Genomic DNA, 114,674 nt, shown 5'->3' with positions numbered 1-114,674 from the left:
ATTCGCAATAGCCGAAATCCCCTTCATTGATGCGCTTCAACGCCCCTTTCAGCTTGCGCAGGTGCAACTTGTCGTGCTCGATGCGGTTCAGCTCCAGGCGACGGGCCTCCTCGACACTGGCACGGTCAATTTCATCCGCCATCTCGTTGGTATCGGTGGCGATAGCCTGGCTGGCCTGGGAGTTGAGACGTTCTTCGAGCTCAAGGATTTGTCGCTCGATCTGGCCTTTGTAGAAGGTCAGTTGGTCTTCTGTCATGAAATCACACATACGGTTTGCTACCAGTCAGTTTCCCAATGTTACCCATTGATGGGGGCTGTCTGTCGTCAGACCAAGCCCTTGTATCCCGTTTTGCACCAAATCCATGCAGGAGAGTGCAAATCAGGGCGGGCCTTGTACCAAAAAAATGCAGACATGCAAAGGAAATTGGATAAGGAGTGTGCGCCCTTGCAAAGAAATGGGCCTTCTCCGACAGGGTCTGACTGAGTATCGAACGAGATCCCGCCGCCGTTGGCATCGAGCTTGCAGTGGGCTGATCGTGACACAAAGTGTTTAGTATTTGGTGCCGCGCTGGTCATTATACAGGCCGTTGTTTATAGTTTTTTAAACACCGCTGCTTGACAAAGGCCTTTATCACGGGCTTTTATGGTGTGGTCGATTACATTTTCTTAACAAGGGTGTTCCTTATATTAGACACCCTTGACAATGGCAACCGTAAAGTCGGGGTTTAACATGGACAGTATCAAGGGCTGGATGGAGAGCAATCGCATCACGGAAGTGGAGTGCCTGTTTCCGGATTTCACCGGCAATGCCCGAGGCAAGATCATTCCAGCCAACAAGTTTCTGCGCGAGGGGGGCATGCGGCTGCCCGAGGTCATCTTCACCCAGACGGTGACTGGCGAGTACCCGGATGACGACAGCATGATAGACCCGCTGGAGCGGGACATGCAGCTCTATCCCGATCCCAACACCATTCGTTTCGTACCCTGGGCGCTGGAGCCCACCGCCCAGGTGATCCACGACTGCTTTGACGTCAACGGCAAGCTCATCGACATCGCTCCCCGCTCCGTGCTGCGCCGGGTTCTGTCATTCTACGAGAAGCAGGGCTGGAAGCCGGTGGTGGCGCCGGAGCTGGAGTTCTACCTGGTGACCCGCAACGAAGATCCCGACTATCCGCTGGTACCGCCGGTGGGCCGCAACGGCCGCCCGGAAACGGCCCGCCAGTCGTTCAGCATCGATGCGGTGAACGAATTCGACCCCATCTTCGAGGACATGTACGACTACTGCGAGGCCCAGGAGCTTGAGGTGGACACCCTGATCCACGAATCCGGCGCCGCCCAGATGGAGATCAACTTCCTGCACGGGGATGCCATCGATCTCGCCGACCAGGTGTTTCTGTTCAAGCGCACCATGCGCGAGGCCGCCCATCGCCACGGCATCTATGCCACCTTCATGGCCAAGCCCATGAGCAACGAACCGGGTTCCGCCATGCACATCCACCAGAGCCTGGAAGACATGGATGGCAACAACCTGTTTGGTACCAGCGAAGGGGGCAACTCCGATCTGTTCATGCATTTCATCGCCGGCCTGCAGAAATACACCCCGGCAGTGACCGCCCTGCTGGCGCCGAACGTCAACTCCTACCGCCGCCTCACCTTTGGCGAGAGTGCGCCGCGCAACGTGCAGTGGGGGGTGGAAAACCGCACCTGCGGCCTGCGGGTCCCCTTCTCCGAACCGAGTGCACGCCGGGTCGAGAACCGCTTCGCCGGGGCCGATGCCAATCCGTATCTGGCCCTGGCCGCCACTCTGGCCTGCGGCTACCTCGGCATGCTGGAGAAGCTCGAACCCATGCAGGAGATGAAGGCGAGTGCCTATGACCTGCCCTACAGCCTGCCCCGCTCGCTGGAGGAATCGCTGAGCCACCTGGAGCAGTGTGAACCCATCAAGGACATGCTGGGGGAGCGCTTCATCCGCGCCTTTGTGGCCGTCAAACGCAAGGAGTACGAGACCTATTTCGGCGTGATCAGCCGCTGGGAACGGGAATTCCTGCTGCTGAACGTCTGATCTGTCCCCGGGGGAGGCGAGGCCTCTCCCCGTCATATCGCAAGCAAGGGGCCGAAGGCCCGTCTGGCGGGGGCGCCCGCGACCCGGAAGGCACCGAGTAAAGGTGAGGCCCGCTCTCGCAATGGAGAGGGGGGTCACCTGCAATCAACTGGCGACGATGTTCGCCCCATGGAAAGGCATCGAGCAGGCAAGAGAGTGCCAGCCCCGTGAATGGCAGTGACCGGGCAGGCCACCCGTGCCCTCATGAATGGCGACAAGATTCGCCGAATCGAAGGAACCGAGGAGCAAGCAATGCAGCACACCACCCGTGAGTGGCAGCAACTGGAAGCCAGCCATCATCTGCATCCGTTTACCGATTTTCAGGCCCTGAACAAGAAGGGCAGTCGCATCATCACCAAGGCCGAAGGCGTCTATCTGGAAGACTCCGAAGGCAAGCGCATTCTGGACGGGATGGCGGGTCTGTGGTGCGTCAACATGGGCTACGGCCGTCAGGAGCTGGTGGATGCCGCCACTCGCCAGATGCAGCAGCTGCCCTACTACAACCTCTTCTTCCAGACCAGCCACCCCCCTGCTGCCGAGCTGGCCACCCTGCTGGCCGAGATCACGCCTTCCCACCTCAACCACGTCTTCTTCACCGGCTCGGGCTCGGAGTGCAACGACACAGTGCTGCGCATGGTGCGCCACTACTGGGCCAGCAAGGGACAACCTGACAAGCAGGTGATCATCAGCCGCCACAATGCCTATCACGGCTCCACCGTGGCGGGGGCCAGTCTGGGCGGCATGAAGGGGATGCACGCCCAGGGCGGCTTGCCCATTCCCGGCATAGTACACATCGACCAGCCCTATCACTTCGGTGAGGGAGAGGGCATGAGCGCCCACGAGTTCGGTCTGGCCCGTGCCCGCCAGCTGGAAGAGAAGATCCTGGCACTGGGGGTGGACAAGGTGGCCGCCTTCATCGGCGAGCCTATCCAGGGTGCGGGGGGGGTCATCATTCCACCCGAGAGCTACTGGCCCGAGATCCAGCGTATCTGCGACCAGTACGGCATCCTGCTTATCGCCGACGAGGTGATATGCGGCTTTGGCCGCACCGGCCACTGGTTTGCCAGTGAAGGTTTTGGCATCAAACCCGATCTCATGTGCCTGGCCAAGGGCATTACCTCCGGCTATCTGCCGATGGGCGCCGTGATGGTGGGGGACAGGGTTGCCAGGGTGCTGGTGGAAGAGGGGGGGGAGTTCAACCATGGCTTCACCTATTCCGGCCATCCGGTCGCCTGCGCCGTGGCCATTGCCAACATCCAGCTTATGCAAAGGGAGAGCATAGTTAAGCGAGTTCATGATAGTATCGGCCCCTATTTGCAGCGCCGCTGGGCTGAGCTGGCGGACCATCCGCTGGTGGGGGAAACCCGTGGAAAAGGCCTGGTCGCCGCGCTGGAAATAGTGCAGGACAAGCAGACGAAACGTCGCTTCCCGGCCGAGCTCCATGCCGGGATGACCTGTCGGGAGTTCTGTTTTAACAATGGCTTGGTGATGAGGGCTGTCGGCGATACCATGATCATATCGCCCCCCTTGGTGATCACCGAGGAACAGGTGGATGAATTGGTCAAACTGGCCAGGCTCAGTCTGGACCTGACGGCTGCAAAGCTGCGGGAATAGGCGGGAACCGGGCAGGTTGGCTTACGCATACAATTTGCTTAGGAGACAAGGACTATGTCTTTTAAAAAGGGAATGATGGCTGCTTCCGTGGCGCTGGTCATGATGAGTACCGGGGCGATGGCCGACGAGAAGGTGCTGCACGTCTACAACTGGAGCGACTATATCGCGCCGGATACGCTGGAAAACTTCCAGAAGGAGACGGGCATCAAGGTGGTCTACGACGTGTTCGACAGCAATGAAGTGCTGGAAGCCAAGTTGCTGGCAGGCAAGTCGGGCTATGACATCGTCGTACCGTCCAACCCCTTCTTGGCCAAGCAGATCAAGGCAGGTGTCTTCCAGAAGCTGGACAAGTCCAAACTCTCCAACTGGCAGAACCTGGACGTCGACCTGCTCAAGGCGCTCGAACCGAGCGATCCGGGCAACCAATACTCCATCCCTTACCTGTGGGGCACCATCGGCTATGCCTACAACGCCGAGAAGGTGAAGGCCGTGCTGGGGGCGGATGCCCCGGTGGACTCCTGGGATCTGGTGTTCAAGCCGGAGAACATGGCCAAGCTGAAGGAGTGCGGTGTCTCCTTCCTCGACTCGCCGACCGAAATGCTGCCGGCCGCCCTGCAATACCTGGGCTTCAAGCCGGACAGCCAGAAGCCGGACGAGCTGAAGAAGGCAGAGGAGCTGTTCCTCTCCATCCGTCCCTATACCGCTTACTTCCACTCCTCCAAGTACATTTCGGATCTGGCCAACGGCAACCTGTGCGTGGCAGTGGGTTACTCCGGTGACCTGCAGCAGTCCAAGGCGCGTGCCGCCGAGGCCAAGAACGGTGTCAGCCTGACTTACACCATTCCGAAAGAGGGGGCAGGCAGCTTCTTCGACATGATCGCCATCCCGGCGGATGCCAAGAACGTCGAGGCGGCCCACACCTTCATCAATTACCTGATGAAGCCGGACGTGATCGCGAACATCACCAACGTGGTGCAGTTCCCGAACGGCAACAAGGCGGCCACGCCGCTGGTGGACGAGGCGATCCGTACCGACCCGGGTATCTACCCGACGCCGGATACCCTCAAGAAGATCTACACCTTCCCGGATCTGCCGGCCAAGGTGCAGCGTCTGATGACCCGCAGCTGGACCAAGATCAAGTCAGGCAAGTAAGAGTGACGAGTACCCCTCCCGGTCCGCAGTTCGGCCGGGAGGGTGGTGACCACCCGACAGGTTGGACGGCGCGTATGGATGCGCGACTGGCAAAATCACACAAATGAGGACTGATAAGTGCACATGACCAAGATGGCAACGCTGGCCCTGACCCTGGGGTTTGCAAATCTGACCCAGGCAGCCCCTGTGGTTCATTTTTACAACTGGTCCGATTATATCGGCGAGACCACCCTCAGTGACTTTCAGCAGAAGACCGGGATCAAGACCGTCTACGACGTGTTTGACTCCAACGAGACGCTGGAAGGCAAGCTGCTGACCGGACGCACCGGCTACGATCTGGTCGTGCCCTCCAACAATTTCCTGGCCAAGCAGATCAAGGCGGGGGCCTTCCAGAAGCTGGACCTCACCCTGCTGCCAAACCTGAGCAACCTGGACCCCATGCTGCTCAAGCAGCTCGAGAAGGTGGATCCGGGCCATCAGTACGCCGTGCCCTACCTCTGGGGCACCAACGGCATCGGCTACAACGTCGACAAGATCAAGGAAGTACTGGGTGTCGACAAGATTGACTCCTGGGCGACCATCTTCGAGCCGGAAAACATGAAGAAGCTCTCCCAGTGCGGCGTTGCCTTCCTCGATTCGGCGGACGAGATGATCCCGGCTGCCCTCAACTACCTGGGGCTCAACCCCAACAGCCATGAGCCGGCGGACATCAAGCGGGCCGAAGAGCAGCTGCTCAAGGTGCGCCCCTATGTGGCCTACTTCCACTCCTCCAAGTACATCGGTGACCTCGCCAACGGCAACATCTGCGTGGCGGCGGGTTTCTCCGGCGACATCCTGCAGGCGGCGTCCCGGGCCGAGGAGGCGGGCAAGGGGATCAATATTGCCTACAGCATCCCCAAGGAGGGTGGCAATCTCTGGTTCGACATGATGGCGATCCCGGCCGATGCCACCAACGTGAAAGAGGCTCACGCCCTGATCAACTACATTCTCGAACCGCAGGTCATCGCCAAGGTGAGCGACTATGTGGGTTACGCGAACCCGAACATCAAGGCGGGAGAGTTCATGGACAAGGCCGTGCGCGAGGACGAGTCTGTCTATCCCCCCCAGGCGGTGCTTGAGCGTCTGTATGTGCAGGAAGCACATCCCCGCTCGGTGCAGCGCCTGATCACCCGGAGTTGGACCAAGATCAAATCCGGAACCTAACCTTGGCGCCCATCCCGGGGCGCCAGATTGTATTGATGGATCGGCCCAGGCCGGAATCACCTTTGGGAGTTTGGTAATGGCGATAGCCTCCAGTGCCTACAAGAAAGCCCTCGAGGGCAGCCAGCAGCGTAAAGAAGTGCTGGTCAAAATAGACAGGGTAAGCAAGCAGTTCGACGAAACGCTGGCGGTCGACAACGTGTCTCTCAACATCCACAAGGGCGAGATCTTCGCCCTGCTGGGTGGGTCCGGCTCCGGCAAGTCCACCTTGTTGCGGATGCTGGCCGGGTTCGAGCGACCCACGGAAGGACGGCTGTTCCTCGACGGCGTCGACATTACCGACATGCCGCCCTATGAACGCCCCATCAACATGATGTTCCAGTCCTACGCCCTGTTCCCCCACATGACGGTGGCCCAGAACATCGCCTTCGGCCTCAAGCAGGATGGCCTGCCCAAGGCGGAGATCGATGCCCGGGTGGAAGAGATGCTCAAGCTGGTGCAGATGACCCAGTACGCCCGCCGCAAGCCGCACCAGCTCTCCGGTGGTCAGCGTCAGCGGGTGGCCCTGGCCCGTTCCCTGGCCAAGCGTCCCAAGCTGCTGCTGCTGGACGAGCCCATGGGGGCGCTGGACAAGAAGCTGCGCTCCACCATGCAGCTCGAGCTGGTCGAGATCATCGAGCGGGTGGGTGTGACCTGCGTCATGGTGACCCACGATCAGGAAGAAGCCATGACCATGGCCGAGCGGATCGCCATCATGCACCTCGGTTGCATCGAGCAGATCGGCAGCCCGATGGACATCTACGAGACCCCGGCCAGTCGGCTGGTGTGCGAGTTCATCGGCAACGTCAACCTGTTTGACGGCCTGCTGGTGGAGGATGAGCAGGACCACGCCATCATCGCCTGTGCGGATCTGGAGCAGCCCATCTATGTGGGTCACGGCATCAGCTCCCGGGCGGAGAACAAGAAGGTCACCTATGCCCTGCGTCCGGAAAAACTGCTGATGAGCCTGCAAAAGCCGGAAGAGATCGAGCATCCGGACTTCAACTGGACCAAGGGCGAGGTTTATGACATCGCCTATCTGGGCGGCCATTCCGTGTATCACATCCAGTTGCCCTCGGGCAAAATCGTTCAGGCTTTCATCGCCAATGCCGAACGCCACGGCAAACGGCCGACCTGGGATGACCAGGTGTTCCTCTACTGGGAAGATGACAGCGGCGTGGTGCTGCAATCATGAAGGCATTGAGACGACTCAAACAGGTGGGAGGGCGGCAGCTGGTCATCGGCATCCCCTTCTTCTGGCTGTTCCTCTTCTTCCTGCTGCCCTTCATCATCGTCGTGAAGATCAGCTTCGCCGAAGCGGACGTGGCCATCCCGCCCTACACGGACGTGGTGAGCTGGGCAGACAATCAGCTCACCATACTGCTCAACCTGGGCAACTACCTGCTGCTGCAGGAGGATGAGCTCTACATCGCGGCTTATCTGGGGTCCCTCAAGATAGCTCTGGTCAGCACCCTGCTCTGCCTGCTGATCGGCTATCCCATGGCTTACGCCATTTCGCGGGCCAACAAGGAGACCCAGACCGTTCTGCTGCTGCTCATCATGATGCCGACCTGGACGGCGATCCTGATCCGGGTCTACGCCTGGATGGGGATCCTCAGCAACAACGGCCTGCTCAACAGCGTCCTGCTGGGCATCGGGGTGATCGACGAACCGCTGCAGATCCTCAATACCAACCTGGCGGTCTATATCGGCATCGTTTATTCCTACCTGCCGTTCATGGTGCTGCCGCTCTATGCCAACCTGGTCAAGCACGACCAGAGCCTGCTGGAGGCGGCCTCCGATCTGGGTGCCCGCAACCTGACCCGGTTCTGGCAGATCACGGTGCCACTCTCCAAGAACGGCATCATCGCCGGTTGCATGCTGGTCTTCATCCCTGTGGTGGGCGAGTTCGTCATCCCCGAGATGCTGGGTGGCCCAGAGACCCTGATGATCGGCAAGGTGTTGTGGCAGGAGTTCTTCAACAACCGTGACTGGCCGGTGGCCTCCGCCCTGGCGGTGGTGATGCTGGCGGTGCTGATCATTCCCATCATCCTGTTCAACCGCAACCAGGCCAAAGAGCTGGAGGGCAAGGCATGAGACGTTTCGGTTTTGCCAAGCTGATGCTGTGGCTGGGGTTGCTGTTCATCTACCTGCCCATGATCATCATGGTCATCTACTCCTTCAACGCCTCCAAGCTGGTGACGGTGTGGGGAGGCTGGTCGCTCAAGTGGTACTTCGGCCTGCTCGACAACAAACAGTTGATCGGGTCCGTGTTCCGCTCCTTGGAGATCGCCTTCTACACCGCCATCGCGGCGGTGGCGCTGGGGACAGTGGCGGCCTTCGTGCTGACCCGGATCCCTCACTTCCGTGGCCGTACCCTGTTCGGCGGCATGGTGACGGCGCCGCTGGTGATGCCCGAGGTGATCACCGGTCTCTCCCTGCTGCTGCTGTTCGTGGCCATGGCCCAGCTGGTGGGTTGGCCCGCGGAGCGGGGCATGCTGACCATCTGGATAGCACATACCACCTTCTGTACCGCCTATGTGGCGATCGTGGTGTCGGCGCGGCTGCGGGAGCTGGATCTCTCCATCGAGGAGGCGGCCATGGACCTGGGAGCCAAGCCCTGGAAGGTGTTCTTCCTGATCACCATCCCGATGATCGCCCCGTCGCTGGCGGCGGGTGGCATGATGTCGTTCGCCCTGTCGCTGGATGATCTGGTGCTGGCGAGCTTCGTCTCCGGCCCGGGTTCGACCACCTTGCCAATGGAAGTGTTCTCGGCGGTGCGTCTCGGCGTGAAGCCCGAGATCAACGCCATCGCGAGTCTGATCCTGCTGTCGGTATCCCTGTTCACCTTCGGTAGCTGGTATCTGATGGCCCGGGCGGAGAAACGCCGCCGTGCCGAAATCGCCATGACCACCCAGATGCAGGCAGTTGCCTGACTTGCCCCGTGATAAGATCCGCATTCCCCCATCCGTCAGGAGAATGGAATGCGGATCTCCCTCTTCATCGGCCAGAGCGCCGAACTGAACCCAGAGCAGGCCCCCGGCCTCATCAGTGCCATCCACAAGCAGCCTGCCGACGCCCCTCTGTGGTGCGATTTCCTCGGCCTTCGCGGAGATGAGCAGAGTGACAGACGCCATCATGGCGGCCCGGATCGAGCCCTGCACCATTACCCTGCGGAGCACTACGCCTGGTGGAAAACCTGGCAAACCGCGCTGGGACTGCCTGTACCACGCACACCCTGGCAGCCTGCCGCCTTTGGCGAGAATCTCTCTGGTTCGGGGCTGACGGAGGCGCAGGCCTGCATCGGCGATGTCTATCGACTTGGGGAGGCGCTGATCCAGATAAGCCAGCCCAGATCCCCCTGTTTCAAGCTCAACCAGCGCTTTGGCTATGGCCAGCTCTCCCAGGCGATGCAGCTGAGTGGTCGCTGTGGCTGGCTGCTGCGGGTGCTGGAAGAGGGAAAGGTGGATCCGCAGGGGGAGCTGACACTGGTGGACAGACCCTACCCTGAGCTGACGGTGAAGCGCACCGCCGACATCCTGTTCAACCAGGCCCGCAACGAGGAAGATCTGCAACTGCTGCTGGAGAACCCGGCGCTCTCTCCCAACTGGCGCCAGCATGCGGCCCATTGGCTTGAACATGGTGTGGTGGCGGATTGGAGCCGGCGTTTGCTGGGGCCGACCGAGTTCAGGTTGCCTCGACAGGGCTGAAGGCAGGCGGAAAGATACCTTGTGGCGATTTTTGCTGCGACTCGCTGAATTATTGAGCGTAAAGCCATTTTTTTAGAGTGAATGCAAAAAAAGGCTTGTGTCGGGTCGGGGCTTTCGGTAAATTCTCGCCCCGCAGACATCGGTGTGTAGCGCAGCTTGGTAGCGCACTTCGTTCGGGACGAAGGGGTCGGAGGTTCGAATCCTCTCACACCGACCACATTTGAAAAGGCCGCTCAATGAGCGGCCTTTTCGCATTTGGTTTGTTGAAGCAAAGCTGACATTTCCATTGTCGATTGCTTCTACTGCTCCGATCTCCCTCATTTGCCCAACTAAAAGGGCCACCGCTCGGTGGCCCCACTGGTGGAGTCTGATCCTGACTCCGGCACTCTAGATTGTGACAATCTCGTTATGGGTCTTGTCGATGGTGCCCTCCTTGCGCCCCAGGCGCTCATTCAGATATGCCAGTGTTGATGCCGCAATGCCTTGAAACCGTGTTGGGTTTGCAGGGCCGCATGCTTGGGGTACTCACTAATGAAATGTGCTATTCCCTCCATCAGTTGTGAACGCAGCGAAGACACGGGCTCATGCCAGGCTTGCAGGCAGAGATGACCAGGGATCAGCTGCTCTCGATACGCTTCCAGCAGCGATTCCGGCCAGGGCTCGATATGGGAATCGTGACGCAGTAAATAGTGGGCGGCGGGTTCACGGGCATAGATGAACTGAACTTGGGCCAGGTCGCGTTGGCTTAGCGTTTGGCTGCCGATATGGCAAGTCAGATATTTTCCCGTCTTCAGATTCAGGAAGTGACCGCGTTGCCGACAGGCAATGATGCGATACCAGGGCAGGGGTGAACAGAGAGAATACCCCTCCAGCTCCTGTTCCAACCAGTGACGGCACTCTGGGGTCTGCACTTCTTCGCGCATGGCCTCAAGTCGTGTCAGCAAGGCTCTGGATGGTTGGGTAGCCAGTATCGCGCTCATCGTCTGCAATCCTCCCTCTGCACAGAATCCCGACTTTCAGTATGGACCCTGAGCGGAGGAGGGGGTAAGAATTCTAATGATTAAAATCAGCTTAGAAGCGCACTTTTTATGCAATAAAAACCATTAGCCGACGAGGTAGGTGCCCGTGCCGAAGGCGATGTGGGTGCCCTCTTCGTTGTGCAGCTCCATGCGGGCGACCGCTACCTTGCTGCCTGCCCGGATGATGTGGGCGGTGGCGATGAACTCGTTGCCGCGACCGGGACGAAGATAGTCCACCCGCAGATCGATGGTGCCAAGCCGCGAGAAGCGCTCCTTGAGATAGCTGGGGGAGAAGTCCTCCAGCTCGTCGATGCAGGAGGCGGCGACTATCATGCCGCCCGCCACATCGAGCAGGCTGGCGGTGACGCCGCCGTGCAGTATGTTGTGGAAAGGGTTGCCGATGAGCTTCTGTTCCATCTTGATGCGCAGCTCCACTTTGTCGAAGTCGTAGTGGGTGACTTGCATGCCGATCAGCTTGTTGAAGGGCATCCTCTCGGCGAACAGGTTGGCTATGCCACTGAGCGCCATCTTCTTGAGCATCTGTTTCATTCCTTCAGTCCGCCCTGTCATCAAAGCCGAGTAAAAACTCCAGCCAGTCTGCAACACTTCCTTAACACTCGCAATGGCAGGTTTATTGTAGGCGGCGGCTGCTTTAGAATGGCGACCCCAAAGGAGAGCCCATGACCGTCATTGCCGAAACCCTGCCTGACCCTCAGCCAGAGAATCCCCTTGCCCTGTTGCAGGCGGTGTTTGGCTATCAGCAGTTTCGGCCGGGCCAGCTCGAAATCATCGAGCAGATCGTGGCGGGGCGCGATGCCTTGGTGCTCAAGCCCACCGGCGGCGGCAAGTCGCTCTGCTACCAGATCCCGGCGCTGCTGCGACCCGGGCTCGGGGTAGTGGTCTCCCCCCTCATCTCGCTGATGAAGGATCAGGTCGACACCCTGCGCGCCAACGGCGTGGCGGCGGTCTACATCAACTCGGCCCTGAGCCGGGAGGAGATGATCCAGAACTTTGCCGCCATGCGCCGGGGCGAGATCAAGCTGGTTTATGTTTCCCCCGAGCGTTTGCTGCAGCACGAGTTCATGGACCGGTTGGCGGAGCTGCCCCTCGGCCTGTTCGCCATCGACGAGGCCCACTGCGTCTCCCAGTGGGGTCACGATTTTCGCCCCGAATACGCGGCGCTCGGGCGACTCAAGCAGTGGTTCCCCCAGGTGCCCGTGGTGGCGCTCACCGCCACCGCCGACGAGGCGACCCGCAGCGACATGCTGCACCGGCTGGAACTGAACGATCCCTTCATCCACACCGCCAGCTTCGATCGGCCCAATATCCGCTACAGCCTGGTGGAGAAGTTCAAGGCGGCGGAGCAGCTGCTGCGCTACGTGCAGAGCCAGAAGGGCAACTGCGGCATCGTCTACTGCTCCAGCCGTAATCGGGTGGAGGAGGTGGCCGAGCGGCTATCCCGTCACGGCTGCAAGGCGGCACCCTATCATGCCGGTCTGCCGCTGGAGCTGCGTCAGCAGACCCAGGAGGCCTTCCTCAAGGATGACATCGAGATCGTGGTGGCGACGGTGGCGTTCGGCATGGGCATCGACAAGCCCAACGTGCGCTTCGTGGTGCACTACGACATCCCGAAGAACATCGAATCCTACTATCAGGAAACCGGCCGTGCCGGGCGCGACGGCACCCCGGCCGAGGCGCTGCTGCTCTACGATCCTGCCGACATCGGTCGGGTGCGCCGGCTGCTCGACAACATCGAAAACCCCCAGCAGTTGCAGGTGGAGCAGTACAAGCTCAACGTGATGGCGGCCTTCGCCGAGGCGCAGACTTGCCGCCGTCAGGTGCTGCTCAACTACTTCGGCGAGTACAACGACAAGCCGTGCGGCAACTGCGACATCTGCCTCGATCCGCCCCAGAGTTATGACGGCACCGAAGATGCCCAGAAGGCGCTCTCCTGCGTCTGGCGGGTGGGACAGAATTTCGGGGTGGGTTATGTGGTGGAGGTGCTGCGCGGATCGCTGAACCAGCGCATCAAGGATCACGGTCACGACAAGCTCTCGACCTACGGCATCGGCAAGGATCAGAGCCACGAATACTGGATGAGCGTCATCCGCCAGCTGATCCACAAGGGGTTGCTGACCCAGAACATCACCCGCAATCTGGTGTTGCAGCTGACCGAAGCGGCTCGACCCGTGCTGCGTGGCGAGATGAAGCTTGAACTGGCAGTCCCCCGCCTGCAGCCCATCTCCAGTCGCAAGGAGAAGCGCAACGGCCTGCTCGACAACGCCAACTATGACAAGCGGCTGTTCAAGGAGCTGCGCGCCCTGCGCAAGCAGATCGCCGAGGATGAAGAGGTGCCGCCCTATGTGGTGTTCAACGACGCCACCCTGGTTGAGATGGCACAGCTCATGCCGATGACCGAGGAGGAAATGCTGGCGGTCAACGGTGTCGGTCACCGCAAGCTGGAGCGCTTCGGTGAGGCCTTTATGGACCTGATCATCGACTACTGCCGCCGGTAGGGTCGGCCCAGGTAGACCTTGTCATCGACCGCTGCAGGCCCAGGCCGGTAGGCTGGCACAACAAACAGTGAAAAGGCGCCCGTTGGTCGGCGCCATGCGTTATTTCAGGCTGGCGTAATAGGCTGCCAGATTCTCCATGTCCGCCTCGGTCAGCATCGCCATGAAGGGAACCATCAGCGGCTCGGTACGGGAACCCTCCTTGAACGCTTTCATCTGCTTGAGCAAATAGGCCTGGTTCTGGCCCGCGAGGTGGGGGTAGGTCGGGACGCTCGCCTTGCCATCCGCGCCATGACAGGCGGCACAGACCACGGATTTGGCCTTGCCTGCGTCTATGTCGGCCGCCTTGGCCTGATGGCCCCAGGCAAGCGCCAGCAGGGGCAGGGTATAGACCCACTTTGGCATCGTCTTCTCCTTGAAATGAATAATCGTGATCGCCTGTTAGCCTCGACGAGCCGACGGCGGTATAAAGAGTGACACGAGCATACGCAGGGACAACCTCCATCACCATGAAGTTGATCAACACTTTTGCCACCGAACTCCCTTGGGCTTGCGAGTCCGTTGCCCCGCAGCCGCTGCATGGCCCCAGATTGCTGCATCTGAACCGTGCGCTGCTTGGTGAGCTGGGGCTCGGGGAGGTGAGCGAGGCGCAGTGGCTCGCTTGTTGCGGCCAGGGGCAGCCCCTGCCGGGCATGCAGCCGGTGGCCCAGGTCTATGCGGGCCACCAGTTCGGTGGTTACAGCCCGCGCCTCGGGGATGGCCGCGCCCTGCTGCTGGGGGAGCAGCTGGCGCCTGATGCCAGCCGCTGGGACCTGCACCTCAAAGGGGCGGGCAAGACGCCATTCTCCCGCTTCGGCGACGGCCGTGCCGTGCTGCGATCCAGCATTCGCGAGTACCTGGCTTCCGAGGCGCTGCATGCCCTCGGCATTCCCACCACCCGGGCTCTGGTGCTGCTGGGCAGTGATGAACCTGTCTACCGGGAGCAGGTGGAGAGCGGGGCGACCGTGCTGCGTACCGCGCCGAGCCATCTGCGCTTCGGTCATTTCGAGTATTTCGCCTGGAGCGGGCAGGGGGAGAAGATCCCCGCCCTCATCGACTATGCGCGGCGTTACCACTTCCCCGAGCTGGCCGATGGCGCCGAGCTGTTTGCCGAAGTAGTGCGCCGCACCGCGCGGCTCATCGCCAAGTGGCAGGCGGCGGGGTTCTGTCACGGGGTGATGAACACCGACAACATGTCCCTGCTCGGGCTGACCCTGGATTACGGCCCCTACGGTTTTATCGACGCTTATGTGCCGGACTTCGTCTGCAACCACTCGGATCCGGATGGTCGCTATGCGCTGGATCAGCAGCCTGCGGTCGGATACTGGAACCTGCAGAAGCTGGCACAGGCGCTGGCCGGCCATGTGGATGGCGACGCGCTCGCGTCGGCCCTGGCCCAGTACGAGCACCAGCTGATGTTGCACTACTCCGAGCTGATGCGCGCCAAGCTGGGGCTGGCGGTGTGGGAAGAGGAGGATCCGGCGCTGTTCCGCGAGTTGTTCCGGCTGCTGGCGGCGCACAAGGTGGATTACCACCTCTTCCTGCGACGGCTGGGGGAATTGACCGCTCAGGGTGACTGGCCCGCCAGCCTGCTGGCCCTGTTGCCCGATCCTGCCGTCTGGCAGGGGTGGCTTGAGGCCTATCGGGCACGCCTCGCCCGGGAAGGGAGCGTGGATGGTGTGCGCAAGGGGCAGATGGATGCAGTCAATCCCAAGTATGTGCTGCGCAACGCCCTGGCCCAGCAGGTGATAGAGGCGGCTGAGCGGGGCGACATGGCGCTGTTCGAGCGGCTGTTTGCGGCCCTGCAGCACCCCTATGATGACCAACCCGAATACGAGGATCTCGCCACCCCGCATCCGGGCTGGTATTGCGGGGGCGAGCTCTCGTGCAGCAGTTGAGGAGCCGCAGATGAACTGGCGTATCACGCAGACAGACAGGGAAGCCGGGGTGGTGATGCTGACCTGCCCGGGCCTTGACTGGGACAGCTTCCCGACTCTGGCAGAGGCCCTGTTGCAGGAGTGGGAGCTGGCGGCACTCGAGCGGGAGTGGGGGGCGGATCGCCACAGCTGGCTGCTGGAGTTTGAAGGCAGCCGCTTTCGGCTCGAGTACGAACATTACAGCGGCTGCTGGCTGGCGGCGGTGCAGCCGGACGACGCGGAGGCGCTGCTCTGGCTGGCTCGGCAGTCCCGGGAGTGAGCTTTGCGTGCGATGCGAGTCAATCCCTTGAGATAACCGCATAAAGATTGAACTATCAATTTTGGGGCGTATAATCTCGCCCCTTGATTATCGCCATGGTGGCGATATGGGTTCCCTAACCCCATTAACCAAAAAGGTCACAATATGAACCTGACTCCGGCTCAGTACCAGACGGCACTGATGCGTCTCTCGTTGTTCCATATCCTGATCATTGCCAGCAGCAACTACCTGGTGCAGCTGCCGATCACCATCTTTGGCTTCCACACCACCTGGGGTGCCTTCAGCTTCCCGTTCATTTTCCTGGCCACCGATCTGACGGTGCGGATCTTCGGCGCCGGCCTGGCACGCAAGATCATCCAGACCGTGATGCTGCCGGCATTGACCGTGTCCTACGTGCTCTCGGTGCTCTTCTTCGAAGGGAGCTTCCAGGGGGTGGGCAATCTGGCAGAGTTCAATCTCTTTGTTGCCCGGATCGCGTTAGCCAGCTTTATGGCCTATCTGGTGGGCCAGTTCATGGATGTGGTGGTGTTCAACCGCCTGCGCCTGCTGAAAGCCTGGTGGGTGGCACCGGCGGCCTCCACCCTGTTCGGCAATCTGGTGGATACCATCGCCTTCTTCAGCATCGCCTTCTGGCGCAGCACGGATCCCTTCATGGCCGAGCACTGGGTCGAGATCGCGACCGTGGATTACGTATTCAAGTTGCTGATAAGTCTTGGGTTGTTTGTGCCGCTTTACGGTGTGCTACTGCGCTATCTCAGCCGCAAGCTGGTGGGGGAGGCCGGATTGGCTGGCCTGCAAGCTGCTACGCGACAAGCCTGACGAGATTGACCACCCCTATGGGTGGTCAATTTTTTTGCGATCTTCGCAAATAAGGCTTGCACAGTTAAATGAGAATGATTATTGTTACCTTGTTTTCCGGGAAAGACTTCATTTGTTCCAACGTGATGGACTTCTTGTGAAGGCACGACATTGCTCACATTGCTTCCAGTTAAGGGGCCAGTAGTTTACTGGCCCTCTTTTTTTGCGTCTTTTCCGCCATCAGCGGGCATAAAAAATGGGAGCCAGGGCTCCCATTTTCACTCAGCGCTGTTTACTCGATGTCGAGGGCATCGGGGGAGAGGATCACCCCTGTGGTATCGGCATAGAGGTGGTCATCCGGCAGGAAAGTGACGCCGCCGAAGTTGACCGGCAGATCGGTTTCCCCGATATCCTTGCTGTCGGCGCCCACCGGAATGGCCGCCAGGGCCTGAATGCCGATGTCGAGATCTTCCAGGATATCGACCTCACGGACGCAACCGTAGCAGACGATCCCTTCCCACTCATTTTCCGCCGCCGTGGTGGCGATCTCGCTGTCGATCAGGGCACGACGCATGGAGCCGCCACCGTCGATCAACAGCACGCGACCAACGCCGTTCTCCTTGACCAGTTCACGGATAAGACCGTTCGATTCGAAGCATTTGACCGTGGTGATGACGCCGCCGAAAGAGGCGCGGCCGCCGAAGGAGCAGAGCATGGGTTCGAGTACATCCACCATGTCCTGATAGATGTCGCACAGTTCTGAAGTGTTGTATTCCATTGTGTCAGATCCACCGCTGGAAACAGGTGGATCCAGTATAAGGAGTGGGGTTGGCATTTCAACGACTATTCCTTGCCCAGTGGCGGGAAATGCCGTTTTTGCGTGAAAGCGGCCCCGCGTCATGGCAGGCGCCGCAGACGGTCAGCCTCGGGCCCTAGAGCAAGAACAGGGTCGCCAGCCCCAGGAAGATGAAGAAGCCGCCGGTGTCGGTGATGGCGGTGATCATCACGCTGGCCCCCACCGCCGGGTCGCGCCCCAGCCGGCTCATGGTCATGGGGATGATGACACCCATCAGGGCCGCCACCAGCAGGTTGAGGATCATGGCGAGCGTCATCACCGCGCCCAGCGCCGCATCCTGATAGAGCAGGAAGGTGGCGATGCCCATGATGCCGCCCCACACTAGGCCGTTGATCAGGGCCACCCCCAGCTCGCGCCACAGCAGGAAGGAGACGTTGCCGGTCTGGATATGCTGCAGCGCCAACGCCCGCACTATCATGGTGATCGTCTGGTTGCCGGTGTTGCCGCCGATCCCCGCGACGATGGGCATCAGGGCTGCCAGCGCCACCAGCTGGGAGATTGTGTGCTCGAACAGGCCGATTACCCGCGACGCCACGAAGGCGGTGCAGAGGTTGATGGCGAGCCAGGCCCAGCGGGTCTTGACCGCCTTGGAGACGGGGGCGAACACGTCTTCTTCCTCGCTGATCCCCCCCATGCGGCGCAGGTCGGTGTCGCTCTCCTCATAGACCAGGTCCACCACCTCGGCGACGGTGAGCCGTCCCATCAGCTTGCCCCTGGCATCCACCACGGCGGCGGAGACCAGGTCGTCCCGCTCGAAGGTGCGGGCGGCGGCCTCGTCGTTGTCTTCCGGATCGAAGGTGACCGGATCCTTCTCCATCGCGTCGCTCACCAGGGTTTCGGGCTTGTGCAGCAGCACGGCGGTGAGGGGCAGCTCCCCCTGCAGCCGGTTGCGCCGATCGGTGACGAACAGCTTGTCGGTGTTCTCGGGGATCTGGCCGCGCAGGCGCAGATAGCGCTGGACGGTGGCCAGGGTCACGTCGGGCCGCACCGTGATGAGCTCGAAGTCCATCATGGCGCCGACCGTGTGCTTGCCGTAGCGGATCACCTCCCGCACCTTGTCCCTGTCCACCGGCGCCATGGAGGTGAGCAGCCGCCCCATCAGGTTGCGGGGCAGGTGCTGGCCCAGGTAAATCTGGTCGTCGATGTCGAGGGTGCTCAGGGCGTGCAGCAGCTCCTTGTCGCTCATGCCGCTGATGAGGCTGTCCCACACCGTCTCCGACGCTTCCACCAGGATCTGGCCGTGCTTGTCTGCATCCACCTGCTGCCACAGCACGTGGCGCTCGTCCGGCGGCAGGGACTCCAGCGCATCGGCGATATCGGCGGCGGGCAGGCTGTTGACCAGCCGGGTCAGCTCGCTGGTCTGGTCCCGAAGCTCTGCGTCCTGCTCCCCTTGCGGGTCGAGCAGGCTCTCGGTGAGGGCGTCATCGGCCAGCAGCAGCGTGAGGATGCGGGCTCTGTCGTGTTCACGCTGTTTGGCGCTGTTCTTGGGGGGGAGGGACATGAAGCAGAATTCCTGAATTCGGTGATCCGGCGGACAGTCCCCATAGGATACCAGACTTAAAACAACAGGTTATGACAGTAAATGCAGAAAAAGAAACGCCACCCGAGGGTGGCGTTGGAATGGATGCAGCGATCAGGCCGAGGCCAGGGCCGCGTCTGCGGCGCCTCCTTGCCCGAACCAGGCAAGCTGGTCCGCCAGGGTCACCACCGAACCCACCATGATGAGGGCCGGACTCTCGACCCCCACCGCCAGCGCGGGCAGCTCATCGAGGGTGCCGCTAATGACCCGCTGGCAGGGCTGGGTGCCGCGCTCGATCAGCGCCACCGGAGTGTCGCCCGCCTTGCCGTGGGCCAGCAGCAGCTCGCGGATGGTGGCGCAGGAGGAGAGCCCCATGTAGAAGACCAGCGTTTGCCGATCTTTGGCCAGCAGCGGCCAGTCGAGATCCCGGGCGCCCCCCTTGCCGTGCGCGGTAACGAAGCGAACGCTCTGGGCGTGGTCGCGGTGGGTCAGTGGAATACCGGCGTAGGCGGCGCAGCCGCTGGCCGCGGTGATCCCCGGCACCACCTGAAAGCCGATGCCTGTGCCGACCAGTGTCTCCAGCTCCTCGCCGCCACGGCCGAAGATAAAGGGGTCGCCCCCCTTCAGCCGCACGACCCGCTGCCCCTTCTTGGCCTCTTCCAGCAAGAGCTGGTTGATCCCCTCCTGCGGCACGCAGTGGTTGCCCGCCTGCTTGCCGACGAAGATGCGCTTGGCGTCGCGGCGCACCAGCGCCATCACCTCGTCCGAGACCAGTCGGTCATAGACCACCACGTCGGCCTGCTGCATCTGGCGCAGGGCGTGCAGGGTGAGCAGACCCGGATCGCCGGGGCCGGCACCGACCAGCACCACCTCGCCACCGGTCTGGCTTTCGTCGGCAAACAGGCTGTCGGCCAGCTGATTGGCAGAGGCGCTATCGCCCCGTGCCAGTGCCTGCCCGAGCCGATCCGCCCCGAGCAACCGTTCCCAGAAGCGGCGCCGTTCTCCCATGCTGGCGAAGCGCGCCTTGACCCGCTCCCGCAGGCTGCCGGCGAAGGCCGCCACGGCGCCCAGATGTTGCGGCAGCAGGGCTTCCAGTTTTTCCCGCAGCAAGCGGGCCAGCACCGGCGCCTTGCCACCGGAGGAGATGGCCACCATCAGGGGCGAGCGGTCGATGATCGACGGCATGATGAAGCTGGAGCGTTTCGGGTCATCCACCAAGTTGGCAAAGATCCGCGCCTGATTGGCGCTCTGGTAGACCAGGGCATTCACCTCGCGCCGATCGGTGGCGGCCACCACCAGCCACTTGCCTGCCAGTTGCTGTGGCGCAAATTCACCGGCGAGCCACTCGATATTCCCGTTGGCAACCAGCTCCGCCAGCTCGGGGTCGAGCTCGGGCGCGACCACGGTGAGCTGGGCACCGGCATCCAGCAGCAGGCGCGCCTTGCGCTCCGCCACCTCGCCGCCGCCGACCAGCAGCACGGGTTTGTTGTCGAGTCGGCAAAAGATGGGCAAGTAGTCCATGGGGCCTCCTGATCAGGCGGTTCGGGTCTGGTTGGCGGTGCTGGTGGTTTCGCTCACCGCGACCGGGCGCTCAGCCTTGGGGGTGGCATACCAGTAGCCGAGGCCCATAAAGAGGGCGCCGGAGACGGTGTTGCCCAGGGTCACCCACAGCAGGTTGTGGCCGATGCCGCTCAGGGTGTAGGTCTCGGAGTGGGCGCCAAACCAGGAGAGGGCGAACAGGGTCATGTTGGCGATGGAGTGCTCGTAGCCGGAAGCGATAAAGGCGAGCAGGCACCACCAGATGGCGATGAAGCGGGCCGCCCCTTCGGTGCGCAGCGCCATCCAGATGGCGAGGCAGACCAGCCAGTTGCAGAGGATTCCTTTCATAAACAGGGTCAGGGCCGGAGCCTGGGTCTTGGCCAGCGCCACCTTGTGGGCCAGACTGCCCGCATCCGGCAGCAGGCTGCCGCCGTAGGAATAGATCAGCGCCACCACGACGGAGCCAATCAGGTTGCCGGCCCAGGTCTGCGGCAGGATGCGCAGCAGGTCGGCCATGGTGATCTTGCCCGCCTTCACCCCGAAGGTGAGGAACATGGTGTGGCCGGTGAACAGCTCGGAGCCGGCGATGATCACCAGGGTCAGGGCGATGCCGAAGGTGGCCCCCATCACCAGCGGCCGGATGGCGGGATCCACCAGATTGCCGAGGGTGAAGATGAGGATGATGCCGAGGCCCACATAGGCCCCCGCCATGGCCGAGCTGAGCCAGAAGCCGAGCTTGTCGCTGCGCTCGAAGCGATTGATGCGGGCCGCGTTGGCGGCGCACTTGTTGATGGTTTCGGTATACATCTTTGTTTCCTTCAAGAGGGCCGCCCGCGGGCAGCCCTGACTGTTTTTTAACCCCCTCCCTGCCTCCCCCTTGTCAAGGGGGAGGGGCTTTTTGCTCCCTCCCCTGTGAAGGGGAGGGCCGGGGTGGGGTCTGGTGTTAGACGGCGACCCAGACCTGCTGGTCGCGCACTTCAACGGGGTAGCTCTGCACCGACATCTCAGGGTTGTCGAAACAGTGGCCGTCGCTCAGGCGAAAGCGCTGCTTCTTGAGCGGGCTGGCGACCCAGAGCTCGCCGTCGTGCTCGCAGATCAGGCCCCGCGACAGCACATTGGCGGCGAAGAAGGGATCCCGGTTGTCGATGGCGAACACCTCGGCGGCCTCGCTCGGGCGGAACAGGGCGATCTGGCGACCTTCAATGAGTGCGCAGACACCGGTTCCCGGCAGGATGTCGTTGAGTTGGCAGGCAAGTTTCATCGCTTAATCTCCACCTCGAGTTGGATGGACTGGCTATCGAGCAGGGCGCAAACGTCCATGCAGCCCATCAGGATGCCGTTGAGTTGGCAGGCAAGTTTCATCATTTGGTCTCCACCTCGATCTGGTAGACGGGGATGCGCTCGGCCGGGGTCGCCGGTCGATGCTGGTCGCGTTCGCTGACGAACTGAACGTCCGGATCGCGCTTGTCGCTGTTGATGAAGTGGCTGAATCGCTTGAGTGCCTCCTCTTCGTTGAGGGTGCGCGACCATTCGCACTCGTAGCTGTCGATGAGGGTCTGGATATCGCGCTCCAGCGTCTCGGCCAGCCCCAGCTTGTCGTCGACGATCACCTCGCGCAGGTAGTCGACGCCCCCTTCCAGATTGCCGAGCCAGACCGAGGTGCGCTGCAGTTTGTCGGCGCTGGTGACGTAGAACATCATAAAGCGGTCGATCAGCTTGATGAGGGTCTCGCGGTCGAGGTCAGAAGCCAGCAGGTCGGCGTGGCGCGGCTTCATGCCGCCGTTGCCACCCACATAGAGGTTCCAGCCCGCGTCGGTGGCGATGATGCCGACATCCTTGCCCTGCGCTTCCGCACACTCGCGGGTACAGCCGGAGACGCCGAACTTCATCTTGTGGGGGGTGCGAATGCCCTTGTAGCGGTTCTCGAGGAAGACCCCAAGGCCGACGCTGTCCTGTACGCCGAAGCGGCACCAGGTGCTGCCGACGCAGGTCTTGGCCATGCGCAGTGCCTTGGCGTAGGCCTGACCGGTCTCGAATCCGGCCGCCAGCAGCTTGCGCCAGATGGCGGGCAGATCATCCTTCTGGGCCCCGAACAGACCGATGCGCTGGGCGCCGGTGATCTTGGTGTAGAGCTGGTAGTCGCGGGCCACTTCGGCCACCGCCAGCAGCCCTTCCGGGGTCACTTCGCCGCCGGCCATGCGCGGGATGACGGAGTAGCTGCCGTCTTTTTGCATGTTGCCGAGGAAGATGTCGTTGGTGTCCTGCAACGGGATGTTGCGCGGGCTCAGCACATGCTCGTTCCAGCAGGAGGCGAGGATGGAGCCGACGGTCGGTTTGCACACCTCGCAGCCATAGCCCTGACCGTGCTTGGCCAGCAGCTCGTCGAAGCTCTTGATCCCCTCCACCTTGACCAGATGGAACAGCTCTTGACGGGAGTGGGGGAAGTGGGCGCAGAGGTGGTTGTTGACCTCGATGCCCTGCTTCACCAGTTCGGCGTTGAGCACCTGACTGATGAGCGGCACGCAGCCGCCGCAGCCGGTACCGGCCTTGGTGTGCTGCTTGATGGCGGCCAGCGTGGTGTGACCTTCGGCCACCGCCTTGGCGATGTCGCCCTTGGAGACGTCGAAGCAGGAGCAGATCTGGGCGCTCTCCGGCAGGGCATCCACCCCCAGCGTCGGCTTGGCACCTGCGTAGGCAGGCAGGATCAGGGTGTCCGGGTGGCTCGGCAGCGGCAGGGCATTGAGCATCATCTGCAGCAGGTTGCCGTAATCTTCCACGTCACCCACCAGCACGGCGCCGAGCAATCGGCTGTTGTCCTCGCTCACCACGATCTTCTTGTAGACGCCGGCCTGATCGTCCTGGAACACATAGCTGTGGCTGCCCGGGGTGCGGCCGTGAGCATCGCCGATGGAGCCGACGGAGACGCCGAGCAGCTTGAGCTTGGCGCTCATGTCTGCCCCCTCAAAACGGCTGTCGCCGCCGAGCAGGTGGTCGACGGTGATCTGGGCCATCTTGTAGCCCGGTGCCACCAGCCCGAAGAAGCGGCCCTGCCAGGCGGCGCACTCGCCGATGGCATAGATGTCGGGGTCTGAGGTGAGGCAGTGATCGTCGATGACGATGCCGCCGCGCTCGGCGATGGCGAGATCACCGTAACGGCCGAGGGTATCTTGCGGGCGAATGCCGGTGGAGAAGACCACCACGTCCACTTCCAGCTGGCTGCCATCGGCAAAGGCGAGGCGGTGTTTCGCCTGCTCACCGCCATGCATCAGGATCTCGCTGGTGCTCTTGCTGGTGTGTACCTGCACGCCCATGGATTCAATCTTGCGGCGCAGCAGCTGGCCGCCCTGACCGTCGAGCTGCTCGGCCATCAGCACAGGAGCAAACTCCACCACGTGGGTCTCGAGACCCAGCGCCTTGAGGGCACCGGCGGCTTCGAGGCCAAGCAGACCGCCCCCGATCACCACCCCGCTCTTGCCGCTCTTGGCGGCGCTGCGGATGGCTTTCAGATCCTCGATGGTGCGATAGACGAAGCACTCGTGGTGCTGGCTGCCCTGGATGGGCGGCACCCAGGGGTAGGAGCCGGTGGCCAGCACCAGCTTGTCGTACCCGACCACAGTGCCCTTGTTGGAGTGCACTTCGCGGTTGGCCCTGTCGATTTTTTTCACCGCTTCGCCGAGCAGCAGGCGGATGCCGTGCTTGTCGTAGAAGCCGGGTTTGACGAGGGAGAGATCTTCGCTGGTGTGATGGGAGAAATAGGAGGAGAGATGGACGCGATCGTAGGCGGGACGGGGTTCTGCACCGAAGACGGTGATCTCGTAGCGGCCCGGATCGGCCCGCTCGATCAGCTCTTCAATGAAGCGGTGCCCCACCATGCCGTTGCCCACAACGACCAGTCTGACTTTGCTCATAGTTGCCTCAAGTTTGGAGTAATAAAACATCATTCTGGGGCTAGGCTACCCAGTCGGCAGGGGTGGGCGATTGATGCAAATCAAGTGTCTATTTATATATCTCCTCAGGGGTAATTCGAGAAAATTCAACACCATACAAAAATAGGTATACCAGTTAATGATTTCTGGGCTGGCTCGGGGTGAGGGATGGTGGAGGGAAAGCTCGGTTTACCAACTGCCGGGGAGTGAAAACTTATGTCGGAAAAAGGCCGGTCTCGCACTGGGCGAGACCGGCATCAGCTGAACAAGGTGGCGCGTCAGGCGATATGGCGGCGGAACATGGCGAGCGCCAGCGACAGGGTGACGCCGGCGATGGCGAGCAGCGGCCAGAGCAGGGGCCAGGCGGCCGACCAGTCGAACCCCTTGAGGAAGACCCCCTTGAGCAGCACGATGAAGTGGGTGAGGGGGTCGATGGCCGCCAGCCACTGGAACACCTGGGGCATGTTCTCCACCGGCGAGATGTAGCCCGAGAGGATCACCGCCGGGACGGTGAAGGAGAAGACCCCGAGAAAGGCCTGCTGCTGGGTCGAGCAGAACGACGAGATGAAGAGCCCGATCCCGGCCAGTGCCAGCCCGTAGCAGACCATGCCCGCCATCAGCAGGCTGAGGCTGCCGGCAAAGGGGAGGTTGAAGACAAAACGGGCGGCCAGCGCGACTATGCACCCTTGTCCCACCGCCACCATGATGCCGGGCACCGCCTTGCCCGCCATGATCCAGCCTGCGGTGAGGGGCGAGACCAGCAGCTGATCGAAGGTGCCCTCCTCCCGCTCCCGCGCCACCGAGAGGGCGGTGACGATCAGACAGCCGGTGGTGGTGATGATGGCCACCAGTGCCGGCAGGATATGCCAGTGGAACTCGACGTTGGGATTGTAGAGGTTGCGTACCGCCAGCTCGGGTTGCCCCTTGCCCTCACCTTGCCAGCGGGCGATCACCTGACTGATGTAGCCCGCCGCCACCTGACCGCCATTGGAGCGGCGTCCGTCGATGATCAGCTGCACCCTGGCCGGTTCGCCCCGCGCCAGCCGGCGCGAAAAATCCCCCGGAATAATCAGCCCGAGCAGCGCCTGTTGCCCGGTGATGGCCTCGGTCATGCCTGCCTCACCTTGCACCGGGATGATGGTGGTAAAGGCGGGCATATGGGTGAGGCGCTCCAGCAGCTCGCGGCTCTGGGCACCGCCATCCTGGTTGTAGATGGCCAGCGTGTTGCCGGTCACCTCCAGAGTGGCGGCGAACGGGAAGAGGGCGGTTTGCAGCAGCACCGGCATGATGAGCAGAAAGCGCCCCTGAGTATTGCCCATCAGGGCCTGCAGCTCTTTTCGGATCAGCCACCAGAGTCGGATCAGCATGGGTTACTCCAGAGTGCGCCGCGTCTTGCGGGCGGTCAGGGCTAGCCAGAAACCCGCCAGCAGCAGCAGACAGAAACCATTGACCAGCAGGATCGAGAAGACGCTGCCCGCCTGATAGAGGGTCTGCAAGGAGCTCGCGAAGTAGCGGGCCGGAATGAGGTGGGTGATGGCCCGAAGCCAAGGCGGCATGCTGGCGATCTCGAACACGAAGCCCGACAGCATCACGGCGGGCAGAAAGGCTGCGATCAGCGCTGCCTGTGCGGCGTTGAACTGGCTGCGCATCACGGTGGAGAGGAACAGCCCGAGCCCGAGGGCGCTGCCGAGAAAGACGCTGGTGACCAGAAAGAGCAGCAGCAGGGAGCCGCGCCATGGCACGCCCATCACCGCCACCGAGAAGAGCAGGCAGAGCAGCATGGCAATGATGCCAAGGCCATAGTAGGGCAGCAGTTTGGAGAGCAGCAGCTCCCCCTTGGTGACCGGGGTGGCGAGCAGCGCCTCCATGGTGCCGCGCTCCCACTCCCGCGCCACCACCAGCGAGGTGAGCAGGGCCCCGATGATGGTCATCACCACCGCAATGGAGCCCGGCACCAGAAAGTTGCGGCTCACCAGCGCCGGGTTGAACCAGGCGCGGCTCTCTATCGACACCGGCATGGCAACCCCTTCGCCCGCGAGCCACCCCTGCCAGATCCCCTGCACATAGTTGGTGACGAAGTTGGCGGTGTTGGGCTCGGAGCCATCGGTCAGCAGCAGCGCCTGCGGCGTGCCATTGCCCTGACCGGCCAGCGCGCGGGAGAAACCGTCGTCGATCACCAGCAGGCCGCGGATCTCGCCGCGGGCCAGACTGGCGAGCAGGGACTCCTTGCTCGGCCCGCTGTGGATCTCCAGCGCGGTAGAGCCGCGCAGGGCCTGCTCCAGCCGCACCGCCGGGGTGCCGCTGTCGGTACGCCAGATGCCGAGGCGCAGATGGTCCACATCCAGATTGATGGCGTAACCCATCACCACCAGCAGCACCACCGGCATGATGAAGGCGATGAGGATGCTGCTCGGGTCACGGACGATTTGCAGCGTCTCCTTGCGGCAGAGGGCCATCAGTCGCCGACGGTTGATGCTCATGCGTCCTCCTCGCTGGCCCGCTCGACCAGGGTGATAAAGGCCTCTTCCATTGTTGGCAAAGAACAGGTCGGCAAGGAACCGGTTGGCAGAGAAGTCGCCGCCTCTTTGGTGGCCAGCCCCTTGAGATCGTCCGGGGTGCCGAGGGCCAGCAGCTTGCCGCGATAGATGAGGGCGATGCGGTCGCAATACTCCGCCTCATCCATAAAGTGGGTGGTGACCAGCACGGTGACGCCGTGGTCGGCCAGCGCGTTGATGTGCGACCAGAACTCGCGCCGGGTTACCGGATCGACCCCGGAGGTGGGCTCGTCGAGAAACAGCAGCGGCGGCTCGTGCAGCAGGGCGCAGGCGAGCGACAAGCGCTGGCGCAGGCCGAGCGGCAGGGATTCCGCCTTCTGATTGAGCCAGGGGGCGAGGGCAAAGGCAGTCACCATGGCATCGATCCGCGTCTGCTGGTGGCGGCCGAACAGGCCGTAGATACCGGCGAAGAAGGAGAGGTTCTGCGCCACGGTGAGCTGCTTGTAGAGGGAGAACTTCTGCGCCATGTAGCCGAGACGCTGGCGCGCTGCCGAGGGGCTGTGAGCCAGATCGATGCCGGTCACCAACGCCTGCCCCTCGCTCGGGCGCAGCAGGCCGCACTCCATCTTGAAGGTGGTGGACTTGCCCGCCCCGTTGGGGCCGAGCAGGCCGAAGATCTCGCCGCGGCGCACCGCAAAGCTGACATCATCGGTGGCGGCAAAATCGCCGAAGCGCTTGGTGAGGTGGCGCGCCTCGATCACTGCCTCGGGGGAGAGCCCCTGCGGCAGTTCCGCTTCCCGCATCCCCGCCGCCAGACTCGACTCCCCGCCGGGGCCGCCGCCGAGCAGGTCGATAAAGGCATCCTCCAGCCGGGGCTGGGCCGGATGAAAGGCGCCGTTGGCGAGATGCAGCTCCGCCAGCGGTGGGGGCGTCATGCCCGGGTGCAGCAGCAGGCGAACTCGCTCCCCCGCCACCGCGCCATCCATCACCGCCGGGTGAGCCAGTGCCCGGCGCAGCAGGGCGCGCCGCTCGCGGCCATCCAGTTGCCCCGCCTCCAGCAGCCAGCAGCGGCTGGCCATGGCCCCCATCAGATCGGCCGGCGTGCCGCTGGTGCGCACTTCGCCATCTGCCATCAGCAGCACGTGGTCGCACAGCTCCGCCTCATCGAGATAGGCGGTGCTCCAGAGCACCGTCATCCCCCCCTTGGCCAGCTCCCGCACCATCTGCCAGAGGGCGCGGCGAGAGATGGGATCGACCCCGACCCCCGGTTCGTCGAGCAGCAGCACATCCGGGGTGCCGAGCAGGGCGCAGGCCAGCCCGAGTTTCTGCTTCATCCCGCCAGAGAGCTTGCCTGCCGGTCGTGCGATGAAGCGGGCGAGATCGGTGAAGGCGAGCAGCCGCGCGAAGGTGGGCGTGCGTTCGGGCTCCAGTACGCCGCGCAAGTCAGCGTAGAGGGTGAGGTTCTCCAGCACGCTGAGATCCTCGTAGAGGCCGAACTGCTGGGGCATGTAGCCGAGGCGCTGGCGCAGCAGATCCCCCTCGCTCACTGGATCCAGCCCCAGCATCCGGATGGTGCCCGCTTCGGGGATCAGCAGACCGGCCAGCAGGCGCAGCAAAGTGCTCTTGCCCGCGCCGTCGGGGCCGACCAGCCCGGTGATGCCGCCAGCCGGAATGGTGGCGGAGATGGCGTTGAGGGCGACCCGCTCGCCAAAGCGTTTGGTGAGCCCCTCAAGGGAGATGGCGCAGCTCATGGGGCCAGCCTGACGGTGACCGGCATCCCCTGGCGCAGGGCCGGGTCGGGATCCTGCACCACGATGCGCAGCCGGTAGACGAGGTGGGTGCGCAGGTCCGGCGTCTCCACCGATTTCGGGGTGAACTCGGCGGTCGGCGAGACAAAGCCCACCACCCCGTGATAGGGCTGATCAGGCCGCGAGTCGGTGGTGAGGGTCACTTTGGCGCCGCTCGGGAAGTGGCCGAGCCAGGGCTCCTCCACATAGGCGCGCACCCAGACCGGCGCGGTCAGGGAGAGGTTGAAGGCGGTCGCTCCGCTCTGCACCATGCTGCCGTTCTCGATGGCGCGACTGATGATGATGCCATCGCTGGGGGCGGTCAGGTTGGCATCCGCCAGCGCCAGTTCGGCACTGGCGAGCGCCGCTTTGGCCCCTTCCAGCTGGGCATCGGACTGGGCGATTTCCTCCGGGCGGTAGCCGGTTTCGAGCTGGGCGAGCTGTTCGCGTGCCGAGCGTACCTGCGCCTGGGTCTGATCCCGCTGGGAGCGGGCAGTATCGAGCTGACCGCGGGAGATGGCGCCGGTGGCCGCCAATGCGCTCTGGCGGCGCCACTGCTGGTCTGCCTCCAGCGCAGCGGCTTCGGCGGCGGCCAGTGCGGCCCGGGCGCGGTCGGTCTCTTCGCTGCGATAGCCTTTGTGGATCAAGGCGTTGGCGGCAGTGAGCGCCGCCAGATTGGCGCGGGCGCTGTCGCGGCTGTGGGTGAGGGGAGCCGGATCGAGGCGGGCCAGCAGTTGACCGGCTTTTACCCTATCCCCCTCATCGACCAGTACCTGATCGACGCGGCCGCCGACCCGAAAGGCCAGATTGACGTCGCGAATGTCGACGTTGCCGTAGAGGATGGAGCCGTCGGCGGGGCGCCCCTGCCACCAGAGGTAGCCACCGATAACGGTCAGCAGCAGGGCTACGATTGCAATGCGTTGTTTCATGCTGCTTCTCCTTGAGGATGGCTCTGCCACCAGAGGTCACCACCGAAAACGGCCAGCAGCAGAGCTAGCATCGCGATGGGTTGTTTCATGCCGTTTCTCCTTCCTTGATGCCGGTGGGGCGCAGGCCGCGCAGGGCCCATACCAGTCGCTGCCTGGCGGCCTCGGGGTTGTCTATCTGGCTGAGAAAGGGGGCGGCCTGTTCGGGCAGCCAGCCAAGCTGGCGACCGCTGCCGGCGATCACCAGCGGCAGGCCGACCGACCCCATGATGAAGATCATCAGCTGGAGCGGGTGACCCGCGACCAGCGACCCTTCCGCCTGTGCCATCCGTACCTGCTCGATCAGCAGCAGGGGATGACGGCGCGGCAGGCTGAGCAGAAAGCGCTGGGCCGCCCCTTCACCTGCCAGCGCATCGCCAAACAGGTGGTTGATAAAGCCGCGCTGGCGCGCCACCAGCCCGATCAGCGCCTCCATGGTCGCCTCGAACATGGCGATGGCAGAGGAGTAGGAGCCTTTGGCTGCCACCGCCTTGAGCTCGTCATAGAGGGGGGCGTACCAGAGCTCCACCAACTCGTCGATAAAGGCGTCGCGGTTGCCGAAGTGGTAGACGAAGGAGCCGAGGTTCACCTCGGCCGCCGCCGCCAGCTCGCGCACCGTCAGGCCGCGCAGCCCTTTCTCGGTGGCGATGGCGAGGCCGGTATCGAGCAGTTTCTGACGGGTGGGGTGCATCTGGCTGGCGCTCCTGGTGTATGCATTTTGTACGCAATTATACGACCGTATAAAAAATGCGGAAGCGGGCAGCAGGATCTTTTTGCCCGCAATGTGATCCGCCCCGCTCTGAGGGGCCGTGATCCCCGTCCGGCAGGGGGAAGGATCCACCACTTGTGCCCAAGCCACAGGCATGTCGGTGTGACGGGGTGGTGACAGGCGCTTCTGGTCCCGGGTGCGGGCGCCCGGGCCACAAGGGGCCTGTGATGGAGCCGGGCGCTGCCTGACCCGGATCAGGGGGTGTCGGTGGCCCCGGTGTGATAGGGGGGCCGGGCGCAGGTGTCCCGTATCAGGGCGCGCAGCCAGCGGTGGCCCGGATCGGCATCCTGACTGGGGTGCCAGAGCAGGGCGACCCGGATCCCTGGCAGAGCGAAGGGCAGGGGCAGGGTGACCAGATCGCCGAGCAGGCTGGCGCAGTGCAGGTGCGGCACCGTCGCCACCAGATTGCTCTCCCTGACCAGGGCCAGCGCCGTCGCAAACCCGGGTACCAGGGTAGTGATGGTGCGCCGCCTCCCCTGGCCTGCGAGGATCTCGTCGATGGGGCTGTGAGGCTGGCCCCGGCGGGAGACCAGCACGTGGCGGGCGGCGGCATAGCGCGCCACGGTCAGGGTGCCGTCGCAGAGGGGGTGGTCCGGGTGCACCACGGCGACGAAGTGGTCCTGGAACAGGGCCTGGGTGCGCAGCTCGGGGGCCGTGGTGGCGCCGATGACCCCGGTCTCGAAGTCCAGCTCGCCACGGCGCAGGGGGCCGCTCTCCTTGTCGGGTTTGGCCAGAAAGTGCAGCCGCACCCCGGGGGCCTCGACGGCGAGGCGCGCCAGCAGGGCGGGGCCTACCGCCTCCACGAAGCCGTCGCTGGATCGCAGGCGGAAGGTGCGCTCCAGGCTCGCCGGGTCTACTTCCTGATGGGGGCGCAGCACGGCCCGGGTCTCCTGAACCAGGCGGGCGACCTCATCCCGCAGGATCTGCGCCCGGGGGGTGGGGATCAGGCCGCGTCCCGCCCGCACGAGCAGCGGATCCCCCGTGGTCTCCCGCAGCCTTGCCAGGGCCCGGCTCATGGCGGAAGCACTCAGGCCTAGCCGTCTGGCGGCGCCCGCCACACTGCCCTCTTCCAGCAGGGCATCCAGGGTGATCAGCAGGTTGAAATCCGGGGTCATGGTCGTCTCCTCGCAGGCGGCGCCTGACGGGCCGACCCCTTCATGATACGCGAGTTGCCATCTCTTCATATGGCGTCTGGTGCAACTATAAGCTGCAAATCGTGCGTCTTCCGCCTTGTCACTACCCCCGCTAGCCTGGGTGCATCATCACTTGCCGGAGAGACTGCCATGTCCACACCACTTCTTGTTTCCCCTCCCGTGACGCGCCGTCTTGGTCTCGCGGGGCTCGGGCTCGCCACCCTGCTGCCCATGCTGGCGGGCAGCATGGCCAACCTGGTGCTGCCTGCCCTGGGGCAGGACTTCGGCGTGCCCTTCGCCAGCCTGCAATGGGTGCTGGTGGCCTACCTGCTTGGGATCACCAGTCTGACGGTGGTGGCGGGTCGGCTCGGGGATCGTCTGGGGCGGCGTCGCCTGCTGCTCTGGGGGACCGGGGTCTTTGCGCTGGCTTCCCTGCTGTGCGCCCTGGCCCCTTCCATCGGCTGGCTCATTGCCGCTCGCACCCTGCAAGGGGCGGGTGCGGCCTGCATGCTGGTGCTCTCGCTGGCCATGGCAGGAGAGCTGGTGCCGCCAGCCCGACGGGGCTGGAGCATGGGATTGCTCGGCACCCTGTCGGCCTGCGGCACGGCGCTCGGCCCCTCCTTCGGCGGCCTGTTGATCGGCGGATTTGGCTGGCAGGCACCCTTCCTGCTGCTGCTCCCCCTGACGTTGCTGGCGCTGGGGCGTGCCTGGCGCGATCTGCCCCGGGATGAGGCGGGCTCTGCCGAGGGAGGTCTCCCGCTCACCAGTCTGTTGCTGCTGGTGACGGCGCTGCTCTGCTACGGGCTGGCACTGACCCGGGGCAGCCCGCTCGGGGCCTGGCCGGGGATAGGGGCGCTCGTCGCCATGGCGCTCTTCGTGCGTGCCGACTCGGGCGCCCGTCGCCCCCTGCTGCCCCTGGTGTTGCTGGGGGCGCCTAGGCGAAGAGGCGGGATCATCGCCAGTGCGCTGGTGGCCAGCGTCATGGTGGCGACGCTGCTGATCGGTCCTTTCTACCTGCACGGCGCCTTTGCCCTCGACATGGGGACGGTGGGGCTGATGATCTCCATGGGCCCGCTGCTGGCGGCGCTGTCCGGCATGCCCGCTGGCTGGCTGGTTGACAGGGTGGGGGCGACCCCTGTGGTGCGCCTCGGCCTGGGACTCATGGTGGTGGCCGCCGTCTTGCTGGCCCTGCTGGACAGGGCGCTCGGGCCCCTCGGCTACCTGCTGCCCATCCTGCTGCTCACCGCCGGTTATGCCCTGTTCCAGACCGCCAACAACAGCGCCGTGGTGGGGGAGACGGAGGGGGCGAGCCGGGGCGCCGTGGCCGGGCTGCTGACCCTGTCGCGCAACCTGGGCCAGCTGACGGGGGCGGCGGGGCTGGGGGGCCTGTTCGCCGCCCTGGCGGGGCGGCCCGATCTCGCCCTCGCGACGGCGGACGAGCTGGCGTTTGCCACCCGGGTCACCTTCGCCCTGACGGCCTTGCTGCTGATGAGCGCGCTCTGGCTGGCGGGAAGGGGGGAGCGTGCCGTGCAGGGTGATGTGGCCCGGGACGGCTGCGAGTCGGGAGAACGCTGAAAACGAAGACGCCTCCACAGGGGAGGCGTCTTGCTATGGGGTTGAGCAGGATAGTAAACCGCTCAGCTCCTCGTTATCGATCAACCTGTTACAGAATGAAGCGGCTCAGATCCTCGTCTTCAATCAGCTTGCCGAGGTGGGCGTTGACGTAGTCGGTGTTGATGACGAAGGTCTCGCCTGACTTCTCGGAGGCGTCATAGGAGATGTCTTCCATCAGCCGCTCCATCACGGTGTGCAGACGACGGGCGCCGATGTTCTCGGTGCGCTCGTTGACCTGCCAGGCCGCTTCGGCCAGACGGCGGATACCATCCTGGGTGAACTCGATGTTGACCCCTTCGGTGGCCATCAGCGCCTTGTACTGATCGGTCAGGGAGGCGTTCGGCTCGGTCAGGATGCGCTCGAAGTCTTCGGTGGTCAGGGCGGTCAGCTCGACCCGGATCGGCAGGCGGCCCTGCAGCTCGGGGATGAGGTCGGACGGCTTGGCGATCTGGAAGGCACCGGAGGCGACAAACAGGATGTGATCGGTCTTGACCATGCCGTGCTTGGTGTTGACGGTGCAGCCCTCGACCAGCGGCAGCAGGTCGCGCTGAACCCCTTCACGGGAGACGTCCGGGCCCGAGCTCTCGCCGCGCTTGCAGATCTTGTCGATCTCGTCGAGGAAGACGATGCCGTTGTTCTCGACGGAGGCGATGGCCTTCTGCTTCAGCTCTTCCGGGTTGACCAGGCGGGCCGCTTCCTCTTCGATCAGCGCCTTCATGGCCTCTTTGACCTTGATCTTGCGCTTCTTCTTCTGGTTCTGGCCCAGGTTCTGGAACAGCCCCTGCAGCTGGTTGGCCATCTCTTCCATGCCCGGCGGGGTCATGATCTCGACGCCCATGGGGGAGGCGGCCAGATCCAGCTCGATCTCCTTGTCATCCAGCTGACCTTCCCGCAGTTTTTTGCGGAAGATCTGGCGGGTGTTGGAGTTGTCGGCTTTCTCTTCCTCACCCCAGCTGTTGCGCGGGTTGGGCAGCAGGGCGTCGAGGATGCGCTCTTCGGCGGCTTCCTCGGCGCGGTATTTCATCTTCTCCATCTCGGTCTCGCGCACCAGCTTGATGGCGACATCGGTCAGATCGCGGATGATGCTGTCCACTTCCTTGCCCACATAGCCCACTTCGGTGAACTTGGTCGCTTCCACCTTGATGAAGGGGGCGTTGGCCAGCTTGGCCAGGCGACGGGCGATCTCGGTCTTGCCGACGCCGGTCGGGCCGATCATCAGGATGTTCTTCGGGGTCACCTCGTGGCGCATCTCCTCGGAGAGCTGCATCCGGCGCCAGCGGTTGCGCAGGGCGACGGCGACCGCGCGCTTGGCGTCGGCCTGACCAATGATGTGTCTGTCCAGCTCGTGGACGATTTCTCTCGGGGTCATCTCGGACATGGTGGCGTTCCTGTATCCGGGGCGGGCAGGACCCACCCCTTGGAAAATGGGGTGTCTGGCAAGGCGGCCTTATTTGGCGGCCCTATTTCGCCGACTTATTTAGCTGAATAATCCAGCACTTCGATGGTGTGGTTGCCGTTGGTGAACACACAGATGTCGCCCGCAATCTTGAGGGACTTCTCGACGATGGTCCTGGCATCCAGCTCGGTGTTCTCCAGCAGGGCGATGGCGGCGGACTGGGCGAAGTTGCCGCCGCTGCCGATGGCGATGAGATCGTGCTCCGGCTGCACCACGTCACCGTTGCCGGTGATGATGAAGGACTTGTGCTCGTCGGCGACGGCCAGCAGGGCTTCGAGGCGGCGCAGGGCGCGATCGGTGCGCCAGTCCTTGGCCAGCGCCACGGCGGCGCGCTCCAGGTTGCCCTGATGGGCCTGCAGTTTGGCTTCGAAGCGCTCGAGCAGGGTGAAGGCGTCGGCGGTGCCGCCGGCGAAACCAGCCAGTACCTTGCCGTTGTAGAGGCGATGAACCTTGCGGGCGTTGCCCTTCATGACGGTGTTGCCAAGAGAAACCTGGCCATCGCCACCGATGACGACCTGACCGTTGCGGCGAACTGAAACTATGGTAGTCACTTTACTTACCTCGCTTGAGCCGAATGACGGCCTGACTGTGCATGGAGGAAAAGATGGGGATGGCAAAACGGCTTTTCAAGCCTGTGCCGAGCACGGATCGCGGAGGAGGGATCGGGTGGGCGCGGGATGGCGCCAAAAGAAACAGGGCCGGGTGTCGCCACCCGGCCCTGTGCATGGACGCGGCGATCACCCCTTCTTGGGGATGCAGCCGCTGATGCCCGAGCCCTGCAGCTTGCGGTTGGCCGCGTCGGCCGCCGCCTTGCCGTTGAAGGGGCCCACCATCACCTTGTAGACGGCGCCACCGGCCCCGTTCACCACCTGTAGACTGGAGGAGAGCCCGGCGGTGAAGGCGATGCGCGCCTTGAGGGATTCTGCGGAATCCTGGGAGCGCAGGGCGGCACACTGCATCATGTAGCGACCGCCGTCGGCGGCTGCGGTCTGTGCAGTCTGGGTCGCCGCCTTGGCCTTGGCGGCCTCGGCACGCTCCCGCTCCAGTTCGGCGCGGATCTCCCGTTCCATCCGCTCACGCTCGGCCTTCTGGTCGATCACCTGCTCCCGGGCGCTGGCGACCGGGGCGCCGGTGGCCGGCTTGGTCGGCTGCACCGGTTGCGGCTGATAGGGCTTCACCTGACCGATGGGGGTTCCCGGCTGGGGAATGTCGGTCGCGACCGGCTTGGGCAGCTTCTCCGGTTGCAGGGTCATGGTCTCGGCGGGCGGGGGCGGCAGCACGCCCGGCTGGGGCGGCGGCTCTATGATGTCCACCTGCTTGTTCTCCAGCCGCTCGATGTAGCTCCACTTCTCCTGGGGCAGGGTATTGCCCTGTGCCTTGGGTTTGTTGGCCTTCACTTGCTCTTCGATGGTGGGGGCATCGGCGCCCTTGCCGTTGATGAGGTAGAGGAAGGCGCCGAAACCGACGACCAGGGCCCCGGCCAGCAGTGCCGGGATAACAGGAAAGCGGCGAGGGGCCGCTTTCTTGATGTTACGGCCACCCGCCCGTCGTCTCGGGCTGTTGCCGACGTAATCCCGGGTCGCCATCTATTACATGCGCTCCAGGGTGTGGATGCCCAGCACGCCCAGTCCCAGCTTGAGCACCTTGGCGGTGGCGGCGCACAGCAGCAGACGGCTCTGGCGGGTCGCTTCGTCCACGCCGTCCTTGTTGATCGGGCAGGCTTCGTAGAAGGTCATGAAGTTGCCGGAGAGCTCGTACAGATAGGTACAGAGCAGGTGCGGCATCCCCTTGTCCGCCACGCCGTTGACCGCGTCGGAGAACTGGATCAGCTTCTGGGCCAGGGTCTCTTCGGCATCTTCGCTCAGGACCACCTTGCCGCTCAGGGTATCGGCATCGACGCCGGCCTTGCGGAAGATGGACTGGATACGGGTGTAGGCGTATTGCAGGTAGGGGGCGGTGTTGCCTTCAAACGACAGCATCAGATCCCAGTCGAAGATGTAGTCGGTGGTGCGGTTCTTGGAGAGATCCGCATACTTGACCGCGCCCATGGCGATGGCGTGCACCACCTGGGCCTTCTCTTCGGCAGAGAGGTCGCTGTTGCGGCTCTCCAGCAGGGCGCTGGCGCGCTCTTCCGCTTCATTCAGCAGGTCAACCAGCTTGACGGTGCCGCCGGAGCGGGTCTTGTAGGGACGGCCGTCCTTGCCCAGCATCATGCCGAAGGCGTGGTGCTCGAGGGGAACGGACTCCGGCACATAGCCCGCCTTGCGGGTGATGGTCCAGGCCTGCATCAGGTGCTGGTGCTGACGGGAGTCGATGAAGTACATGACCCGGTCGGCGCCCAGGTTCTCGTAACGGTATTTGGCGCAGGCGATGTCGGTGGTGGTGTAGAGGAAACCGCCGTCGCTCTTCTGGATGATGACGCCCATGGGCTCGCCATCCTTGTTCTTGAACTCGTCCAGGAAGACCACGGTGGCCCCTTCGCTCTCGACTGCCAGCCCCTTGGCTTTCAGGTCGGCAACGATCTGCGGCAGCATGTCGTTGTACATGGACTCGCCCATGATGTCCTTGTTGGACAGGGAGATGTTCAGGCGGTCGTAGTTGCGCTGGTTCTGCTCCATGGTCATGTCGACCAGCTTCTTCCACATGGTGCGGCAGTACTCATCGCCACCCTGCAGTTTCACCACGTAGTTGCGGGCGCGCTCGGCGAAGGCTTCGTCTTCGTCATAGTGACGCTTGGCCTGGGTGTAGAAGGCTTCCAGGTCCTTGAGCTCCATGTCGGAGGCGTGCTCGTTGGCCATCTTCTCCAGATAGGCGATCAGCATGCCGAACTGGGTGCCCCAGTCGCCGATGTGGTTGGCACGCACCACCTTGTGGCCCAGGAATTCGAGGGCGCGGGCGGCCACGTCACCGAGCACGGTGGAGCGGATGTGGTGCACCGCCATCTCCTTGGCCACGTTGGGGGCGGAGTAGTCCACCACCACGGTCTGCGGCGCCGGCAGCTTCACGTTGGCGTTGTCGGAGGTCACCATGGCTTCCACCTTACCGGCCAGCCAGCTCGGGTCGAAGAAGAAGTTGATGAAGCCGGGGCCGGCGATCTCGACCTTGGCGATCAGATCGGAGGCGGGCAGGTGCTCGATGATGGCAGCGGCCAGCTCGCGGGGATTCTTGCGGGCCGGTTTGGCCAGCAGCATGGCCAGGTTGGTGGCCAGGTCGCCGTGAGCCTTCTCCTTGCATCGGTCTACTTGCACCCGGGCTTCCAGGTCGGCGGGCAGGACGCCTGCGGACTTGAGATTGGCTACCGTTTGTTCAAGTAGATGATGAATATGCTCTTTCATAACTGACCACCGAGGTTGCGCGTCGAAAAGTGACTGACTGGATAAGGGCGTGAATTTTACCCGCATCGGGCCGAGAAAACTATAGGAACGGCCCGCACCCGTGGGCGTGGCGGATATTTCACTGCGTTTTCCACCACATTGCAGGATATTGATTTGGGTAAGTGGTGGTTATCCATTTCTACTGCATAACGAAACGGCTTGTCCAGGCTATTTTCCCCTGATTATGACAGGGTTATTTATACCGATTCGATCTGAATGATCCCGCTTCCCGTGGCGGTCGTATCCTTTGAGGACGCCGTTGGAGGATGATTCCCATGACACTGGTACTGTTTCCACTCTCCGCTCACCTGCTGCCGGGCGGCATCATGCCGCTGCGCATCTTCGAGCCCAGATACCAGCGCATGATCGCCGAGTCCCGGGAGCGGGAGTTCGCGCTCTGCATGCTGGACCCCCGCCAGCCCGACGCGCTGCGAAACATGTACCCCATCGCCACTCGGGTGCGCATCATCGATTTCGATCTGCTGCCCGATGGTTTGCTCGGCATCACGGTGCTCGGGGTGGAGCGGGTGCGTATCACGGATCTCTGGCAGGAAGAGGACGGTCTACGGGTCGGCGAGGTGGAGCCCCTGCCCCCCTGGCAGAGCGGTAGGCTCCAGGCGGATCAGCACTCCCTGGCCAAGGCGTTGCAGGATGTGTTCAACGACTATCCGGAGTATGCGGCCCTCTATCCGGAGCCGGACTGGGAGGATGCGAGCTGGGTCGCCCAGCGCTGGCTGGAGGTGCTGCCCATCCCGGTGGAGCAAAAACAGTGGCTGGTGGCGGCCAAGGACAACCAGCCCACCCTCTCCCTGCTGAGCGGTCTGCTGGTCGCGAGCCATTGAATTCCCCTTCCCGGTGATCCTTTTTCCTCGCTCACCGTATTGGGGGTGAACACCACACGCGAGGGATGGCGCAATGGCATATACTGGCCAACCACAATCGGCTCCACGCAGGACATCGCCCCCCATGGACAACCCAGACGGCGACCTCACATCTTTGCTGGTCCGGGTGGCCGAGCGTGCCGACAAGGCTGCCTTCGCCACCCTGTTCCACCACTTCGCGCCGCGCATCCGCAGCTACGGGCTGCGCCACCTCGGCAGCGAGGCCAACGCCATGGAACTGGTGCAGGAGACCATGCTGCTGGTCTGGCAGAAGGCACGGCTCTATCACCCCGACAAGGGCGCCGCCACCACCTGGATCTACACAGTGATGCGCAACCAGAGCTTTGACATGCTGCGCCGCCGCCGCGCCAGCAAGGAGGAGCTCTGCGCCGAGGAGATCTGGCCGCTGCTGGAATTCCGGGCCGAAGAGGAGCACCTGAGCGGCGGTGAAGACGCGGTGCTGACCCGCCAGATGGCCCACTATGTCGCCACGCTGCCGGAGCCGCAGCAGCAGGTGGTGCGCGGCATCTACCTGCAGGAGCTCTCCCAGCAGGAGCTGGCCGACCGGCTCGGCGTGCCCCTTGGCACCATCAAGTCCCGGCTGCGGCTGGCACTACAGAAACTGAAGGAACAAGTGGAGCAAGGCCATGATTAAGACCCATCCGACTGAACCCATGCTGCGCGCCTTCGCTGCCGACGAGCTGCCTCTGCCGCTGGCCGTCGGTGTCTCCGCCCATTGCGAGTTCTGCCCCGAGTGCGCCGCCCGGGTGAAGCAATTTGAAGAGGCGCTGGCGTGCCAGCATCTCGCCCCTGACGCGCCGGACGAGGCGCTGCCCGCCGGATTCGATGCCATGCTGGCGGGCATACTGCAACAGCCGGTGGCGACGGAGGCGGCGCTCGCCCTTCCCGAGAGCCCGAGGCCAGAGCTCAGGGTGGCGGGTCACAGTTACCGGCTGCCGCGGGCATTGGCACGGCATCATGCCCCCAGGTGGCGTCATCTCGGGGCCATCCGTCAGGTCAGCCTGCCCCTGGACGAGATGGGTGCGCGGGCCAACCTGCTCCACATCGAGGCGGGGGGGCGGATCCCCGAGCACACCCACAAGGGATATGAGCTGACCCTGCTGCTGGCGGGCACCATCGAGGATGGCGACACCCGCTATCAGGCGGGGGATTTCATCTGGCGCGACGCCAGCCACGCCCACAGCCCCCACACCCCGGACGGCTGCCTCTGCTACACGGTGCAAGATGCGCCGGTCCAGTTCACCAAGGGGCTGTCACGGCTGCTCAACGGCATCAGCCAGCACCTCTATTGAGTTAGGCTCACGGCTGCCCGGCGATAGCGGGCTGCCGCGCGACTGAGGCGGTATCACGGCATGAAAAAAGGGACCCTCGGGTCCCTTTTGTGTTGCTTGGCGGCGAAGCCCATCAGGCCACGAAGACCAGGTAGACGACGAAGGCCAGCAGGAAGCGGTAGATGGCGAACGGGATGAAGTCGAGACGACGGATCAGCGCCAGGAAGGTCTTGATGGCGACCATGGCCACCACGAAGGCGGTGACGAAGCCCACCGCAAACATGGGGAAGTCCGCCATGGAGAGGAAATCGCGGCTCTTGTAGAGATCCAGGCCGCTGGCCGCGATCATCATGGGCACCGCCATGATGAAGGAGAATTCCGCTGCCGCGTGGCGGCTGATGCCCATCAGCATGCCGCCGCTGATGGTGGCACCGGAGCGGGAGAAACCGGGCCAGAGTGCCAGGCACTGGAACAGGCCGATGCCGAAGGCCTGCTTGTAGCTGATGTCGTCCAGGGTCTCCGCGGTCACGGCGGGGCGGAACTTTTCGGCGATGATGAGCAGGATGCCACCGGCCACCAGGGCATACATCACGGTTTCCGGCCCGAACAGATTGGCCTTGATCCAGCTGTGGATAGCCAGCCCGACGACCACGGCGGGCAGCATGCCGAGGATGACGTGCACCAGGGAGAGGGTCGCGTGGCCCGGGGTCGGTTTCTGACCGAAGTGAATGCCGATGAGTCCGAACAGGCGGCGCCAGAACATGACGACCACTGCCAGGATGGAGCCGAGCTGGATCACCACCTCGAAGGTGGCGGCCTTGGGTCCTTCAAACCCGAGGAGGTGGCCGACGATGATCATGTGGCCGGTGGAGGAGACGGGGAGGAACTCGGTCAGGCCTTCCACTATGCCCAGCACAAAGGCGACGAACAGGGCGTAGGATTCGGTCATGGTGCAGATCTCTTGGTTATGGGGTCTGGATAAAATCAACCCCGAACGGGTCGGGGCGGCCAATGATGGCGGAAAATCGCGCGGGCAACCAGTGAATATTGGGGATTTCAGCGCCCTGTTCCGGCCGGGAAAGGGCGCTGGCGGACCATGCAGGGCGCGGCTTGCCGCATGCTGTCAGAAGCCATGACGGCCCCGTCACGTTCTGACAGGTCAGTCACGCCTGTTGACCTCTGTTTTATGATCTCTTTGTGCTGTCAGGCCAGTATGGACAGGATTTTCTGTTGAAGATCATCGTCCAGGGGGGGCTGCCCCAGGGCGTCGACGGCGCTCCTTATCTGTTGGGGATGGCTGGCGCCGATCAGGGCGCCGCTCACCACGGGGTCGCGCAGCACCCATTGCAGTGCGAGTTGCGACAGGGACTGACCCCGTTGCAGGGCCAGTGCATGCAGGGCGCGGACGGTGGCGAGCTTCTCCTCGGTGATCTGGTCCGCCGTGAGGAAGGGGCTGGCACTGGCGGCGCGGGAATCCGCGGGAATGCCCGCCAGGTAGCGATCGCTCAGCAGCCCCCCCGCCAGGGGCGAGAAGGCGACCACCCCCATGCCGTGCTCCCGGCAGGCCGGCAGGGTGTCGGGCTCAACATCGCGCTGGAACAGGGAGTATTTGAGCTGGTTGACCAGGCAGGGGGTGCCGAGCTCTGCCAGCCGGGCGGCAGCCTTGGCCGCGAGCGGGGCCGGGTAGTTGGAGAGGCCGATGTAGAGCGCCTTGCCCTGGCGCACCATCAGGGCCAGGGCCTGGCAGGTCTCCTCGAGCGGGGTGCGGGGATCCGGCCTGTGGTGATAGAAGATGTCCACGTAGTCGAGGCCCAGACGGCGCAGGCTCTGGTGCAGGCTGGCGAAGAGGTACTTGGCGCTGCCGCCATCGCCGTAGGGGCCGTCCCACATCACGTAGCCCGCCTTGCTGGCGATGATGAGCTCGTCCCGATAGGGAGCCAGGCTCCTCTTGAGCAGCGTGCCGAAGGTCAGTTCGGCAGATCCCGGCGGCGGCCCGTAGTTGTTGGCGAGATCGAAGTGGGTGATCCCCAGATCGAACGCCTGGTGCACCATGGCCTTCGCGGTGGCGGGATTGCTCCCGGCGCCGAAGTTGTGCCAAAGGCCCAGACCGATGCCGGGCAGGCGCAGGCCGTGGCGGCCCGCCGGTCGGTAGGGCTGGCGCTGGTAGCGGTCGGGGGCGGCGAGGTAGTTGTCATCCATCACGGTGCGGTTCCTTGGCTGATGTGCAATGAGGAGCGACGGACCTTGCGGCGGGCCTCACTCCGGCTGATTCGGCGTTGCCATCGGGGCCGGGGCAGCCATGACGTGGCGGCGCGCCCGGGCCCCTTCGTCTGCCCGAGCGGGGCTGTCAGGGGGCAGGAATAAAGCGATAGCGGGTCTGGTGGCGATAACGCTGCCCCGGCAGCAACCAGGGATCGCCGAGGGCGGGCCGGTTCGGGCTGTCGGGCAATTGCTGGGCCTCCAGGCAGAAGCCGTCGTAATCCCGGTAGGGTCGGCCCTGACGATCCGGCGTGCCGGTCAGCCAGTTGCCGCTGTAGAACTGCAGGGAGGGCTGGTTGGTGTAGACCGCCATCGCCAGCTTGCCATCCCCCGAGATCACCCGGGCGGCCCATGGCTGATTGGACCCACCAAACGGCTCATCAGCAGGCTCAAAATCGCTATTGTTGAGCAGAAATGCGTGATCGTATCCCTTGGCCAACTGCTGCTGGGGGTGGTCCAGCCACGCCTGGCCGATGGGGCGGGGGGCGCGCAGATCGAAGGGGCCTTCCACCGGGGCGATGGCCAGCGGCAGGCTCTGGTCATCCGTGGGCAGGTAGCGGTCGGCGTCGAGGCTGATGGTGTGGTGGCGGATGTCGCCACCGCCATCCAGGTTGAAGTAGGCGTGGCTGGTGAGGCTGACCGGACTGGGGGCGTCCGTGCTGGCGCAGAAGTCGACCACCAGATCGCACTGCTCCAGCCGATACTCCAGGCTCACCCTCAGATTGCCGGGAAAGCCCTGATCCCCCGCCCGGGAGAGGAGCGCCAGCTTGACCCTGTCCGCCTCCTGCTCCTTGATCTGCCAGGTGCGGCGATGGAACCCGTCGTGCCCGCCGTGCAGGCAGTTGGCCCCCTGGTTGGCGTCCAGCGTCCAGCACTGGCCTTCCCGCTCAAGGCGGGCGCCGCCGATGCGGTTGGCAAAGCGCCCCGCCACGGCCCCCAGCCATACCTGCTGGGTGAGGTAGGCCTCGTCGGCGCAGCCCAGCAGCACCTCCCGCCGCTCTCCCGCCACCGGCAGGGTGAGGGAGGTGAGGGTGGCCCCGTATGCGAGACCGCGCAGCCGCAGTCCCTCCTCGTTTTCCAGCTCGAATCTCATCATGGTTTGCGGTTCCCCGTCGTGATCCCGTCGCCCCCTGCCGGCGTCGCGAGTGCCGGGCAGGGGGCGTCACCCGTTGTCAGGCGTGCGTTACAGTCTGCCGGCCCCTGCGCTGGCACGGCAGACGTAGCAGTCCGCCTTGAGGCCGAAACGGGCCGGGTATTCCGCCTCCACCACGGCGATCACCTCGGCCACCTTCTCGGGGCGCAGCAGGGCGACCACGCAGCCGCCAAAACCGCCGCCGGTCATGCGCACACCGCCTTCGCTGCCGATCCGGGCCTTGATGATCTCCACCAGGCCGTCGATGGGGGGCACGGTGATCTCGAAGTCATCGCGCATGGCGGCGTGGGACTGGCCCATCAGCTCACCGAGGCGCACCAGATCGCCCTGTGCCAGCGCATCGGCCGCCGCCAGAGTGCGGGCGTTCTCGCCGACCACGTGGCGGGCACGGCGATAGCAGGCCTCGTCCAGACCGGCCTTGCCCGCTTCCAGCGTCGCCAGATCCAGGTCGCGCAGGGCTTTGACCCCGTAGTGACGGGCGGCGGTTTCGCACTGCTGGCGACGGGTGTTGTATTCGCTGTCCACCAGGCCGCGGCGCACGTTGGAGTTGACGATGAGCACCGCCAGATCGGTGGGCATGGGGATGAGCCGGGTCTCCAGGGAACGGCAATCGAGCAGCAGGGCGTGATCCTGCTTGCCGCTCGCGGAGATCATCTGATCCATGATGCCGCAGTTGCAGCCGACGAACTGGTTCTCCGCCTGCTGGCCGTTGAGGGCGATTTCCGCCTGGCTGATGGCCAGTCCCTGGGCCTCCTTGAAGGCCTGGCCGATGGCCACCTCCAGGGAAGCGGAGGAGGAGAGACCCGTCCCCTGGGGCACGTTGCCGGAGACCACCAGATTGAGGCCGCGCAGGGCGTGGCCCCGTGCCTGCAGGTGTTTCACCACGCCGCGGATATAGTCGCTCCAGCGCTGGCTGGGGTGGTGCTCGATGGGTTGATCGAGACTGAACCGGTCGCGCTGGTTGTCGTAGTCGGCGGCGATCACTTCGACCAGGTTGTCTCCGCGCAGGCCGATGGCGACGCAGGTCTCGTAGTCGATGGCGCAGGGCAGCACGAAGCCGTCGTTGTAGTCTGTGTGCTCGCCGATGAGGTTGACGCGGCCTGGAGCCCGAACCAGCAGGTCGGGTTGTTGCTCAAACTGCTCGGCAAACACGGCGCTGACGCGCTGGCTCGGGGTCATAGGGCCTCCTCGTTGGACTGGTTCTGGTCGTTGTAGTGGATGGGACTGAGGGCGCGCAGCCGTTCCGCCGCCTGTTCCGGGGTGAGATCGCGCTGGGTTTCGGCCAGCATCTCGAAGCCCACCATGAATTTGCGCACCGTGGCGGAGCGCAGCAGGGGCGGATAGAAGTGGGCGTGCAGTTGCCACGCCTCGGGGCAGTCGGAACGGGGCGGGGCGAAGTGCCAGCCCATGGAGTAGGGGAAGCTGCACTGGAACAGGTTGTCGTAGCGGCTGGTGAGCTCCTTGAGCGCGATGGCCAGGTCCTGTTGCTGTTCCCGGGTGAGATCCAGCATGGAGGGGACATGGGCCTTGGGCAGCAGCAGGGTCTCGAACGGCCAGGCCGCCCAGAAGGGCACCACCGCCAGCCAGTGGGCCGTCTCCACCACGATGCGGGAGCGATCCGCCAGCTCCCGCTCCACATAGTCCAGCAGCAGGGGGCGGCCGTGTTCGGTCAGCCAGGCGCGCTGGTGCGCCTCTTCCCGGGCAATCTCGTTGGGCAGGAAGTCACTGCCCCAGAGCTGGCCGTGAGGGTGCGGGTTGGAGCAGCCCATGACGGCGCCCTTGTTTTCAAAGACTTGGACCCATTCCCACTGTTCAGAGAGCTCGGCCACCTGGTCCATCCAGGTGGTGATCACCCCTTCAATGGCGGGCAGGGGCAGCTCGGGCAGGGTCTTGCCGTGATCCGGCGAGAAGCAGATGACCCGGCTGGTGCCCCGGGCGGCTTCCAGCTTCAGCAGGGGATCCGGCGCCGCGTCAGCGGCCGGGGTGTCCTGCATCAGGGCGGCGAAGTCGTTGGTAAAGACGAAGGTGCCCTGATAGTCGGGGTTGATATCGCCGGTCACCCGGGTGTTGCCCGCACAGAGGAAGCAGTCGGGATCATGGGCCTGGCTCGGCGCCAGGCTCACCTTCTCGACCTGGCCTTGCCAGGGGCGCTTGGCCCTGTGAGGGGAGACCAGCACGTACTGGCCGGTGAGCGGGTTGAAGCGGCGGTGGGGGTGATCAACGGGGTTGAACATCATCACTCCAGTCTGTGAGTTGAATACATCCGAAGGCGCAGGCCAGGGCCTACGCCTCGTAACCATTGGGGTTGGCGGACTGCCAGCGCCAGCTGTCGGCGCACATGGCGGCGAGATCCCGGCTGGCGTGCCAGTCCAGTTCCCGAGCGGCCTTGGCGGGATCGGCCCAGCACTCGGCGATGTCGCCGGGGCGCCGTGGCTCGATCCGGTAAGGAAGGGGCCGACCGCAGGCGGCCTCGAACGCCGCGACCATCTGCAACACGCTCTGGCCCTGGCCCGTGCCCAGGTTGTAGGCGTGGACACCGCCCCGTCCGGCGCAGTGTTCCAGAGCCTTGACGTGCCCTTCGGCGAGATCCATCACGTGGATGTAGTCGCGCACCCCGGTGCCGTCGATGGTTGGGTAATCGTTACCAAAGACCGAGAGGCAGTCGCGCCGGCCGATGGCGACCTGGGTCAAAAACGGCATCAGATTGTTGGGGATGCCCTGGGGATCCTCCCCCAGAGTGCCGGACTCGTGGGCGCCGACGGGGTTGAAATAGCGCAGCAGGGTCATGCTCCAGTGGGGCTCGGCCCGCTGCAGATCCTCGAGGATCTCCTCGATGATCAGCTTGGATCGGCCGTAGGGGTTGGTGGCGCTGCGCGGGAAATCCTCCCGGATCGGGGTGCTGGCGGGATCGCCGTAGACGGTGGCCGACGAGCTGAACACCAGATTGCGTACCCCGGCCCGTTTCATCGCCTGCAGCAATACCAGGGTGCCGCTCAGGTTGTTCTCGTAGTAGTCCAGCGGGATGCGGGTCGACTCGCCGACCGCCTTGAGGGCGGCGAAGTGGATCACGGCGTCGATGTGCTGCTCGCTGAAGATGCGATCCAGCAGGGCCGGGTCACGGATGTCCCCTTCGTAGAAGCGGGGCTCGCGCCCGCTGATGGCGGCGACACGGGTCAGGACGCCCGCCTTGCTGTTGCAGAGGTTGTCCACCACCACGGGCTCCATGCCTGCGGCCTGCAAGGCCAGACAGGTGTGGCTGCCGATGTAGCCGCAACCGCCGGTGACCAGTACTTTCATCCGTTGTTCCACCCTCAACTCCTCGCATCAGGAAAGCCTGAGCAGGAGTCTAGCCGAGGGGCTGACGGGCAAACTGTGAGCTGCTTAACAAATATGTGTAAACGATTACACTTGTTTTCATCGACCAATGTGGCAAGTTCTGATTTTTCCCCCTGTTATCAGTGACATTGAACGGTATAATGCGGCCAGTTGCAGCGTGAAATAAGTGAAAACAGCATGAGCACCATCAAGGATGTCGCCCGTTTGGCCAATGTGTCAGTGGCAACGGTTTCACGGGTGATGAACAACTCACCCAAGGCCAGTGCCGCCTCCCGCGAGGTGGTGCTGAAGGCCATGGCCGAGCTGGGCTATACCCCCAACGCCAACGCGCGGGCCCTGGTCAGCCAGACCTGTGACACCATGGGAGTGGTGGTGGGTGACGTGGCGGATCCTTTCTTCGGCGCCCTGGTCAAAGGGGTCGCGGCGGTGGCGGTGGAGCAGGGCTTGCACCTGTTGATGGGTAATGGTTTTCACCGCGCCCAGCAGGAGCGGGAGGCCATCGAGCTGCTCATCGGCAAACGCTGCGAGGCACTGGTGGTGCACAGCAAGGCGCTTGGCGACGAGGAGCTGGTCGACTACGCCCTGCGCGCCCCCGGCATGGTGCTGATCAACCGCGACATTCCGAGTCTGAGGGGGCGCTGCATCGCTCTCAACAACCGCCAGGGTGCGGCGACCGCCACCCGTCATCTGCTGGATCTCGGCCACCGCCATATCGCCTTCCTGAGCTCGGATCACGCCATCGAGGATGCGCTGTTGCGCCATCAGGGCTATCAGGATGCCCTGGCGGAGGCGGAGGTCTTCGCCGATCCCGAGCTGGTGGAGAGCGGCATGCCCAATGAAGAGGGGGGCGAGCGCGCCATGCTCAACCTGCTGGCCAAGGGGTTGCCCATCACGGCGGTGGTGGCCTACAACGACGCCATGGCGGCAGGGGCCATCTCTGTGCTGGCGGACAACGGCCTCAAGGTGCCGGAAGAGGTCTCTGTGGTGGGCTTCGATGACATCATCTACGCCAGATACCTGAGACCCAAGCTCTCCACCATGCGCTATCCCATCGAGCTGATGGCGGCCCAGGCGGCCAAGCTGGCGCTGCAACTCGCCGCAGGGGAGAGCGAATCGGTGCAGAGTCGCATCTATACCCCCACCCTGATCAACCGCCATTCGGTCGCTCCCGTCAGGTCCTGATCGCAGCGCTTGCGCCCCCGTCGGCGCAAGCGCTGCACCTGGCGAACCCGTACTGCAGCCCATAACGCGCCCCCCATAGCTCAGACGATAGATAGCTCAGAGCATGGCTAGCGCAGACCACAGAGGGTTGCCTGAGGAGTGACAACCGTCCCCTCACGCTCCCTGCCTGCCGAACTCGGCAGCTCTTCCCGCTCGTCTGTCACGAGCCCCTCTCCCCCGGCCTGCCGAGCCTCACTTCCGGCCAGATCCTGCCAGACGCCTGCCATGGCTTTCTCTGCGCCGGGCAGGGGCTCTCGTGGTCTCTGCACACTCCTTCGAGAGGCCGGGCTGTGTGCCCGGAACTGGGTTGAGGCGCTCCAACGCCTGATGGAGCGGGGGGGGCGTGATGTCGGGTCTTTGCCATGGCTTGCTCAGCTGGTTCGGCCATTGCCTCCCGGTTTCACACTCCCGGGCATCTTTTGCCCTTCCGAAGGTCCGCTTTTCCCCCGTGGGGTTATTTACTCGGATTTATCCGATTTTTACTCCGTTTTACTTAACAAAACGAGTGTAATCGTTTACATCTGTGTGAGCGGGATCGCCGATCACCGGGCAAAACTCTCCTACACTGCAGTGGTTTTCAGCGTGAATGCAGGGAGAAGTGAAGCATGCTCAGGGAGATAGTGGCCCGTCAGGATTGGCAGACCCAGGGGATCACCGCCGTGAACCGGTTGCCAGCCCATACCCCCTTGTCCAGTTGGCGCAGTGAAGGGGAAGCCAGGATAGGGGGGTTGTCACCTTCCCGCCTGCTGCTGGACGGCGAGTGGCAGTTCTCCTGGTTCGAGGCCCCGGAGCGGGTGCCGGAGCAGTGGCTGGTGGAGGATCTGCCGGATGCCTGCCCCATCAAGGTGCCGGGCAACTGGCAACTGGCTGCGGCCTACCCGGGGGCGCGACCCGTCACGGATGTGCCCATCTACACCAACATCAAGTACCCCTTTCCCTGCGACCCGCCGCGGGTGCCTGCCGAGAACCCCACCGGTTGCTACTCCCGCGAGTTCACCGTTGCTGCGGACTGGCTGGCCGAGGGGCAGACCCGGATCATTTTCGACGGGGTGGACAGCGCGTTTCATCTCTTCTGCAACGGCCACTGGGTCGGTTACTCCCAGGACAGCCGGCTGCCGGCGGAATTCGATCTGACCCCCTTCCTTCAGGCCGGGGCCAACCGCCTCGCCGTCCTGGTGCTGCGCTGGTCTGACGGCTCCTATCTGGAAGATCAGGACATGTGGCGCATGAGCGGCATCTTCCGCTCCGTCAGCCTGCTGCACAAACCGACCCGTCATTTGATGGATATCCGGGTGACGCCAGAGCTCGACGCCTGCTACCGGGATGCCCGCCTCAAGGTTGAATTGCAGGCGGCCAACGGAGCCGGTCTGTCGGTGGAGGCCAACCTCTATGATGGCGACGAGCGGGTCGCGACCCTGCGCCAGCAGATCGGCACCCAGGCCATCGACGAGAAAGGGGTGTATGACGATCGCGCCGAGCTGTGCCTGACGGTAACGGCCCCACACAAGTGGAGCGCCGAGACCCCGCACCTCTATCGCCTGACCCTGACCCTGCTGGACGAGCAGGGAAGCGTCCTCGAGAGCGAGGCCCATGACGTGGGTTTTCGGGCGGTGGAGATCCGTGGCGGCCTGCTGCGGGTCAACGGCCAACCCCTGCTGATTCGTGGTGCCAATCGCCATGAACACCATCCCGCCACGGGTCACGTGGTGACCCCGGCCGACATGGAGCAGGATCTGCTGCTGATGAAGCGGCACAACTTCAACGCGGTGCGCTGCTCCCACTATCCCAATCACCCCGAGCTCTATCGCCTGTGCGACCGGCTCGGCCTCTATGTGGTGGACGAGGCGAACCTGGAGACCCACGGCATGACCCCCATGGGGCGGCTGGCGCGGGATCCCGCCTGGATCAACGCCTTCCTGGAGCGGGTCACCCGCATGGTGGCCAGGGACTTCAACCACCCCTGCATCATCATCTGGTCCCTGGGGAACGAATCCGGTTATGGTCCGGCCCACGACGCCATGTATCGCTGGGTGAAGGGGGCGGATCCCAGCCGCCCGGTGCAGTACGAAGGGGGCGGGGCCGACACCCCGGCCACCGACATCATCTGCCCCATGTATGCCCGTACCCACCAAGATCAACCCTTCCCGGCGGTGCCCAAGTGGGCGCTGGCCAAGTGGATCGGCCTGCCGGAAGAGACCCGGCCGCTGATCCTGTGCGAATACGCCCACGCCATGGGCAACAGCCTGGGGGGCTATGCCCATTACTGGCAGGCATTTCGCGATCATCCGCGGCTGCAGGGTGGGTTTGTCTGGGATTGGGTCGATCAGGGGCTGGACAAGCAGACCGACGATGGCCGCCATTTCTGGGCCTATGGTGGCGACTTCGGCGACACTCCCAACGATCGCCAGTTCTGCTGCAACGGCCTGCTGTTCCCCGATCGCACCCCCCATCCCTCCCTGTTTGAAGCCCGGCGTGCCCAGCAGCCCTTTGTTCTTACCCTGCAGGGTCGCCAGCCGCTGACGGTGGAGATCCGCAGCGAATACCTGTTCCGCGAGACGGATAACGAGACTCTGCAGTGGCGTCTGTGTGAAGACGGCGTGGTGGTGAGCCAGGGTGAATGCCCGCTCGAGCTGGCTCCCCGGGGGAGCGTGACGCTGACCCTGCTGGAGCAACTGCCGGCCTTTGCGCCGGGGGCGCTCGCCTGGCTGGATCTCGCCATCGTGCAGCCCACCGCCACGGCCTGGGCCGGAGCGGGTCACGAGGTGGCTCGCCAGCAATGCCTGTTGCCCGCGCCCCTGGCGCTGCCGTCGGCCTGCCCGGCGGTCAGCCTGACCGAGCAGCGCGATCACTGGGTGCTTGGCGCCGCAGATTCCCTGTGGCAGCTCGACAAGGCCAGTGGTCGCATCGTCAGCTGGCAGAAGCAGGGCCGCGAGCGGCTGCGCGACGCCATCGCCGATCACTTCTATCGGGCGCCGCTCGACAACGATATCGGCACCAGCGAGGCGGATCACGCCGATCCCAACGCCTGGATTGCCCGCTGGCAGGAGGCCGGACTCAATGATCTGCAGCACCGCTGTCTCGGCCTGGAGGCGAGTCCGGAGCTGGGTCTTATCACTGCGCACCACGGCTACTTCGTGGGTGACGAGCCGAAGATCCTGACCCGCTGGCATCACAGGATGGACGGGGAGGGCGCCATGCACCTCGCCATCGAGGTGGAGGTGGCCGCCGACATGCCCTCCCTGCCGCGCATCGGTGCCCGGCTCTGGCTGGCTGATGAACCGGCCGAAGGTGCCCCGGTGAGCTGGCTGGGGCTTGGCCCCCACGAGAATTACCCGGATCGCCGGCTCGCCGCTGATCTCGGTCGCTGGCAATTGCCCATCGAGGCGTTGCACACCCCTTATGTCTTCCCCACCGACAACGGACTGCGCTGCGATACCCGCGCACTGCAACTGGGGGATCTGGTGGTGGAGGGGCGCTTCCACTTCAGTGTCAGCCGCTACAGTCAGCAGCAGCTGACCGAAGCCCGTCACCAGACCGATCTGGTGGCTCTGGGGGGCACGCACCTGTGCCTCGATGGCTTCCACATGGGGGTGGGAGGCGACGACTCCTGGAGCCAGAGCGTGCGGCCCGAGTTCTGGCTGTTGCCGGGTCGTTATCAGTGGCACTGCCGTCTGAGCTAGCCGGACCCGCCGTCGCGAGATGGCGAGACCCAAAGGCAGTTTCTCACGTAACTATTTAATTTTTAACAATATTACGGCTATGTAACAGAGTGTAAACGTTTTCATTTTGTTGCCAGGATCACAGACCGCCTCACAACAAACTGATTACATTAGGCTGGCGCCAGCTCAAACGGTGTACAGCATTCCCTACAAAAAACAGATAGAGATCGGAGCATAACAATGAAAAAACTCACGACAGTTGCCACCTTGCTGATGGGACTGATGGCGGGAGCCCAAGCCCAGGCCGATACCCGTATCGGGGTCACCGTCTACAAGTACGACGACAACTTCATGGCCGTGGTGCGCAAGGCCATCGAGAAAGAAGCGGCGGCCACCCCGGGTGTGGAACTGCTGATGAACGACTCCCAGAACGACCAGTCCAAGCAGAACGACCAGATCGATGTACTGCTGGCCAAGGGCGTGAAGGCCCTGGCCATCAACCTGGTTGACCCGGCGGCGGCCCCTGTCGTGATTGAGAAGGCCCGTGCGGACGAGATCCCCGTGGTCTTCTACAACAAGGAACCGAGCGCGGCCGACCTGGCCAGCTATGACAAGGCCTACTACGTGGGCACCGACTCCAAGGAGTCCGGTATCATCCAGGGCCAGCTGATCGCCAAGCACTGGAAAGCGCACCCCGAGTGGGATCTGAACAAGGATGGCGTCATCCAGTTCGTGCTGCTCAAGGGTGAGCCTGGCCACCCGGATGCGGAAGCACGCACCACCTACGTCGTCAAGACCCTGAACGATGGCGGCATCAAGACCGAGCAACTGCACATGGATACCGGTATGTGGGATACCGCCATGGCCAAGGACAAGATGGACGCCTGGATCTCCGGTCCGAACGCCAACAAGATCGAAGTAGTCATCGCCAACAACGACGGCATGGCGATGGGCGCCGTGGAGTCCCTGAAGGCCCAGGGCAAGACCGCCATCCCGGTGTTCGGTGTTGACGCCCTGCCGGAAGCCCTGGCCATGGTCAAGAGCGGTGCCATGGCCGGTACCGTGCTGAACGATGCGGCCAACCAGGCCAAGGCCACCTTCGAGCTGACCAAGAACCTGGCCGAAGGCAAGCCGGCCGGTGAAGGCACCAACTGGAAGATCGACAACAAGGTCGTCCGCGTTGCCTACGTGGGCGTAGACAAAGACAACCTGTCCCAATTCGAGTAATTCCTCCCCTCAGGGCAAGGGAGATCCCCTTGCCCTCTTTTCAACCAGATGTGATGGCTGATATGACAACACGGCAACAATCAGAATGGCTGTTGGAGATGATTGACGTCAGTAAGAGCTTTCCTGGCGTCAAGGCACTCGATAATGTCAATTTACGGGTCCGTCCTCATTCTGTGCATGCGTTGATGGGCGAGAATGGCGCAGGGAAGTCCACGCTGCTCAAGTGCCTGTTCGGCATCTACGAGAAGGATCAGGGCAAGATCTTCTTCAAGGGACAGGAGATCAACTTCACCTCGTCCAAAGAGGCGCTGGAGAATGGCGTTTCCATGGTGCACCAGGAGCTGAACCTGGTACTGCAACGCACCGTGATGGACAACATGTGGCTCGGCCGCTATCCCACCAAGGGACTGTTTGTCGACCACGGCAAGATGTATCAGGACACCAAGCATATCTTCGAGGAGCTGGACATCGACATCGACCCCAGGGTCAAGGTCGGCACCCTGTCAGTTTCCCAGATGCAGATGATCGAGATTGCCAAGGCATTCTCCTATGACGCCAAGATCGTCATCATGGACGAACCCACCTCCTCCCTGACCGAGAAAGAGGTCAACCACCTCTTCAAGATCATCAACAAGCTCAAGGAGAAGGGGTGCGGCATCGTCTACATCTCCCACAAGATGGAAGAGATCTTCCAGCTCTGTGACGAGATCACCATATTGCGGGATGGCCAGTGGGTGGCGACCCAGCCCCTCAAGGGCATGACCATGGATCAGATCATCGGCATGATGGTCGGCCGCGAGCTCACCCAGCGCTTCCCGGAAAAAACCAACCAGCCCAAAGAGGTGATCCTCGAGGTCGAGCACCTGACGGCCAAGAACCAGCCTTCCATCAAGGACGTGACCTTCAACCTGCACAAGGGGGAGATCCTCGGCATCGCCGGTCTGGTGGGGGCCAAGCGCACCGACATCGTGGAGACCCTGTTCGGCATCCGCGATCGCAGCGAAGGGACCATCAAGCTGCACGGCAAAGAGGTGGCGAACCACAACGCCCACGAGGCGATCCAGAATGGCTTCGCCCTGGTGACCGAGGAGCGCCGCTCCACCGGGATCTATTCACGCCTCGACATCGCCTTCAACTCCCTGATCGCCAACATGGACAACTACAAGGGATCCATGGGGCTGCTCAGCGACAACAAGATGAAGAGCGATACCCAGTGGGTCATCGACTCCATGCGGGTCAAGACACCGACCCAGCAGACCCAGATCGGCTCCCTCTCCGGTGGCAACCAGCAGAAGGTGATCATCGGTCGCTGGCTGCTGACCCAGCCCGAGATCCTGATGCTGGATGAACCGACCCGGGGTATCGACGTCGGCGCCAAGTTCGAGATCTACCAGCTCATCCTGGAGCTGGCGAAGAAGGACAAGGGCATCGTCATCATCTCCTCCGAAATGCCGGAACTGCTCGGCATCACGGACCGCATCATGGTCATGAGCAATGGCCGGGTCGCGGGGATCGTCAACACCAAAGAAACTGACCAGAGCGAGATCCTGCGCCTGGCATCTCTGTACCTATAAAGACAGGAAGACATTATGGAGTCGGCTAAAAATTTCAATCTGATGCAGGCGCTCAAAGAGAACGGCATCTATGTGGTGTTGCTGGTGTTGCTCATGATCATCGTGATCAAGGAGCCTTCCTTCCTCAGCCTCACCAACCTCAGCAACATCCTGACCCAGTCCTCGGTACGGGTCATCATCGCCCTCGGGGTGGCGGGCATCATCATCACCCAGGGTACTGACCTGTCGGCCGGTCGCCAGGTCGGCCTGGCGGCGCTGATCGCGGCCACCATGCTGCAGGCCCTGACCAACGTCAACAAGGTCTTCCCCACCCTGGGGGAGGTGCCCATTCCGGCGGTGATCCTGCTGGTGTGCGTGGTGGGGGCCCTGATTGGTCTGGTCAACGGCCTGATCGTCGCCTACCTGAACGTGACGCCCTTCATCACTACGTTGGGCACCATGATCATCGTCTACGGCATCAACTCCCTCTATTTCGACTCCGTGGGGGCTTCCCCGGTGGCCGGGTTTGATCCTCGCTTCTCCAACTTTGCGCAGGGCTTCATCCGGATTGGCGGGTTCAAGCTCTCGTACCTGACCTTCTATGCGGCCATCGCCAGCGTCTTCGTCTGGGTGCTGTGGAACAAGACCCGCTTTGGCAAGAACATCTTCGCCATCGGCGGCAACCCGGAAGCGGCCAAGGTGTCCGGCGTCAACGTCGCCGTCAACCTGGTGGTCATTTATGCCCTGGCCGGTGTCTTCTACGCCTTCGGCGGCATGCTGGAAGCGGGGCGGATCGGCAGTGCCACCAACAACCTCGGCTTCATGTATGAGCTGGATGCCATCGCGGCCTGCGTGGTGGGGGGCGTTTCGTTTGCCGGCGGTGTGGGAACTGTCGCGGGTGTGATCACCGGCGTACTTATCTTCACGCTGATCAACTATGGTTTGACCTACATCGGTGTCAGCCCTTACTGGCAGTTCATCATCAAGGGCGGCATCATCATCCTGGCGGTAGCCCTGGACTCCATGAAGTACGCCAAGAAGAAGTAAGCATTGGCAGGGAGGGCCGGGTCATCCCGGCCCTTTCTCTTTGGAGGGACCCATACCATGGCATTCAAAGTCAAAATCAACGTGCTGTTGCTGCTCGCCATTCTGGTCACCATCGGTACCGCCTGGTTCAGCGTCAACCACTTCATCAGCGGCTACATCCGCACCCAGGCCACCCAGAACATCAACGAGCAGATCACCCTGGTCAGGGAGAAGCTGGCGGGTGACATCAACCAGAAGGTGCTGCTGGCCGCCAACCTGAACCTCGGGGTGACCAGCGTCAAGAAGGCGCTGCAGGAGACCGGCTTTCACAACATCGTCAAGCTCATTGGCGACATGGCATTCGACGCGAACGGGGTCATCGACGACAAGGCCAGGGTTGACGCCCTGCGCAAGCTGATCCCCGCCGCCAACAACCAGATCACCGTCAGCCCGCTGGAGCAGCTGGACGGCAAACCCGTCATCTCCATCCTGGTGCCGCGCGGTGCCGACTCCGCCTACCTCTACTACCTCGACATGAGCGAGTTCAAGACGCTGCTGACCAAGGTAAGCGGGGAAGGGCGTTACTTCTCCCTCACCGACAGTCAGGGACAGGTGCTCTACAGCAGCAAGCCTCAGGGAGAGAGCGAGAGCCGCCCCAACAAGCTGGATATTCGCGGCAGCGAGTGGACCCTGACCGGTTATGTGGATCTCGACTATATCCGGGCCATGACCCAGGCGCTCAACGGCAAGATCACCCTGGCCCTGCTCGGAGTGGCGGCGCTGGTACTGGCCCTCTCCATGGTGGCCCTCAACCTGGCCTATAGACCCATCCTCTCCCTGCGCGACCTGGTACAGGAGCTCTCCCAGGGCAATGGGGATCTGACCCGCCGGCTCACGGTGACCAGCAAGGATGATCTCGGCCAGATCTCGGCGGGCATCAACCGCTTCATCGAGCAGTTGCAGGGCATGATGGGGGAGGTGAGACAAGCGAGCGGCCAGCTCAATGAAGGGATATCGGCATTGGCGAGGCAGACGGGGTCAGCCCAGGGCCTGCTGGCGGAGCATGTGCGGGAGACCGAACAGGTGGTCACCGCCATCAACGAGATGAGCCGTACTGCCGTCTCGGTATCGGAGAGCGCGGCCAATACTGCCCAGCTGACCGGCCAGAGCCAGCAACTGGCCAACCAGTCTCGTCAGGTGGTGGATCAGGCCATGGCCAGCGTCACTGCGCTGGTGACGGAGGTAGAGACCACGGCACACTCCATCGAAGCCATGCAGCAGGATGTGCAGCAGATAGGCTCGATTCTCGGGGTCATCGGTGGCATCGCAGAGCAGACCAACTTGCTGGCCCTCAACGCTGCCATCGAGGCGGCCCGGGCTGGTGAGCAGGGGCGGGGGTTTGCGGTGGTGGCGGACGAAGTGCGCTCTCTGGCGGGACGCACCCAGAAGAGCACTGCCGAGATCCAGACCATGCTGACCCGGCTGCAACGGGGCACCCAGACCGTGGTGGCCGCCATGGGCAACACCCGGCAGAGTTGCCAGGATGCGGCGGAAAACACCAGCAAGGTGAATGCGTCACTGGATCTGATGGCAGGAGAAGTGGTGGAGATCAACGATCTCATCAGCCATATCGCCACGGCCGCGGAGGAGCAGAGTGCCGTTGCCGAGGAGATCAATCGCAACATGAGTGCCATCGCCGAGGTGATCACCCAGCTCAAGGGGAATGGCGAGCGCACCGTGGACAGTTCGAACGCCATGCAGCGCACCTATGACAGGCTGCGGGAGATAGTGGGGCACTTCCGGCTGGAATAGCGCCGGCTGGGCGAGTCCCGGGTACCCTGGCCAGCAATATCGTGGCCGGGGTGACCCATCAGCGGGCAGACGTGAAAAATACCCAAAAAAGATGGGGGCGACTTGCGTCGCCCCCGATAGTCTTATCGCTCATATCCTTGAACGAAGTTGCTCCCTGCAATCCCTGACTATACCTCTTCCTTTAGGTTTCCCCTTCCCAATCCTTTGGGGTGTCCTTTAGCCATCATGGCCTGACGAGTCATCCGTTCCCGTCGCACTTTCTCCGTCCTGGGAGGTGTCCTTTACCACATCCTGTGGTGAGTCCATTTGCCCAACCCTGGCAGCCAGTCTTCCTGACCGACTTCATTGCGTCCGTGCAGGAGTAACTATAAGGATTTCGCGCAGGGCGACAATGACATGCTGAAAAACGTTTTATTCAAACTGGTTTCCCGCGAAAGGATAATGAGGTTATCTTTTTTAAAATCATGGTTTTAATGATCTCTCATGCTGTTTTTTCACGCGCATCTTCCGACTATGGCGAGAATTTTGTTGGCACTTTACTTACGCAGTCGATGGCGAATATCTCACAAGGCGTTTAACTGCGGTTCAGAATCCGGGGAGACCGGTCAGTGTCGATCGCAGATGAGGGTGGAGGAGGGCAACGGGCATGATGCAGGTGGCGTGGTCCGGATCCCATTCAGGAGATAAAGGAGGGAAAGCGGGGGTGACCCAAGAGGAGATCGCCTCCCCTTGGGCGAGAGGGTCAGGGGTGCTGGCTGCCACCGTACCATTGGCATAGGTAGGCGGGGACCAGCATCTGGGGTGCCTGGTCAACGTGACAGACCACCAGCGGCATGGCGGGGGCTCCCTGAGCATGCACCAGGGCCGGTGTCATGGGCAGGACCAGGGCGACGAGCAGAAACAGCGACGGGATCTTCATGGTTATCTCCTTGGTGACGGGAACGAATGTGACGAGCATCACTTTTTGAGTTAAGGCGAACCCGAAATCGGCGCAAGGTGACTGAAAAAATTCAACTAATGAAAAAACTTTGAATCCCGGTTGCACTCCGGTCGGTGAAAAAGCCGCCATCAGGATGCGTGCAAAATGCATATCCATATAAAAGAGATAGTGCACACGGCTTGGCGATGAGGCTCGCCATCTGGCCCGGGCAGGCCGCCATGATCTGGGACAAGAGATGGATTATTCAGCGATAAAGGAGCAGGTGATTATTTATGTGAGAGCAAACGGGATGATAAGCGAGGATAAATTCAAAGTTGGGTGAAGTTTATTCAAAAAATGAGCATTTTGATTTTAATGTAATGATTTATTTGATGTTTTTTATTGGTGGCTATCCATTTCTGGATATCATGGATGAATGAAATTGCGCTCTTTGTGGAATATATTGGGGCCTTATTGCGTATTTATGCCGGATGGAGGGTGAGGGAAATGTCAGATATGTAAACTCCATCATAAATTAACTTCTGAATTTATGCAGTCTCGGGTGAATGTGATCAATGTCCAAGTTTGGTGGAGTTGCCAGACCTAATCTCTGCGTCGAAAGGCAAGGGCAGGATAGAACATAAGCCGAGTACCCTACATAAAGAATATCCCGCCTTAGCCACGAGCCTGAATAGAAGGAATCTATTCAATCACTCGCAGGGACCACAGCTAGACGGAATATCATCATGAGCAAATTTTATGTAGGTTCTGAAGTTGGCCAGTTGCGCCGTGTCATGTTGCACCGCCCCAACCTCAGTCTGAAGCGTCTGACCCCTTCCAACTGCCAGGATCTGCTGTTTGACGACGTCCTGTCCGTGGAACGTGCCGGTCAGGAGCACGACAAATTCGCTCAGGTACTGCGCGATCAGAATGTCGAAGTCTTCCTCCTGACCAATCTGCTGGCGGAAACCCTGGACGTGCCGGAAGCCAAAGCCTGGCTGCTGCAACACCAGGTCTCCGACTATCGCCTCGGCACTGCCCTGGCCAACGACGTGCGCTGCTTCCTGGCGGACATGCCTCACCGCGAGCTGGCCCGCATCCTCTCCGGCGGCCTCACCTACTCCGAGATGCCCTACAGCGGCGTCAACATGGTGGTCGGCATGCATGCCCCGACCGATTTCATCATCGAACCGCTGCCCAACCACCTCTTTACCCGCGACACCTCCTGCTGGGTCTATGGCGGCGTCTCCATCAACCCCATGGCCAAGGCCGCCCGTCGTCGCGAGACCAACCACGTGAAGGCCATCTACCGCTGGCACCCGCAGTTTGCCGGTCAGGAGTTCATCAAGTACTTCGGTGACGAGGAGCGCGACTACGACAACTCCACCATCGAAGGGGGCGACGTCCTGGTCATCGGCCGAGGCGCCGTGCTCATCGGCATGTCCGAGCGCACCACGCCGCAAGGGGTGGAGCATCTGGCCCGCAGCCTGTTCAAGCACGGTCAGGCCAAGCAGGTCATCGCCATGGAGCTGCCGAAACACCGCAGCTGCATGCACCTCGACACCGTCATGACCCACATGGATGTCGACACCTTCTCCGTCTATCCGGAAGTCATCCGCAAGGATGTGAACTGCTGGAGCCTGACCCCGGGCGGTGCCACCGGGATGAACATCAAGGAAGAGGGTTACTTCGTGACCGCCATCGAGAAGGCGCTGGGGGTGGATCAGCTCAGGCTCATCACCACTGGCGGCGACAGCTTCGAGGCCGAGCGGGAGCAGTGGAACGACGCCAACAACGTGCTGACCGTGCGCCCCGGCGTGGTGGTGGGTTACGAGCGCAACACCTACACCAACGAGAAGTACGACAAGGCCGGCATCACTGTGCTGCCCATCCCGGGTGAAGAGCTGGGACGTGGCCGCGGCGGTGCCCGCTGCATGAGCTGCCCGATGGAACGCGACGGCATCTGACAAGACGGCGTGGCGCCGGCAGAGGCTGGCGCCACACACACCAGAATTCGAGAGTAACACCCATGAAAAAACCAACTGTCGTCGTCGCCCTGGGGGGCAATGCCCTGCTCCGCCGCGGTGAACCTCTGGAAGCCGACATCCAGCGCAAGAACATCGCCACCGCCGCCAAGACCATCGCCCGCATCGCCGAGGATTACAACGTGGTGCTGGTGCACGGCAACGGCCCGCAAGTCGGCCTGCTGGCCCTGCAAAACAGCGCCTACACCAAGGTCTCTCCCTATCCCCTGGATGTGCTGGGTGCCGAGTCCCAGGGCATGATCGGCTACATGCTGATCCAGGAGCTGAAGAACCTGATGCCGAGCCGCAACGTCACCGCGCTGCTGACCCAGGTGCAGGTTGATCCCCAGGATCCGGCGTTTGCCAATCCGACCAAATTTATCGGCCCCGTCTACGAAGAGGCGGAAGCCCGCACTCTGGCTGCCGAGAAGCACTGGGTGGTCAAGGCAGACGGCAAGTTTTTCCGCCGCGTGGTGCCGTCCCCGCTGCCCCAGCGCATCGTCGAAGGCGACGCCATCGAAACCTTGATCGCCCAGGGTCACCTCATCATCTGTACCGGCGGTGGTGGCATCCCGGTGACCTGGGATGGCCAGAGCCTGACCGGCATCGAAGCCGTCATCGACAAGGACATGTCAGCCGCCTACCTGGCCAAGCAGATCAAGGCCGACGCCCTGCTGATCCTGACCGATGCCGATGCCGTCTATCTGGATTGGGGTAAACCGACCCAGCGTCCGCTGCGGGTCACCAGCCCGGACGAGCTGGCCGGGGTCAAGTTCGATGCCGGCTCCATGGGACCCAAGGTCGAAGCCTCCTGTGAATTCGTCAAGGCGACCGGCGGCATGGTCGGCATCGGCTCCCTGGAAGATGGCCTCGCCATCCTCAAGGGGGAAGCCGGCACCAACATCGTCGCCACCAATACCGTCAATGCCTGAGCCAAGGCTCTGGTCTGAACAACTGCGTAGTCAATAACACTGCCAAATTGGTCTGAACAAATATAGAGAGAACTCATCATGGCTTTTAATCTGCGTAACCGTAACTTCCTGAAACTGCTTGACTTCACCCCGCGCGAAATCCAATACATGATCGATCTGGCCATCGACCTGAAGAAAGCCAAATACGGTGGCTATGAGCGTAAACACCTGACCGGCAAAAACATTGCCCTGATTTTCGAGAAGACCTCCACCCGCACCCGTTGTGCGTTTGAAGTGGCGGCCTTCGATCAGGGCGCGCAAGTATCCTACCTCGGCCCAAGCGGTTCCCAGATCGGTCACAAGGAGTCCATGAAGGACACCGCCCGGGTGCTGGGTCGCATGTATGACGGTATCGAATACCGTGGCTACGGTCAGGAGATCGTGGAAGAGCTGGGGGCCCACGCCGGTGTACCGGTCTGGAACGGCCTGACCAACGAATTCCACCCGACCCAGATCCTGGCGGACTTCATGACCATGCTGGAGCACGGCAAGGGCAAACGCCTGGATCAGATCAAGTTCGCCTACCTGGGGGACGCCCGCAACAACATGGGGAACTCCCTGATGGTCGGCGCTGCCAAGATGGGCATGGACATTCGCCTGGTGGCGCCGAAAGCCTTCTGGCCGGAAGAGGAGCTGGTTGCCACCTGCCGCCTCATCGCCGAAGAGACCGGTGCGCGCATCCACCTGACCGAAGACGTGAAAGAGGGTGTGCTGGGTGCCGACTTCCTCTACACCGATGTCTGGGTCTCCATGGGTGAAGCGAAGGAAGCCTGGGATCAACGGGTGAAACTGATGACCCCGTATCAGGTCAACATGGACGTCATCAACGCCACCAAGAACCCGGATGTGAAGTTCATGCACTGCCTGCCGGCGTTCCACAACGACGAGACCACCATGGGCAAGGAAGTGGCCGACAAATATGGCATGAAGGGCCTGGAAGTGACCGAGGACGTGTTCGAATCCGAGCACAGCATCGTGTTCGACGAGGCGGAAAACCGGATGCACACCATCAAGGCAGTGATGGTGGCTACGCTGGGCGACTGACGTCGTCAGTGGTGCCGGGGGGTGACCCCCGGCTTTTCAACCATGTGACAGCGGCATAATACCTCCAACCCTACGACCCGCAGCCTGCATGGATACCACACCCACAGAAGGAAGCTGGACCATGACCAAATTCAAGTTCCCGTCAGCCTACACGATACTGTTTGTGCTGATCGCCCTGGTGGCCGCCCTGAGCTGGATAGTGCCGGCCGGCAAATACGAGATGACCATGAACGAGGCCCTCGGCAAGGAAGTGCCGGTGGCCGGTACCTACAAACTGGTGGATGCCAATCCCCAGGGGATAGTCGACGTGCTGCTGGCACCCATCGATGGTCTCTACAACCACGACACCTATGAGGCTGGCGCCATCGACGTCTCCCTCTTCATCCTGATCATCGGTGGCTTCCTTGGCATAGTGACCAAGACAGGTGCCATCGATGCTGGTATCGAGCGCGTCACCGATCGCCTGCGTGGCCGTGAAGAGTGGATGATCCCCATCCTGATGGCGCTGTTCGCCGCCGGGGGCACCATCTACGGCATGGCGGAAGAGTCCCTGCCGTTCTATACCTTGCTGGTGCCGGTGATGATGGCGGCCCGCTTCGACCCTGTCGTGGCTGCCGCGACCGTGCTGCTGGGAGCCGGTATCGGTACCCTGGGCTCCACCATCAACCCGTTCGCCACCGTGATCGCCGCCAACGCGGCCGGCATCTCCTTCACCGACGGCATCTGGTTGCGGGTCGCCATGCTGGTGGCCGGCTGGCTGATCTGCGTGGCCTATGTGATGCGTTACGCCAAAATGGTGAGAAGCGATCCCAGCAAGTCCCTGGTGGCCGACAAGTGGGAAGAGAACCGTGCCCACTTCCTTGGCAACAAGAGCGACCAGATGCTGGAGTTCACCACCACCCGCAAGATCGTGCTGGGCATCTTCGTCGCCGCCTTCGCCGTGATGATCTACGGGGTGGCCGTGCTGGGCTGGTGGATGGCGCAGATCTCCGGCGTCTTCCTGGCCGCCGCCATCATCGTCGGTGTCATCTCCCGCATGAGCGAAGAGGAGCTGACCTCCAACTTCATCGACGGTGCTCGTGACCTGCTCGGCGTCGCCCTCATCATCGGTATCGCTCGCGGTATCGTGGTGGTGATGGACAACGGCATGATCACCCACACCATATTGCACAGCGCAGAAGGGATCGTGACCGGCCTCTCCACCGTGGTGTTCATCAACGTGATGTTCGTGCTGGAAGTGGTGCTCTCCTTCCTGGTGCCGTCCTCCTCCGGTCTGGCGGTGCTGACCATGCCGATCATGGCGCCGCTCGCCGACTTCGCCAACGTGGGCCGCGAGCTGGTGGTCACCGCCTACCAGTCCGCTTCCGGCCTGGTGAACCTGGTGACCCCGACCTCCGCCGTGGTCATGGGGGGGCTGGCCATTGCCAAGGTGCCCTATGTGCGCTGGCTGAAGTGGGTGGCCCCGCTGCTCGGCATGCTGACCGTGCTGATCGTGCTCTGCCTGAGCCTGGGCGCCGTGCTGGCATGAATGCCGACAGACATAGGGACAACAACGGGAGCCTGGGGCTCCCGTTTTTTATGGCTGGCAAGGCGGGGCGCCCGGCCTCTCACGTGGCTTGGCTCCTTGCCGCGCGGGCAACTAAAAGGCGACCCCGGGGTCGCCTTCTGGCATCCAGCAGGGGTCAGCGGGCGTTTTCCAGGGTGCGCACCACGGCGGCGTGAGCCTGGCGGGTTCGGCTGATGTGGCGCGGGGCGATCAGTACCACGTCGTTGCCGGCCACGGCCCCCAGGATCTCGGGATTGGCGTTGCGATCCAGCAGGCGAGCCACCACGGTAGCGGCCCCCGGGGTGGTATGCACCAGCACCATCTGTTGGTTGTGGACCACGGCGCGCACCATGTCGTGGATAGAGCGGGTGCTGCCGGCGGGCTCCAGCTGCTCGTCCACCAGGGTGTAGACCTTCTTGCCGTTGGCGTTCTGGGCCTTGGCGACCCCGAGACGGCGCAGCAGGCGGGAGATGGTGGACTGGCTGATGTCCGCAAAACCGCGGGCGGAGAGCTCGCGGCGGATCTCCTCCTGGGTGCTGTAACAGTGCTGGCCGATGATCTGGCGGCAGGCGTCGAGCTGGGCCAGGTCGGACTCTGGTTCTGCTGGGCGGCTGAGGGTGTTGACCATGGCGACTTCCTTTGGCGATGAGCGATGGCGGTCTCGCCCAGTCTGTCGTTCCGGCTTTTCATAGCGAAAAACACTAATGAGGAGCACTCAAGCAGGGGATGAGCGAGGTATATCCATTACGGGATGGCAAATTATAACCAAAGGGGGAATAAGTGATGTGACAGGGTTCAAAAATGGGCCCGATGGGGCCCACATGGATATCTTTTTGTCGGCAGGCAATCAGTAGCGTTCGCTGACGATGTCCTGGGTGAAGGACTTCTCGCAGTATTTGCACTTCATCCGCACCGCCCCTTTCACCTCGCGCACCCGGAAGTAGCTCTCCACCGGTTCGTTGTGGGAGATGCAGTTGGAGTTGGGGCAGTGGAAGACCCCTTCGATGAACTCCGGCAGCGCCAGCTGGTGCTTCTTCACCACCACGAAGTCTTCGATGATGTTGACGGTCGCCTTGGGGGCGAACAGGGCGAGCTGGTTGGCCTGCTGCTCGGTCAGACGGGTGTTCTCGATCTTGATGAGATCCTTCTTGCCGAGGGCGCCGGATTTGAGGTTGAAGCCGACGGTGATCCGCTCCTGGGTCTCGATCAGCTGGAACAGCTTGAGGATCTTGATGCCCTGGCCGGCGGGGACGTGGTCGATGACGGAGCCGTGACGGATGGCTTCGACTTGCAGTTGGTTCTTCTCGGACATGATGTTCCCCTTTCCCTTAGACGGTTTCGTTCAGTACCAGTGCCAGCAGTGCCTGGCGGGCATAGACCCCGTTCTCCGCCTGCTGGAAGTAGTAGGCGTGGGGGGTCTTGTCGACGGCGACCTCGATCTCGTCAACCCGGGGCAGGGGATGGAGGATCTTCATGGTGGGCTTGGCCCCTTCCAGGGTCGCCAGCTCCAGCACGAACTTGGCGGCCATGTGCTTGTACTCGGTCTCGTCGAAGCGCTCCTTCTGGACGCGGGTCATGTAGAGGATGTCGAGCTCCGGCATCACCTCTTCCATGGTCTCGTGCACGCTGAAGCGGATGCCCTTCTCTTCCAGCTCCTCGCAGAGGTAGTCCGGCATGGCCAGCGCCTCCGGGGAGATGAAGAAGAAGCGGCAGTTGAACAGGCTCAGGGCCTGGGCCAGGGAGTGGACGGTGCGGCCGTACTTGAGGTCACCGACGAAGGCGACGTTGAGGCCGTCCAGCTTGCCTTGGGTCTCGTGGATGGAGAAGAGGTCGAGCAGGGTCTGGGTGGGATGCTGGTTGGAGCCGTCACCGCCGTTGATGACCGGCACCCGGGAGAACTCGGAGGCCAGACGGGCTGCCCCTTCCTTCGGGTGGCGCATCACCACCGCATCGGTGTAGGAGCTGATGATCTTGATGGAGTCGGCCAGAGTCTCGCCCTTCTTGGCGCTGGTGTTGCCGCCGTCGGCGAAGCCGATGATGTTGCCGCCCAGGCGCTGGACCGCGGTCTCGAAGGAGAGACGGGTGCGGGTGGAGGCTTCGAAGAAGCAACTGGCGACCAGCTTGTCTTTCAGCAGGCGGCTGTCGGGTTCGGCCTTCAACCGCTGTGCGGTGGCGACCACCAGTTCCATGTCGGACCGGGTCAGATCCGAGATGGAGATGACGTGTTTGTTATAGAGTGGATTGGTCATCGTCTGCATTCCCTTTGGCATCAATGAAGGTTTTTCCGGCACAAAAAAAAGCCCCTGAAACAGGGGCTCTTTTCAAAAAAAACGGGGGATCTGTGGGACGGGAACCGGAAACAACGGGGCCGCTCTGGTGCGCTCCACCCGTCTGCAAGGCTGCTTTTTTCATCAAAAACGGCATTGTCCTGTCCCGACCTTTTTCAAAACCGCACCGATTATAGGGCTGGTTTTTGAATTGTCAAAAATTTATTTCAGAGGCAGGATTTGCCCAGAAAAACGTTTAAGTGTCGCGAACGGGTCGACAAATCCAGAGTGCGTGCTGCGTCTGCAAAGGAGCGCCATCGGCGGCCATGCTGCGCAGGTAGCCGAGCCTGTGGTGCCCCTCCAGCAGGCAGTAGGGATGGGGCAGGGGGTGACCGTCCGGGTAGCAGGTTCCCGGGGCGGTGGCGAGGACGATGACAGGCTCGGACCAGGTGCCCCGGCGCAGCATGTCATCGCCGAGCCAGGAGCGGCGCACGTAGCGGTTGCTGCGCAGCATCTCGCCCCAGCGATCGATCACCTCCATGTGGCGGGAGTCTATCTGCTCGATAATCTGCGCGGTGGGCCAGTGCTCGCACTCGAACTGGTGGCTGGCGAGATCGATAAAGCTCCAGTTGGATTCAAAACCGCGCCAATGGCGGTAAATCCACTGGGCGAGCACATTGGAGGGAATGGAGGGCACCAGGGGAGAGACTCTGTCCAGATAGTCGGCCAGGGTCTCCGTCTTGCGCTCATCCCGGAAGTTGAGGGGCGCAAGCTGTTGCAGCAGTCGGTAATTGAGCATGGGCAGCCTCCCTGAGCCTGGTTTCACCCTACCCCCATTTGTGTCCCATTCCTACCCCGTCGGGGCTGCAAATACAGCAGCTTACCCCCGCTCCTTGTTGGAATTGCGGGGATCTGGTCGTCATTTGTTCGATCGCATCGAAAGTGAGAAAAAAAGCCTTTACCTTTGACCTCCGCTTTGTATACTACGCCTCGTTTGTTGCAGGGGCGTAGTTCCAATTGGTAGAACAGCGGTCTCCAAAACCGATGGTTGCGGGTTCGAGTCCTGCCGCCCCTGCCATTTTTCAGAAAGGCCAGCTCATTGAGCTGGCCTTTCGCATTTCCGGCGTTTGCCACCGCCTCCGTTAGCCTCTTTTTCCCCGCTTCGCCGCTGCCATTTCTGCCAATGGAGGCCGCTTTTCCCCTGTGCTACACCTTGCTTCCTGCCAGATGGCGCCCTCAGGCGCATCGCATCCGGCGGGCCCAAGGCGCTTCAACAAGGAGAGTGCGATGAACAAGGCAGTGGATACGCGTCCCCCCCATGCCCATGCCGGTGGCTGGGTCCCCCGGGATCAGGCCCATGTGGCGCGCTGGGTACAGCGGCTGCGTCAGGCGGTCACCCGCCAGCCTCGCCCGCTGGTGGCCCCGATCGCCGGATTGAAGGCGCTGGTGGAGCAGGATCCTCTCCTGCATCAGCAGGCCCAGGGGATGTTTGACGAGGCGTGGCAGCACGAGCACAGCACGCCGCTCGGTCAGGTCCAGGTGCGCAGCTTCGATGAGTTCCTGCAGCTGCTCAACGGCATCATGACCACGGCCCCGGAAGCCTATCAGGATGTGCAGACCCAGGAGCCCGCCGGGCTGATCGGATTCCCCATCAATGCCCTGCTCAACTGGCCCATGGCGACGGCCGCCGGGTACGACTTCTTCGCCAATGCGCTGGTGAACCAGCAATTGCGCAAGATCCTCGGTTACTGGGCCGACTTCCTGCAAGGTCCCGCGTCCCGTTATGTGCTGACCGAGTCGGTGAGCCCCCTGGATCGCCAGACCCTGATCGTCCCCTGGCTGGGTGACGTGGCGAAACGGGAGATGGTCAAGGTGGCGCAGGGGGCGCTCGGGGCCGGCGACAACCCCACCCCTGAGCGCTTCGAGGGGATCTTCCACACCGCGCCGGGAGAGGAATACGAGGGCTTCGCCAGCTGGGACGACTTCTTCACCCGCCGCTTCTGCCCCGGCGTGCGGCCGGTGACGGCCCCGGACGATGACAGCGTGATCGCCAACGCCTGTGAGTCGGCCCCGCTGCAGGTGGTGACCGGGGTACGGCGGCAGGACGCCTTCTGGCTCAAGGGGCAGCCTTATTCCCTGGACAACCTGCTGGACTTCGACCCGCGCGCCGCCGCGTTCGAGGGGGGCACCCTCTATCAGGCCTTCCTCAGCGCCCTCAGCTATCACCGCTGGCACAGCCCGGTGAGCGGCACGGTGCGCTCGGTCAAGGTGGTCAACGGCAGCTACTACCTGGCCAACCGCCACCAGGGTTTCGACAGCCCGGCGGGGCCCGATCCCAGCGCCCCGAACCAGTCCCAACCCTTCCTGACCGCGGTGGCGACCCGTGCACTCATCTTCATCGAGGCGGACAACCCCAGGATCGGCCTGATGTGCGTGGTGCCGGTGGGCATGGCGGAGGTGTCGAGCTGCGAGGTGACGGTGCAGCCGGGGCAGCGGATCGCGAAGGGGGAGCAGCTCGGCATGTTCCACTTCGGCGGCTCCACCCACTGCCTGCTGTTTCGCCCCGGTGTCGAGCTGGCGTTCGACTTCTACGGCCAGCAGCCGGGGCTGGAGGCGACCAACCTGAGGATCAACACGGCGCTGGCGCGGGTCAAATAACCCAGCCGCCGGACAGTAAAAGGCCGCCCTTGAGGCGGCCTTGTTGTTTGTCCATCAGATGGCGCCGACCTGCGTCTTGAGGGTTTCCACCAGCCGCTGGTGGCGGGCGGGGAGCGGCCATTCGGCACGGTAGATCAGCCAGAGAGTGTCGATCACCTCAATGCTGCTCTGGATCACCCGGATCTGCTCCTGTTGGGCAAAGGCGGTGACGGCGAAGCGGGGCAGCACGGTAAAGCCGAGGCCGCGGGCGACTGGCTCCAGGATCAGGCCGATCTGGTTGGTAAAGCCGCGCAGCGGGATCTCGCCGAAGCGCTGGCCGGGATAGCGTCGTCCCAGCAGGCGCTGAGCCATGCTGCGGCCGTCCGGGTGGTCAATAAAGCCGAGCTGACAGAGGTCTGCCAGCTCGGCTCCTCGCCGTCGTTGGGTACTACCAGACAGAGGGGTTCGCGGGCGAAGGGCTCGGCGGCTATGCTGGGGTGCTCCGGCGGTTGATCCACCAGTCCCAGATCGCTGCGCCCCGCCAGTACCGCCTGCACTATGTCGGGGGTGGGGGCAAAGCGGTGCTGGATGGTGAGTCCGGGATGCTCCTGTTGCTGATCGAGCAGCAGGGGATAGAGCAGCAGGCCAATGCTGCCGGGGGTGGTGAGGGTGATGGCGCCGCGGTGAGGGTCGTCATCAGAGAGACGGGCTCGCAGCTGTTCGGCGGCCTGCGCCTGCTGGCGGGCGAAGTCGAGCAGCACCAGCCCGCGCGGGGTGAGCTCCAGCTGACGGGGCTTGCGTAGCAGCAGGGGGCCGAATTCGGCCTCAAGGCGCGAGATATGCTGACTGACGGCGGCCTGAGTGAGATCCAGCCGATCGGCGGCACGGGTAAAACTGCCGGTTTCATGCACCACCACCAGGGTGTGGAGCCAGAGTGGATTAACCATAAATTTAATTTATGTATTCCATTAGTTTGACCTTATTTTTCATTATGGCGTCTCTTCCTATCATGTCACCTGTTTCCCACACACAATTTCAAGGTGACTTATGACTTACCCGCGCAACTTCTCCCACATCGGCATCACGGTGACTGACCTCGACAAGGCAGTCGAGTTCTATACCAAGGTGATGGGCTGGTATCTCATCATGCCGGCGACCACCATCACCGAGGATGACTCCGCCATCGGCGTGATGTGCAACGACGTATTTGGCCCGGGCTGGGGCTCTTTCCGCATCGCTCATCTCTCCACCGGCGACAAGATCGGCATCGAGCTGTTCGAGTTCCCCAACAGCGAGCAGCGCGAAAACAACTTCGAATTCTGGAAGACCGGGGTGTTCCACTTCAGCGTGCAGGATCCGGATGTCGAGGGGCTGGCGGCGCGCATCGTCGCAGCGGGTGGCAAGCAGCGGATGCCGGTGCGCGAGTACTATCCGGGCGAGAAGCCCTACCGCATGGTCTACATGGAAGATCCCTTCGGCAACATCATCGAGATCTACAGCCACAGCTATGAGCTGACCTACTCCGCCGGTGCCTATCAGGGGTAAGTGACAGGCCGCCTTCGGGCGGCCTTGTGGTGCCTGCGGGTGTCAGCATGGAATAGTGAACAGTCTGTTGCTGGTAGTGCGTTCTGTTGTTGATATATGAAAAAATATCAGGATTCACTAAAGACCGTTCATCATTGTGCCGATAGAACTACCAAGATGGGGGTATTCCCGGCCCCCGGCTACCACAAGGATTCGTTGTCATGACTCTCTCGTTGCGCGGCAAGCTGCTCGCGGCCAGCCTGGGGGTAGTGCTGCTGATGGCAGCCCTGCTCGGTATTGTCGCCTTCCACACCCTCAAATCCCGCACCCTTGACGCCATCCAGAGCGAGGCGGTCAACTACGGCCACGCCCACTCGGTGGCCATCGGCAACTGGCTTGAGGATCGCAAGCACGCGGTCGACGCCCTGGCCGCCGTCATTGCGCACGACCCCGACACGGCCCTGGTGCCCCACCTGTTGCAGACCCGCACCTCCGGCGGTTTCGGCCTCACCTATTTTGGTTCGGCGCAGGGGGAGATGACCCGCCACGATCCCGCCCTCAACACCGCCAACTATGACCCCAGGGCCCGCCCCTGGTACCAGAACGCCGACAAGGCGGGCAAGCTCATCGTCACGCCGCCCTATGTCAGCGTGACCATGCAGCAGATGGTGGTGACCCTGGCCGAGCCGGTGAGCCACCAGGGCCGGGTGATCGGGGTGGCCGGGGCGGATCTCTCCCTCGACGCCCTCATCGACGAGGTGCTGGCCATGAAGGTGCAGGGAGAGGGCTACGCCATGCTGCTCGATCGCACCGGCCTCATCGTCGGCCACCCGAACAAGGAGCTGGCGCTCAAGCAGGTGGCGGAGCTGGATCCCGGCCTCACCGGGGCGGCGCTGGATGCGTGGAGCCGCGACGGCGAGCTGCACGGCGCCAACCTGAACGGGCGCGAGGTGCTGCTTTCGGTGCAAGGCGTGCCCGGCACCGACTGGCTGCTCGCCATGGTGATGTACAAGGAGGTGCTGGAGGCGCCGCTCGCCTCCCTGTTGTGGCAACTGGTGGGGCTGACCCTGGTACTGCTGCTGGTGTTCGGTGCCCTACTCATCGCCATGTTCAACTACCTGTTCGCGGATCTGGGACGGGTCTCCAGGGCGCTCGCCGACATCGCCCACGGGGAGGGGGATCTCACGGTGCAGATCGCCACCCGCAGCCAGGATGAGGTGGGGCAGCTGGCCCAGAACTTCAACCAGTTCGTGGCGCGACTGCACGGCATCGTCAGCCGGTTGCGGGACGTCACCGTCGAGCTGGCGGCCCAGTCCCGCACCCAGGCGGCGGGGGCCGAGGCCCGCAGCCAGCGGGTGCGCCAGCAGCAGGACGAGATCGTCATGGTGGCCACCGCGGTGACCGAGATGGCCTCCGCCACCCAGGAGATCGCCGGCAACGCCGAGTTTGCCGCCAACACCGCCGGTGATGCGGTGCGCCTCGCGGTGGCCGGCCAGTCCCAGGTCGGCCAGAGCCAGCGCAGCATCACGGGGCTGGCGGGGGAGGTCTCCGACGCCAGCCAGACCATCCACGAGCTGGATGGCCACGCCCAGCAGATCAGCGGCATTCTGGCCACCATCAGCGGCATCGCCGAGCAGACCAACCTGCTGGCCCTGAACGCCGCCATCGAGGCGGCCCGGGCCGGGGAGCAGGGGCGCGGCTTTGCTGTGGTAGCGGACGAGGTGCGGGTGCTGTCGCGCCGCACCCACGACTCCACCGCCGAGATCCAGCAGATGATCGAGGCGCTGCAGCAGACCACCCGCAAGGCGGTGGGCGGCATGGAGACCAGCCGCCAGCTGGCGGGCACCAGCGTGGAGGACGCCGAAGCGGCGAATCTCAGCCTGGGCAGGATCAACGAGGCCATCGGCGCCATCAGCGACATGGCGACCCAGATCGCGGCGGCGGCCGAGGAGCAGACCTCGGTGACCGGCGAGATCAGCCGCAACACCGAGAATATCCGCCACGTCTCCCAGGCGCTGGCGGCCCAGGCCGGCGAAGAGGCCGCCCAGGCGGCCCAGCTCAAGTCTCTCACCGAGCGGCTGGAGCAGGAGATCGGGCGCTTCCGGCTCTAGGCTGAGACCCGGATGTGACAAAGGCGACCCCGGGGTCGCCTTTATTCATCCTGTGTATGGATATTATTTCGCCATGCACCCGCTGAATAATATCGGGTCCTGGCCCTGCAACGGGCGCAGGCAGAGGCTCAGAGAGGTTTGATGTAGCTGTAGAACTCGTTGTCCCGCTGGTAGCCGTGCCCTTCGTAGAGGGCCTGAGCCTGCCGGTTGTCGGTGGCGGTGCTCAGCATCAGGAAGGCGGCGCCCGTCTCCTGGCCGTGGCGATCGGCCCGCGCCAGCAGCGCCTGGGCCACCCCCTGCTGGCGGGCCGCCGGCGCCACGAACAGATCGTACAGCAGCCAGATGGGTTTCAGGGCGAGGGAGCAGAACAGGGGATAGAGGTGGGCAAATCCCAGCACCTCTCCCTCCTCGCTCTGGGCCACGAAGAGCACCGACTCCCCGGCGGTGCAGCGCTCCAGCAGGAAGGCTTCGGCGGCCTCGGGCCGGGCAGGCAGCCGGTAGAACGCCCGGTATTCCACGAACAGGGGGGTGACCCGGGGAATGTCACCGGGGGTGGCCTGGAAGATCCTCATGGGGCGTTCCCCGCCGGATCCTGGCTGACCCAGATCAGCCGGTCGGTGGCAAAGCCGAGCCCCCGGGCCCGCTCGACCAGGGCCTCTACCTTCTCTTTGGGGGGATGGGGCGTGCGGGAGAGGATCCAGAGGTACTGGAGGCTGTAACTGCTCACCAGGGAGAGGTCATAGTCCGTCGCCAGCACGTTGTAGCTGCCGTAGAAGGGGCCGAAGAAGCTCACCTTGAGGCGCCCCTCGTCGCTGTCGCCCACGAAGTAGGCGCGCCCCTCGGCCTCGCGCCATTCCCCCTGTTCGTCCTGCCCCCGGTTGATCACCCTGACACCGCCGTCATCCCGCAGGCTGTAGGTGGCGGTGACCCGGTTCAGGCCGCGCTCGAAACCGTGATCGAGGCGGGCCACCTCGTACCAGGTGCCCAGGTAGCGGTCGAGCTGGAAGGGCTTGACCACCTGGTGTCCCGGTGGAATGCCGGTGCAGGCGGTGGCCAGCAGGGTCAGAACGAGCAGGATCAGTGTGCGCATGTCATCCCTCCACGATACGCAGTTGTCCCGAGCGGAAGCGTGCCGCGTGTTCGCTCGGGGTGTTGCCAAAGAAGCGTTTGTATTCGCGGCTGAACTGGGAGCCGCTCTCGTAGCCTACCTTGTCCGCCGCCACCCCGGCCTTGAGGCCGTCGTGCAGCATCATCAGCCGCGCCCGGTGCAGGCGCAGGGTCTTGATGTACTGCAGGGGCGAGGTGGCGGTGGCCGCCTTGAAGTGGTGGTGGAAGGCCGAGACGCTCATGTTTGCCTCCCGGGCCAGCTCCTCCACCGTCAGGTTCTCGGTAAAGCGCTGCTCCATGATACGCAGCACCCGGGCTATCTGGCTCACCTGGCTGTGACGGCTGGCCATGGCCAGCAGGGCGGGGGCCCCCCCTTCGTGCAGGGCATGGAACAGGATCTCGCGCACGATCTGGGGCCCCAGCACCCGGGCGTGGAGCGGTTTGTCCATCACGTCGATGAGGCGCTCCACCGCGCAGAGCATGGTCTCGGAGAGGGGCACGGAGACGACGCCGCGACCCGGTTCCGCCGGGGCGGGGGCCGCGTCCCCCATCTCCAGCAGCAGGGCCTGCAGCGCCGCCACGTCGATCTCCACCGAGAGCCCCACCAGAGGGGATTCGGGGGAGGCGAAGCACTCGCACTCGCAGGGCAGCGGCAGGGTCATCATCAGGTAGTGCTCGGGGTCGTAGCGGAAGGTGAAGTCCGAGAGATAGCCCACCTTGTGCCCCTGCAGGATGATGATCATGCGCGGGCGGTAGAGCACCGGGATGCGGTCGTGATGCTCCGTGGTGTAGATGAGGTGCACGCCGGGCACGGGGGCGGCGGTGATCCCCGGGTGGGGTGCCAGGGCGGCGAGTCGGCTGGCGAGGGCGGACTGGTGGGTCGCCGCGATGGGCTGATTTGTACTCATTTATCCAGGCTCAGTAGAAATAGGCAAGAAATCGGCAGAAAGCTCCCTTGATGGTAGGGGGTTATAAGAGAAAAATGCAACCCATACCTTACCGACTACGACCACCCCGGGAGATCCCATGAACAACTTCATCCTGCACACCCCCACCAAGGTGCTGTTCGGCAAGGGCCAGGTGGCCCAGCTGCGCGGCCAGATCCCCAGCGACGCCCGCATCCTCGTCACCTACGGCGGTGGCAGCGTGGTGCGCAGTGGCCTGCTGGACCAGATCCGCAGCGAGCTGGCCGGCCTGACCCTGTTTGAATTTGGCGGCATCGAGCCCAACCCCACCTACGAGACCCTGATGGGCGCCGTCGAACTGGCCCGCGCCGAGAAGGTCGACTTCCTGCTGGCAGTGGGTGGCGGCTCCGTGCTGGACGGCACCAAGTTCATCGCGGCGGCGGCCCACTACGACCTGGCCAAGGACCCCTGGCACATCCTCGAGACCGTCGGCGGCGAGGTGGCCTCCGCCATTCCCCTGGGCAGCGTGCTGACCCTGCCGGCCACCGGCTCCGAGATGAACATGGGCGCCGTCATCACCCGCAAGAGCACAGGCGACAAGCAGCACTTCTTCTCCCCCTTCGTGATGCCGCGCTTCGCCGTGCTCGACCCCGTGCTCACCTACACCCTGCCCGCCCGTCAGGTGGCCAATGGGGTGGTGGATGCCTTCATCCACACCCTGGAGCAGTACCTCACCTACCCGGTGGATGCCAAGGTGCAGGATCGCTTTGCAGAAGGGCTGCTGCTGACCCTGGCGGAAGAGGGGCCCAAGGCGCTGGTGGAGCCGGAAAACTACGACGTGCGTGCCAACATCATGTGGAGCGCCACCCTGGCACTGAACGGCCTGATCGGAGCCGGCGTGCCCCAGGACTGGGCCACCCACATGCTGGGCCACGAGATCACCGCCCTGCACGGTCTGGACCACGCCCAGACCCTGGCGGTGGTGCTGCCCGCCCTGCTGCAGGCCAAGCGCGAGCAGAAGCGCGCCAAACTGCTGCAATACGCCGAGCGGGTCTGGGATCTGCGCAGCGGCAGTGACGAGGCGCGTATCGACGGGGCCATCGCCGCCACCCGCGACTTCTTCGAGCGGATGGGGATCAAGACCCGGCTGCGGGATTACGTGGCCGACGCCCGGATCGACGCCCTGCTGGCCAAGCTCGAAGAGCACGGCATGACCGCCCTGGGTGAGCACGGCGACATCGACCTGGCCCAGAGCCGGCATATTTATGAGGCGGCCTGGTAAGCAGAGCGCGCCTGAAGCGGGCCGCAGGCCCGGTTGCACCAGGGGGCCCGAACCCGCCAGCAGGCGGGGACGCGGCCCCCTGATCGTTGCAAAATGGTTACTTTTTCCCTTTTCATCTCATCAGATGAGCCAACGGCAGATTTCGTAAGAACAAAAAACGCTAAGGTAGAGGCCGGGTTAAACATTTTTTTTGACTGGTTGGATCACTTTTTTTAGCGCTTTTTGCTGGTATAAGCCCCTAATTTGGTTTGTTTTTTTTAATCATGGTCCGGGATGGGCTGAATTCTGTACCCGCCCGCCCGGGGCCGTGGTTGTAATAAAACTCCAAAATTTGATACTAATCACCCTCGCGCCTGAAAAGCGGGGGCCTGACCGTGACAGGAGGTCGAGGTGAAGCCTGCTGATTTTCATAACAAAGGGCCCGTGACCTGCACTTTGATCATGCCTTGTCCTCTCAGACATGAGAGACTTGGCGATGATTGTTTATTAACCATCAGGGAATAGTCATGCAGATTGGAATACCGAGAGAGAGTCTCGCCGGTGAGACCCGGGTCGCAGCGACCCCGGCCACTGTCGAGCAGCTGAAAAAGCTCGGCTTCGAGGTTGCCATCGAGGCCGGTGCCGGCCTGCGAGCCAGCTTCGATGATGCCGCCTTCGAGGCTGCCGGTGCCAGCGTGGTACCGAACGTCTGGCAAGCCGACCTTGTCTTCAAGGTCAACGCGCCGACCGAGGCCGAAATCGCACAAATTAAGGATGGTGCCACCCTGGTGAGCTTCATCTGGCCCGCCCAGAACCCCGAGCTGGTCAAGAAGCTTTCCGAGCGCAACATCAATGTGATGGCGATGGACATGGTGCCGCGGATCTCCCGTGCCCAGTCCCTCGACGCCCTCTCTTCCATGGCCAACATCGGTGGCTATCGCGCCGTCGTGGAAGCCGCGCACCAGTTCGGTCGCTTCTTCACCGGCCAGATCACCGCCGCCGGTAAAGTACCGCCCGCCAAGGTGCTGGTCATCGGTGCCGGTGTGGCCGGTCTGGCCGCCATCGGGACCGCCGGTTCCCTCGGTGCCATCGTGCGTGCCTTCGATACCCGTCTGGAAGTGGCCGAGCAGATCGAGTCCATGGGTGGAGAATTCCTCAAGCTGGACTTCGGCGGCGAAGATGGCGCATCCAGCGACGGTTACGCCAAGGTGATGAGCGAAGAGTTCATCAAGGCCGAGATGGCGCTGTTCGCCCAGCAGGCCAAGGAAGTGGACATCATCATCACTACCGCCCTGATCCCGGGCAAGCCGGCACCCAAGCTCATCACCAAGGAAATGGTGGACAGCATGAAGCCGGGCTCCGTCATCGTGGACATGGCGGCCCAGGCCGGCGGCAACTGCGAATACACGGTACCGGGTGAACTGCATGTCACCGACAACGGCGTCAAGGTGATCGGTTACACCGATCTGCCGGGCCGCCTGCCTGCCCAATCCTCCCAGCTCTACGGCACCAACCTGGTGAACCTGATGAAGCTGATGTGCAAGGAGAAGGACGGCAACGTCGCCATCGACTTCGAAGACGTGGTGCAGCGCAACATGACGGTGGTCCAGGCCGGTGAAGTGACCTTCCCGCCCCCCGCCATCTCCGTCTCTGCCGCCCCGCAGAAACCTGCTGCCGCCAAACCGGCCGCCAAGAAGGAAGAGGCCAAGCCCTCCAACAAGAAGTTCGTGTTCGGTGCCCTCGGCATCGCCGCCTTCGGTTGGGTGGCCGCCGTGGCGCCTGCCGCCTTCCTCTCCCACTTCACCGTCTTCATCCTGGCCTGCGTGGTCGGTTACTACGTGGTGTGGAACGTCTCTCACGCCCTGCACACGCCGCTGATGTCGGTCACCAATGCCATCTCCGGCATCATCGTGGTCGGTGCGCTGTTGCAGATTGGACAAGGGTCGACCCTGGTCACCGTGCTGGCCTTTGTCGCCGTGCTGATTGCCAGTATCAACATCTTCGGTGGCTTCACCGTCACTCAGCGCATGCTAAAGATGTTCCGTAAGGATTAAGGGGGTTTAACGTGTCTCAAGGACTGGTAACAGCATCCTATATCGTTGCCGCCGTGCTCTTCATCCTCAGTCTCGCGGGACTGTCGAAGCAAGAAACGGCCAAGCATGGCAACCTGTTCGGTATCGCGGGGATGGCCATCGCCCTGCTCGCCACCGTCTTCAACCCGGAAACCAGTGGCGTCCACTGGATAGTCCTGGCCATGGCCATCGGTGGCGCCATCGGCGTGCGTCTGGCCCTCAAGGTCGAGATGACCGAGATGCCCGAGCTGGTGGCCGTGCTGCACAGCTTCGTGGGCATGGCAGCGGTGCTGGTGGGCTTCAACAGCTTCATCGATCTGCACCCCTCCGCCCCCGCTGAAGTGGTGGTCTCCGTCGGTTCCAACCTGGATGCGACCCTGGCAGCCGCCCGGGCGGCGTTCGAGCAGGCGGCAAGTGTCGCCCAGGTCGAGCACCTCTCCGGCGCCATGCTGAACATCCACCTGGTGGAAGTGTTCCTGGGCGTCTTCATCGGTGCCGTGACCTTCACCGGTTCCGTGGTGGCGTTCGGCAAGCTGCGTGGCCTCATCTCTTCCAAGCCGCTGATGCTGCCGCACCGCCACAAGCTGAACCTGCTGGCCGTGGTGGTCTCCATCGCGCTGATGATCCACTTCGTCAACGCCGGTGGCTCCACCTTCGCCCTGCTGGTGATGACCCTGATCGCCTTCGCCTTCGGCTGGCACCTGGTCGCCTCCATCGGCGGTGCGGACATGCCGGTGGTGGTCTCCATGCTGAACTCCTACTCCGGTTGGGCGGCAGCGGCGGCGGGCTTCATGCTCTCCAATGACCTGCTGATCGTCACCGGTGCCCTGGTGGGTTCCTCCGGTGCCATCCTCTCCTACATCATGTGCAAGGCGATGAACCGCTCCTTCATCTCCGTGATCGCCGGTGGCTTCGGCTCCGACGGCGTGGCCTCCACCGCCGAGCAGGAGCTGGGCGAATACCGCGAGACCAACGCCGAAGACGTGGCCGACATGCTGAAGAACGCCAGCTCCGTCATCATCACCCCGGGCTACGGCATGGCGGTGGCGCAGGCCCAGTACCCGGTGGCCGAGATCACCCAGAAGCTGCGTGATCGCGGCGTCAAGGTGCGCTTCGGCATCCACCCGGTGGCCGGTCGTCTGCCTGGTCACATGAACGTGCTGCTGGCGGAAGCGAAAGTCCCCTATGACATCGTGCTGGAAATGGACGAGATCAACGATGACTTCGCCGACACCGACGTGGTGCTGGTGATCGGTGCCAACGACACCGTCAACCCGGCCGCCATGGAAGATCCGGGCAGCCCCATCGCCGGCATGCCGGTGCTGGAAGTGTGGAAGGCGCAGAACGTCATCGGCTTCAAGCGCTCCATGAACACTGGCTACGCCGGTGTCCAGAACCCGCTGTTCTTCAAGGAGAACACCCAGATGCTGTTTGGCGATGCCAAGGCCAGCGTCGAGGCCATCCTGAAGGCGCTGTAAGCGTTGACCGGATGAGACAAAAAGGGGGCTTCGGCCCCCTTTTTTTATGATCAGAGTGGATGACCGTGGCAGGGAACAGACAGGCGGTGGTGCCTGCCTGTCCGGACTGACGAGCCCTGGCTCAATTAAAGTTGAGCAAAAGCACCAAAAAACTACCTTGAAGGCCTCTCATGGGGCCTTTTTTTCATTTCAGTCGTGATTTTGCTCACATTTTGTGGTGTTGTCTCACCAGTCGGGCATAATGCCCGCGCAAAAAGCGGATTTGCTCAATTTTATTTGAGTCCGCTTTGAATATCCTTACCCAACGTTGACCGGATGACCCCATGACCGAGGTAGCTCCCTTGCGCGACGCCAGCACACTGACCGATGAAGAGCGCCATCTGATCGCCAGCTTCGAGCCTGCGGTGGCGGCGCTGTCCGCCCTGTTTGGCCCGGGCTGCGAGGTGGTGCTGCACGCCTTTGACAGTCTGCACGCCTCCGTCATCAAGATTGCCAACGGCCACATCACCGGCCGCCAGGAGGGAGCGCCGGTCACCGATTTTGCGCTCGACAAGTTGCACAGTGCCGCCGGCAGCCAGTGGAGCAGCTATTTCTCCCGCTCCCGGGAGGGCACCCTGCTGAAGTCTTCGTCCATCACCATCAGCAACCGCGAGGGCAAACCCATCGGCATGCTGTGCGTGAATTTCAGCCTGGACACGCCCCTTGGCAGCCTGCTCGACACCTTTGCCCCGCCCGCAGTGCCCCCTGCCCACGGCACCGAGACCTTCGCCAGCTCGGTGGATGATCTGGTGGCGCAGGTGATCGCCAAGGTGGACAGGGATCCCGGGCTGGGCAGCAGCGTGCGCAACAAGGCGATCGTGCACCGGCTCTACGACATGGGCATCTTCGAGATCAAGGATGCCGCCCAACTGGTGGCCGAACTGCTCGGCATCTCCCGCCATACCGTTTACCTGCATATCCGCAATCACAAGGCGGAACTGGCCGAACAACAATGACGAGCCCGCACGCGGGCGCCATGAACATGAGACACATCGCAATGAATGCACAATGGACCGACTTTATTACCCTGCTCAAGCGTGAAGTGGTGCCGGCCCTCGGCTGCACCGAGCCCATGTCGGTCGCCTTGGCGGCGGCCAACTGCCGCAAGCTGCTGGGGCAGGTACCGACTCGCACCCGCGTCTGGGTCAGCGGCAATCTGTTCAAGAACGGCATGGGGGTCGGCGTGCCCGGCACCGGCATGATCGGCCTGCCGGTGGCCGCCGCCGTCGGCATCACCGGTGGCAACCCGGATGCCGGGCTGGAGGTGCTCAAGAGCCTCACGCCGGATCAGGTCGAGGCGGCCAAGGGGCTGCTGCCCACCATAGAGGTGGATGTGAAGGATGTGCCCGACGTGCTCTACGCCGAGGTGCTGGCCGAAGTGGAGGGGCACAGCGCCCGGGTGGTGATCTGTACCGACCACACCCGCATCGTGCTGATGGAGAAGGATGGCGAGGTGTTGATGGTGCAGGACAGCGCCCCCGGGGTGCAGATCCAGCCAGCCAAGGCCGACAAGCCCGCCATGACCCTGAAGGAGATCGTGGCCTTCGCCCTGGAGGTGCCGCTGGCCGAGATCGACTTCATCCGCGAGGCGGCCACCATGAACCAGGCGCTGGCGGACGAAGGGCTGCAGGGCTATGGCCTGCGCATCGGCAAGATCCTCACCGATCAGGTGGAGCGCAAGCTGCTCTCCGACGACCTGATGACCCTGGCCATGCGCCTGTCGTCTGCCGCCTCCGATGCGCGGATGGATGGCGCCATGCTGCCCGCCATGTCCAATTCCGGTTCCGGCAACCAGGGCATTGCCGCCACCATGCCGGTGGTCGCCGCCGCCCGCTTCCTCAAGGCCGATGACGAGCAGCTGGCCCGTGCCCTGGTGATGAGCCACCTGGTGGCCATCTATATCAAGGCCTACCAGAACAAGCTCTCCGCCCTGTGTGCCGCCAGTACCGCCGCCATGGGATCGGGGGCCGCCATCACCTGGCTGCTGGGGGGCCAGTTCGAGCAGATCAGCCACTGCATCAACAACATGATTGGGGATGTTTCCGGCATCATCTGCGACGGCGCCGGCAGCGCCTGCTCCATGAAGGTCTCCACCTCCACCTCGGCGGCGGTGAAATCCTCGCTGATGGCCATCAACAACCTGCGCGTGCCCCAGAGCGAGGGGATCGTCTCGGACGATGTGGACCAGACCATCGCCAACCTGGGTCGCCTCTCCAGGGAGGGGATGCTGGATACCGACATCGAGATCATCAACATCATGCGGGCCAAGCAGCAGGGTAAGCACCAGTGACCCCGGAGTGCCGCCGTCGGCCATAAAAAAACCGGAGCCAGTGGCTCCGGTTTTTCATTGTTCGTTCGCTACTCAGCCGCGACCGAGACGGTTGTCCGGGTAGTTTTTGGCCAGCACTTCTCGGGCATGCTGGGCCAGGGTCGGCATCTTCAGGGTGTCATAGGCGTTGACCATGATCTCCAGCGCCTTCTCGGTTTCCATCGTGTCGGGATAGGTCTCGACGATCAGCTTGGCGCGGTTGGCGGCGGCGATCAGGGCGTCACGCTTGACGTAGTACTCGGCTACCCCCAGGTCATAGCGGGCAAGACGGTTCTTCAGGCCGATCATGCGGGCACGGGCATCGGCTGCATAGCTGCTGTTGGGGTAGTTCTGCAGCAGGGTCTTGAAGTCCTGGAAGGCCTGACGGGCGTAGGAGGGGTCCTTGTCATCCCGATTGATGCCGAGGAAATCCTGGAAGAAGTTGTAATCCGCCGCCATGTTGGTCAGGCCGCGCATATAGAAGACGTAATCAATGTTCTTGTGCGCCGGGTTCAGGCGGATAAAACGGTCGATGTTGGCGATCGCCTGGGCGGTATCATCCTGCTTGTAGTAGGCATAGATGAGATCGAGCTGAACCTGGTTGGAGTAGGCGCCGAACGGGTAACGAGAGTCCAGCGCTTCCAGCAGTTCGATGGCATTGAGGTAGTTGCCGGTATCCAGTTTGATGCGGGCTTTCTGGTACAGAACTTCCGGCGGTTCGTCGGGAACCTTGGGTTTGGTGCTGGAACAGCCAGTGATCAGAGTAGCGACCAAGGCGAGCGACATCAGCAGGTGAGACTTCTTTCCCATCAACAACATCCGGTCCATTTCCACGAAATTGGCAAAGTATCCGTTATGCTTGGCTAAAAGAAAAGCTAGAATACCCGGATTATTTCGAATTGATACCCCCGCTCAAGAGACCATACATGAGCCAGCATATTGAACTGACAGGCGAATTTCAGGATCACCAATTCGGGCAACGACTCGACCAGGCCCTGGCCGAATTGTTTCCCGACTACTCCCGGACCCGCATCAAGGAGTGGATTTTACAGGACAGAGTGACCCTGGACGGTCAGGTTGCCAATACCCCGCGCGAGAAAGTGGTGGCCGGGCAGCAGGTACATGTGAATGTGGAACTGGCAGACGACACCCGCTGGGATGCCCAGAACATCGAGCTGAACATCGTTTATGAAGATGAACACATCCTGGTGATCGACAAGCCGGCCGGCCTGGTGGTTCACCCGGGCGCCGGTACGCCGGACGGCACCGTGCTCAACGCCCTGCTGCACCGCTACCCCGGCATCGCCGAGGTCCCCCGCGCCGGTATCGTGCACCGTCTGGACAAAGACACCACGGGGTTGATGGTGGTGGCCAAGACCATTCCCGCCCAGACCCACCTGGTGGAAGCCCTGCAGGCACGCCAGATCACCCGTGAGTACGAGGCGATTGCCATCGGTCACATGACCGCCGGCGGCACCGTCGATGCCCCCATCGGTCGTCACCCGACCCAGCGTACCCACATGGCCGTGGTGCCCAACGGGCGCGAGTCCGTCACCCACTACCGGGTGCACGAGAAGTTCCGTGGTCACACCCGTTTGCGGTTGCGGCTGGAGACCGGCCGTACGCACCAGATCCGTGTCCACATGGCCCACATCAAGCATCCGCTGGTGGGGGATCCCGCCTACGGCGGTCGTCTGCGTCTGCTGCGCAACGCCACCCCCGAGCTGACCGAGGCCCTGCGCGGTTTTCACCGTCAGGCACTGCACGCCACCATGCTGAAGCTGGCGCACCCCATCACGGGTGAAGTGATGGAGTGGCACTCCCCCACGCCGCAGGATATGGTGGCGCTGATGGAAGTGCTGCGGGCGGATACCCTGGCCAATCCGGACGATCTTGTCTGGAACTGATCCCGGAGGCGGCCTTGCGACGATTCCTGCCGTAACCTGCCCTCCATGATCTGATGCGGGGCCCCTTGACTGGTTGCAGCCAAGGGGCCCCGTTTTCATATGAACGAAAGGAGCCACAGATGAACTGGATCGCACCCGACTGGCCCGCGCCGGGCAATGTCAGGGCTCTCTCGACCACCCGTGACGGCGGTATCAGCGAAGGGGTCTTTGCCGGCCTGAACCTCGGGGCCCATGTGGGCGATGCACCGGCCAGGGTCGAGGCCAACCGCGCCCGACTGCAGCAGGTGGCGGGGATCCCCGGCACTCTCAACTGGCTCAACCAGGTACATGGCATCGCCGTCCATCCGGTGAGCGACCGTTATGAGCGCGCACCGGATGCCGATGCCGCCTGTGCCCGTGAGGCGGGGCAGGCCTGCATCGTGATGACTGCCGACTGCCTGCCGGTGCTGTTCTGCGATCGGGCAGGCACCGTAGTGGCGGCGGCCCATGCCGGTTGGCGCGGACTGCAGGGAGGCGTATTGGAGGCAAGCATCGCCGCCATGGGCTGCGAGTCTGGCGAGATCCTGGCCTGGTTGGGCCCGGCCATCGGTCCCGCCGCGTTCGAAGTGGGTGGCGAAGTGCGTGAGGCCTTCATGGCGGAGCAGGCCGAGGCGGCGGCTGCGTTCGCCCCTTCGTCCATCGAGGGGAAATGGCTGGCGGATATCTACCAGCTGGCCCGACTGCGCCTCGCCCGCGCCGGCGTCACCGCCATTTATGGCGGCGAATACTGCACCTTCAGCGACAGCGAGCGCTTCTACTCCTATCGCCGCGACGGGCAGACGGGTCGCATGGCCTCCCTTGTATGGCTGGAAAAATAGCCGAAGAGGCGCTCGCGAGTGGCCGCAAGCGCCTCTTCACTCCCTGGTGATGGCCCTCCGGTGGCTATGTCTTGCTGCCGAGCAGGCTCAGGGCACAGGCTGCCATTGCGAGGTCGTTTTCCCTCGGTCACCGCTATTGAGGAAAAAATAAACAGCCACCCCTTGAAATTGCCCTTCAAGACCACATCTTCCTTGTCAGAAAGCGATGTTGTTGCCGCGCATGCGGCGTCTGTCTTGAAGGGGGAGTGCAATGCGCCTCGATCGCCTGACCAGCAAATTCCAGATTGCCATTTCCGATGCCCAGTCTCTTGCACTGGGTCGTGACCACCAATTCATCGAACCCGTCCATCTGATGAGCGCCTTGCTCAATCAGGACGGCGGATCCATTCGTCCGCTGCTCACCCTGACCGGGCTCGACATCAATACCCTGCGCTCGCGCCTCGGCGAGGAGCTGGACCGCCTGCCCCGCGTCAGCGGCGTGGAAGGGGACGTACAGCTCTCCAACGGCCTAGGCCGGCTGCTCAACGTCTGCGACAAGCTGGCCCAGCAGCGCAAGGATCAGTTCATCTCGTCCGAGCTGTTCGTGCTGGCGGCCCTGGACGAGAAGGGGACGCTGGGCGAGCTGCTGCGTGCCCAGGGGCTGACCAAGGAAAAACTCGAGGCAGCCATCGACAAGGTCCGTGGCGGCAAGAAGGTGGAGGATGCCAACGCCGAGGAGAATCGCCAGGCGCTGGAGAAGTACACCATCGATCTCACCGAGCGGGCCGAACTCGGCAAGCTCGACCCGGTGATCGGCCGGGATGACGAAATTCGCCGCACCATCCAGGTGCTGCAACGCCGCACCAAGAACAACCCGGTGCTGATCGGTGCCCCCGGCGTCGGCAAGACCGCCATCGTCGAGGGTCTGGCCCAGCGCATCATCAATGGCGAAGTGCCGGAAGGGCTCAAGAACAAGCGGGTGCTCTCCCTGGACATGGGGGCCCTGGTGGCCGGTGCCAAGTATCGCGGCGAGTTCGAGGAGCGGCTCAAGGCGGTCCTGAACGATCTGGCCAAGGAAGAGGGCAACGTCATCCTCTTCGTGGACGAGCTGCACACCATGGTCGGTGCCGGCAAGGGCGAGGGTGCCATGGATGCGGGCAACATGCTCAAGCCCGCCCTGGCCCGCGGCGAGCTGCACTGCGTCGGGGCCACCACCCTCGATGAGTACAGGCAGTACGTGGAGAAGGATGCCGCGCTGGAGCGCCGTTTCCAGAAGGTGCTGGTGGAGGAGCCCTCGGTGGAGGACACCATCGCCATCCTGCGTGGCCTGAAGGAGCGCTACGAGCTGCACCACCATGTGCAGATCACCGACCCCGCCATCGTCGCGGCGGCCCAGCTCTCCCACCGCTACATCGCGGATCGCCAGCTGCCTGACAAGGCCATCGACCTCATCGACGAGGCGGCGGCCAGCATCCGGCTCCAGATCGACTCCAAGCCGGAATCCCTGGACCGGCTCGAGCGGCGCATCATCCAGCTCAAGCTGGAGCAGCAGGCGCTGATGAAGGAGGACGATGACGCCAGCCGCAAGCGCCTCGATCTGCTCAATCAGGAGTTGACGGAAAAAGAGCGGGAATACAACGAGCTGGAAGAGGTGTGGAAGGCCGAGAAGGCTGCCCTCGCCGGGACCCAGCACATCAAGGCGGCACTGGAGCAGGCCCGTCAGGATCTCGAGGTGGCGCGCCGCGCAGGGGACTTGGGCCGCATGTCCGAGTTGCAGTACGGCCGCATCCCGGAGCTGGAAAAACAGCTGGATCTCGCCACCCAGGCCGAGATGCAGGAGACCAGCCTGCTGCGCAACCGGGTCACCGACGTGGAGATCGCCGACGTCCTGGCCCGTTGGACCGGCATTCCGGTGGCCCGCATGCTGGAAGGGGAACGGGAGAAGTTGCTGCGGATGGAGGATCAGCTGCACAGCCGGGTGATCGGCCAGGAAGAGGCGGTGGACGCCGTCTCCAACGCCATTCGCCGCTCTCGTGCCGGGCTGTCCGACCCGAACCGCCCCATCGGCTCCTTCCTCTTCCTCGGCCCCACCGGGGTGGGCAAGACCGAGCTGTGCAAGGCGCTGGCGGAGTTCCTGTTCGATACCCAGGACGCCATGGTGCGGATCGACATGTCCGAGTTCATGGAGAAACACAGCGTGGCCCGTCTGGTGGGGGCGCCTCCGGGATACGTGGGTTACGAGGAAGGGGGGTATCTCACCGAGGCGGTGCGCCGTCGCCCCTACTCGGTGATCCTGCTGGACGAGGTGGAAAAAGCCCACCCGGATGTCTTCAACATTCTGTTGCAGGTGCTGGACGATGGCCGCCTGACCGACGGTCAGGGGCGTACCGTGGACTTCCGCAACACCGTGGTGATCATGACCTCCAACCTCGGGTCTGATCTCATCCAGGAGCACCACTCCGAGAAGGATTACGACGAGATGAAGGCCATGCTGATGGAGGTGCTGACCCGCAGCTTCCGGCCGGAGTTCATCAACCGGATCGACGAGACCGTGGTGTTCCACCCGCTCGGTGAGGAGCACATCAAGTCCATCGCCCGCATCCAGCTCAAGAGCCTGATGAGCCGTCTGGAGTCCCAGGGCTTCGAGGTGGAGGTGAGCGAGGAGCTGCTGACCAAGCTGGTTCATGCCGGGTTCGATCCCGTCTACGGGGCGCGTCCCCTCAAGCGGGCGATCCAGCAGAAGGTGGAGAACCCGCTGGCCCAGGCCCTGCTCAGCGGTCGGGTCATCCCGGGCAAGACACTGCGGCTGGGGGCCGACAGCAACGGCCTCACCATGACCCAGTAATGGGATTGTCGATGAAAAACGCAGGCCTCGTGCCTGCGTTTTGTTTTCTGAGGGATTGAGATGCTGAAGTTTTCCGTGCTGGTGGATGACGACGTTCATCTGCCTGGCTGTCTGCCCGAGCGAGGGTTGGCGCTGCTGCTGGAGTGTGACGGCCTCAGGGTGCTGTTCGACAGCGGCCGTGGCCGGGCGCTGTGCCACAACGCCGCCGTGATGGGGATCGATCTCGCCTCTCTCACCCATGTGGTGCTCTCTCACGGTCATTACGACCATGTGGGCGGGGTCGGCTCGCTGCCCGCCTATCCAAGACCCATCCCACTCATAGCCTGTCCAGACGTGTTCTGCGAGCGGGGCTACTTCCTGTCGCTGCCCTTCTGGCGGCGCAACCTCTATCGCCTGTCGGGGGCGCTGGCTCGGGAGTCGCTGTCGGCCAGAGGCTTGCTTCCCCACTGCTCGTCCGAGCCGGTGTGGCTCTCGGATCGTCTGGTGTTCCTCGGCAGCATTGTGCGGCGCGACCGGGCTGCGCCTTCGCTGCTCGGCTACATAGTGCGGGGCGGGCGGGTAGAGAAAGACCTCATCAGCGACGACTCGGCGCTGGCCTACAAGAGCGAGCAGGGGCTCATCGTCTTTATCGGCTGCGGTCACGCCGGGGTCGAGAACATCATCGAGTGGGCCAAGGAGGTGTGTGGCGACGAGCGGATCCACGCCGTCATCGGCGGCCTGCACCTGAAGTTTTCCGGCCCAGAGCGGGCGGTGGCGCTCGGAGCCTATCTGCAGGAAGAGGCGGTGGAGCGGTTGTTTGCCTGCCACTGCACCGGCAGCAGAAAGGCGGGGTTGCCGCGCCAGCACCAGATCGGGGCGGGTTTTGAGCACAGTTTTTCGGCGTAAAAAAAAACGGCAATCCGAAGATTGCCGGGAGGAATGTATTCGATGCGATCTGACGTGGGTTGAGCGGATCGCAGGGGCAAGCCCCAGGGTCGGCAGGCACAGTCAGCGACCATGCCCGCCTTACAGTCAGTCGGGATACGCTCTCCACCTCGGCTGACCAGCTTCGCTATCGCGTCTGTCCCGCGCCGTGTTGCCGCGATAGGAGGACAGATGCAATCAAATCAATTCGTTACAGCATGCCTGGGATGGCAGCTTTCATTTCAGATGGCCAGACGCCGACCTGGACCTGACCGATGTGCTCTTTTTGCAGCAGCAGCATGGCCAGACGGGATTGGCCGATGCCGCCGCCGATGGTTTGCGGCATGCGTGCTGCCAGCAGATCCTGATGCCAGTCATATTGCAGGCGATCCTCGTCGCCGGTGATGGCGAGCTGGCGGCGCAGGGCCTCTGCGTCCACCCGGATCCCCATGGAGGAGATCTCGAAGCTGTCTTCCAGCACCGGGTTCCACACCAGGATGTCACCGTTCAGACCCGCCAGCCCGAGCTCGCTCTCGCTGCTCCAGTCGTCGTAGTCCGGGGCTCGCACGTCGTGGCGTTCGCCGTGGGAGAGGGCGCCACCGATACCGATGAGGAAGACCGCTCCCAGCTCTTTGGCGATGGCGCGCTCGCGTCCCTTGGCATCGAGGTCCGGGTAGCGGGTCAGCAGCTCTTCACTGTGCAGGAACTGGATATCCGCCGGCAGGAAGGGGGTCAGCTCATGCTCGGCACAGACCGCGCGCTCGGTGGCCTTGATGGCGGCCCAGATGCCCCGCACCGTCTCCTGCAGATAGGCCAGATCCCGGCGCTCGCCCGGCATCACCTTCTCCCAGTCCCACTGGTCGACGTAGACGGAGTGAATGGGGCTGAGACGATCCTCGTCCGGACGCAGTGCCTTCATGTGGGTGTAGATGCCTTCACCCGGGCCGAAACCGAAGCGGCCCAGGGTCTGGCGCTTCCACTTGGCCAGGGAGTGGACCACTTCATAGCTGTGCTCCGGCAGGGTTTTCACCTTGACCTGCACTGCATGCTCGCAGCCGGAGAGGTTGTCCTGGGTGCCGTCACCGACCCGGCTCAGAATGGGGGCTTGTACCTCCATCAGGCCGAGCTGCAGTGCGAGTTGGCGGGAGAACATCTCTTTGACGAAGCTGATCTGCTGTTGGCTGCGGATGTAGTGCTGTTTCATGCTGAATTACCTGTCGTGAATCCGTTGAATGCGGTGATTCTTCAACAGAATGCCAACTAAATTCAATATTCGATAATTGAAATAGGCTTTGTGTGTTTTTTTCTTCAAAATAAGCCATCAATTAATGATGAATCATTAAAAGGAGAGCAAAAAAGTGTCAGAAAATTATCGGATCGATAATCTCGATCAGGCCATCCTCTCCGCCCTGATGGAGAATGCGCGCCTGCCTTACGCCGAGCTGGCCAAACAACTGCTGGTGAGCCCGGGCACCATCCACGTGCGGGTAGAGAAGATGAAGCAGGCGGGCATCATCGAGGGAACGCGGGTGCAGGTGAACCCCAAGAAGCTGGGCTACGACGTCTGCTGCTTTATCGGGATCAACCTCAAGAGCGCCAAGGATTACCCGTCGGCCCTGGCCAAACTGCAGGCGCTGGACGAGGTGGTGGAGGCCTACTACACCACGGGCCACTACAGCATCTTCATGAAGGTGATGACCCGTTCCATCGACGAGTTGCAGACGGTACTGATCCACAAGATCCAGACCATCGACGAGATCCAGTCCACCGAGACGCTGATTTCGCTGCAAAACCCGATCCTGCGGGATGTGAAGCCTTGAGTCGGGTGGTCTGAGGGGGGCGTAGAGACCCCTCTCCCGTGATAGACCCTGTCCGCGCAGCAGAATTCGACCCTGCGGGAGATGACACCCTGAACGGTGGATCAGGGTTCGATATAGGGGATGCCGTATTTGTCGTAGAGGGCTTTGAGCCGGCCGTCCCGCTTCATGTGCAGCAGTTCGGCATCATAGGCGGCCATCAGGGCCGGGGTGTCGGCATTGGCCCGGGAACGGGTCCAGACATTGAAGTAGGGGCTGGTCTTGAGGGGTTTTGGCAGGTAGTCGAGCTTGCCTTCCAGTCCCTCCTCTCTTATCTGGGTGAAGGCGGTGACCAGGGACATGGGTACCACGTCGATGCGACCGGCGATGAGTTTGCGCAGTTGCAGCTGGTTGATGGGGATCTCCTGGAAGTGATAGCTCGGGTCTGTCATGGCCGCCGCGAGCTCGGGGGTATAGGAGAAATCCCGGGTGACACCGATACGCCAGGGTTTGAGATCCGTCAGATGGTCATAATGGATCTGGCCTGCGGACTCCTTGCGTATGAAGAAGTGCCAGCTATGGAGCATATGGGCCTGTTTGGGGTAGAGCAGATAGGCCTCCCGCTCCGGTTTGTAGGAGTGGGTCAGCAGCAGGTCATAGAAGCCGCTTTCGGCATTGCGGGTGAGCCTGGCCCCCGAATCGATGAGCTCAATCCTGATGGGGGTATGGAGCGTGCCGAAGATGGCGGTGACGAGATCCACATCCAGCCCGCGAGGGTGTCCCTGTGCATCCAGCCACTTGAGAGGGGGCTCCAGGATGCCACCAATGACCAGCTCCCTGGCTGACAGCCAGCAGGGCAGCAGCAAGCAGAATACGAGCAAGCGTCGCACGTTACATCTCCTGAGCACTCGGGACGGGGTCGCATCCGGCAGGGACTGTGACCGGCACCTATCTAACTAGAGACGACCACGGATGGCAAACCCTGAAATGGGGAGGGGACAAACGAACGGTGCCGGTGGGAGGAGGGCGGCGCTGCCTCGACAGGCCGCCCCGTGGCAGAGTCGGGCGGGGTGGACCAGCCACTCGTCGGCTGTGGACGGGAGGGTGGCCGGCATGAAACGTGTGCGAGGTTGCCTGCCTCAGGTTGCCTGACACTGTTTCATCTGGGTGTTGAGGGCCTGCATCACCTGACGACGGCTGATGATGCCCGTCACCTTGCCTCCCTCCATTACCGGATAGACCTTGGGTCTGGCCCCGGTCATCTGGCGGGCGAGATCAACGATGTTGTCATCAGGAGAGACGAACAGCGGGGTCCGGCTCATCAGATCTTCGACCAGAGTACGGGTGTCGCAGTGATAGCTGCCCGTGAGCAGGGCGGGAATGCAATCCTGCTCGGAGAGAAATCCGACGAGGTGCTGATGGTCATCCAGTACCGGCAGGCCCCCCAGGTTTGCCCGATGGAGTCTGTCCAGCGCCTCGGCCAGACCGAGGCCGGGGTGCAGTGAGTGGGTCAATGGCTGCATATGATCGCGAATTTGTAGCATGATGGTGGCTCCATGGGGGTCGATGGGGCCACTATGCCCGGTGGCTGTGACACGGGGCCAATGGGTTTTGCCTCGGACATCGATAGGTCATGGCCGATGAATGGGCCCTCCGTGCGATCCTGCATGGATCGGGGAGGGCGACAACCACAAGGAGAGGGTATGCGTGCATTGGTAACGGGCTGTGGCCGTCGCCTGGGATTCTATCTGTGTGAGCAGCTGGTGGCCGCTGGCTGGCAGGTGACGGGCAGCTATCGCAGCGAACGGCCCGAGCTGGATCGTCTGCGAGACGTGGGCGTCGAGCTGGTACAGGCGGACTTCACCCGGGAAGAGGAGGTGGGCGCTGTGGTGACGGCGCTGGCGGCCCATGAGGATCTTGCCCTGATCATCCACAATGCCTCCGCCTTCGAGCCCCAGGCGGCGGATCCTGCGGTGCAGCTGGCCCAGTTTGATCAGTTCTACCGGGTACACATGGCGGCTCCGTTCCAGCTCAACCGGGCGCTGGCCCCTGCCCTTGCCCGCCAGCCCAACGGGGGCATCATCCACATCACCGATATCTACATCCATGCCCCGGCGCCCCAGTTTGCCGCCTACGTGGCCACCAAGGCGGGAGCCCATTCCCTGGCCATGAGCTTTGCCCGCGAACTGGCGCCTGCCGTGCGGGTCAACACCATAGAGCCTGGCCCCATCCTGTTTCTCGACGAGCACGGGGATGACTGGCGCCAGCAGGTGCTGGCGAAGACGCCGCTGGCGCGGGAAGGGGGTCTGGAGCCCATCTGGCAGGCGGTACAGATGCTGATGAAGAACGACTACATGACCGGGGCCAGCATCCGGGTGGACGGGGGGCGCGCCCTCGCCGTCATCTAGGGCAAGGCGGGCCGCCATGACATGAGGCGCCTTTGGGCGCCTCATGTGTGTGAACGGCTCAAGGGTGCCGGATGGCGGCGTGCCGGGAAGGGGGGCCGGGGTGGCCGTTGCCGGGAAGCAGGGCCTCGTCTTGCTGGCAGAGATGGATGGGGGCCTGGCCGATGCGCTGCTTCGCAAACACCTTGCTGCCCGGCAGGCCGAGGGTCACCTTGCCGGAGTCCACACTGCCGCCCTGATACATCTCCGCCAGCAGATCCCCCAGGTAGGCATCCACCCCGGCCTCGGCGAAGTCATCCCGTTCGCCGCAGGCCAGTATGTCGATGTCCAGTGGCCTGTCCGCCACCTTGCACAGGGGGTTGCTGCGATCCCGGCCATGGGTCAGCTCCATGGTGACAAACTCGGCCTTGAGCTGGACGGGGGAGAGGTCGCTCTGGACGACGAACAGGCAGTTGAGGAAGTCGTGGCGCGAATGCATGCCCACGGGTTTGGTCTGGATGACGGAACTCAGGTGAAGGCGACCAAAGCGGGCCAGCAATTCGGCGACGACCTGACTGACGTGCAGGGCGGGGTCGAGATTGGATCCAATGCTACAGAGGTAAAACATGCTTTCCATTCCTTGGGTTGGGCTCGTCTGAAATATATACGCAGCTCACGGTTATGGGATTCACTATGAATTAACATGTCGTTATCTGTTGTGATCCAACGCTGATTGGCAGAAAGGAGGTTTGCATGAGCGTAGAAATGAAATGGGCACTGTTGGCCGCGTCAGGGGCCCTTGCCATGATCATTGTCATCTGTGTGGCGTCCGTCGGCCTGGCGTGAATCCGGCCTCGGTGAGCAATCAAACCGGCTTTATGGCCGGTTTTGCTTTTTGGGGCAGTGCGGATATGCTGGCTCCCCCATGACGAATCGAGACCGCAGAAGATGACCAAGGTTCGGCCCCGCTCCCTGCTCCAGGTAGTACTGATGGGCTTCGTGCTGGTGCTGATGCCCCTGGGGGGCATGATCTGGCACGACAGTCAGGCTCTCTCCCACCTGGGCCAGCTCACCAGCGACGAGATGGAACGTGCGGTGCGGGACACTCGCCGGGCGACGCTGCTCTCCACCCAGGCCATCGATCTGGAGCGCACCCTGCGGCGCTATGCGGTCCTGGGTGATGATCGCATCCTGGCCAGCTATCGGCAGCAGCTGGTGCGCTACCGGGAACTGCTCGCGACCCATCAGGACTCCATTCCGGATGCCGAGGTCTACGGAGATCTCGAGGCGACGCTGGTCTGGCTCGACGGCCTGCAGGATCTGCGCAAGGCCAGGCAGGAGGCGACCAGCCCCCGTTTCACCGACTTCAACGAACTGAACCAGCAACTGGAAGTGGTCACCCGCAGCCAGGTGGATGATCACGTGACCCGCATGCGGGGCGCCATCGTGGAGCTGAAACAGCAGATCTGGTGGGTCAGCGGCTTCGTGGTCGGGCTCAGCCTGCTGCTGGTGTTGCTCTTTACCTACCTCATCATCCACCCGGTACGTCAGATTGAGTCGCGGATCCTGAGTCTGGGCGCTGGCGTCGAGCCGGATCAGCGCCCGGTGGATGGCCCGGCCGAACTGGTGCTGCTGGGGGAGCGGATCAGCTGGCTGCACGACAAGCTCAAGGAGCTGGAACAGCAGAAATACCAGTTCCTGCGCCACGTATCCCACGAGCTGAAAACCCCCCTTGCCGTGCTGCGGGAGGGGGCTGATCTGCTCTCGGAGCAGCTGGTGGGGCCCCTCAACCGGGATCAGCAGGAGATCTGCCAGATGCTGGAGGAGAACAGCCGCCGTCTGCAGACCCTGATCGAGCGGCTGCTCGACTTCAATCGCCTCAGCCAGCAGGAGGTGTTCACCCTGTCCGAGGTGCCCCTGGCGCCCTTGTTGTCAGACTTGTCCGAAGAGTACCGGCTCGCGCTGGAATCCAAGCAAATCAGTGTACACTTGCCGCCCGAGCCCATCAGCCTGCGGGCAGAGCCCTACCGCCTGCGACTTATCCTCGACAATCTCTTTTCCAACGCGGTCAGCTATGGCGCCAGGGGCGGACAGATCTGGATCCGCGCCGGGGCGGGAGCGGGCGGCGGCTGGCTGGAGGTGGCCAACGAAGGGCCTGTCATCCCGCCAGACGAGCGGGAGCGCATCTTCGAGCCCTTTGAACAGGGCAGCATAGTGCGCCAGGGATTGCTGAAAGGCTCCGGCATGGGCCTCTCCATTGCCCGTGAGTCTGCCATGAGTCTGGGCGGCGAGCTCAGGCTGATCGAGGATGCCCAGGCGGATGTCTGTTTCCGGCTGGATTTGAACGTGCGCCCGAGCTGACGGGCGTGGCGGCGACCCCGCAGGTGCGGGTGGCGCCTTGACACCGAATATTGAGAGGAGCGGGCAGGTGCCTGTTCCCCACCAGGATCTGAAGTGACATTCAAGATGAAACGATTTGTGATTCCCGTATTGATGATAGGCCTGCTCGCTGGCTGTTCCCTGCTGCCTTCTACCAGCCTCACCGAGCCTTCCCAGGAGGCGATCGCCAGGCGGATGGAGTTTGCCAACAAGGAGATGCAGGTGCGCCTGCAATACTCGGACTGGCTGCTGGCCAGCCATCCCCAGCAGCGGATGCAGGAGCGCCAGCGACTGGCCGGCGCCACCGACCTCGAGAGCCGGGTCAGCCTGGCCATGGTCAACACCCACCCGTCCGAATCGGTGGCCAGTCGCCGGGCCGGGCTGGATCAGCTGAAGGCTCTGTTGCCGGAGCTCGGTCTCGATGCCCAGGCCTTCCTGCGCAGCTGGATCGCCCTCGGGGAGGAGCTGCTGGTGCGAGACAGCCGCCGCGACGATCAGAGTCAGGAGGTGAAGCGTCTGCGCCAGCAGATAGAGCAGCTCTCCGCCATCGACGAGCAGCTCAACCAGCGTAAGCTCAATGGGGGAGGTCAGCCATGACAGCTCCGGACCGCGCCGCAATGACCGCGTTTTTCGCCAAGAGGGGGTGAGAGCATGAGCCGTATTCTGCTGGTGGACGATGATGCCAGCCTGCTCAAGCTGATGAGCATGCGCCTGCGCAGCCAGGGTTACGAGGTGGATACCGCCGACAGCGCGGAAGGAGCGCTGGACAGGCTGCGCCAGCAACGGGCCGACCTGGTGCTGAGCGATCTGCGCATGGGGGGCATGGACGGGCTGGCGCTGTTCGAGCGGATCCAGTCCCAGTGGCTCGGCATGCCGGTGATCATCATGACCGCCCACGGCACCATTCCCGACGCCATCCAGGCGACCCGCTCCGGGGTATTCAGCTTCCTCACCAAGCCCATCGACAAGGACGAGCTGCTGGTCACCATAGAACATGCTCTCAGCCTGACCCGTCCGAAGCAGCAGCAGGAGTGGCAGTCCCTCATCCAGACCCGCAACCCGCAGATGGAGCAGTTGCTGATCCAGGCGAGCAGCATCGCCACCATGGACGTGCCCGTGCTGATCCTGGGCCCCTCCGGCGCCGGCAAGGGGGTGATGACCCAGGTGCTGCACCAGGCCAGCCACCGCCGCGACAAGCCGCTGCATACCATCAACTGTGCGGCTCTGCCCTGGCCCGCGCTGGACTTGCAGCTGTTTGGCGAGGATGGCCAGTCCGGCCTGTTTGCCGAGGCCAAAGGCGGCACCCTCTTCCTCGACGAGATAGGGGATCTGTCGGAGTCACTCCAGGCCAAGTTGCTCCAGGTGCTGGCGGAGTATGGTCAGGGCACCCCCGAGGTGCGGGTCATCAGCTCCAGCCATCAGGATCTGGTGACCGCCATGGAAGAGGGGCGTTTTCGCGAGGATCTCTTCTACCGCCTCAACGTGGCCAACATCACTCTGCCGCCTCTGAGCGCCCGTAGCGAGGACATCCCCCTGCTGGCCCGTCAGGCGCTGGACGATTACCGCAACCGTCACCCCGATTGCGCCGCCCTCGGCTTCTCGCCTGAGGCGCTGGCCCTGCTGGCCGCCGCGGCCTGGCCGGGCAACGTGCGCCAGCTCTGCGGGGTGGTGGAGCAGCTCGCGAGCCTCTGCTGCAGCCCGGTGATCGGCGCGGCCATGGTGGAGTCGGCCCTGAGTGGCGGCGGTGGCGGCATTCCCTCGTTCAACGAGGCGCGGGCCGAGTTTGAAAAGGAGTACCTGATCCGGCTGCTGCGCACCACGGAAGGCAATGTGACCCTGGCGGCCAACATGGCGGGGAGAAACCGCACCGACTTCTACAAGCTGCTGAATCGGCACGGCATCGAGGCGGCCAACTTCAAGTCGAAGGGATAAATGACAGAGGGGCGGCCCGTCGATGACGGGCCGCCCCTCTGGTTTCCGACAGAATCGGCCTCAGGCCGGGTCGCTGACACCGCTGGTAGAGAGAGTCTTCTGGGAGAGCCAGAGGCCGCTCGCCTTCATCAGATAGCCAAACAGGGCGCCGATGATGAGGGAGGGCAGAATGAGCCGCCACTCGCCTGCGGCGCCGAAGGTGGCACAGCAACCGGCGAAGGTGCCGGGAATGTAGGCGAGCCACTGCTGCCTGGCCTGCACGCACATCAGGGTGGCCACCACCCCTGTCATCAGATAACCCGCCATGCCGGCCCCCCACCAGGTCTCCCCGTGGATCAGCAGGAGTGCCCACAGCATGCCGGTGGTGTTGCACAGCAGGGTCTGCAACAGCGCCTTGTAACCGCCACTCGAGGCGAAGTAGCTGGTGCAGCCGAGGAAGCCGACCCAGGAGATGAGACCGAGTGCGGCGGCCAGTCCACCCCAGACGGCGGAGAGGATCCCGGTCGTGATGGCGATGGCGAACAGTGGGCTCATGGCGTGACTCTCAGTGGTTGAATCCGGAAAAGGAGGCAGCCTACTCCGCGGTAGAGCGGCAGCAAGCGGGGGCCGGATTGTGTGTGATCCCGATCACTCTTTGCAACTCTGGAATACGCTTGCGCTCGCGAAAAAAATTCATTGGAGGCGCCGCAGACCTTGTTCCATAGTTAGAGGCCCTGTCCTGCTCATGGAGTGAGTCTGATGGTGCCAAACGTGATCGTTCCTCTGCTGGTGTTCGTAGTGCTCTTCCTGGCCGGTACCATGGCCAAGGCACTGCCCCTTTACCAACTCATGTAATTCTGTGTGAAATAAAACTCGGCCGGGGCGGGTCTTATGGTTGTCAACCTCATCGTCCCGGGAGTTTTTTCATGTTGATCAAGCGCCGTACTTCTCATCACCCCACCGAACAGGACGTCACGCCGGAAACCGTCTATCAGGATCGTCGCCGCATCCTGAAAGGGCTGGGCCTGGGCGTCGGTGCCGCCACCCTGGCGTTTCCGGTGAAGGCCAGCCTGCTGGATCTCTTCGCACCGGACAAGCCGGCCACCGTGGCCCCCACCAGACCCCTCGACATCCGTGCCGCGACCCGGCCAGAGGGATTGATCCTCACCCCGGAGGAGAAGGCCACCACCCACAACAATTTCTACGAGCTGGGGACCGACAAGGGGGACCCGGCCCGCAACGGCCATTACCTCAGGCCCGAGCCCTGGACCCTGAAGGTGGAAGGGGAGGTGGCCAAACCCTTCACCCTGGATGTGTGGGATCTCATCAACAAGAGCACGCTGGAGGAGCGCATCTATCGGCTGCGCTGCGTGGAGGCCTGGTCCATGGTGCTGCCCTGGAGCGGCATTGCGCTGGCGGATCTGATCCGCCGTGCCGAGCCCACCAGTCGCGCCAAGTTCGTGGCCTTCGAGACGCTCTATGATCCGGAACAGTTGCCGGGGCAGGCCTCCCGTGCCCTGGGGGGCGGCATCGATTATCCCTATGTGGAGGGCTTGCGCCTCGACGAGGCCATGCACCCCCTCTCCTTCCTCGCCATGGGGCTCTATGGCAAAACCCTGCCCGCCCAGAACGGGGCACCCATCCGGCTGGTGGTGCCCTGGAAATACGGCTTCAAGAGCATCAAGAGCATCGTCTCCATCCGCCTGGTGGAGGAGATGCCCCCCACCACCTGGAACCTGCTTGCGCCGAACGAATATGGCTTCTACGCCAACGTCAACCCGAGCGTGGATCACCCGCGCTGGAGCCAGGCGAGCGAGCGTTTCATCGGCGAGGGGGGCATTTTCGGGGCCAAGCGCCAGCCGACCCTGATGTTCAATGGCTACGGCGACGAGGTGGCGTCCCTCTATCAGGGGATGGATCTGCGTAAATGGTATTGAGACTGACGCTCTGCCCGACTGATCTCTTGCCCCCTTCTCCCCTGGTGGGAGAGGGGATGAGAAGCGGGAAAAACATGACGGGAACTGCAATATGATGCCGAGACTGAAAACAGCCCATATCAACGGCTTGCGGGCGCTGGTGCACCTTGGTTCGCTCGGCTTTCTGCTCTGGCTGGGCTATGCCGTGCCAGCCGGGCTGCTGGGGGGGGATCCGGTCCAGGGGCTGACCCATTACCTTGGCAAGGGGGCCCTCCACCTGCTGTTGCTGACCCTGCTGGTGTCGCCGCTCGCCAAGCGCTGGCGCCAGGGGCAGCTCATCAAGTTGCGCCGCCCCCTCGGGCTCTGGTGCGCCGCTTGGGCGTCCCTGCACTTCATGGTCTGGCTGGGGCTGGATCTGCAGTTCGACTGGGGGCTGATTGGCGGCGAGCTGGTGAAGCGCAGCTACATAGTGGTGGGCATGGTGGCGCTGCTGCTGTTGCTGGCGCTCGGCATCACCTCGATCCCGGCCCTGTTGCGGCGCATGGGGCCTGCCTGGCAGAAGCTGCACAACTGGATCTACGGGGTGGCTCTACTGGTGCCGGTACACTACTGGTGGTCGGTCAAGAGCGGGTGGCAGGAGCCCCTCATCTATCTGGTGCTGGCCTGCGCCCTGCTGTGGCCACGGCGAGAGAAGCTGCTGCGCCCCTGGCGCAGGCGAGCGCAAGTAGCCGGGAGGGGGGCGGCGCAACAGCCGTCACACCCATAGCAAAAGAGGCCTATTCGGCCTCTTTTTTGGTGATCTCGCCGGTGTTGGCATCGACCTGCAACTGGACGCGCTGATCGTTGGCATTCAGGGTATCGACCTCGAATTTGTCCCCTTCCAGCTCCACTTCCCGAATGTCGTGATACCCTTGTGCCAGCAACAACTTGACCAGTCCGGCCATGTCGAGACGTGTCTGCGCCGCCCAGCCAAAGGTGGAAAAGAGGCACAAGATCAGCAGGATACTGCGTGGGATCATATTCATTCCGGATTCATGGCTGGCACACTATAAACGGCATTATGTTAGGTTTTGAGAGATGAATCACCCATGAATAGCGCGCTGCCCCTGCTTGGATTGCTGCTGCCGATGCTGGTTCAGGCGGCCCAGCCGAACGAGGCCTTGTTGCAACAGGCGGTCAGCGAGGGGCGGGTCCGTCCTTTTCATGAGTTGATGGCGGTAGCCTCCCGCCTGCCGGTGCGCGTGCTGCGCGTCGATCTGGGTGAGGAGGATGGCGTCTGGCTCTACGAGCTCAGGCTCATCGACGAGGAGAACAGCGTCATCAAGGTGGGCTACCGGGCTGACAACCTGGAGATGGTGTGGCTCAAGGGTCACCATCTGGAGCGCCTGTTCGCTCCGCGCCCGCCCCCGGAAGAGGAGTAACGGCGTGAGTCCGCGAACGTACCGTCGTCCGGTTCGTCCCCCCAACCGTTGCCAGTGCCGGCACAACCCTGTTTTGGATACCCATGTATGCGCATTCTGATAGTTGAAGATGAAAAGATCCTCGCGGGCCAGCTGGCGGAGCAGCTGCGTCTGTCCGGTTTCGTCACCGATCTCTGCCACGATGGCAACGAGGCGGGCTTTCTCGGCGAGACCGAACCCTATGACGCCATCATCCTGGATCTCGGCCTGCCCGGTCGCGACGGGCTGAGCGTACTGAAGGAGTGGCGCAGCAAGGGGATGGACACCCCGGTGCTGGTGCTGACCGCCCGTGGCCAGTTGCACGAGAAGATTGAAGGGCTCAACGCCGGGGCGGACGACTACCTCACCAAGCCCTTCCAGGTGGCGGAGCTGGTGGCCAGGGTGCAGGCGCTGGTGCGCCGGGCGGCGGGGAACGCCAGCTCCATCCTCGAGATCGGTGGCGTGCGTCTCGACATGGCGGCTTCCCAGGTGTGGTACGAGGGGACCCCCATCAAGCTCACCGCCCACGAGTTCCGGGTGCTGGGCTACCTGATGCAGCACAGGGGCAAGGTGGTGTCCCGCAGCGAGCTGATCGACCACATCTATGCCCAGGATTTCGATCGCGACTCCAACACCGTGGAGGTGTTCATCGGCCGCATTCGCAAGAAGACCCACGCCGATCTCATCGAGACGGTGCGCGGCCTCGGCTACCGGATCAACGAATGACATCCTCGCAACCGATGGCGGGGTGGGTTGAATGAGGCTGGTACGCACCCTGCGAGGTCGGCTGGTGGTGATCGCCATGGTCTGGTGCGGTCTCTTCCTGTTCGCCACCGGCTTCAGCCTGCAGACCATGATGCGCAACTACTGGCAGGAGGCGGAGGCCGATGGCCTGCGCCTGCAGCTCTACGATCTGCTCTCCCGCCTCGAGATCCAGCCGGACGGCATGCCGGTGGTCACCGAGCCCATGGCCGACCCCCGTTATCGCCAGCCCTACTCCGGCTACTACTGGCAACTGGAGCTGGGGGAGACGGTGGTCAGTCGCTCCCGCTCCCTGTGGGATGCCCATCTGAGTGCCCACGGCCTGAAGTCGGCTTTCGGCGATCCGGATCTCTTTGTCGGCAAGGGGCCCAACAAGGAGCCCCTGCTCATCATGACCCGTACCGTGCTGCTGCCGGGGTCTGATCGGGTCTTCACCCTGGTGATGGCCAAGGACAGCAGCGCCCTGACCCAGACCCTGAAGAAGACCCGCATCAGCCTGTTCCTCGGCCTCGGCTTTGCCGCCACCGGCCTGGTGCTCGGCTTCATGTTCCAGATCCTCTACGGCCTGCGCCCGCTGCACCTGCTGCGCCGCGAGCTGAGCCGTGTCCATCAGGGTCATCAGGAGGGGTTCCGGCTGCGCTACCCCCTGGAGATCCAGCCGCTGGTGGAGGACATCAACCGCCTGCTGCACCACTATGGCGAGCTGCTGCAACGGGCCCGCTCCCACACCGGCAACCTGGCCCACGCCCTCAAGACGCCGCTCAGCATCATGCGCAACCAGGTGACCCAGCTGCCGCCGGAGGATCAGGCCGCCCTCGGCGAGCAGCTCGACCAGATCCAGCGCCACATCGACTATCACCTCGGCAAGGCGCGGGTGACCGGCGCCGCCAAGATCCTCGGGGTGTCGACCCCGGTGCGGGCCCGGGTGGAGTATATCTGCCGCGCCTTCTCCCGCCTCTATCCCGGCAAGACGGTGGACTTGCAGGTGCCGGTCAATCTGGCGGTCGGGGTGGAGGAGCAGGACTTCGACGAGATGGTGGGCAACCTGCTGGAGAACGCCTTCAAGTGGTCCGCCAGCGAGCTGCGCATCTCCAGCGCCGAGCTGGGGGGCTGGATCACCCTGCGCATTGAGGACGACGGTCCCGGCATGAGCGAGGATCAGATCGCCAAGGCGGTGCTGCGGGGGGTGCGCCTCGACGAGAAGGTGCCGGGCTCGGGCCTTGGCCTCAACATCGTCTCGGATCTCGCGGAAGCCTATCGTGGCAGCCTCATCATGGGGCGGGCCGAGCTGGGGGGGCTCGCCGCTTCCCTCTCCCTGCCCAAGGTGGCCAGGGTCGAGTGATGGGGCGCCCCGTCGGGGGGCCCCTTTTGTGCCGCCGTGCTGGCAAGGGTGCGGCACCCGGCATAAGATACGTCACTTGTTTCAGGTGTAGGAAGGGTAGCAATGACTGACGATCCTTGGGCTTTGTGCCATCTCGATGATTCGTTCGATGCCTCGGTGCTGGGCACCAAGGGGGCCCAGATCCAGTGGTTCGAGGACAGGGATGCCCTGATCCAGTTCCTGCTGGAGGACTTTGTCGACCTGCTGGCCGACGTGGGCGAACTGGACGAGGATCAGACCGAGAGCGCCCGCGAGCGCTTCACCCTGCTGGTGGAGCAGAGCCTGGATGATCGCACCCTGATGGATGCCATCAACGATCTCGCCTCCGGCCTGCGCCGCATTGCCTGGCTGGGGCCCCTCTCCGAACTGGCGGAGTTGAGCGACGACTTCGCAAGCGGGTTGCGTGCCTTCTTCTGGAGCCAGTATGACGGTGACGAGGATGACCCAGAGGCCTGGGTGCCGGAAGATCTCTGGCCCCAGCTGGTGGAGTGTGCCGAAGAGTACATGGTGGAAGGAGACTTCTGATGCTCCTCCCGCACACCTTTCATTCCAGAGAATAAAGACGGCGCCTTCGGGCGCCGTCTTTATTGGCGGGAACGGAGGGGCCTGAGGGTGATCGGGCAGGAGGCGTGCGGGACGGGATCTGGGGTGGGCAGGGCTGCCCCGGAGCAGTTGGCCATGTGTATAAGCAAGCACGGGTCATTATGGGAAAAGCCATAAGTTAAATTTATGCAGGGTGAGCAGGCCCCTCAGGGGGCCCGTGAGCCGAGTCAGCCTCCCCGCAGGGGGATTACCCGCGCCTCCCCATGGCTGCCGAGGGTCATCCTTGCCAGCCCGGAATAAAAACGGCGCCTCTATGGCGCCGTTTTGTCTGCATGCAACCGCCTCAGCCGTTGGCCGGTACCTCGTGCGCCGTGTTGGCGAGCACTGGCCCGATATACTTCTCTATCTGCAATTGGGCCATGTGGCCGCAGTTGCCCTGGGCCAGACTGGACGAGCCCTCGTCGAAGGTGAGGCAGTTGACGTTGCCGTTCTTGCAGATGCTGCCCGCTTCGCCCGGCTTGGCCGGATCGTACCAGGCCCCTTCACACACCCGCACTACCCCGGGCCGGATATCGGCGGAGATCAGGGCCCCCACCAGGATCTGGCCGCGCTCGTTGAAGGCCCGTACCAGATCGCCATCCTGGATGCCGCGCGCCTTGGCGTCGTCCGGATGGATCAGGATCGCCTCCCGATCGGCGATGGCGAACTTGTCCCGCAGCGGGGTGTTGTCGAGCTGGGAGTGCAACCGCTGGGTCGGGTGGGAGGTGTTGAGCGACAGCGGATAGCGCGCCGCCACCTCGCTCTTCACCCACTCCTTGGGCTCATACCACTTGGGATGACCGGCGCAGTCGGCATAACCCATCCCCGCCACCGTGTTGGAGAAGATCTCGATCTTGCCGGACGGGGTACCGAGCGGGTTGAGCAGCGGGTTCTCGCGAAAATCGGCGTGACGGATCCACTGGCGGTTGGCCTCCGGGATCGGGAAGCGGATGTAGTTGTTGGACTCCCAGAACATGTTGAACGGCGGCAGCGCCACACGTGCGCCACGGGCCTGCGCTGCCATGCCGTCGTACATCTGCTTGAGCCACAGCATCTCGTCCTTCCCTTCGGTGTACTGCTCCTGCACGCCCAGCTTGGCGGCGATGGCGCTGAAGATGTCGAAGTCGTTGCGGGCTTCAAACTGGGGGGGCACGCACTGGTGCATCGGGAAGACGTAGCGCTGGGAGTAGTCGCCGCCCATCTCCAGATCGTTGCGCTCGTAGCTGGTGGTGACCGGCAGCACGATGTCGGCGTGTTTGGCAGTCGCCGTCCAGTAGGGTTCGTGCACGATCACGGTCTGGGGTTTGCGCCACGCCTTGACCAGGTTGTTGGTGTCCTGATGGTGGTGGAAGGGGTTGCCCCCCGCCACGTAGACCAGCTTGATGTCCGGATAGGTCACCTTGCGGCCGTTGAAGTCGATGGTCTTGCCCGGATTGGCGAGGCAGTCGGCGATGCGCGCCACCGGGATCGGTGCCGGGCTGTTCTTCGGTGCGTTGCCGGCGGAGATCCCCGCCAGAATGCCGCCCTTGGCGGTGGGGCTGCCACCGGAGGAGTAGTGGTAGCTGAAGCCGTAGCCGCCCCCCGGCATGCCGATCTGGCCCAGCATGGCAGCCAGAGTGACCAGCATCCAGTTGGGCTGCTCCCCGTGGTGCTGACGCTGCATGCCCCAACCGGCCATGATCATGGTGCGCTTGGCGGCCATGTCGAGGGCCAGCTGGCGGATCACCTTGGCATCGACGCCGCAGATGCTGCTCGCCCACTCGGCGCTCTTGGGCTGGCCGTCCTCCTTGCCGAGCAGGTAGGCGAGGAAGGTATCGAAGCCGACGGTGTAGCGATCGAGGAAGGCCTGATCGTGCTTCTTCTCGCTGTAGAGGGTGTGGGCCACCCCCAGCATCATGGCCACGTCTGTGTAGGCGTTCGGGGCAATCCACTCGGCGCCGACCAGCTTGGCGGTCTCGTTGTAGACGGGATCGATGCTGATGACCCGGGTGCCTTTCTCTTTCAGCGCCTTGAAGCCCGCTTGACCTTCGTGATCCGGCATGTTCCAGCTGTTCTTCAGGGTGACCTGGGCGTTGACCCCCCAGAGCACCACCAGTTCGGCGTGCTCCACCACGTTGGGCCAGGCGGTCTGCTGCTCGTACACCTCGATGGAGCCCATCACGTGGGACATGATCACCTGAGCCGCGCCGGTGGAGTAGTCACCAGCATAACCGGTGAAGCCGCCCGATAGGTTCATCAGGCGGTGCAGCAGGGTGCGGCTGTTGTGGAACATGCCGACACTCTTCCAGCCGTAGGAACCGGCGTGGATCGCCTGCGGGCCGAAATCAGACTGGACGCGCTGGATCTCGCCGGCCACCAGGTCGATGGCCTTTTCCCAGCTCACCCGTACCCACTCGTCGGCACCGCGCAGCTCCGGTTTGGCCCCCGGGCCGTGCTCCAGCCAGCTTTTGCGCACCATGGGGTACTTGATGCGGTTCTTGGCGTGGACCTGGAACGGCGCCATGTCGATGAGGTCATTCGGTGCCGGATCGTCGGCCACCGGCTGGACCCGCACCATGCGGCCCTCGGAGACGATGGCCTCGAAGGCTCCCCAGTGGGCGCCGGTCAGGATGCCCTTCTGGGCGGGCACCAGGGTGGGGAACTGCTCAAGGGCCGTGCTGACGGCCTTGGCCAGGGCGCTTTTCTGGAAGATACCGGCCAGCAGGGGCAAGGCGGCACAGGCCCCCAGCCCCTTGAGCAGAGTACGGCGGGAGAGGTTGGTCTGTTGGTCATTGAAAAAAGTCATGGGAGAGTCCTCTGTTCCTGCCTTAATGGGCCGCGCTCATGTCGCTGGCGTGTTTCTGCACGTATTGGGTGAGCATGCGCGCCTGCTCCGGGGTGAGGGAGGTACGGGACTCCATCCCCTTGATGACGCCGATCCACTGGTTGGCGTTGAAGTGATCCAGCGCGGTGAGGCCGTGACAGCCGGTGCAGTTGTTGGACATCAGGGTGGAGGCGTATTGCCACAGCTTGCCCTGGTCGCCGATGAGCTGGCTCTGGTCGACCCAGGCGGTCAGGCTGACCTGATGCCAGGTGAGGTTGGTGGCGCTGTCGGTCTCGCTCTTGCCGGTCACGAGGGCTTTTCTGGCGGCTTCGCCGACCAGCACGCTCAGGATCCGTTTGCCGGGGGCGGCGTAGAACACCTCGCTCACCCCGTCCTGCTGCCAGCCGTCGATGCGCACCTGGGCGCGGCCGTTGTCGTTGGCCAGCACTTCCACCTGGGTGGAGGGCATCAGGGTGCCTTCATCAGTCTTGGCGCCGGCATCCAGATAGAGCGGGGTGGTGGCAATGGCATAGCGGGTGGTGACGGTTACCGGGGTCTGGGCCGCGGCGGCGGCCAGTTCGCTGGCACCGGCGGCAGCCAGGCCGCTCATGTCCGGCATGATGTGGGCGACGCCGCGGTGGCAGTCGATGCAGGTCTGACCCTCCTTGATGGCGACCGGGTGCTCGGCGCGGGCATTGGGGCGCTGGGCCAGGATGTCCATGGCGGCGTAGCTGTGGCAACTGCGACAGGTGGCGGAGTCATTGGCCTTGAGCTGATCCCACACGGTCTGGGCCATGCGCAGCTTGTGGGCCTCGTATTTTTCCGGGGTGTCGAGGGTGCCGATCGCCTCGTGATAGATGTCTTTCACGGCGCGGATCTTGGTCCAGAGATAGGCGGCGGGTTCACTGGGGATGTGGCAGTCGGCGCACTCGGCGCGGATCCCCTTCACGTTCTGGAAGTGGACGCTGCCCTGATATTCGGCGAGCGGGGTCTGCATGGAGTGGCAGGAGACGCAGAACTCGGTGGAGCTGGTCTTGTGCAGCACGGTGACGGTGACGCCCAGTGCGGCGATCCCCAGCAGGGCCCCGAGCAGCAGAAGCCAGAACCAGGTCTTTCTCAACAGTTTTCCAAGCATGGTGACGGTGTCCTTCGAATTCGGGTATTACCAATATAGTAGTAGTCCCAGGATTCAAAGGGTTGACCTCGGTCATGGTTTTTATTTCGTCATATAATTGATTTTTGGTTTTGTTATTTGTTTTGGCATGATTTATTGAATTTAAATCGCATTTTTCCCATACAGCGGGAGCGGGATGTGCTGTGGTGGGAGCGATGCCCAAGCCGGGGCGGGGAGGCAGTACGCCACCCCGGGGCTTGGGGTTTGTGGCGAGAGGATTGTATACTGTTCACATATACAGTATTCAGGTGTATCCATCATGCGACTCTTTATCGCCGAGAAACCCAGCCTTGGCCGCGCCATCGCCGATGTCCTCCCCAAACCGCACAAGAAGGGGGATGGTTTCATCGAGACGGCGCAGGGAGACGTGGTGACCTGGTGCATCGGCCACCTGCTGGAGCAGGCCGAGCCCGATGCCTACGATGCCGCCTACAAGCAGTGGCGCATGGAATCCCTTCCCATTGTCCCGACCCAGTGGCAGTTGGTGGCCAAACCCAAGACCAAGGCCCAGCTGGCCGTCATCAAGGGGCTCATCAAGCAGGCGGACTGCGTGGTCAACGCCGGTGACCCGGACAGGGAAGGGCAACTGCTGGTGGACGAGGTGATCGACTTTCTCGGTTATCCCAAGACCAAACCGGTTCAGCGCTGCCTCATCAGCGATCTCAATCCCCCCGCCGTGCGCCGCGCCCTCGACAAGCTCAGGGACAACAAGGAGTTCGTGCCGCTGGCGGTGTCGGCGCTGGCCCGTAGCCGTGCCGACTGGCTCTATGGCATCAACATGACCCGGGCCTATACCCTGCTTGGCCGCAAGGGGGGCTGCAGCGAACTGCTGTCGGTGGGCCGGGTACAGACCCCCTTGCTCGGTCTGGTGGTGCGCCGGGATCTCGAGATCGAGGCCTTCGTTCCCAAGCCGTTCTACGAGGTGATGGCCCATCTGCTGACCCAGGGCAACGAACGCTTCACCGCCAGGTGGCTGCCATCGGAGGCCTGCCTGCCCTGGCAGGATGAGGAGGGACGGGTGCTCAACCGGGCGCTGGCCGCCAAGGTGGTGGAGCGGATCCAGGGGCAACCCGCCCGGGTGGAGGCGGTGGAGGAGCAGGCGCGCAAGCAGGCGGCGCCGCTCCCCTACAACCTCTCCAGCCTGCAGATCGACGCGGCCAAGCGCTTTGGCATGGATGCCAAGCGGGTGCTGGATATCTGCCAGAGCCTCTACGAGCGGCACAAGCTCATCACCTATCCCAGATCCGACAGCCGCCATCTGCCGAGCGAGCACTTCAACCGGGCCGGCCAGGTGCGGGAGGCCATCGCCAGCACGGCCCCTGCGCTGGCCAGGGCGGTCGCCGAAGCGGATGGAAGGATCCGCAGCAAGGCGTGGAACGACAGCAAGGTGGATGCCCACCACGCCATCATTCCCACCGAGAAGAGGGGGAACGAGGCGAGCCTGGGGGCCGACGAGGCGAAGCTGTACGGCCTGATTGCCCGCCAGTATCTGCTGCAGTTCTACCCGCCGTTCGAGTACAACGACAGCAAGGTGTTGCTGCGCATCGCCGGAGGGCTGTTCCAGGCCAAGGCGCGCCGCATCCTCAAGGCGGGCTGGAAGGCGCTGCTCGGAGTGGAAGAGGATGACGAGGAGGAGGCGGGAACCCTGCCTGCCCTGAAAGAGGGGGAGGAACTGCTGTGCGAGCGGGGGGAACTGCTGGAGAAGATGACCCAGCCCCCCAAGCCGTTTACCGATGCCACCCTGCTGGCCGCCATGACCGGCATCGCCCGTTATGTGCAGGATCCCGAGATCCGCAAGACCCTGCGGGAGACCGACGGTCTGGGCACCGAGGCGACCCGGGCCGGGATCATCGATCTGCTGTTCAAGCGCCGCTTCCTGGTGCGCCAGGGCAAGAGCATCAAGGCCACCCCGACCGGGCGAGCCCTGGTCCAGGCGCTGCCCGCGACCGCCACGACACCGGACATGACGGCACTGTGGGAGCAGAGTCTGGGGCAGATCGCCGAACGTCACGGCAGCTACCAGCAGTTCATGGGGCCGCTCACCGAGCAGCTTAACGGCCTGATCGAGGGGGCGCGGCAGGATTCCGGCGCCAGCTTCAGCGCGCTGCCCAAGGCGACGCCCGGTGACAGCAAGCACCGCTTTGCCCGCCGCAAGCGGACTGCGTCCACCGCCGCACGCCCCCGCACGAGCAAGAGTGCTGGCAAGAGTACGGGAAAGAGCTCTGGCAAGGGGACGACCAGGGGCAAGGCGGCCTGAGGCTGGCGCGCGCCGTGATCACATAGAAAAGAAAGAGGGGCCGGAGGCCCCTCTTTGTATGGATGGGATGGCTTACCCCGTGTAGACGCTCTCTTCCGGATAACGGATGCGGGTCTCCACCGGACGGGCCAGCATGATGGCCAGGGTGAGGGGCCCCAGACGGCCACAGATCATCACCAGCACCAGGATCAGCTTGCCCGGCTCGCTCAGAGAAGCGGTGATGCCGGTGGACAGTCCCACGGTGGCAAAGGCCGAGATGGTCTCGAACATGATCTTGTCGAATGATTGCGACTCCGTGAGCATCAGCAGGAACATCGCCAGCATCAGCACCATGGTACTGACGATGATGATGGCCAGGGAGCGGGTCACTATCTGGGGTGACAGGGTGCGGCCGAAGGCGGTGACATGGGGGCGCTTGGTCAGAAACGCCCGGGTCGCCAGCAGGACGACGGCAAAGGTGGTGACCTTGATACCGCCCCCGGTGGAGGTTGCCCCGGCACCGATGAACATCAGCATCATCATGAACAGCAGGGAGGCCGGTACCATCTGGCCGATATCCACCGTGTTGAAGCCCGCCGTGCGCGCGGTGGCCGACTGGAAGAAGGCTGCCAGCCACTGGCTCCCGAAGGAGGCGTTGCCCAGGGTGCCAGGGTTGTTGTGCTCCAGCAGCCAGAACATCAGGGTCCCCAGCAGCAGCAGGGCAGGGGTCATCAGCAGCATCAGCTTGCTGTGCAGTTTCAGCTTGCGCCAGCGGCGGTTGCGCACCAGGTCGACGATGACGGTGAAGCCTACCCCCCCCAGGATCAGCAGGGCCGGTATGGTCAGGCTGATGATGGGGTCATCCCGGTAGTCCATGAGGTTGTTGGCAAACAGCGAGAAGCCGGCGTTGTTGAAAGCCGACACCGCGTGGAAGAAGCTGACGTAGAGGCCGTGACCCCAGCCCATGTCGGGCACCCAGCGAATGGCCATGATGGCGGTGCCGATCAGCTGGGCAATCAGGGCGAACAGGACGATGCGTTTCACCAGCTGGACGATGTTGACGGAGCCCTCCTGGCCCAGCGCCTCCTTGGCCAGCACCTGCTGGCGCAGCCCGACCCGCTTGCTGAACATGGCGATGAGCAGCAGTGTCATGGTCATCTGGCCGAGACCACCAATCTCCATCAATATCAACAGGATGATCTGCCCCTGCAGGGTGAAGGCGGTGCCGGTATCTACCACCCCGAGGCCGGTCACGCTGATGGCGGAGGTGGCGGTGAACAGGGCGTTGATGACGGTGACCTCACCCTTGTGGCTGGAGGGCTGGACCAGAAACAGGGTGCCAACCAGCAGGATGATGAGGAAACTGCCCAGGATGAGCTTGGCCTCGCTCCAGCGGGAGTTGTCTTCCCGATGCAGGGTGAAGGCGTAGTTGCTGCGCCAGTTGATCATAGGGTGTCGAGCCAGTGATCGATGGCGTGCTTGTTGCCGGCCAGGATCAGGATGTCACCGAGTTGCAGCTCCATCTTGCCGGTCAGGACGTTGTGCAGCACCTCACCCCGCTTGATGGCCAACAGCTGGAAATCGCTTTGCTGCAGCAGGCGCAAGTCGGCCAGGGTGCGGGTGTTTTGCTGCAAGCCGATCACGAACTCGGTCAGCACCATGTCGTGACCCAGCTCCAGGTAGTCGAACAGCCGGTTGTCCAGCATGCTCTGGGCCACCCGGCGGCCCATGTCCCACTCCGGGTTGATCACCTTGTCCGCGCCCACCTTCTGCAGGATCTTGGCGTGGAACTTGTCACGGGCCTTGACCCAGACCTTCTTCACGCCCGCCTCTTTCAGCACCAGCGTGGTCAGGATGCTGGTCTCCAGGTTGTCGCCGATGGCGACAAAGACGATGTCGAAATTCGCCAGGCCCAGTTCGGCGACCGTGGCCTCGTCGGTGGCATCGGCCACGATGACGTGGTTGCAGAGGGTGGCTATCTGGCGGGTCTTGCTCTCGTCGATGTCGATGGCCAGTACCTCGGCATTCTGGCGCTGCAACTCTTCGCACAAGGCGCTGCCAAACAGGCCCAGGCCGATGACGGCGAATTGATTGTTCATGCATGCTTCCTCAGCGGGATGAAGGGGTTACTCTACTCCAGAGCCCTGAGTCCGAAAAGTGTCCGGGTTTTTTGTCCCGGGGGATCTGGGGTAAACTGCGCCCTTGTCCTTGTCGGAACACACAGATGAAACTCACCCCCCACGCCTCCCTGTCGACCCTCAATACTATGGGCCTGGACGCACACTGCCTCTGGCTGGCCGATGTGACCCGGCCGGATGATCTCGCGCAACTGCGGACCAACCCGGAGTTGGCCACCTTGCCGCGCCTGGTGCTGGGAGGAGGAAGCAACATCCTGTTCTGCGATGACTTTGCCGGTCTGGTGGTCCACAACGGCCTGAAAGGGATCACGCTGCACGAGGAGTCCGAGCACTGGTTGCTACACGTGGCGGCAGGTGAAAACTGGCACGAGCTGGTATGTCACGCCCTGCAACAGGGCTGGCACGGGCTGGAGAATCTGGCACTCATTCCCGGGACGGTCGGGGCGGCCCCGGTACAGAACATCGGTGCCTACGGGGTCGAGCTGGCCAGCGTCTGTGCCTACGTGGAGGCGTTCAACTGGCAGAGTGGCGAGGTTGAGCGCATCGCGGCGGCCGACTGCCGGTTCGGTTACCGTGACAGCATCTTCAAGCACGACTATCAGGACTCCCACTTCATCATCGCCGTCGGTCTGCGCCTGCCCAAGGCATGGCGCCCGGTCGCCGGCTATGGCCCGCTGGCGGCGCTGGGGGATGCCCCTTCGCCACAGGCCATTTTCGACACCGTCTGTGCCACCCGCATGGCCAAGCTGCCGGATCCGGCGGTGCTGGGCAACGCGGGCAGTTTCTTCAAAAACCCTGTGGTGCCCGCTGCCCTGGCCGAGACCCTGAAACAGCAATACCCGCAGATGCCCTGCTACCCTGCGGCAGAAGGGCAGGCCAAGCTGGCGGCTGGCTGGCTCATCGATCAGTGCGGTCTCAAGGGGTTTGCCATCGGTCGTGCCGCCGTCCATCAGGAGCAGGCGCTGGTGCTGGTCAATCTGGGGGGCGCCAGCGCCATGGAGCTCATCGCGCTGGCGGCCCATGTCCGCGACAGCGTGGAGCACCAGTTCGGTGTGGTGCTGGAACACGAGGTGCGCTTCATGGGGCGCAGCGGTGAAACCTGGCTCGACGAGGTACTGGCATGACCCTGACCCCCGTCAGACAGACCCTGATCACCCTGCTCAGCGACGGCCAGTTTCATTCCGGCGAGCAGCTGGGCGAGCGCCTTGGCATCAGCCGGGCGGCGGTGAGCAAGCACATGGCCGCGCTCAAGGATCTGGGGCTGGATCTCTTCAGCCTGACCGGCAAGGGCTATCGGCTGGCGGTGCCCATGGCCCTCTATGACGAGGGGCGGCTGCAGGCAGAGGCACCGATGGCACCGGTGCACTGCTTCCCTGTCATCGACTCCACCAACCAGTACCTGCTGGAGCGGGTCAACACCCTGAGCTCCGGTGAAAGCTGTCTGGCCGAGTGCCAGACCGCCGGGCGGGGACGTCGTGGCAAACCCTGGGTTTCTCCCTTCGGTTGCCAGCTGATCCTGAGCATGTACTGGCGGCTTGAGCAGGGCATGGCGGCCGCCATGGGACTGAGTCTCGCGGTCGGCGTGGCGGTGGTCGAGGCGCTGGAGTCCCTCGGTTATCCCGGGGTGGAGCTCAAGTGGCCGAACGACCTCTATTACCAGGGCCGCAAGCTGGCGGGCATCCTGGTGGAGATGAGCGGCAGTGCGGGTGCCAGCTGCCATCTGGTGATCGGGGTCGGCCTCAATCTGGCGATGCCGAGTCGGGAGGGGGAGAAGATCGATCAGGCCTGGTCCGAGCTGCGCCATATCCAGCCCGAGCTGGTGGATCGCAACGAGCTGGCCGCCTGCGTGCTGCTGCACCTGCAGCAGGCCATGCAGACCTTCGAACAGACGGGACTGGCGAGTTTCGTCGAGAGCTGGAACCGGCTCGACCACTTCGCCGGCCAGCCGGTGAAGCTGCTGATGGGAGAGCAGGTGATCCGCGGGATTGCCCGGGGGATCGACGAACGCGGAGCCCTGCGTCTGGAGACGGAAGAGGGGCTCAAGTTCTATCTGGGAGGGGAACTCTCCTTGCGGCGGGGGGACTGAGCCCATACGCTCATGACGACTGAATGAAAGAGGGGGCCTGCGGGCCCCCTCTTTCATGTATGCACTGCGACAGTGGTCACTTGCGCAGCTTGATCTGCTCGATGGCGTGCTCGTTGCCCTTGGTGAGGATGAGGTTGGCCCGCTCCCGGGTCGGCAAGATGTTCTCTTGCAGATTCAGGTAGTTGATATCCTGCCAGATGTTGTTGGCGATCTCGGTCGCCTCGCTCTCGGCCAGCTTGGCGTAGTGGTGGAAATAGGAGTCGGGATCCGAGAAGGCGCCGCTGCGGAATTTGAGAAAACGATCGATGTACCAGGTGCGCAGCAGCTCGGCATCGGCATCCACATAGATGGAAAAGTCGACGAAGTCCGACACGAACACGCGATGAGGGTCCTGGGGATAGTCCATGCCGCTTTGCAGCACATTGAGCCCTTCCAGGATCAGGATGTCCGGCTGCTCCACCACCTTCTTCTCGTCGGGCAGGATGTCATAGATCAGGTGGGAGTAGACGGGGGCCTCGACCTTCTCGTGGCCGGCGCGGATATTGGCGACAAACTCCACCAGATGGCGGATGTCATAAGACTCGGGGAACCCCTTGCGACGCATCAGGCCACGGGCTTCCAGCTCCTTGTTGGGAAACAGGAAGCCGTCGGTGGTGACCAGCTCCACCCTGGGGTGCTCCGGCCAGCGCTCCAGCAGTGCCTGAAGGATACGGGCCGTGGTGCTCTTTCCCCCCGCCACGCTGCCGGCGATACTGATGATATAGGTGCCCTTGCCGCGGGACTGACCGAGAAACTGCTCCAGCACCCGGCTGCGGCGCTGCTTGGCCTTGACGTAGAGATTGAGGAGACGGGAGAGGGGCAGATAGATCTCTTCCACTTCCCGCAATGACACCTTCTCGTTGATCCCGCGCAGGGTCTGCAGATCGTGCTCGGTCAGGGTCAGGGGGACCGCATCGCGCAATAACGCCCATTGTTCGCGGGTGAATTGCAAATAGGGGTTATGCTCTGTCGTCATGGTGTCATCACTGTTTCTTGGGCAGGGCGACCATACACCAAGGGATCGGGAGCGACAAGGGACGCGTCCGGTCGGGACGGAGAAGGAGCGTTTTTTTGCCTGGATCCCGGCATAAATGCACATTTTGCAAGGTGCAATGGTTGCATCCCCAAAATCCTTACCATAAAATGCGCGACGCTTGGATGTCTGTCGTCTATTTGCCCAGCAAAAGCGACAAAAACAACGGGTGCAAGCAGAATTACCGTTGTGGCATTTATGCAACTGGAGGGGTTCCCGAGCGGCCAAAGGGATCAGACTGTAAATCTGACGGCTCTGCCTTCGAAGGTTCGAATCCTTCTCCCTCCACCATATTTCTCTGCGGTTTGAGTTCTTTGGGTTAGAGAAATGCGGGCATCGTATAATGGCTATTACCTCAGCCTTCCAAGCTGATGATGCGGGTTCGATTCCCGCTGCCCGCTCCAAGATGCTGATATGGCTCAGGTAATTCTGAGAGCCACACCTTAGGGTGAGTTCGGCAATCGAACCAGCCTGTCAGCACCAACCTCTCTACTCCCCTTGATTCAAATCCATCATATAAACTGTTCTGTGGTTAGCTTGCCACCGCGTACTCAGCGTTAGTTTAGAGGGACGATCATGTCTAAAGAAAAATTTGAGCGTAATAAACCGCACGTTAACGTGGGTACCATCGGCCACGTTGACCACGGTAAAACCACCCTGACCGCCGCCATCACCAAC

At 63.1% G+C, this 114,674-nt stretch carries 100 protein-coding genes, 4 tRNA genes and 1 pseudogene (1 of these 105 running past the window's edge); 58 read left to right on the top strand and 47 right to left on the bottom strand.

Annotated features, from left to right (window positions below):
* Positions 1-268, bottom strand: partial view of a TraR/DksA family transcriptional regulator gene (locus BGO64_RS02415; RefSeq protein WP_010676061.1) — the 5' portion only. 119 nt of this gene lie to the left of the window's left edge; 268 of the gene's 387 nt are visible here — the first part of the coding sequence; it begins with the start codon at positions 266-268; the stop codon falls past the left edge of the window.
* Between the two features lie 462 nt (positions 269-730).
* Here BGO64_RS02415 and BGO64_RS02410 point away from each other — a divergent pair, with 462 nt between their 5' ends.
* From BGO64_RS02410 to BGO64_RS02370, 9 genes are all read left to right on the top strand, one after another.
* Complete coding sequence (locus tag BGO64_RS02410) at positions 731-2,062, top strand: glutamine synthetase family protein (protein ID WP_010676060.1); 1,332 nt, start codon at positions 731-733, stop codon at positions 2,060-2,062.
* A 291-nt stretch (positions 2,063-2,353) separates the two neighbouring features.
* Positions 2,354-3,715, top strand: coding sequence for an aspartate aminotransferase family protein (locus BGO64_RS02405; RefSeq protein WP_010676059.1), 1,362 nt, complete (start codon positions 2,354-2,356; stop codon positions 3,713-3,715).
* A gap of 54 nt (positions 3,716-3,769) precedes the next feature.
* The gene (locus BGO64_RS02400) at positions 3,770-4,867 is read left to right on the top strand and encodes a polyamine ABC transporter substrate-binding protein (protein ID WP_039039663.1); all 1,098 of its coding nucleotides are present in this window, start codon (positions 3,770-3,772) and stop codon (positions 4,865-4,867) included.
* A 123-nt stretch (positions 4,868-4,990) separates the two neighbouring features.
* Positions 4,991-6,070 carry a polyamine ABC transporter substrate-binding protein gene (locus tag BGO64_RS02395; protein WP_045522886.1) on the top strand — a complete coding sequence of 360 codons (1,080 nt, stop codon included), beginning with the start codon at positions 4,991-4,993 and terminating at the stop codon, positions 6,068-6,070.
* Positions 6,071-6,146: 76 nt separating this feature from the next.
* Positions 6,147-7,301, top strand: coding sequence for a polyamine ABC transporter ATP-binding protein (gene potA / locus BGO64_RS02390; RefSeq protein WP_010676056.1), 1,155 nt, complete (start codon positions 6,147-6,149; stop codon positions 7,299-7,301).
* Positions 7,298-8,203: an ABC transporter permease subunit gene (locus BGO64_RS02385; RefSeq protein ID WP_010676055.1), complete on the top strand. Its 906-nt coding sequence runs from the start codon at positions 7,298-7,300 to the stop codon at positions 8,201-8,203. Before potA ends, BGO64_RS02385 begins: the two co-directional genes overlap by 4 nt.
* Complete coding sequence (locus tag BGO64_RS02380) at positions 8,200-9,042, top strand: ABC transporter permease subunit (RefSeq protein WP_010676054.1); 843 nt, start codon at positions 8,200-8,202, stop codon at positions 9,040-9,042. The genes BGO64_RS02385 and BGO64_RS02380 overlap by 4 nt, the downstream gene beginning before the upstream one ends.
* Before the next feature lie 48 nt (positions 9,043-9,090).
* A complete protein-coding gene (locus tag BGO64_RS02375) occupies positions 9,091-9,816 on the top strand; it encodes an MOSC domain-containing protein (RefSeq protein WP_286700102.1) in 726 nt (241 codons plus the stop codon).
* Between the two features lie 140 nt (positions 9,817-9,956).
* A tRNA-Pro gene (locus BGO64_RS02370) sits at positions 9,957-10,033 on the top strand.
* Positions 10,034-10,268: 235 nt separating this feature from the next.
* Here BGO64_RS02370 and BGO64_RS02365 read toward each other — a convergent pair.
* A complete protein-coding gene (locus tag BGO64_RS02365; RefSeq protein ID WP_010676052.1) occupies positions 10,269-10,796 on the bottom strand; it encodes an AbiTii domain-containing protein in 528 nt (175 codons plus the stop codon).
* 123 nt (positions 10,797-10,919) lie between these two features.
* Positions 10,920-11,384, bottom strand: a complete 465-nt coding sequence (locus BGO64_RS02360) for a thioesterase family protein (RefSeq protein WP_069784940.1) — start codon at positions 11,382-11,384, stop codon at positions 10,920-10,922.
* A gap of 131 nt (positions 11,385-11,515) precedes the next feature.
* On the opposite strand from BGO64_RS02360, the gene recQ reads away from it, so the two are divergent.
* A complete protein-coding gene (gene recQ, locus BGO64_RS02355; protein ID WP_039039660.1) occupies positions 11,516-13,351 on the top strand; it encodes an ATP-dependent DNA helicase RecQ in 1,836 nt (611 codons plus the stop codon).
* Between the two features lie 99 nt (positions 13,352-13,450).
* Here recQ and BGO64_RS02350 read toward each other — a convergent pair whose 3' ends face one another.
* Positions 13,451-13,753 (bottom strand): c-type cytochrome, encoded by a 303-nt coding sequence (locus BGO64_RS02350; protein ID WP_043153448.1) that lies wholly within the window; start codon positions 13,751-13,753, stop codon positions 13,451-13,453.
* A 104-nt stretch (positions 13,754-13,857) separates the two neighbouring features.
* On the opposite strand from BGO64_RS02350, the gene BGO64_RS02345 reads away from it, so the two are divergent.
* The 3 genes from BGO64_RS02345 (at position 13,858) to BGO64_RS02335 (ending at position 16,402) form a co-directional block, all read left to right on the top strand.
* Positions 13,858-15,285: a protein adenylyltransferase SelO gene (locus tag BGO64_RS02345; RefSeq protein ID WP_286700101.1), complete on the top strand. Its 1,428-nt coding sequence runs from the start codon at positions 13,858-13,860 to the stop codon at positions 15,283-15,285.
* Between the two features lie 10 nt (positions 15,286-15,295).
* A complete protein-coding gene (locus BGO64_RS02340) occupies positions 15,296-15,583 on the top strand; it encodes a DUF3630 family protein (protein WP_041211964.1) in 288 nt (95 codons plus the stop codon).
* A gap of 144 nt (positions 15,584-15,727) precedes the next feature.
* On the top strand, positions 15,728-16,402 hold the full coding sequence (locus tag BGO64_RS02335; RefSeq protein WP_010676046.1) for a 7-cyano-7-deazaguanine/7-aminomethyl-7-deazaguanine transporter: 675 nt from the start codon (positions 15,728-15,730) through the stop codon (positions 16,400-16,402).
* A 271-nt stretch (positions 16,403-16,673) separates the two neighbouring features.
* Here BGO64_RS02335 and rraA read toward each other — a convergent pair whose 3' ends face one another.
* From rraA to BGO64_RS02275, 12 genes are all read right to left on the bottom strand, one after another.
* Positions 16,674-17,159: a ribonuclease E activity regulator RraA gene (gene rraA / locus BGO64_RS02330; RefSeq protein ID WP_010676045.1), complete on the bottom strand. Its 486-nt coding sequence runs from the start codon at positions 17,157-17,159 to the stop codon at positions 16,674-16,676.
* Positions 17,160-17,313: 154 nt separating this feature from the next.
* Positions 17,314-18,738 carry a magnesium transporter gene (mgtE, locus tag BGO64_RS02325; RefSeq protein ID WP_201933622.1) on the bottom strand — a complete coding sequence of 475 codons (1,425 nt, stop codon included), beginning with the start codon at positions 18,736-18,738 and terminating at the stop codon, positions 17,314-17,316.
* Between the two features lie 132 nt (positions 18,739-18,870).
* Entirely contained in the window at positions 18,871-20,277 is a 1,407-nt protein-coding gene (gene cysG / locus BGO64_RS02320) for a siroheme synthase CysG (protein WP_286700100.1), read from the bottom strand.
* Positions 20,278-20,289: 12 nt separating this feature from the next.
* The gene (gene nirC, locus BGO64_RS02315; protein ID WP_214003324.1) at positions 20,290-21,102 is read right to left on the bottom strand and encodes a nitrite transporter NirC; all 813 of its coding nucleotides are present in this window, start codon (positions 21,100-21,102) and stop codon (positions 20,290-20,292) included.
* A 136-nt stretch (positions 21,103-21,238) separates the two neighbouring features.
* Positions 21,239-21,556 (bottom strand): nitrite reductase small subunit NirD, encoded by a 318-nt coding sequence (gene nirD / locus BGO64_RS02310; protein WP_286700099.1) that lies wholly within the window; start codon positions 21,554-21,556, stop codon positions 21,239-21,241.
* 100 nt (positions 21,557-21,656) lie between these two features.
* Complete coding sequence (nirB, locus tag BGO64_RS02305) at positions 21,657-24,203, bottom strand: nitrite reductase large subunit NirB (protein WP_286700098.1); 2,547 nt, start codon at positions 24,201-24,203, stop codon at positions 21,657-21,659.
* 296 nt (positions 24,204-24,499) lie between these two features.
* The gene (locus tag BGO64_RS02300) at positions 24,500-25,588 is read right to left on the bottom strand and encodes an ABC transporter permease (protein ID WP_139736520.1); all 1,089 of its coding nucleotides are present in this window, start codon (positions 25,586-25,588) and stop codon (positions 24,500-24,502) included.
* A gap of 3 nt (positions 25,589-25,591) precedes the next feature.
* Positions 25,592-26,701: an ABC transporter permease gene (locus BGO64_RS02295; RefSeq protein WP_286700097.1), complete on the bottom strand. Its 1,110-nt coding sequence runs from the start codon at positions 26,699-26,701 to the stop codon at positions 25,592-25,594.
* On the bottom strand, positions 26,698-28,467 hold the full coding sequence (locus BGO64_RS02290) for an ATP-binding cassette domain-containing protein (protein WP_286700096.1): 1,770 nt from the start codon (positions 28,465-28,467) through the stop codon (positions 26,698-26,700). The genes BGO64_RS02295 and BGO64_RS02290 overlap by 4 nt, the downstream gene beginning before the upstream one ends.
* Positions 28,464-29,432, bottom strand: a complete 969-nt coding sequence (gene hlyD / locus BGO64_RS02285; RefSeq protein ID WP_029304940.1) for a secretion protein HlyD — start codon at positions 29,430-29,432, stop codon at positions 28,464-28,466. Before hlyD ends, BGO64_RS02290 begins: the two co-directional genes overlap by 4 nt.
* An 85-nt stretch (positions 29,433-29,517) precedes the next feature.
* Positions 29,518-30,159 (bottom strand): TetR/AcrR family transcriptional regulator, encoded by a 642-nt coding sequence (locus BGO64_RS02280; protein ID WP_270830165.1) that lies wholly within the window; start codon positions 30,157-30,159, stop codon positions 29,518-29,520.
* A gap of 272 nt (positions 30,160-30,431) precedes the next feature.
* Complete coding sequence (locus BGO64_RS02275; protein ID WP_286700095.1) at positions 30,432-31,352, bottom strand: LysR family transcriptional regulator; 921 nt, start codon at positions 31,350-31,352, stop codon at positions 30,432-30,434.
* Between the two features lie 168 nt (positions 31,353-31,520).
* On the opposite strand from BGO64_RS02275, the gene BGO64_RS02270 reads away from it, so the two are divergent.
* On the top strand, positions 31,521-32,945 hold the full coding sequence (locus BGO64_RS02270; protein ID WP_286700094.1) for an MFS transporter: 1,425 nt from the start codon (positions 31,521-31,523) through the stop codon (positions 32,943-32,945).
* 88 nt (positions 32,946-33,033) lie between these two features.
* On the opposite strand, the gene hslU is transcribed toward BGO64_RS02270, so the two are convergent.
* The 4 genes from hslU to argS form a co-directional block, all read right to left on the bottom strand.
* Positions 33,034-34,362, bottom strand: a complete 1,329-nt coding sequence (gene hslU / locus BGO64_RS02265; protein ID WP_010676031.1) for an ATP-dependent protease ATPase subunit HslU — start codon at positions 34,360-34,362, stop codon at positions 33,034-33,036.
* Positions 34,363-34,457: 95 nt separating this feature from the next.
* Complete coding sequence (gene hslV, locus BGO64_RS02260) at positions 34,458-34,991, bottom strand: ATP-dependent protease subunit HslV (protein ID WP_005340772.1); 534 nt, start codon at positions 34,989-34,991, stop codon at positions 34,458-34,460.
* A 186-nt stretch (positions 34,992-35,177) separates the two neighbouring features.
* Positions 35,178-36,026 (bottom strand): SPOR domain-containing protein, encoded by an 849-nt coding sequence (locus tag BGO64_RS02255; RefSeq protein ID WP_286700093.1) that lies wholly within the window; start codon positions 36,024-36,026, stop codon positions 35,178-35,180.
* Positions 36,027-36,029: 3 nt separating this feature from the next.
* Positions 36,030-37,775, bottom strand: coding sequence for an arginine--tRNA ligase (gene argS, locus BGO64_RS02250; RefSeq protein WP_286700092.1), 1,746 nt, complete (start codon positions 37,773-37,775; stop codon positions 36,030-36,032).
* A 314-nt stretch (positions 37,776-38,089) separates the two neighbouring features.
* On the opposite strand from argS, the gene BGO64_RS02245 reads away from it, so the two are divergent.
* The 3 genes from BGO64_RS02245 (at position 38,090) to BGO64_RS02235 (ending at position 40,008) form a co-directional block, all read left to right on the top strand.
* A complete protein-coding gene (locus tag BGO64_RS02245) occupies positions 38,090-38,656 on the top strand; it encodes an LON peptidase substrate-binding domain-containing protein (RefSeq protein WP_010676027.1) in 567 nt (188 codons plus the stop codon).
* A 124-nt stretch (positions 38,657-38,780) separates the two neighbouring features.
* The gene (locus BGO64_RS02240; RefSeq protein WP_010676026.1) at positions 38,781-39,350 is read left to right on the top strand and encodes a sigma-70 family RNA polymerase sigma factor; all 570 of its coding nucleotides are present in this window, start codon (positions 38,781-38,783) and stop codon (positions 39,348-39,350) included.
* On the top strand, positions 39,343-40,008 hold the full coding sequence (locus BGO64_RS02235) for a ChrR family anti-sigma-E factor (RefSeq protein WP_139736509.1): 666 nt from the start codon (positions 39,343-39,345) through the stop codon (positions 40,006-40,008). Before BGO64_RS02240 ends, BGO64_RS02235 begins: the two co-directional genes overlap by 8 nt.
* A gap of 112 nt (positions 40,009-40,120) precedes the next feature.
* Here the strand turns inward: BGO64_RS02235 and bacA are convergent, their stop codons facing one another.
* The 6 genes from bacA to galE form a co-directional block, all read right to left on the bottom strand.
* A complete protein-coding gene (bacA, locus tag BGO64_RS02230; protein ID WP_010676024.1) occupies positions 40,121-40,936 on the bottom strand; it encodes an undecaprenyl-diphosphate phosphatase in 816 nt (271 codons plus the stop codon).
* A gap of 254 nt (positions 40,937-41,190) precedes the next feature.
* Positions 41,191-42,186: an aldo/keto reductase gene (locus tag BGO64_RS02225; RefSeq protein ID WP_286700091.1), complete on the bottom strand. Its 996-nt coding sequence runs from the start codon at positions 42,184-42,186 to the stop codon at positions 41,191-41,193.
* A 148-nt stretch (positions 42,187-42,334) separates the two neighbouring features.
* On the bottom strand, positions 42,335-43,402 hold the full coding sequence (locus tag BGO64_RS02220; protein ID WP_286700116.1) for a galactose-1-epimerase: 1,068 nt from the start codon (positions 43,400-43,402) through the stop codon (positions 42,335-42,337).
* Between the two features lie 27 nt (positions 43,403-43,429).
* Positions 43,430-44,578: a galactokinase gene (gene galK / locus BGO64_RS02215; RefSeq protein ID WP_042882341.1), complete on the bottom strand. Its 1,149-nt coding sequence runs from the start codon at positions 44,576-44,578 to the stop codon at positions 43,430-43,432.
* On the bottom strand, positions 44,575-45,633 hold the full coding sequence (locus BGO64_RS02210; RefSeq protein ID WP_286700090.1) for a UDP-glucose--hexose-1-phosphate uridylyltransferase: 1,059 nt from the start codon (positions 45,631-45,633) through the stop codon (positions 44,575-44,577). Before BGO64_RS02210 ends, galK begins: the two co-directional genes overlap by 4 nt.
* Before the next feature lie 49 nt (positions 45,634-45,682).
* The gene (galE, locus tag BGO64_RS02205; protein ID WP_134997206.1) at positions 45,683-46,696 is read right to left on the bottom strand and encodes a UDP-glucose 4-epimerase GalE; all 1,014 of its coding nucleotides are present in this window, start codon (positions 46,694-46,696) and stop codon (positions 45,683-45,685) included.
* A gap of 216 nt (positions 46,697-46,912) precedes the next feature.
* On the opposite strand from galE, the gene BGO64_RS02200 reads away from it, so the two are divergent.
* The 6 genes from BGO64_RS02200 (at position 46,913) to BGO64_RS02175 (ending at position 57,233) form a co-directional block, all read left to right on the top strand.
* The gene (locus BGO64_RS02200; RefSeq protein WP_010676018.1) at positions 46,913-47,917 is read left to right on the top strand and encodes a substrate-binding domain-containing protein; all 1,005 of its coding nucleotides are present in this window, start codon (positions 46,913-46,915) and stop codon (positions 47,915-47,917) included.
* A 644-nt stretch (positions 47,918-48,561) separates the two neighbouring features.
* Positions 48,562-51,636, top strand: a complete 3,075-nt coding sequence (locus BGO64_RS02195; protein ID WP_286700089.1) for a beta-galactosidase — start codon at positions 48,562-48,564, stop codon at positions 51,634-51,636.
* A gap of 219 nt (positions 51,637-51,855) precedes the next feature.
* Positions 51,856-52,842, top strand: coding sequence for a galactose/glucose ABC transporter substrate-binding protein MglB (gene mglB, locus BGO64_RS02190; protein WP_010676016.1), 987 nt, complete (start codon positions 51,856-51,858; stop codon positions 52,840-52,842).
* A 53-nt stretch (positions 52,843-52,895) separates the two neighbouring features.
* The gene (gene mglA, locus BGO64_RS02185) at positions 52,896-54,416 is read left to right on the top strand and encodes a galactose/methyl galactoside ABC transporter ATP-binding protein MglA (RefSeq protein WP_010676015.1); all 1,521 of its coding nucleotides are present in this window, start codon (positions 52,896-52,898) and stop codon (positions 54,414-54,416) included.
* A gap of 15 nt (positions 54,417-54,431) precedes the next feature.
* Entirely contained in the window at positions 54,432-55,442 is a 1,011-nt protein-coding gene (gene mglC / locus BGO64_RS02180) for a galactose/methyl galactoside ABC transporter permease MglC (protein WP_010676014.1), read from the top strand.
* A gap of 57 nt (positions 55,443-55,499) precedes the next feature.
* The gene (locus tag BGO64_RS02175) at positions 55,500-57,233 is read left to right on the top strand and encodes a methyl-accepting chemotaxis protein (RefSeq protein ID WP_010676013.1); all 1,734 of its coding nucleotides are present in this window, start codon (positions 55,500-55,502) and stop codon (positions 57,231-57,233) included.
* A 742-nt stretch (positions 57,234-57,975) separates the two neighbouring features.
* On the opposite strand, the gene BGO64_RS02170 is transcribed toward BGO64_RS02175, so the two are convergent.
* Positions 57,976-58,152, bottom strand: coding sequence for a hypothetical protein (locus BGO64_RS02170; RefSeq protein WP_010676012.1), 177 nt, complete (start codon positions 58,150-58,152; stop codon positions 57,976-57,978).
* Positions 58,153-58,898: 746 nt separating this feature from the next.
* Here BGO64_RS02170 and arcA point away from each other — a divergent pair.
* The 4 genes from arcA to BGO64_RS02150 all read left to right on the top strand — a co-directional run bounded on the left by arcA (position 58,899) and on the right by BGO64_RS02150 (position 63,719).
* A complete protein-coding gene (gene arcA, locus BGO64_RS02165) occupies positions 58,899-60,119 on the top strand; it encodes an arginine deiminase (RefSeq protein WP_010676011.1) in 1,221 nt (406 codons plus the stop codon).
* A gap of 62 nt (positions 60,120-60,181) precedes the next feature.
* Positions 60,182-61,108, top strand: coding sequence for a carbamate kinase (arcC, locus tag BGO64_RS02160; protein ID WP_039039634.1), 927 nt, complete (start codon positions 60,182-60,184; stop codon positions 61,106-61,108).
* 78 nt (positions 61,109-61,186) lie between these two features.
* Positions 61,187-62,191 carry an ornithine carbamoyltransferase gene (gene argF, locus BGO64_RS02155; protein ID WP_041211943.1) on the top strand — a complete coding sequence of 335 codons (1,005 nt, stop codon included), beginning with the start codon at positions 61,187-61,189 and terminating at the stop codon, positions 62,189-62,191.
* Between the two features lie 121 nt (positions 62,192-62,312).
* Positions 62,313-63,719, top strand: a complete 1,407-nt coding sequence (locus BGO64_RS02150; protein ID WP_041214260.1) for a YfcC family protein — start codon at positions 62,313-62,315, stop codon at positions 63,717-63,719.
* Positions 63,720-63,873: 154 nt separating this feature from the next.
* Here BGO64_RS02150 and BGO64_RS02145 read toward each other — a convergent pair whose 3' ends face one another.
* The 4 genes from BGO64_RS02145 to BGO64_RS02130 all read right to left on the bottom strand — a co-directional run bounded on the left by BGO64_RS02145 (position 63,874) and on the right by BGO64_RS02130 (position 66,803).
* The gene (locus tag BGO64_RS02145; RefSeq protein ID WP_039039633.1) at positions 63,874-64,365 is read right to left on the bottom strand and encodes an arginine repressor; all 492 of its coding nucleotides are present in this window, start codon (positions 64,363-64,365) and stop codon (positions 63,874-63,876) included.
* 219 nt (positions 64,366-64,584) lie between these two features.
* Positions 64,585-65,049, bottom strand: coding sequence for an aspartate carbamoyltransferase regulatory subunit (gene pyrI, locus BGO64_RS02140; protein ID WP_010676006.1), 465 nt, complete (start codon positions 65,047-65,049; stop codon positions 64,585-64,587).
* Positions 65,050-65,065: 16 nt separating this feature from the next.
* Complete coding sequence (gene pyrB, locus BGO64_RS02135) at positions 65,066-65,986, bottom strand: aspartate carbamoyltransferase (protein ID WP_010676005.1); 921 nt, start codon at positions 65,984-65,986, stop codon at positions 65,066-65,068.
* Between the two features lie 274 nt (positions 65,987-66,260).
* The gene (locus tag BGO64_RS02130; protein WP_227263204.1) at positions 66,261-66,803 is read right to left on the bottom strand and encodes a hypothetical protein; all 543 of its coding nucleotides are present in this window, start codon (positions 66,801-66,803) and stop codon (positions 66,261-66,263) included.
* Positions 66,804-67,005: 202 nt separating this feature from the next.
* On the opposite strand from BGO64_RS02130, the gene BGO64_RS02125 reads away from it, so the two are divergent.
* Positions 67,006-67,082 (top strand) — tRNA-Trp (locus BGO64_RS02125).
* A gap of 209 nt (positions 67,083-67,291) precedes the next feature.
* Entirely contained in the window at positions 67,292-68,662 is a 1,371-nt protein-coding gene (locus BGO64_RS02120; protein WP_049636045.1) for a phosphatidylserine decarboxylase family protein, read from the top strand.
* A gap of 54 nt (positions 68,663-68,716) precedes the next feature.
* On the opposite strand, the pseudogene BGO64_RS02115 reads toward BGO64_RS02120, so the two are convergent.
* Positions 68,717-69,588: pseudogene (locus tag BGO64_RS02115) on the bottom strand (LysR family transcriptional regulator).
* A gap of 100 nt (positions 69,589-69,688) precedes the next feature.
* Between BGO64_RS02115 and BGO64_RS02110 the strand changes: the two are divergent.
* The gene (locus BGO64_RS02110) at positions 69,689-70,186 is read left to right on the top strand and encodes a lactoylglutathione lyase family protein (protein ID WP_041209527.1); all 498 of its coding nucleotides are present in this window, start codon (positions 69,689-69,691) and stop codon (positions 70,184-70,186) included.
* A gap of 200 nt (positions 70,187-70,386) precedes the next feature.
* The gene (locus BGO64_RS02105; RefSeq protein ID WP_102948937.1) at positions 70,387-72,276 is read left to right on the top strand and encodes a methyl-accepting chemotaxis protein; all 1,890 of its coding nucleotides are present in this window, start codon (positions 70,387-70,389) and stop codon (positions 72,274-72,276) included.
* 128 nt (positions 72,277-72,404) lie between these two features.
* Here BGO64_RS02105 and BGO64_RS02100 read toward each other — a convergent pair whose 3' ends face one another.
* From BGO64_RS02100 to BGO64_RS02090, 3 genes are read right to left on the bottom strand one after another with little or no spacing between them, the layout of a single operon-like run.
* Positions 72,405-72,848, bottom strand: coding sequence for a GNAT family N-acetyltransferase (locus BGO64_RS02100; RefSeq protein ID WP_045522818.1), 444 nt, complete (start codon positions 72,846-72,848; stop codon positions 72,405-72,407).
* Positions 72,845-73,366, bottom strand: a complete 522-nt coding sequence (locus BGO64_RS02095; RefSeq protein ID WP_101530908.1) for a lipocalin family protein — start codon at positions 73,364-73,366, stop codon at positions 72,845-72,847. The genes BGO64_RS02100 and BGO64_RS02095 overlap by 4 nt, the downstream gene beginning before the upstream one ends.
* Before the next feature lies 1 nt (position 73,367).
* Positions 73,368-74,291: an AraC family transcriptional regulator gene (locus BGO64_RS02090; protein ID WP_010675998.1), complete on the bottom strand. Its 924-nt coding sequence runs from the start codon at positions 74,289-74,291 to the stop codon at positions 73,368-73,370.
* Between the two features lie 118 nt (positions 74,292-74,409).
* On the opposite strand from BGO64_RS02090, the gene yqhD reads away from it, so the two are divergent.
* The 5 genes from yqhD (at position 74,410) to BGO64_RS02065 (ending at position 81,428) form a co-directional block, all read left to right on the top strand.
* On the top strand, positions 74,410-75,570 hold the full coding sequence (gene yqhD / locus BGO64_RS02085; protein ID WP_161646668.1) for an alcohol dehydrogenase: 1,161 nt from the start codon (positions 74,410-74,412) through the stop codon (positions 75,568-75,570).
* Positions 75,571-76,076: 506 nt separating this feature from the next.
* Positions 76,077-77,603 (top strand): Re/Si-specific NAD(P)(+) transhydrogenase subunit alpha, encoded by a 1,527-nt coding sequence (locus BGO64_RS02080; protein ID WP_025202523.1) that lies wholly within the window; start codon positions 76,077-76,079, stop codon positions 77,601-77,603.
* Positions 77,604-77,614: 11 nt separating this feature from the next.
* Positions 77,615-79,099, top strand: coding sequence for a Re/Si-specific NAD(P)(+) transhydrogenase subunit beta (gene pntB, locus BGO64_RS02075; RefSeq protein WP_042882769.1), 1,485 nt, complete (start codon positions 77,615-77,617; stop codon positions 79,097-79,099).
* 323 nt (positions 79,100-79,422) lie between these two features.
* Positions 79,423-80,094 carry a helix-turn-helix transcriptional regulator gene (locus BGO64_RS02070; protein ID WP_025202524.1) on the top strand — a complete coding sequence of 224 codons (672 nt, stop codon included), beginning with the start codon at positions 79,423-79,425 and terminating at the stop codon, positions 80,092-80,094.
* A gap of 26 nt (positions 80,095-80,120) precedes the next feature.
* The gene (locus BGO64_RS02065; protein WP_041215805.1) at positions 80,121-81,428 is read left to right on the top strand and encodes an L-cysteine desulfidase family protein; all 1,308 of its coding nucleotides are present in this window, start codon (positions 80,121-80,123) and stop codon (positions 81,426-81,428) included.
* Between the two features lie 72 nt (positions 81,429-81,500).
* On the opposite strand, the gene BGO64_RS02060 is transcribed toward BGO64_RS02065, so the two are convergent.
* A complete protein-coding gene (locus BGO64_RS02060; RefSeq protein ID WP_029314864.1) occupies positions 81,501-82,256 on the bottom strand; it encodes an outer membrane protein assembly factor BamD in 756 nt (251 codons plus the stop codon).
* A 116-nt stretch (positions 82,257-82,372) separates the two neighbouring features.
* On the opposite strand from BGO64_RS02060, the gene rluD reads away from it, so the two are divergent.
* From rluD to BGO64_RS02040, 4 genes are all read left to right on the top strand, one after another.
* Entirely contained in the window at positions 82,373-83,353 is a 981-nt protein-coding gene (rluD, locus tag BGO64_RS02055; protein WP_010675991.1) for a 23S rRNA pseudouridine(1911/1915/1917) synthase RluD, read from the top strand.
* Positions 83,354-83,472: 119 nt separating this feature from the next.
* Positions 83,473-84,210: a peptidoglycan editing factor PgeF gene (gene pgeF / locus BGO64_RS02050; protein ID WP_286700088.1), complete on the top strand. Its 738-nt coding sequence runs from the start codon at positions 83,473-83,475 to the stop codon at positions 84,208-84,210.
* Positions 84,211-84,460: 250 nt separating this feature from the next.
* Positions 84,461-87,034, top strand: a complete 2,574-nt coding sequence (gene clpB / locus BGO64_RS02045) for an ATP-dependent chaperone ClpB (RefSeq protein WP_052816170.1) — start codon at positions 84,461-84,463, stop codon at positions 87,032-87,034.
* A 60-nt stretch (positions 87,035-87,094) separates the two neighbouring features.
* Entirely contained in the window at positions 87,095-87,919 is an 825-nt protein-coding gene (locus tag BGO64_RS02040; protein WP_286700087.1) for an MBL fold metallo-hydrolase, read from the top strand.
* A gap of 229 nt (positions 87,920-88,148) precedes the next feature.
* Here BGO64_RS02040 and asnA read toward each other — a convergent pair whose 3' ends face one another.
* Positions 88,149-89,141 (bottom strand): aspartate--ammonia ligase, encoded by a 993-nt coding sequence (gene asnA, locus BGO64_RS02035; protein ID WP_010675987.1) that lies wholly within the window; start codon positions 89,139-89,141, stop codon positions 88,149-88,151.
* A gap of 154 nt (positions 89,142-89,295) precedes the next feature.
* Between asnA and asnC the strand changes: the two genes are divergently transcribed.
* Complete coding sequence (gene asnC, locus BGO64_RS02030) at positions 89,296-89,757, top strand: transcriptional regulator AsnC (protein ID WP_041214272.1); 462 nt, start codon at positions 89,296-89,298, stop codon at positions 89,755-89,757.
* Positions 89,758-89,858: 101 nt separating this feature from the next.
* Here asnC and BGO64_RS02025 read toward each other — a convergent pair whose 3' ends face one another.
* Both BGO64_RS02025 and BGO64_RS02020 read right to left on the bottom strand, forming a co-directional pair.
* A complete protein-coding gene (locus BGO64_RS02025; protein ID WP_286700086.1) occupies positions 89,859-90,623 on the bottom strand; it encodes a substrate-binding periplasmic protein in 765 nt (254 codons plus the stop codon).
* A gap of 249 nt (positions 90,624-90,872) precedes the next feature.
* Positions 90,873-91,277 carry a CBS domain-containing protein gene (locus tag BGO64_RS02020; protein WP_042864784.1) on the bottom strand — a complete coding sequence of 135 codons (405 nt, stop codon included), beginning with the start codon at positions 91,275-91,277 and terminating at the stop codon, positions 90,873-90,875.
* A gap of 159 nt (positions 91,278-91,436) precedes the next feature.
* On the opposite strand from BGO64_RS02020, the gene BGO64_RS02015 reads away from it, so the two are divergent.
* The gene (locus BGO64_RS02015; RefSeq protein WP_039039618.1) at positions 91,437-92,141 is read left to right on the top strand and encodes an SDR family oxidoreductase; all 705 of its coding nucleotides are present in this window, start codon (positions 91,437-91,439) and stop codon (positions 92,139-92,141) included.
* Between the two features lie 58 nt (positions 92,142-92,199).
* On the opposite strand, the gene folK is transcribed toward BGO64_RS02015, so the two are convergent.
* The gene (gene folK / locus BGO64_RS02010; protein WP_049636031.1) at positions 92,200-92,745 is read right to left on the bottom strand and encodes a 2-amino-4-hydroxy-6-hydroxymethyldihydropteridine diphosphokinase; all 546 of its coding nucleotides are present in this window, start codon (positions 92,743-92,745) and stop codon (positions 92,200-92,202) included.
* Positions 92,746-92,870: 125 nt separating this feature from the next.
* Here folK and cydH point away from each other — a divergent pair, with 125 nt between their 5' ends.
* The 4 genes from cydH to BGO64_RS01990 all read left to right on the top strand — a co-directional run bounded on the left by cydH (position 92,871) and on the right by BGO64_RS01990 (position 96,428).
* Positions 92,871-92,963, top strand: coding sequence for a cytochrome bd-I oxidase subunit CydH (cydH, locus tag BGO64_RS02005; RefSeq protein WP_010675981.1), 93 nt, complete (start codon positions 92,871-92,873; stop codon positions 92,961-92,963).
* A gap of 102 nt (positions 92,964-93,065) precedes the next feature.
* On the top strand, positions 93,066-94,478 hold the full coding sequence (locus BGO64_RS02000) for a sensor histidine kinase (RefSeq protein WP_286700085.1): 1,413 nt from the start codon (positions 93,066-93,068) through the stop codon (positions 94,476-94,478).
* Positions 94,479-94,583: 105 nt separating this feature from the next.
* On the top strand, positions 94,584-95,093 hold the full coding sequence (locus tag BGO64_RS01995; RefSeq protein WP_039039694.1) for a hypothetical protein: 510 nt from the start codon (positions 94,584-94,586) through the stop codon (positions 95,091-95,093).
* Between the two features lie 54 nt (positions 95,094-95,147).
* Positions 95,148-96,428 carry a sigma 54-interacting transcriptional regulator gene (locus BGO64_RS01990; RefSeq protein WP_124245197.1) on the top strand — a complete coding sequence of 427 codons (1,281 nt, stop codon included), beginning with the start codon at positions 95,148-95,150 and terminating at the stop codon, positions 96,426-96,428.
* 60 nt (positions 96,429-96,488) lie between these two features.
* On the opposite strand, the gene BGO64_RS01985 is transcribed toward BGO64_RS01990, so the two are convergent.
* Entirely contained in the window at positions 96,489-96,962 is a 474-nt protein-coding gene (locus BGO64_RS01985) for a DUF1097 domain-containing protein (RefSeq protein ID WP_043153924.1), read from the bottom strand.
* 371 nt (positions 96,963-97,333) lie between these two features.
* On the opposite strand from BGO64_RS01985, the gene msrP reads away from it, so the two are divergent.
* The gene (msrP, locus tag BGO64_RS01980) at positions 97,334-98,344 is read left to right on the top strand and encodes a protein-methionine-sulfoxide reductase catalytic subunit MsrP (protein ID WP_045522791.1); all 1,011 of its coding nucleotides are present in this window, start codon (positions 97,334-97,336) and stop codon (positions 98,342-98,344) included.
* A gap of 91 nt (positions 98,345-98,435) precedes the next feature.
* Positions 98,436-99,089, top strand: a complete 654-nt coding sequence (gene msrQ / locus BGO64_RS01975; protein ID WP_286700084.1) for a protein-methionine-sulfoxide reductase heme-binding subunit MsrQ — start codon at positions 98,436-98,438, stop codon at positions 99,087-99,089.
* A 10-nt stretch (positions 99,090-99,099) separates the two neighbouring features.
* On the opposite strand, the gene BGO64_RS01970 is transcribed toward msrQ, so the two are convergent.
* A complete protein-coding gene (locus tag BGO64_RS01970) occupies positions 99,100-99,348 on the bottom strand; it encodes a PepSY domain-containing protein (RefSeq protein WP_286700083.1) in 249 nt (82 codons plus the stop codon).
* Positions 99,349-99,411: 63 nt separating this feature from the next.
* On the opposite strand from BGO64_RS01970, the gene BGO64_RS01965 reads away from it, so the two are divergent.
* The 4 genes from BGO64_RS01965 to BGO64_RS01950 all read left to right on the top strand — a co-directional run bounded on the left by BGO64_RS01965 (position 99,412) and on the right by BGO64_RS01950 (position 102,430).
* On the top strand, positions 99,412-99,744 hold the full coding sequence (locus tag BGO64_RS01965) for a PepSY domain-containing protein (protein ID WP_041211926.1): 333 nt from the start codon (positions 99,412-99,414) through the stop codon (positions 99,742-99,744).
* 87 nt (positions 99,745-99,831) lie between these two features.
* Positions 99,832-100,488, top strand: a complete 657-nt coding sequence (locus tag BGO64_RS01960) for an AHA_4052 family stress response regulator transcription factor (protein ID WP_005332666.1) — start codon at positions 99,832-99,834, stop codon at positions 100,486-100,488.
* Positions 100,489-100,519: 31 nt separating this feature from the next.
* Positions 100,520-101,866, top strand: a complete 1,347-nt coding sequence (locus BGO64_RS01955) for a sensor histidine kinase (RefSeq protein ID WP_010675971.1) — start codon at positions 100,520-100,522, stop codon at positions 101,864-101,866.
* Between the two features lie 102 nt (positions 101,867-101,968).
* Positions 101,969-102,430: a hypothetical protein gene (locus BGO64_RS01950; protein WP_010675970.1), complete on the top strand. Its 462-nt coding sequence runs from the start codon at positions 101,969-101,971 to the stop codon at positions 102,428-102,430.
* 361 nt (positions 102,431-102,791) lie between these two features.
* Here the strand turns inward: BGO64_RS01950 and torA are convergent, their stop codons facing one another.
* Together torA and BGO64_RS01940 are read right to left on the bottom strand one after the other, a co-directional pair.
* On the bottom strand, positions 102,792-105,272 hold the full coding sequence (gene torA, locus BGO64_RS01945; RefSeq protein ID WP_286700082.1) for a trimethylamine-N-oxide reductase TorA: 2,481 nt from the start codon (positions 105,270-105,272) through the stop codon (positions 102,792-102,794).
* 22 nt (positions 105,273-105,294) lie between these two features.
* The gene (locus BGO64_RS01940) at positions 105,295-106,425 is read right to left on the bottom strand and encodes a NapC/NirT family cytochrome c (protein ID WP_128296094.1); all 1,131 of its coding nucleotides are present in this window, start codon (positions 106,423-106,425) and stop codon (positions 105,295-105,297) included.
* 298 nt (positions 106,426-106,723) lie between these two features.
* Between BGO64_RS01940 and BGO64_RS01935 the strand changes: the two genes are divergently transcribed.
* A complete protein-coding gene (locus BGO64_RS01935; RefSeq protein WP_286700081.1) occupies positions 106,724-108,721 on the top strand; it encodes a DNA topoisomerase III in 1,998 nt (665 codons plus the stop codon).
* 72 nt (positions 108,722-108,793) lie between these two features.
* Here the strand turns inward: BGO64_RS01935 and BGO64_RS01930 are convergent, their stop codons facing one another.
* Entirely contained in the window at positions 108,794-110,149 is a 1,356-nt protein-coding gene (locus tag BGO64_RS01930; protein ID WP_041211921.1) for a TrkH family potassium uptake protein, read from the bottom strand.
* Positions 110,146-110,799 carry a potassium channel family protein gene (locus BGO64_RS01925; protein ID WP_010675965.1) on the bottom strand — a complete coding sequence of 218 codons (654 nt, stop codon included), beginning with the start codon at positions 110,797-110,799 and terminating at the stop codon, positions 110,146-110,148. The genes BGO64_RS01930 and BGO64_RS01925 overlap by 4 nt, the downstream gene beginning before the upstream one ends.
* Positions 110,800-110,924: 125 nt before the next feature.
* Between BGO64_RS01925 and murB the strand changes: the two genes are divergently transcribed.
* Both murB and birA read left to right on the top strand, forming a co-directional pair.
* The gene (gene murB, locus BGO64_RS01920) at positions 110,925-111,962 is read left to right on the top strand and encodes a UDP-N-acetylmuramate dehydrogenase (protein ID WP_010675964.1); all 1,038 of its coding nucleotides are present in this window, start codon (positions 110,925-110,927) and stop codon (positions 111,960-111,962) included.
* On the top strand, positions 111,959-112,924 hold the full coding sequence (gene birA / locus BGO64_RS01915; protein ID WP_010675963.1) for a bifunctional biotin--[acetyl-CoA-carboxylase] ligase/biotin operon repressor BirA: 966 nt from the start codon (positions 111,959-111,961) through the stop codon (positions 112,922-112,924). The genes murB and birA overlap by 4 nt, the downstream gene beginning before the upstream one ends.
* Before the next feature lie 76 nt (positions 112,925-113,000).
* Here the strand turns inward: birA and coaA are convergent, their stop codons facing one another.
* Complete coding sequence (gene coaA / locus BGO64_RS01910) at positions 113,001-113,939, bottom strand: type I pantothenate kinase (protein ID WP_029314861.1); 939 nt, start codon at positions 113,937-113,939, stop codon at positions 113,001-113,003.
* A 263-nt stretch (positions 113,940-114,202) separates the two neighbouring features.
* On the opposite strand from coaA, the gene BGO64_RS01905 reads away from it, so the two are divergent.
* From BGO64_RS01905 to BGO64_RS01895, 3 genes are all read left to right on the top strand, one after another.
* Positions 114,203-114,287, top strand: a tRNA-Tyr gene (locus BGO64_RS01905).
* 38 nt (positions 114,288-114,325) lie between these two features.
* A tRNA-Gly gene (locus tag BGO64_RS01900) sits at positions 114,326-114,400 on the top strand.
* A 172-nt stretch (positions 114,401-114,572) separates the two neighbouring features.
* Positions 114,573-114,674, top strand: a 102-nt coding sequence (locus tag BGO64_RS01895; protein WP_034524332.1) for a GTP-binding protein, incomplete at its 3' end; no start/stop codon positions are given.

Source organism: Aeromonas sp. 62-46 (assembly GCF_001898585.1).
GTDB lineage: Bacteria > Pseudomonadota > Gammaproteobacteria > Enterobacterales > Aeromonadaceae > Aeromonas > Aeromonas caviae.
This window is presented reverse-complemented; position numbering and strand designations above follow the sequence as displayed.

Coding starts and splice junctions, on each gene's coding strand:
- BGO64_RS02020 (WP_042864784.1), bottom strand. CDS start 91,277: ATGCTACAAATTCGCGATCATATGCAGCCATTGACCCACTCACTGCAC.
- BGO64_RS01995 (WP_039039694.1), top strand. CDS start 94,584: ATGAAACGATTTGTGATTCCCGTATTGATGATAGGCCTGCTCGCTGGC.
- BGO64_RS02095 (WP_101530908.1), bottom strand. CDS start 73,366: ATGCGCACACTGATCCTGCTCGTTCTGACCCTGCTGGCCACCGCCTGC.
- BGO64_RS02195 (WP_286700089.1), top strand. CDS start 48,562: ATGCTCAGGGAGATAGTGGCCCGTCAGGATTGGCAGACCCAGGGGATC.
- clpB (WP_052816170.1), top strand. CDS start 84,461: ATGCGCCTCGATCGCCTGACCAGCAAATTCCAGATTGCCATTTCCGAT.
- BGO64_RS02200 (WP_010676018.1), top strand. CDS start 46,913: ATGAGCACCATCAAGGATGTCGCCCGTTTGGCCAATGTGTCAGTGGCA.
- BGO64_RS02340 (WP_041211964.1), top strand. CDS start 15,296: ATGAACTGGCGTATCACGCAGACAGACAGGGAAGCCGGGGTGGTGATG.
- torA (WP_286700082.1), bottom strand. CDS start 105,272: ATGACTTTTTTCAATGACCAACAGACCAACCTCTCCCGCCGTACTCTG.
- BGO64_RS02255 (WP_286700093.1), bottom strand. CDS start 36,026: ATGGCGACCCGGGATTACGTCGGCAACAGCCCGAGACGACGGGCGGGT.
- BGO64_RS02400 (WP_039039663.1), top strand. CDS start 3,770: ATGTCTTTTAAAAAGGGAATGATGGCTGCTTCCGTGGCGCTGGTCATG.
- hslU (WP_010676031.1), bottom strand. CDS start 34,362: ATGTCCGAGATGACCCCGAGAGAAATCGTCCACGAGCTGGACAGACAC.
- nirD (WP_286700099.1), bottom strand. CDS start 21,556: ATGAAACTTGCCTGCCAACTCAACGACATCCTGCCGGGAACCGGTGTC.
- BGO64_RS02235 (WP_139736509.1), top strand. CDS start 39,343: ATGATTAAGACCCATCCGACTGAACCCATGCTGCGCGCCTTCGCTGCC.
- galK (WP_042882341.1), bottom strand. CDS start 44,578: ATGACCCCGAGCCAGCGCGTCAGCGCCGTGTTTGCCGAGCAGTTTGAG.
- BGO64_RS02070 (WP_025202524.1), top strand. CDS start 79,423: ATGACCGAGGTAGCTCCCTTGCGCGACGCCAGCACACTGACCGATGAA.
- BGO64_RS02300 (WP_139736520.1), bottom strand. CDS start 25,588: ATGCTGATCCGACTCTGGTGGCTGATCCGAAAAGAGCTGCAGGCCCTG.
- msrP (WP_045522791.1), top strand. CDS start 97,334: ATGTTGATCAAGCGCCGTACTTCTCATCACCCCACCGAACAGGACGTC.
- BGO64_RS02110 (WP_041209527.1), top strand. CDS start 69,689: ATGACTTACCCGCGCAACTTCTCCCACATCGGCATCACGGTGACTGAC.
- BGO64_RS01925 (WP_010675965.1), bottom strand. CDS start 110,799: ATGAACAATCAATTCGCCGTCATCGGCCTGGGCCTGTTTGGCAGCGCC.
- pyrB (WP_010676005.1), bottom strand. CDS start 65,986: ATGACCAATCCACTCTATAACAAACACGTCATCTCCATCTCGGATCTG.
- BGO64_RS02275 (WP_286700095.1), bottom strand. CDS start 31,352: ATGACCCCGGATTTCAACCTGCTGATCACCCTGGATGCCCTGCTGGAA.
- BGO64_RS02385 (WP_010676055.1), top strand. CDS start 7,298: ATGAAGGCATTGAGACGACTCAAACAGGTGGGAGGGCGGCAGCTGGTC.
- mgtE (WP_201933622.1), bottom strand. CDS start 18,738: ATGTCCCTCCCCCCCAAGAACAGCGCCAAACAGCGTGAACACGACAGA.
- BGO64_RS02170 (WP_010676012.1), bottom strand. CDS start 58,152: ATGAAGATCCCGTCGCTGTTTCTGCTCGTCGCCCTGGTCCTGCCCATG.
- BGO64_RS02065 (WP_041215805.1), top strand. CDS start 80,121: ATGAGACACATCGCAATGAATGCACAATGGACCGACTTTATTACCCTG.
- arcC (WP_039039634.1), top strand. CDS start 60,182: ATGAAAAAACCAACTGTCGTCGTCGCCCTGGGGGGCAATGCCCTGCTC.
- BGO64_RS02120 (WP_049636045.1), top strand. CDS start 67,292: ATGAACAAGGCAGTGGATACGCGTCCCCCCCATGCCCATGCCGGTGGC.
- cysG (WP_286700100.1), bottom strand. CDS start 20,277: ATGGACTACTTGCCCATCTTTTGCCGACTCGACAACAAACCCGTGCTG.
- BGO64_RS02345 (WP_286700101.1), top strand. CDS start 13,858: ATGAAGTTGATCAACACTTTTGCCACCGAACTCCCTTGGGCTTGCGAG.
- BGO64_RS02405 (WP_010676059.1), top strand. CDS start 2,354: ATGCAGCACACCACCCGTGAGTGGCAGCAACTGGAAGCCAGCCATCAT.
- msrQ (WP_286700084.1), top strand. CDS start 98,436: ATGATGCCGAGACTGAAAACAGCCCATATCAACGGCTTGCGGGCGCTG.
- rluD (WP_010675991.1), top strand. CDS start 82,373: ATGAGCCAGCATATTGAACTGACAGGCGAATTTCAGGATCACCAATTC.
- BGO64_RS02245 (WP_010676027.1), top strand. CDS start 38,090: ATGACACTGGTACTGTTTCCACTCTCCGCTCACCTGCTGCCGGGCGGC.
- BGO64_RS02410 (WP_010676060.1), top strand. CDS start 731: ATGGACAGTATCAAGGGCTGGATGGAGAGCAATCGCATCACGGAAGTG.
- bacA (WP_010676024.1), bottom strand. CDS start 40,936: ATGACCGAATCCTACGCCCTGTTCGTCGCCTTTGTGCTGGGCATAGTG.
- arcA (WP_010676011.1), top strand. CDS start 58,899: ATGAGCAAATTTTATGTAGGTTCTGAAGTTGGCCAGTTGCGCCGTGTC.
- BGO64_RS02295 (WP_286700097.1), bottom strand. CDS start 26,701: ATGAGCATCAACCGTCGGCGACTGATGGCCCTCTGCCGCAAGGAGACG.
- BGO64_RS01950 (WP_010675970.1), top strand. CDS start 101,969: ATGACTGACGATCCTTGGGCTTTGTGCCATCTCGATGATTCGTTCGAT.
- BGO64_RS02090 (WP_010675998.1), bottom strand. CDS start 74,291: ATGAGTACAAATCAGCCCATCGCGGCGACCCACCAGTCCGCCCTCGCC.
- BGO64_RS01930 (WP_041211921.1), bottom strand. CDS start 110,149: ATGATCAACTGGCGCAGCAACTACGCCTTCACCCTGCATCGGGAAGAC.
- BGO64_RS02060 (WP_029314864.1), bottom strand. CDS start 82,256: ATGGGAAAGAAGTCTCACCTGCTGATGTCGCTCGCCTTGGTCGCTACT.
- BGO64_RS02080 (WP_025202523.1), top strand. CDS start 76,077: ATGCAGATTGGAATACCGAGAGAGAGTCTCGCCGGTGAGACCCGGGTC.
- BGO64_RS02380 (WP_010676054.1), top strand. CDS start 8,200: ATGAGACGTTTCGGTTTTGCCAAGCTGATGCTGTGGCTGGGGTTGCTG.
- BGO64_RS02000 (WP_286700085.1), top strand. CDS start 93,066: ATGACCAAGGTTCGGCCCCGCTCCCTGCTCCAGGTAGTACTGATGGGC.
- galE (WP_134997206.1), bottom strand. CDS start 46,696: ATGAAAGTACTGGTCACCGGCGGTTGCGGCTACATCGGCAGCCACACC.
- BGO64_RS01960 (WP_005332666.1), top strand. CDS start 99,832: ATGCGCATTCTGATAGTTGAAGATGAAAAGATCCTCGCGGGCCAGCTG.
- BGO64_RS02240 (WP_010676026.1), top strand. CDS start 38,781: ATGGACAACCCAGACGGCGACCTCACATCTTTGCTGGTCCGGGTGGCC.
- BGO64_RS02100 (WP_045522818.1), bottom strand. CDS start 72,848: ATGAGGATCTTCCAGGCCACCCCCGGTGACATTCCCCGGGTCACCCCC.
- mglB (WP_010676016.1), top strand. CDS start 51,856: ATGAAAAAACTCACGACAGTTGCCACCTTGCTGATGGGACTGATGGCG.
- folK (WP_049636031.1), bottom strand. CDS start 92,745: ATGTTTTACCTCTGTAGCATTGGATCCAATCTCGACCCCGCCCTGCAC.
- potA (WP_010676056.1), top strand. CDS start 6,147: ATGGCGATAGCCTCCAGTGCCTACAAGAAAGCCCTCGAGGGCAGCCAG.
- BGO64_RS01935 (WP_286700081.1), top strand. CDS start 106,724: ATGCGACTCTTTATCGCCGAGAAACCCAGCCTTGGCCGCGCCATCGCC.
- BGO64_RS02210 (WP_286700090.1), bottom strand. CDS start 45,633: ATGTTCAACCCCGTTGATCACCCCCACCGCCGCTTCAACCCGCTCACC.
- BGO64_RS01940 (WP_128296094.1), bottom strand. CDS start 106,425: ATGCTTGGAAAACTGTTGAGAAAGACCTGGTTCTGGCTTCTGCTGCTC.
- BGO64_RS02360 (WP_069784940.1), bottom strand. CDS start 11,384: ATGAAACAGATGCTCAAGAAGATGGCGCTCAGTGGCATAGCCAACCTG.
- rraA (WP_010676045.1), bottom strand. CDS start 17,159: ATGGAATACAACACTTCAGAACTGTGCGACATCTATCAGGACATGGTG.
- BGO64_RS02280 (WP_270830165.1), bottom strand. CDS start 30,159: ATGCACCCCACCCGTCAGAAACTGCTCGATACCGGCCTCGCCATCGCC.
- asnA (WP_010675987.1), bottom strand. CDS start 89,141: ATGAAACAGCACTACATCCGCAGCCAACAGCAGATCAGCTTCGTCAAA.
- BGO64_RS01985 (WP_043153924.1), bottom strand. CDS start 96,962: ATGAGCCCACTGTTCGCCATCGCCATCACGACCGGGATCCTCTCCGCC.
- BGO64_RS02375 (WP_286700102.1), top strand. CDS start 9,091: ATGCGGATCTCCCTCTTCATCGGCCAGAGCGCCGAACTGAACCCAGAG.
- BGO64_RS02145 (WP_039039633.1), bottom strand. CDS start 64,365: ATGGTCAACACCCTCAGCCGCCCAGCAGAACCAGAGTCCGACCTGGCC.
- mglA (WP_010676015.1), top strand. CDS start 52,896: ATGGCTGATATGACAACACGGCAACAATCAGAATGGCTGTTGGAGATG.
- BGO64_RS02040 (WP_286700087.1), top strand. CDS start 87,095: ATGCTGAAGTTTTCCGTGCTGGTGGATGACGACGTTCATCTGCCTGGC.
- yqhD (WP_161646668.1), top strand. CDS start 74,410: ATGAACAACTTCATCCTGCACACCCCCACCAAGGTGCTGTTCGGCAAG.
- BGO64_RS02015 (WP_039039618.1), top strand. CDS start 91,437: ATGCGTGCATTGGTAACGGGCTGTGGCCGTCGCCTGGGATTCTATCTG.
- mglC (WP_010676014.1), top strand. CDS start 54,432: ATGGAGTCGGCTAAAAATTTCAATCTGATGCAGGCGCTCAAAGAGAAC.
- BGO64_RS02350 (WP_043153448.1), bottom strand. CDS start 13,753: ATGCCAAAGTGGGTCTATACCCTGCCCCTGCTGGCGCTTGCCTGGGGC.
- BGO64_RS01955 (WP_010675971.1), top strand. CDS start 100,520: ATGAGGCTGGTACGCACCCTGCGAGGTCGGCTGGTGGTGATCGCCATG.
- hlyD (WP_029304940.1), bottom strand. CDS start 29,432: ATGAAACAACGCATTGCAATCGTAGCCCTGCTGCTGACCGTTATCGGT.
- BGO64_RS02335 (WP_010676046.1), top strand. CDS start 15,728: ATGAACCTGACTCCGGCTCAGTACCAGACGGCACTGATGCGTCTCTCG.
- recQ (WP_039039660.1), top strand. CDS start 11,516: ATGACCGTCATTGCCGAAACCCTGCCTGACCCTCAGCCAGAGAATCCC.
- BGO64_RS02225 (WP_286700091.1), bottom strand. CDS start 42,186: ATGGATGACAACTACCTCGCCGCCCCCGACCGCTACCAGCGCCAGCCC.
- murB (WP_010675964.1), top strand. CDS start 110,925: ATGAAACTCACCCCCCACGCCTCCCTGTCGACCCTCAATACTATGGGC.
- BGO64_RS02150 (WP_041214260.1), top strand. CDS start 62,313: ATGACCAAATTCAAGTTCCCGTCAGCCTACACGATACTGTTTGTGCTG.
- BGO64_RS02365 (WP_010676052.1), bottom strand. CDS start 10,796: ATGAGCGCGATACTGGCTACCCAACCATCCAGAGCCTTGCTGACACGA.
- BGO64_RS01990 (WP_124245197.1), top strand. CDS start 95,148: ATGAGCCGTATTCTGCTGGTGGACGATGATGCCAGCCTGCTCAAGCTG.
- BGO64_RS01965 (WP_041211926.1), top strand. CDS start 99,412: ATGAATAGCGCGCTGCCCCTGCTTGGATTGCTGCTGCCGATGCTGGTT.
- birA (WP_010675963.1), top strand. CDS start 111,959: ATGACCCTGACCCCCGTCAGACAGACCCTGATCACCCTGCTCAGCGAC.
- BGO64_RS02105 (WP_102948937.1), top strand. CDS start 70,387: ATGACTCTCTCGTTGCGCGGCAAGCTGCTCGCGGCCAGCCTGGGGGTA.
- pgeF (WP_286700088.1), top strand. CDS start 83,473: ATGAACTGGATCGCACCCGACTGGCCCGCGCCGGGCAATGTCAGGGCT.
- BGO64_RS02395 (WP_045522886.1), top strand. CDS start 4,991: ATGACCAAGATGGCAACGCTGGCCCTGACCCTGGGGTTTGCAAATCTG.
- argS (WP_286700092.1), bottom strand. CDS start 37,775: ATGAAAGAGCATATTCATCATCTACTTGAACAAACGGTAGCCAATCTC.
- nirB (WP_286700098.1), bottom strand. CDS start 24,203: ATGAGCAAAGTCAGACTGGTCGTTGTGGGCAACGGCATGGTGGGGCAC.
- BGO64_RS01970 (WP_286700083.1), bottom strand. CDS start 99,348: ATGAATATGATCCCACGCAGTATCCTGCTGATCTTGTGCCTCTTTTCC.
- pyrI (WP_010676006.1), bottom strand. CDS start 65,049: ATGTCCGAGAAGAACCAACTGCAAGTCGAAGCCATCCGTCACGGCTCC.
- argF (WP_041211943.1), top strand. CDS start 61,187: ATGGCTTTTAATCTGCGTAACCGTAACTTCCTGAAACTGCTTGACTTC.
- BGO64_RS02270 (WP_286700094.1), top strand. CDS start 31,521: ATGTCCACACCACTTCTTGTTTCCCCTCCCGTGACGCGCCGTCTTGGT.
- coaA (WP_029314861.1), bottom strand. CDS start 113,939: ATGACGACAGAGCATAACCCCTATTTGCAATTCACCCGCGAACAATGG.
- BGO64_RS02130 (WP_227263204.1), bottom strand. CDS start 66,803: ATGCTCAATTACCGACTGCTGCAACAGCTTGCGCCCCTCAACTTCCGG.
- BGO64_RS02175 (WP_010676013.1), top strand. CDS start 55,500: ATGGCATTCAAAGTCAAAATCAACGTGCTGTTGCTGCTCGCCATTCTG.
- BGO64_RS02290 (WP_286700096.1), bottom strand. CDS start 28,467: ATGAGCTGCGCCATCTCCCTTGAGGGGCTCACCAAACGCTTTGGCGAG.
- nirC (WP_214003324.1), bottom strand. CDS start 21,102: ATGTATACCGAAACCATCAACAAGTGCGCCGCCAACGCGGCCCGCATC.
- cydH (WP_010675981.1), top strand. CDS start 92,871: ATGAGCGTAGAAATGAAATGGGCACTGTTGGCCGCGTCAGGGGCCCTT.